Here is a 115,343-nt window from a genome sequence, read left to right as displayed (position 1 = left end):
ATAGCCGACATTATCCAAATCATTGTGTTTGCCGCCAGCACGTACGCACTTTTGAGAGGTTACCGCACGTGTATAGTCACGTGGTTCCATACCCAAAAAGGTTTCTTTAAACTGATTCATACCGGCATTGGTAAATAGCAATGTCGGATCATTGTGTGGAATCAAGCTAGACGATGAAACTTGGGTGTGCTGCTTGCTTATGAAAAAATCGATAAAGGCTTGGCGAATATCGGCTGAGCGAAATGGCTGGCTCACAGCGGCTCCTTACTGACGGATAGAATTGAGTAAATGACATAAAATAATTTTGCAAGCGATTTTAGCACAAACGCCCAAGCTCTTGGTACAAGAGTTATAACTACTAGGTTATTATACGTGTGCTAGTCATCGCCTAATTTATAGAGTATTGAGGCTAATTGGTCAAAATTGCCGCATCCGTTTCATCTAATTTGTCTTGCGTCGTTGGATTGGACTCGATTACTTGTACAGGCAGATAACGTAGTTGAAGCTTGATTGGCAAGTACTCTGGGAAATTCTCTGCCATATCATTAGTAATGAGCGTTTCAATCTGGCGTACGTCATATGAGCTCGGTAATGTCTCTCCACGCACGATTGCTCGCACCACTTGATTTTCTTCTGAGGTATCAAACTGCGTATTGGTCAATACATTGCCTTGATCGATAAAGTAGTTGTTGATGGCTTCTTTGACACTACTCTCAAATACTTGCTGCTTGGCATTGGTCTGTAGGTTGATGGTCAAGTAAGCACCTAGGCCACCAAGTAGTAATAAAGTCACGGCGTTGCGCTGCAAAAAAGTCAGATAGGTATTCGATTTATAATCGTCATCGACCAAACGACGGAAACCTAATATCCACAATACAAGCGCATTAGTAAACTGGATAGCAAGAATGTTGGTCGCTGCCAACAACAGCGCACCAAGCCCAAGCTGCATCTCGCCATTAGCGAGCAAAATACCGCTAGCAGCCAGTGGTGGCACCAAGGCTGTGGCAACCGCAACGCCAACAACAGCAACCGAGAGATGCGGAGATACCATCGCATAAGCACCAGCAGTACCACCTGCTAAGGCAATCATCAAATCCATGGAAGTAGGCTGGGTACGTGATAGGATTTCTGCGGTTAGCGGTTGGTCTTTATGTAGCCAACCAACGATAAAGCCGACCAATACCACCAGTGAGACACCGATGATGACGGTAAAAAGCGACTTACGTAGCAGTGGCATACGGTGATCGATAATCGCTAGCGCTATACCCGTGATAGGGCCTAGCATCATCGCAACCAGCATCGCTCCGATGACCACGGCTGCTGAATTAGTCACTAGCCCATAACTGGCAATGATGGCAGATAGGATGTTCATGATGAAGTACATCTTGCTAGGCAGCGCGTTCGCCTCAATCCTAACCCGTACTTCTGGGTAATCTACCTTTTGATTGCTGAATTGCTCGGCGACAAACTGCTTGTAAGACTCAAGCTTGGCTTCTTTTTCCTCTTGAACCTCATCTTCGTCACTTTCATCTTGAGACTTTTGAGCGTCGCTATCTTCTACATCGGTGTCTTTATTTTGGCTTTTATCTTCTGAGTCATTATTTTGATGGTCATCATCGCGACTAGATTCATTTTTTGTCTTTTGTTGATTGGCTGTTTTGTTATCTGATGACTGTGCTGCGATGTTTGTGTCATCAGCAGGGTCATCAGCAAGGTCGTCTTCTGCTTCTACCGTTACTTCAGCATCACTATCGTCTTGAGCACTTTTTTCTGTTGTCTCTGGCGTATCCGACTGGAAGAAGTCTGACTTCTCTTTCGCTTCTATAGTTTCTGTTTCTGCAACCTCTGATGCTTCAGTATTTGACTGTGACTCAGGTTCTGTCGACTCCAATGTCGCCACGACCACATCGTCACTGATGGTTTCCATGGTTATCTCAGCGTCAGGCGGCTGCGCACATTCAGTGTCTACTTCGGAGTCTGTTTCGCCATCTGTATCAGTCGATTGCTTGTATTGATTGTCTTCGCTTTTATCATTGTCTACAGCGGCATCATCAACTACTGGGTCAACTGTCGCGTCTTGATTGTGAGAGGCGTCAGTAGTGGCTGATGAATCTTTTTGATCCACTGAGTTATGCGCTGTATTTTTTTCAGATGAGGACATAGCAGATAGCGTTCTTAGTAAATAAAGAAAGTCATTATTGTAATGATAAATAGATAAAGATATAGGAGATTCTTGAAAATTATAAAAAAGAGTAGAAAAAAGATGAGAGTAGGAACTGATGTTTCTTATGATTAAGTCGAAAACCTTAATAATAGCATGGTTTTTGTTCAAAAGTCATTCAATATAGATGCTACAAGGGTTCACGGTAAATACTTATTTTTTTTGTGGAATTAAGGTTAAATGTATTATATCCACAATAAAGATAAGGAATAACTTATGAACTGGCCATTATTTTCTGTCATCTATTCAATGACAGCCACCGTGACTGTTGGACTTTTTATGATTGGTGCTCTCATTACAGGGTTCGATGAGATACTTCATATTCAAATAGCGGTTGGATTGGGTGTTCTAGCTTCGTTACCTGCAGGATTATTCTTTACCAAAAAAATTGGCAGTATTACTGGGAATGAGGAAAGCTATAAGACATAAAGACAAGCAGTGTTATCGATGTGAGGTGGAACCGCCTATCAGCAAACAAAAAAAGACCTCAAGATTGAGGTCTTTTTTATCATTAAAAATATCTGCTAACTAGCATCGAAGCTAGATTTAATAAGGTTCTAATTATTGAAGTTCGACAACTGCGCCATTTTCAATATTGGCATATACTTCTAACACATCCCAGTTGGTCAAACGAACACAACCTGCTGAGCCTTGACGACTGATACCTTCAGGTACTGGTGAGCCATGTAAACCGTAAGAAGGCTTAGATAATCCCATCCAAACGACACCGACTGGGTTGTTTGGTCCTGGTGCTATCATATGAACTTTCTTTTGAGCGCCTTCACCAACGGTTGATTTATACCAAGGCATTTTCACTTTATTGATAATTTTGAACGTGCCTTTTGGAGACGGTGTGGCATCACTACCAACGGTCGTCGGATAAGTAGCAACCAATTTATCACCATTGTAGGCATACAATGTTTTGTCGGCTTTGTTGGCGACTACGCGATTGATACGTTGGTTCAGCTTGTCACGAGTATTTAGCACTGTGATAGTCTCGCCAACAGCATACTTTTTATTCTTGTTGAGTTTGTCTAAGTAACGTACATCCATATGGAAACGTTCACCTAGCATCTCTTTAATATCTTGATAATAAAGACCTTTCATTTTTGACTTTGCTTCTGAACCAGAAGGGGTAGTCGCAAAATTGGTATTGATATCGTCTGCGGTCAACGTATAAGTGACCAGTACGGGTTTGTTTGCAGGGATATTTTTAACCAATGCATCCCAAGTTTTTTGATCCATTTTACCAGTCGCTGGTAAGCCTTTCATCGTTTGGAAGTTAACAAGGGCTTTTTTGCTGTTCATACCCCAACCGCCATCGATAGGACCAGGAGAAGCATGGTTCCAATCGAGCAGCGCCTGCATTTTGATGGTCATCGCTGAGTTGACTTTCATATTAGGCGACCAGACAGCACCGTTCACTTGCTTAGCATAGTTCGACAAGTTCAGCGTTGTATGCTTCTTACCATCTTTGTCTTCGATATTTTTGATGGTTGGATCATCGCTAAAGTCTTGACGCTTTTCACTCTCTGGTAACTCAAAAGCGAGTGGATCAGAAGAGTCGATAGATGATAGGTCGCTAGGCGCAGCAACGGCTTGACCTTCACTAATGTCATCGTTACGGTCAGCCTGCTCATCTTTACGCGTCAGTTCTGCTGCACTCATATTGTCAGCAGCTGGGGCTGGCGCGTTTTGACTGGCTTCTTGCTTGTTATTGATAAGCTGGTTCATGCTGTCGACTGGTTTCGCTTTCTCTGTATTTAACTGTACAGTAGCAGCGCCATCTGAGCGACTACGGTTCTCTTGCACATTCAGGCTAACCTTTTTGGCAAGACCTGGCATAGCGTCAGCCGTGCGTACTGGCAATGTGCGAGTACTATCGGCAGGTGCAGCAAGTGCGGCTACACTGGCACTTACAGCTGCGATAGATATGGCAGTAATAATTGGCTTTATTTTCATCATATTGAGTCACTTGTGGTTGCTACTAATGCGGCTATTATGCGCATAATTTGATTGCATCGCAAACTTTTGACACATCTTTTTGCATTTAAGACTTGCCAAACGTCAACTGCTGACGTATTCGCTACAGTTGGGTAATAATTTAACCAAGGTGTGTATGGCGTCGTGCTCGATTCTTACGCAAACTGTTCATTATTCGCACTATTTTTTGTGCAAGTAAAAATGACAGTTATTGGCGCTACTAGAGGTTTACGTCTATAATGTATGACTGAATTTTATTTAATATAACGATTTTTAGCAAAAAGCAATTTAACCCGCTAGCAGTTAATCCACAAGGTGCGATATGTCAGAAGACCAAACAATGAGTGCAGAAGAGTTTCAAAACCAATACTTCAACGATGAGTCTGAAGGCTTAGACGGTGAGATGGAGTATGATTTAGAGACTGGACTTCTTGGTGAGCACGATGAATTTGCTAACTTACATGCAGAGCTAAACGAAGCACGTGAGCAGCTTGTCAGTATTCGCGACTTTATTCGTTTTTCAGTCACGCAGCTGCGTAACTACGACGTCGTTGTTGCACAAGGCACGACCGATGAGTTTGCAGAAGCGTCAGCCATTGTCCTGCATTCTTTGTCTCTCGATTGGTCTGCCAATGAGCAGATTTTAGACTGTCGTCTGACCACGTCTGAGAAGCAGTTGGTACTAGGGCTGTTAGAAGAGCGTATCGCTGAGCGTAAACCACTCAGTTATTTGATTAACTTATCGTACTTCTGCGATTTGCCTTTTTATGTCGATGAGCGTGTTCTTATTCCTCGCTCACCGATTGCAGAGTTGATTCGTCAGCAGTTCCATCCGTACTTTGAAGTTACTGAATTGGCCAAACCACTGGGTGTCAGTCCGAACGAAAAGTCAGCGGTATTTTATGATCATGGCTTGGATGTAAAGCAATTGTCGCAGCCTGAGCGTATCTTGGACTTGTGTACTGGCTCTGGTTGTATCGCAATCGCGCTTGCTACCCGTTTCGTTGATGCGTTGGTCGATGCTGTTGATATCGATAAAGGCGCGTTAGAAGTGGCAATGGTCAATGTCGATCATCATGACCTTGGTCATCAAGTAAACGTAATCGAGTCTGATTTGTTTGCCAAGATACCTGCTGAGAACCAGTATGAGCTTATCGTCACCAATCCACCGTACGTGGACGCCGCTATCATGGCAGATTTGCCGCCTGAGTTCTTATATGAGCCTGAGCATGCACTTGCAGCTGGCCAAGACGGCTTAGATTTGGTACATCGTATCTTATTTGAAGCGCCAGATTACCTTAGCCCAGATGGTTTGCTGATCTGTGAAGTAGGTGACAGCGAATGGGCGCTAAAACAAGCCTATCCTGAAATCCAGTTTGATTGGTTGAAGTTTGCACATGGCGGTCATGGTGTCTTTGCGATTACCTATGATGAGCTAGTCTCAAACCGTCAATTGTTTGCCTCTTATGTTCAGCTATTAGATAGCCTTCAATAGACAGATATTGGGTCGGATAGACATCGGCTTCATGAGCCGAAACTATAAATAACAATACAATCACTCATTATAAGCAACACAAGCAGTAACTATGAGTGATTGGTCAAATAGTAATCAGTAGCGTTTACTTGTTTAAGGACAGTTATGGCAGGCAATAGTATTGGGCAGGTTTTTACGGTTACCACTTGTGGTGAGTCGCATGGGGCAGGCCTTATGGCCATCGTTGATGGCGTACCACCAGGTTTAGTATTATCTGCAGACGAACTACAAGTAGATTTGGATCGTCGCAAACCGGGTACGTCTAAGTATTCAACCCAGCGCCGTGAGTCTGATGAAGTTGAGATTATCTCTGGCGTATTTGAAGGCAAAACCACAGGTACGTCTATCGGTTTATTGATTCGCAATACCAATCAAAAATCTAAAGACTATAGCGATATCAAAGATACTTTCCGTCCTGGACACGCTGACTATACTTATAGTATGAAATATGGCTTCCGTGACTATCGTGGTGGCGGTCGTTCGTCAGCACGTGAAACGGCCATGCGTGTAGCAGCTGGTGCTATCGCCAAGAAATACTTGCAAGAACGTCTAGGCGTACAAATTCGTGGTCACGTGACTCAGATTGGCAATGAGCATAGTAATGTCTTAGACCCAAGCCAAATTGACTGGGAGTTTGTAAATAGCAATCCGTTCTTCTGTGCAGACAAAGAAGCGATTGGCCGTTTTGAAACCTTGATTGATAACTTGCGCCGTGAAGGCACTAGCTGTGGCGCGCGCCTTGATATCATTGCGAGCGGTGTGCCAGTAGGCTTAGGCGAGCCAGTATTTGATCGTTTAGATGCAGATATCGCTCATGCGATGATGAGTATCAATGCGGTCAAAGGCGTCGAGATTGGCGATGGGATGGCGGTAGCAGGTCAATTCGGACATAGCGCTCGTGATGAGCTGACGCCAGATGGGTTTGCAGCCAACCATGCTGGCGGTGTCTTGGGCGGTATCTCATCAGGCCAAGATATCCGTGTGAGTATTGCGCTAAAACCAACATCTAGTATTACTACTGCTGGCAAGAGCATTAACACTCAAGGTGAAGCAGTCGATATGCTGACTAAGGGTCGTCATGATCCTTGCGTAGGTGTGCGTGCTACGCCCATTGCCGAAGCGATGCTAGCGATTGTAGTGCTTGATCACTATCTACGTCATCGCGGTCAAAACGCGGATGTGAAGCCGCCAGTACAATCGATCACTTAGTATTTTTGTCGTAGAGTAATCAGCCCTTTGTTGTTTCCAGTAGTTTAATACTAGAAATAATAAAGGGCTTTTTTATGTCTAAATAAAATACAGGTATTACCTAAATATAATCAACGTTTTGAGCTAGCTAAATATTAGGCTACCAGTTGATACTCATCAATAGCCACACACTGCTGATGTCGAAATACCAATAACAACCGCTGACTAGGAATCGCTAGCCAATGACCAAACTCAATACTATCGACGCCTTGGCTCGTTAATGTCTGTGCACAGTGATGACGGCTAAAGCCGATTAGGTTATTGATAATAGGGTTATCCGTTAATTGATGTGACATGAAATTTCTACTCCTAATTTACTTTACGAATTTGACGGTTCAATAGATCCTAGTGCTATCGTAAAACAATGAAGTAGAAATCCCTGTGTAGTCATGATGGAAAGTTGATGAATCCATATATAGTCATTCCACTATAAAAGTATTACAGCGTTAACCTCGCTTGAAGTATCACATATACATCTGCACTCGGTTGCCTTGTACTACTCTTAAATTGAATCGACTATAAGTTATTATTTTCAGGCCAATGGCAGGGTGATACTAACCATCACACCAGAACGCTGGTTTTTACTAGTATCAGTGTTATCAGGTGTAGCTTTATCAGTGCCAGCTTTATCATTGTTGGCATGGACATTGTTGATGGCTACCTGACCACCATGATGTTCAATTACTTGCTTTACTAAGGTGAGTCCAAGGCCCGTGCCTTTCTTGAGCGTATTACTACTATGGTCAGTTTGCCTCGACTCAGTCGTTGGATCTGTCGACTCTGTATATAGATCATTGTTGTCTGTGCGATTCGTTGTTTGAGATGATGGTTGGCTTTGATGAGACAAGCTGAAATAACGCTCAAATGCTTTTGCGACAGCATATTCGGGTAGCAGCTTACCATCATTGAATATATCGATAGTGACGGTTCGAGTAGTGCTATGCAATGAAATCTCAACGGTACGACTTGCAAAGTGTATCGCATTATCAAGCACATTTTGCAGTACTTGTATTAACCAAAACTGGTCAGCATACACGCTAGTCGCTGCCAGTACTTCTGCTGGCAAGTTTGCAATGTTGGTCACATTCTTATTATCAATATGTATATCGATAGGGTATAGATTCTGCTGTTGCTGCTTGGCTGTATTATCTCTGATCAGACTTTGCAAAAGTGGTAATAGGGGAGTCAGTTGTCGGTTGAGCTTAAAGGTAGGCTGTTCTACTTTAGCCAGCAACAGAAGTCGGTCGATGAGCTGTTGCATTTTTATGCTTTGCTCACCTACCGTCTCAATGAGCATCTGCCGATCTTCATTATCCAGTTTATTGCCATCTAATCCATCGTCCTCTAACAGCTCGCTACTGGCACGTATGGCGGTCAAAGGGCTTTTTAACTCGTGAGTGAGCGTATGAACATAATCAGTGACGTAAGCACGGTTTTCGAGTCGATGCTTCATGGTCTCGATAGTATCTGTCAAGCTATTTAACTCATGCCCTAGATAAAAATAGGGCTTTTTGGTGTCTTCTGCCAACGCACTGGTATATTGAGTCACCAAAGTAATACTCTGCTTAAGCCACCATGCTACTAGACCTGCCAGTATAAGAGCAGCGATACTGATAAGTAGTGCGGTGATAAGCATACGGTTACGTGTGTCATCTAAATAAGGCAATACGCTAGCGACAGGCTTACCGACACTGACCACACCGATGATATCTCCAGACGGATTTTTGATGGGCTGAGCCACATACATGACCGAACCATCGCGCCGCTGATAATCTCGCAGTGTACTTCTCGCGCCGTATTGTCCTTTTAACGTGAGATAGACATCATTCCAGCGTCCATAGTTTTGCCCTTCATTATTATCAGGTCTGGGCAGGGAGTCGTAAATAACTATGCCGCTATTGTCTGTCACATATACGCGAAAGCTACTGTAGCTTTTGGTTTGATCGACAGGACTGAGCGTTTCGTCCATCGCTGGCATGCCGACAAATGCAGCATCAAGTTGCGCTTGATATTCCTCATCATATAACTGCCCTGTAGATAGCGGCACCTGTAGACTGGCCGCGAGTAATTTACTGGTGTCTAGGAGCGTGTCTTCGATGACTTGCTGCGCGGTTGGCTTGACGTAGCCAAACAACTGAGTAAACACGACCACGCCGCATATAACGAGCACCAACGCAACGGCTAGCCAAATCCTAAAAAATATACTTAAATTGAGCAGTCGTTTGCGTTTAGGGGCTTGCTGAGCAGTACCAATAGGATGCAGTTTGGCATACCAATTGCTTTGGTCATTATGAATATCATTCTCAGTAGGATTGGTTTTATTATTCATAAACTAGCAGCCACTGTTAAGCGGGACATAATGCGTAACCCAGTCCGCGATGCGTATGGATGACATCGACATTAGCATCTACCATAGCAAGCTGTTTACGAATTGATTTGATATGACTGTCTATAGTGCGTGCCAAGCGGTGGTCAGGATAGTCGCTTACTGCGCTAAGCAATTGCTCACGGCTAAAGACTTGATACGGCGCTTGTAATAATGTCAGCAAAATTTTGCGTTCTGTATTGCTAAGTTCAAGCTTTTGCTCTTGCCACGTTAATGAATAGTTGAGCGGTTGATAATGCCAAACACCAGATTGGTTCTCAAACGTTAGTGCTTGTCCTGATAGATTATTTGAGGAAGTATTATCAGTACTGTCGTTTGAGTTTGTGGTATGAGATCCTGATTGCTGAATTAGCTGTTCACGGCGCCAAATGGCTTTTAAACGCGCGACCAATTCACGTGGACTAAAGGGTTTGGCGCAATAATCATCGCCGCCCATCTCTAATCCCAAAATCCGATCGACTTCATCGCTACGTGCGGTCAAAAACACGATAGGCAAATCTTTTAAGGCGTCGATATCAGGTGTATGACGTATTTGTTGACATAGGCTCAAGCCATCACCATCTGGTAGACCGACATCCATAATGATCGCCGATAGATCCTGTGCTTCATGACTATGCAGCATGGGTAACACACTACTGGCATTATCCAACCAAGTTATCTGCCAGCCTTCGCGCTTGCAGGTAACCTTAAGTGACATCGCGATCGCAGGATCATCTTCTACCAGTAAAATATGGGTCATAGTCTCTACATCGTTTTATAAGCTTAGTAAATTATCGTAGCACAAAACAGCAGACTGCTCTTGCTGCTACGAGTTAAATGGTGTGAAAAGTTAATGGAAAAGTAAGGTGCTCAGTAGATAGTGTGCGATGTAATCACCTTAATACATTCAACAAAAAGGCCAGCTCAATAGATAAGCTGGCCTTGGTAATAAAAACTAAGCGTGATTGTTTATTAATAGACTAAGCGTAAACCTATTTAAGACCTTTGCAGTTGGCATAGTAGCTCACCGTAGCGGGCCAATCTGAGAAAATACCTTGGACACCGACGTCCTGCGCTAGTACGTCAATATAATTCATCATATCACCATCATTGTTGATAGCATCACCAAGACCGCTATAGTACCAATCGCCACCATCCGTTAATGGCCCTGAACGCTCTATCGACCAAGTAATGATTTTTAGACCATTGGCTTTGGCTTGTTTTGCGTATTCTGATGGTTGCATATTTCCCTTACCATCAGTAGTGACTAGCAACCAAAGTGCTGGAGCAATGGTGTTAATGCCGCGTGCTTTGATATCAGTCAATGAGTGCTTCCAAGTGGTTGCGTCATTTTTATCAAATGTTTTATTCTTAGCGGTCTCATTGCTGTCATCAATAAGATAGACGGCATTAGCACCATAAGCTGGCTCGTTTTTGATCCAGTAATCCAGATCTTCTATATTAAATGACTGGGCAAATACATCGCTTGCAGGTACATTCGCTGCCTTATAAGTATCTATCAGCTGTTGACGGTAATCGTCCAAACGATAGCCGTCAAACGGCATAGTCACTACAGGTGCTTTTAGCTCAGGCGTGTGCTTCATACCCAGCTTGCGAGCCAACGCGATATGCTCTTTTAAAGTTAACACTTTACCGTTTTGCGAGTACAAATCCGTTCGCCAAGGCGCGGTTGCATTCATATATTCACTAATACTGGTTGCTTTTTTATTGGCAGCATCCATCTTACCCGTCAAGGTTTTAAACTGAGCGGCACTGATATCTGAGGTGCGACATTCGATACTATCGGCATTGGTAAGTTTGCCTGTAGCGTCCAATATGGGCGGTACAGTGCACTGCTTGGTCAGTGGCGTGGTTAGTATATTAGTAGTGGTGTGCAAATCATTTTGGGCATGACGACAGACAAGCTCACCGTCATTGGTAAAAGCGACATCACATTCCAAGATTCCAGCACCCATTTGTGCTGACGCCACGTAGCTATCATAAGTATGTTCAGGCAGCTGTAATGGCGCACCTCGATGTGCAATAGAGAAGTCTGTCTTACTTGGCATTTGCCCTCTGCATGCCTGTAGCTCTTCTTTTAGCGGTCCCTCATCCATATCATTTATCAGGTAAAACGGACGCACTCCATAGGTATATGCGACAGGTGAAGACAATTGTGGTTGCGCTGTCGATAAAGGGGCTTTTGATGTGAGCATTGAGCGGCTATCGGTAGTGCAGCCTACTATCAATAATGAGCTGATCAGCGTTAAAGGTAAGGCGATATTAATCTTATTAACCTTGGCCAGCGTGTGCTTACTCAGCTCAAGCGCTGATTTATTAGAAATTGTCATGTAAAATGTTCCTGCAAAATTATAAAAAATCCCATCGGACGTATGGATAGGAATTAAAAGATTAACGTTTGACTATTGGTTGCTACTTGCTAAAAGAGACTAAAGGTCGTGCATTCTTATAAGAACTTAGCATTAATGCGGATACAATTGTAGGCACATGTACTAAAGAATAGACAGCTGACAGTATTTGAGCTTGACAGTATTTAAACTTGATAGTACTGAGCTTGTCGGTCCTAAAATCATACGTATCTTCTTATACTGTTCTCATTTTTGCTTTTGTCCGTTTAGTACCTCACTATTGACCATACTCTCAAACTAACAGATGATATTGACCATATAATGACACACACATTATTTTGGCAAAAAATATAGAAATGCTTAAGGCATATCTCACTACATTATTAAGGATAACTATGAGTAACTATTTAGACGCAGTCGTCGTTGAGCACAATCCCTCTCGAAAAAAGATAGATCGCGCAGTGATATGGTTGCACGGTTTAGGTGCTAGCGGTCATGATTTTGAGCCAGTGGTACCGCAGCTTGGTTTGGCTGATGATATGGCAGTACGTTTTATCTTCCCACATGCACCTAAACGCCCAGTCACGGTAAATGGCGGCATGGTGATGCCAGCATGGTACGACATCATAGAGATGAGTCTAGAGCGTAAAGTAGATGTGGCTCAGATTGAAGAGTCTGCTCAGCAGATACAAGATTTGATCAGTCGTGAGATAGAGCGCGGCGTGTTACCAGAGCATATTGTTATCGCAGGGTTTTCGCAGGGCGGGGCAGTTGCGTATCATGTGGCACTTGGTTATCCAGAACGTTTGGCTGGCTTGATGACGCTCTCTACGTACTTAGCGACCAATGACAATATTGAATATAGTGCTGCCAATAAAGACATGCCGATTTTGATTGAACATGGTTCTCATGATCCAGTCGTGCCTGTCATCCTAGGTGAGCAAGCCCAGCAGTTATTGTCGGCAAAGGACTACAATGTGTCTTACAATACGTATCCGATGGCACATCAAGTCTGTATGCCGCAGATTCAAAATATCGGCAAATGGTTAAACACTGTTTTGGCGTAAATTATTAAGCTGTAACGTAATGTAATGCAGGCTACTTATAGGTTGAAACCTAACCGATATCTCCTATATAATAGCCAGTCTTATTGGGGATGTTCTGGCTTCGACGCTGGTGATGAAACTCAATGATGCATGTCGAGAGTGTATGTCCTCTCGTTAATCAAACATATATTGTTATAGTCGCAAACGACGAAACTTACGCTCTAGCAGCTTAAACCCTGCTTACTTAGTTGCTGATCACCTACAGTTGGTTAACTAAGTTGAAGCGTCCGCATGTAGGCTCGCCACAAGTGATTGTCTCAATTGCTTGGGTTCAAAAGTAGAGAATCGTCCAATCCATCCTGACTGTCGGATCGGTGCGGATTAAAACTAAAGACAGAAACTAAACATGTAGATTCATGAGCGTAATGCTGGCGGACGCGGGTTCAACTCCCGCCATCTCCACCAAACACTAATAAAGGGCTGACCGTCATAGACTGTTAGCCCTTTATTTTGGGCGTTTTTTGGGTTTTCACTACCTCGTAGGGGTATGGCGAACCATATAGAATGTTGGTATTATTGTTGGTATTAGAGTTTATACACACTCTCAATACCAACAAAGGATAGCCCAATGCCCTTAACTCATACCGTCATCAATAAGCTACAGCCTAGTAGCACCTCGATTGATACAAAGCGACCTGACAAGCATAGTGACGGTAACGGGCTGCAATTATGGGTGCGTTACACGGGCGTTAAGTCATGGATCAGCGCATACCGTTGGCAAGGTAAGCAGCAAACCCTCACTATTGGCACTTATCCCGTTATGAGCTTGCAGAACGCAAGGCAGCGCAATATTGAGATCAAACGCTTAATAGCTGATGGTGTGAATCCCAAAGATCATAAGAAAGAGCAACAAGCCAGCCAAGACGGTTTAAATGTTTTCGATAACATAGCCCAGTCATGGTATGCAGAACGCAAAACTTACCTAGCAGAAAGCACCTTTACCCGTAATTATTCCGCCTACATGCGCGATGTTAAGCCCTCCATTGGTCAAAAGAACATCAACGACATAACTGCGCCTGATATATTAGCCATTGGCAAAGCAGTAGAAAGCCGTGGTGCTAATGAAATGGCAAGGCGTACCATTAGAGAAGTAGGACAGATATTTAAGCACGCTATCCGCAATGGACTAGCCACACATAACCCAGCCACCGACCTAGCCGAAGCAATCAAACCACACAAAACGATCAACCATCACCGCATTACTAGCCAGCAACTGCCAAAGCTACTAACAGACATCAATGCTTATCAAGGTGATGTACTGGTGAAGCTAGGCTTATGGTTTTTATGCTATACGTTTGTGCGTACCAATGAATTACGCTTTATGGAGTGGTCAGAAATTGATTATCAGGCGAATGTATGGCGCATACCAGCCGATAAAATGAAAGCCAAACGTTTGCACATTGTACCGTTAGCACCGCAAGCAATGGCGATACTGGAGCAGATCAAAGAGCTAGGTTTTTCGGATCAGTACGTTTTCTTTAATACCTCAACTCGTAAGCCATACAGTCAAAGTGCATTTATTAATGCCCTATGGAATATGGGCTATAAAGGCAAAATGACAGGGCACGGTTTCCGTGGGCTTGCCAGTACCACACTACATGAAAAAGAGTTTATGCACGAAGCGATAGAGCTACAGCTGGCACATGACAGAGAGAACAAGATAAGCGCAGCATACAATGGAGCGCAGCACCTACCATACAGAATAGACATGATGAACCAGTGGGCAAACTTCATTGATGATGCTTACGCTGGCAAGCTGGACAACGTGATCCGTGCAGACTTCAAACAACAAACACAAAAGCATGGCTAATATCATGCTGTAACGACCATGCAAGGCTAGGACTAATTACCCGAACGACAGCTATTTACACACCCTTATGCTGTCACTGCCTTGCACCTACTTTGATTAAAGGGTGTAAGGGTGTGAATATGAGTACTTTAATTGATGAACTAGAAGCTCGGAAAAATGATTACATCTTAGCATTAGACTTAATAAACTTGATTGTAAATTCAACCAACAGTACAACTCATGAGGTGGTTAGTTACCTTAATATACATAACTTTGAAGAGAGTATAGCTGTGTATCATAAGGTCGGGCGTTATAGTTTTGAGCCTTATGATGATTACTCACTAGGTTTACTTAATGAGGCGCACATAGCTTACTTTAAAAAATCTGATGTAATGACTTTTGAGCCAATTACTAAGCATGGTATTTTTAAAAATGAAATTCAAGCGCATAAAGTCGCGATAAATGCTAGGCAGTCAAAAGCACCGCCACCGCCGAATCATATCAAAGCAAATGTACCGTTTAATCAAAAAACTATAGGTGATGTAATTGAGGCTGAAAAACAAAAAGAGCCTATTCTGCCTAATGAGTATCAACGAATAACCATGCTTTATGATTACTTTACACCACATGAAGCGGCTTGTTTTATTGCAGGCTTACACCCTAACTTCGACGGCTGTAATGATGGGCTTGAAATGGGTAATAGTGTTGTAAGGGGTGGTGTTAAAAGTGGCAAATTAATAATAGATGACGACTGGAATATCAAAGGTGATGAACTAAAAGTATTTTTACACACCAAAAAATGGATAATGAAAGGTTTTAATGACGATCTATCGAACGATACTGACAAAAACCCAGTACAAGTGATTACAGAAACGCAAACCAAACCCCCAAGCAATGACCATATTATTAAAGAACTGGCAGCCGCAAATGCTAAAGTAAGAGAACTCGAAAGCCAACTGTTAAAAGCTGAGTTAGCAGACAAACAGGCTGGTAGTGTCATACTTTCAAACACTGATATGCAAAATGTAAAGAAAGCAGCTATCAAGCAGTTTAATAGAAGCCTTGCTACTGTATTGATTGGGTTAGACTATAAAGACAAGTTAAGAAAGGGTGATATAGCTAACTATATAGTGCCGTACATGAAAGAATTAGCATTCATACTTGCTGATAAAGATGAGAAAAAAGCAGCCAACTTGACCGTAAGTTATGACACTTTGTACGATACTCATTTAAAAAATTTAGATTTCAAACAAGGCAGGCAGAGCAATGATGATAAGAACAAAGTAAATATTGATCTTTTATTCAAAAAACAATTACCCGTCACGGAATAAACACCCCGTTAAATGCCTTTTACAGCCCGTAAGCCCTCTATTTAGAGGGTTTCTTGTTATCTATTCTATCCATATCGCAGCACATCGCAGCGGTACAAATCATACGATATGGAGCAGTTAAGATGACAGGCCCAACCCAAAACACCACAGTAATTCCTTTTACTGATAACACCTCTCACGATACCGAATCAACCAACGCAAACAATCTAGCTATGCAACTGCCTACTACTGGCATGGGCAGAGCAAAGGACATTTTGCCGTTTCTACCCTTTAGTAAAACTACCTTGTTTGAATGGTCAAAAGATGGACGTTTTCCAGCACCTGTTAAGCTGTCACCAACGATGACCGCATGGACTTATGCCTCGGTTCACGAATGGATCAATAAACACACCTCAACCACTAGCGAGGTGTAGGTCATGCAAACACAGCAACCAAAAAAGAGTTATAAGCAGATTATCAATAATCACATGCTGGCAGGTAATAGCCTATCCATTTATAAGGCATACGATCTATATAACATTGCGTGTTTTTTGCAGCGCATCAGTGATCTAAGAGCTGATAGCGTGATTGCTCAAGATGAAATAATTAAGCAGAATGGCAAACGTTTTAAGCGGTATTGGATAGATCAGCCAACACCGCAAACCGTAGAGGGGGTGTAGTCATGCTTATTATCTCAAACAGCAATATAGGTATGAAAGACGAGCTTTACTCACTCAACGACCTACACAGAGCGAGTGGAGGACTTAAACGACATCAACCAAGTAACTTTATTCGTAGAAAACAAACTCAAGAATTAATAACTGAAATAGAGACTGAGAATTCTAGATCCTCAGAAATGAGGAGCTTAGAGCCAATAAGGGTTGTAGAGGGTATTCAGTTGGACGGAGCATCACAAGGCACATTTGCATGTCGTGAGCTTGTCTATAGCTATGCAATGTGGATTAGCCCACTCTTTCAACTACTGGTTATACGTGCTTTTGACTCAATAGCTAATCAACAAAAGCAACTTAGCCAGCGCCTCCATGACTTATGCCACGATCTTAAGATTGTTGATGATGAACTCACTAGCGCAGGGCGTTTCCTTTGCATTGGTGGTAAGCAGATCAAGCCACAAATACAGCAAGATATTAATAGCACCCTAAAGCAGATGCAACCCAGCCTTCTTAACGTGGAGGAAGTAAGAAATGAGCATAGATAAAAAAACCAATCTAAAAGCCGACCATGGGAAGCACAGCGAAAGCCAGTCCCACAAACGTGGATTACTACTTAGGTTTACTATCTTTATAGCATGGGTGGTAGGCATTGGCTTGCTACTGTCATTGGTAGCTTGCCAGATAGTCAATGTAAAACAGATTGCAACCAATACCAACAATGGTTACTATACAGACCTCTTAAAAAAACACGCAAGCGGCAAGCCAAGCCGTGAATTATTGGCTTTTTTTGTGCTTGATAATAGCGCAGCCTCTCAAGCTGTCCCTACCTACTCAAGCATAGCCCCATACGCTTATTTAAGCGTATCAAGGGGGCAAACCATCATATCCATAGCAAATCACTTGCTAACCTACTATGACGGGTTGACGCTGCAAAATAAAATAGCCGTAAGGCGAATATGCAGGGCGGTTGCTTGCGTGACCGAGAGTAAGACCTGTCACCCTATACTTTTACTGTATAGCGTGACACATACTCAAAAAATAACGCAAGGAGGGCATAATCATGCCTAATTCAATCAACATAATCTCAAATATTCAAACCAATAACATACCAGCCAATCAAGCCGTTAACAGTGTACATGATGACGGCTTGTCTATCGCTCAAAGTAAACAGCGAAAATTTAAAAAATGCATAGCCACGCGCCAGCCTAGCCAATCACAGGTAAGGGGGGGGCTAGATGAATAACACACGACAAACCACCACCCATGAAAAAGCCCGTGCATTTAGCACAGGCTTTTTAGAACTTCTAAGTAGTTTTAATGCAGCCACACGGCAAGGGCTAGCAGACGATACAATATTAACCAGTCTATATGATATTTATGAGCAATCAGGCATACAGAACAAGCTATTATACCTTGATAGTAATATTACCATAGCCGTAGGGATTGATACAGGCACGATAGCGCCCACGGCTGGCACGATAGGGCTAGTATTGAGTAATAACCAAGACGACCCCGTCACCCTTGCCAGCATGACACCCAATAGCAGCCAAAAGCCATTAATCATTGACCGTGTGCAGCCGTCCGCTTTAATCATTGGCACGTTAGATAGTGGTAATGAGCTTATAGCGATTAATGACGCATTAGAGGACGTTGTAAAGCTGGCTTACTACCTCATAGCTGATAATGTCACGCTACTGGTAAGCCTTGATAAGCTGCTATTTAATAGCATGGTCAGTCACTTTGCTGAAGTTTATCCCGTGACTATCTTTACTACTTTAGATCAAAAAGACAAAGTTTGTAAGCCGTTCAAAGGCGCAAACGTCAAAGCCATTGTTACCAGTGATAGAAATGTATTAGAGCATTTAGAATACAGCGAGCTAAGCTATAGAGAGATATTAGCCCTTGATGATACAACCATACTCGATCTACAAGCTGAAATATGGGGTGAACCTGAGTCACTAGCCAATAGCCCAAACAAGCCCACGCCATACCCTATAGATGCGTTCACAGGCTTACTACAGCACGTTGTTAAGGCAGTAGCATACTATACGCAAGCACCGATAGCTATTGCAGGTCAGTGTGTTTTAGGGGCATTAGCACACATGGGGCAGCGGTTTATTGATGCACCAATGGGGCACGGTCACATGCCAACCAGTCTAATATTAATCACAGAGGGCGAAAGCGGATCAGGCAAATCACAAGCTATGGGCTTAACTCACTTCAAAATACGTGAGTATGAAAAGCAGCTATATGCTGATTATCTTATTGAACTGTCATCATGGGAAAATGACAAGGCAAGTCTAAAAGGTAAAGAGCTAGCCGACTTCTTAGAATCCAACCCAAAGCCACAAAACCCTAAGACCATGTTTAAAGAAGCGACCATTGAGCCGATACTCGATAAATTTATTGATGGTAGTATCAGTAACGCTTCATGGACGACAGACGAAGCAGCTCAATTCTTTAATGGGCATACGATGAAAGGCGATACTGCAGGCAGTGCTTTATCATCATTGACGACCCTCTATAGTGATGGTGAAGTGTCCCGTTTACGCTCGCAGAAGTCTGCCTATGCAACACCGCACACGGACGCTTATAACGTGCGTATGACACTATTGCTACAAGGACAGCGTGTTATCTTAGAACCAGCACTAGCCGATCCTGTGATGAATGGACAGGGATTTTTAGCCCGTGCTTTGATTGCTTGCCCTGAAGATTTGCGTGGTCAACGAGTATGGAACGATGAGCAGCGCAATAATGACAGCCCGTATGACAACCCCTACTTAATAGACTACTGGGCACGCTCTCAGAGCTTACTTGATCCATCACCAGCCAACCTACCCAGTGACAGCATAGGCGCACCGAAGCGCATTAAAATGCAATGGGCAGATAAACAGACTAGGCAAGTCTTTAGTGACTTCAAACAGGCGATAGAGGATAGGCAAGCACAGGGGCGGCCGTTAGAGTATCTAAAAGCGTATGCATCACGTATGGCGGAGAATGCTAGCCGTATCGCGTCATTAATGGCTTTCTTTGATGGACGTCATACAATCACTACTGATGATATTAAACGAGCGTTTATGTTGGTGGAGTATTCCACAGCCGAACGCTTGCGCTACCTTGATGCAACGCCTACAGGTGAGCAGAACGACAGTGAGAAGCTAAGTAGCTGGCTAGTGGATAAAGCGAGGGGTAAAAATCCGCCTATTTTGAATAAGTCGTTTGTGTCACAGAACGCACCCAATACCCTAAGAGGTAAGAAACTTAATGGCTTGCTCGACGACTTAGAGAGTATGGGGCATATCAGGTTAGAAAGTGAGGGGCGCAGGCGTTTAGTGTTCATTAATCCTAAACTAATTAATGAATAGCTAACCTTAGCTACCCCTAAAAAGCTGCTAAATTTGCTAAAATTTATCTAGCCCTTGCCAGTCAAGGGCTTAACTTTAGGTGGTGCGCTGCTAAGCATAGCTAAATTTGCTAATCTATCGCTAAACTTAGCCAAAATAGACGAACTTTAGCAGAGCTATAGCAACTTTAGCTACCTTTAGCAGGTAGTGAGCTAACCTACAAGACTTGACAACAAAGGCTTATGACCAACTATAGCAACTATAGCGACTTTTTAATTGATTAATAGAGCGCGCTTAACGCAAGGTAGGCGATGAGTAAATAGTAAAAATCGTCACTAGGGCGGTTAGAGAGAAGCTTGAGTAGTTATTCGCAAGTAATTAAAAGCCTTATTACTAGCAATAAATTTTTGGTTATGCGTAAGTAAAATTTAATATATCTTCATATAGTTTCTTTAGGTCATCAGACTGAACAAACTTTAAAGGTATGTTAGTACGGTCTGCCATATATTTAACATTATTTGATGTTTTATTTATGTGCTTGATTATGTTTGTGTAATTCTCTTCGCTAATGTCACTATTATCAGGTGTGGGGCAATAGATAAAGAATCCGGCTCTGCTTTTTCCTCCCGATATCTCACATGCTGTTTGTAGGTTCATGGCGCCAAGCGTATCTAGGTTATATCCTAAATAAGCTTCTGGAATGAAGTCTGCTGATACCAACGTACCAAAAAAGTTGTTTTTGAAAATATCCCCATGTTTCCAAATAGGCATATTTATCTCAACTTTGCTATCACCGCCAATAATAAAAGGATCTTCACGCAAGATATCCTTGAAGCCTTCTGGGTTGGCTTTGCGTAAATCTTTGAATAATTTTTTACGTAAAGAGTCGGTATTTATTGATTGACGTTGGGTTGATTGAGTCTCCATATGATCGCAAATCAAATTAATATACTGTCCATACAAGCTAGATAGTATTTGGTCAATAGTTAAGCCTTGAGTAAATAAGGGTGCGGAATAACTTAAATGAGGTGAAGCAATAACAGTATCGCCCAATTTCACAGCGATATCTTTTGCATAGTTAAGCATATTTTGAACTTGGGTCGCACCCTCTTTACCGTATAAGCACTCAAAGGCCTTAGCATTTTTTAACATACGAACATGACGATTGTCTTCATTATCATGAAATACGATGCCAATATTAAAGGTTTCCTGAGCAATTAAGTTTGGAGTAAATTTAATTACTTGGTAATGGCCAGATACTCTATGCTGTTCGGTGTTTTCTAGTAAACTCTTCCAGCTCATCACTAACTACCCCAGTAAACCATAACGATTGCTTATTAATTCGTTCACATTATCCGTTCGCCATTGTAAAAAATCCAAGAAAGATTGCCAATCTTTTTTATTATTTGTGGCAAAGTTATCTATCCAGAACTTCATCTCAGGTAATAAGTGTTGATGTGACAAGAAATAATCTTCAGCAACGGAGATGAAGCGATTACCTTTCCTGACATCAGACTCTATCTCATTTTGATTAATTGAAGCAAGTTGGTTTGAGTAATTGAGTTGAGGCTGGAGAGAGCTGTAATTCCAGTTTGGATTACTACTATCCTCAGTTGCTAGAAATCCATTGTCGATCATACAAAAAAGATTATCTCCCGTATGAATAAGGTTGCGCGGATAACGGTCAGTATTCGCTATTACCTCATCAAACACAACAGCCTTATTAAAGTCTTTCCATTTTATTATCTGATTGCGCAGCCAGTCATTTAAGGTATGAAACTCGTAGTGTGTGCTAGTAGCTGCCGTGGTAAAAAAAGCAGGTAATGTTTCTTCCTGATCAACACACCCCTGCATTTCTTTGGTAAGTAACGAATAAAAAGGACGAAGCATTTTAGTTGGTACTAAGGCAACTCCTGCAAATTCTGGCTGAGGTATATTTGAAATTGTGCCATATAAATAACCAAGAATCTCATTCAGCAAACCACGATTGCCTTCTTGTAACGAGTAAAATTTAAAATATACAGAATGAGGTTGATTGTTTAGAAGCAAGCTACCCGTTAATACGTTGCTAATAGGGTCATTTTTTTTAGCTTGAATAATGCGCTCTATATCAAACGGCATAACAAGATTTAGTATTTTTTTCATAACAACATCCTATGATTAGTTGATCATCTCAACTTTTTCTTATGCTCTTAAAGAAGACTGTTTTGAATTATTGTCATTAGAGAGTCTAGATTATCCCAGCCCGCATCCACAATTCTTGTTGTCAGGTGTTTTATACTCTCAGCGGGTAGCTCTCGAAGCGCGTCGATCATTGTCTGTTTACGTTCAGTTGGTAGATTAGAGGACAGAATCATAGACTCTAGGATTGTCCTAAACTGTTCGGCTTCAAACTTAATAGTCACTACACCTAAGATGGCTGATAGCCCGCCATCATCTGCAAGAAAGTCCATGCCTATATGAGTGATAGAAGCCAAATGGGGTTGGAAAGATTCACCTTGCATAGACGGCGATACAAGCAGGCTCTTTTCAGAAATGAGTTTATGATCTTTGAGGTAAGCCAAGTTGGCGATGAACTTATAGTAATCATCACTTCCGTAGTCATATTTTTCACTAATGTTTACTGATGAGGGGTAGGTTTCACTTAATTCAGTCAAAATAGCCAACTGCATTTCTCTATCTAACAGCATAATCACGCCCTTATATTAGTCTCAATCCAAAGGCCTCAGATTACACATACCTTCAGCCCTATCTCTCTAGCCTCATCCAAGTCAGCACCTTTCTTACTTGTATTACTCATAGTTTGATAAACCACATGCTAATCGTTGTTAGCAAACAGCTAAAGATTAGTCGACTTTAACCGATTAGTAAGCTTTGAGCAATATCGGCAAGCAACTATAAGCTACGACACACTGTAGATTGCAGCATTATATGCACAACAGATAATAATAAGCTTTAGATTTTGTTCTAATTTCAGATCTAGTCAAAGAACTATCACTGGAATTTGACCATAATAAAAATGGTTGATGCTCGCACTCCTGACAGAGGGTGCTATTTTTCGGATACGTTAGAGGGGGAGCTATAAATCGAGATTGAACAGGCAAACCAATGAACACCGCCACCATTCACACGCACAAGAAAAAAACCGTTTCAAACAGAAGTTAAAAAGACTTTCGCAACAAGTAACGTAGGCGCGTGACTTTTATTAATCATGCTAAGGTATGGTTCATAGAATGGATAAATATAGGTGGATAGATGAATAAGTTAATCTTCATGATCTTACTATCATTGACAGCTTGCCAACCTATTGAGGATTACGATAGTGATACTGATGATTTTGTAGCGGTTAGTGATATTTTCTGGTCGTCTAATGGCAATGTTAAACCATACCCTTTTACTGCTAAATCTGGACATATTGCTTGCATTTTTAATGGAGTAGACTTTTACCCCGATGATACGGCTAATGATGAGTCAAGCATAGGTTGGCCACTGAACAAGGTAGCTCAATATAGTCTAAAATCTAGTGGTATGAAGCCAAACGTGGAGAATGCTATCAAGCCTAATGCTGATTTGTCTGAAGCTATTAGAATGGGGTTAGATAGGTGTAAACAGGTACAACAGCAATTAGATGAATTTAGATCAGAGATTGGTTAATAGAAAAAGCAAACTTGTTTAATGATTTAGATGTATTGACTGTAAATATATTTTGACAGACTTCAAGATAGCTAAATCCATTAAGTAAACAAAACAATGTTTTCTCTATATTTAGTGATGATAACAGCTTGCTAATACATAGAGCAGAGATAACCAATCATAGTCAATTTTTCGTCATTTTTCGTCACCCTTAGACCTACTATTTCGTACATATTTTTTATCATTTAGGTACACTTATTTTCAGTTATTTAGATCACTTTAAGATACCCGTCTGTCCCACGCAAAAACTAAGGAACAGCAAAAAGAATCAAAGGTAGGCGTTCATCGTCTGCCTTTTTTTGTGGCTGATACTTCTATTCTTATAATAGTAGGCTAAAGGCAATCGCCCAAAACCCGACAAAATATAACTGTATTGTTGTATTATGAGGGGATATAAAAACCGAGGTCTAGTCCTATGACGCATGTTAGCGCATTAAATGATTATGTAGCAGGCTTGCCAGCCGATAGATAAAAAGCGATCAATAATAAGTAGAAAATATTAAGCCAGACTATTGATCTTGCCAAACTACGCAAAACAAAATAGTTAAAACAGACTGAACTTGCCGCCATGATGGGTGTGTCACAAGCCTGAATATCAAAGGTAGAAAGCGGTAAGAATATTCAGATATCGACCTTGCAAAATTATGTCAGAGCATTAGGTGATGAGGTGAGTATTATCGCTAAGATGCCAAACAGTGTCATTATATTGATATAGCACCATCACCCTATGGGCGAACCCTCAAGACTTTCCAGTCTTGTTTAAAATTTACAATTTAATCAACTTATCTATTAATACAACTTAGGGATATCTATGTCAGATAGCAATCACCAATACGTTAGCGATTACGTCAATAAAGTAGCTTCAAGAGTTAAATTAGGTCATAGCTCAGAACATACTTTCCGTAAAGATTTAGAGGATTTGATAAATCATCTAGCGCCTGAGGTGATGGTGACCAATGAGCCAAGCCAAGTCACTGATTGTGGTAACCCTGACTTTTTGATTAGTAAAAAAGAGATTCCGATTGGCTTTATCGAAGCCAAAGACGTAGGCAAGGATTTAGGCTCTAAGCTTTACAAAGAACAGTTTGATAGATATAAAGCCGCCTTAGACAACCTCATTATCACTGACTATCTACGCTTTCAGTTTTATGTCAATGGCGAGCGCATTCATGAAGTGTGTGTCGGTGAGTTAGTCGCTGGAGTGGTACAAGCGCATGATAGCGAGTTTGAGCGTTTGGCTGAGTTACTGCGCGACTTCTGTGTCTATGTTGGACAAACTATCAGGTCAGCTCAGCGTTTGGCTATCTTGATGGCTGGCAAGGCAAGACTGTTAGAGAATATTCTGTATCAAGCACTGACCAGTGATGAAGATAATAATGCCAATACCGACTTACGTGATCAGTTCAATACCTTTAAGTCTGTCCTTATTCATGACTTAACCCCCAGTGACTTTGCCGATATTTATGCGCAAACGCTCGCTTATGGCATGTTTGCCGCCCGTCTGCATGATGACACCTTAGATACTTTTAGCCGTCAAGAAGCGGCAGAACGCATTCCCAAAACTAATCCGTTTTTACGAAAACTATTCTCTCATGTCGCTGGTGTCGATATTGATGACCGCATCAAAACCACTGTCGATAACTTAGCGGATGTATTCCGCGCTACTGATGTTGCCGCTATTCTAAAAAACTTCGGTAAGACCACTCAAACGCAAGACCCGATTATTCACTTTTACGAGACTTTCCTAGCAGAGTACAACCCCAAATTACGTAAGCAGCGTGGCGTTTGGTACACGCCTGAGCCAGTAGTAAAGTTCATCGTGCGTGCTGTGGACGATATATTGAAGTCTGAGTTTGATTTACCTGAGGGTATCGCTGATACCAGTAAGATTGAGATAGAGAAACAGACACAAACCCCTGATAGTCGTACTAAGACGGGCTATAAGATGGTCAAAGAGCTAGTCCATAAGGTGCAAATTCTTGATCCAGCAACGGGCACGGGTACATTCCTTGCTGCCATTATTCAGCATATTTTTCATGAGCAGTTTGAGAGTATGGGCGGTATGTGGAGTAGCTATGTTGAGCAAGACCTATTACCACGCTTACACGGCTTTGAGCTACTGATGGCAAGCTATGCAATGGCACACCTCAAACTAGATATGTTATTGACCGATACGGGTTATGAGCCGATTAAACCCAAGCGTCTGCAAGTGTACCTCACCAACTCACTAGAAGAACATAACCCCGACACAGGGACGCTGTTTGCTGGCTGGCTGTCTGCTGAGGCGAACGAAGCTAACGCTGTCAAACGCGATGCGCCCGTGATGGTGGTTATCGGTAATCCGCCTTATGCGGTAAGTAGTACAAATAAAGGAGAATGGATTGAGAATTTGATGACTGACTATAAAAAGAATTTGAATGAGCGCAATATTCAGCCTTTATCAGATGACTACATCAAATTTATTCGTTATGGTCAGCATTATATAGAGAAGAATGGTGAAGGTGTCTTAGCTTTCATCACTAATAATAGCTTCGTTGATGGCATTATTCATCGGCAAATGCGTAAGCACTTATTAGAGACGTTTGATAAGGTTTATATCCTTAATTTACATGGGAATACTAAGAAAAAAGAAACTGCACCTGATGGAAGCAAAGATGAGAACGTGTTTGATATTATGACGGGTGTATCAATCAATATTTTTGTAAAAAATCATAAAAAATCAAGTGGTTTAGCAAGATTATTTACTTACGATATATTCGGTAAGAGAGATTATAAATATGATTTCATCAATAACTCTAGTATTTATAATACAGACTGGAATGAAATAGATATACAAGCTCCTGATTATTATTTTGTCAAACAAAATACTCACGATAAAAAAGCATATGTCGTTGGTTTTGATATTTCCAAATTATTTAAAACAAACTCTAGTGGCGTTAAAACTCATCGAGATAATTTTATTATTGATACTAATAAGGAGAGTTTACTGAATAGAATAAAAACTTTTTTTGATGATAAGTATTCAGATGAAGAAGTTAAAAACTTGTTAGATTTGAAAGATAACAGAGACTGGAGTGTTTCAGAAGCTAGAAAATCTAAAGTGGACGAAAAATTTATCAAGGTAATGAGTTACAGACCATTTGACCATCAGTTCATCTATTATGATACTTCTTTGATTGATTTTGCTCGTGAAAATACTTTAGGAAATATAAGTAAAGATAATATTGGAATTGTATTTTCACGGCAAGCTACCGCAGCTGAATGGTCATCTATTCAAGTTGAAAATAAAATTGTCGATAATAGATATCACACAAGTTATAAAGGTATTCCGCAACAAGCACCTTTGTATTTATATCCTAAAGATGAAGCTAAATCAACCCGAACCCCAAACCTTGATCTTGAAATCGTGTCAGACATTGCCAAAGCCATTGGCTTAACCTTTACTAATGAAAAGTCTGATGAGGCTGGTACGTTTGCTCCGATAGATATTCTCGATTATATCTATGCGGTATTGCATAGCCCAACATATCGTGAAACTTATAAAGAGTTCCTAAAAATTGACTTTCCCCGCGTGCCATATCCTAGCAATGCCGATACTTTTTGGCAGTTGGTGGCACTCGGTGGTGAGCTACGTCAAATTCACTTGTTAGAATCTCCGAAGCTTGTCGCACAGATTAAGGCGCTCAGCCTTGGCTATCCAATAAGTGGTAATAATGCGGTTACTCGCAAGATGACCAAAACCAGCATTGGCTTTGAGCCTGACGAAGCAGATAGCAGCATTGGCAAAGTTTGGCTTAACGATACTCAGTATTTTACCAATGTGCCGTTAGTGGCATGGGAGTTCTATATCGGTGGATATCAGCCCGCGCAAAAGTGGCTAAAAGATCGTCAAGGTTTCACCCTCAATATGAGTGATGTTAAGCATTATTGGAATATCATTGCAGCTCTCAGTTTGACTGCCGATATGATGCAGCAGATTGACGCGATAGATGTGGTTGGATAAGACAGCATAACCATCGCGCACAAACCCATTAAGGCAATATAATAAGAGGTAAGCGCTTGCCTTTTCTATGCTGGCAAGCATGATTGCACTACCAGACTGTCCGCCCTGACGAAATCCAGCACGTACAGCTGATGCAATTATGACTTGGCTATACTTCAATAACTACAAGGTGCGTTACCTGCGCGGTAAACGCATCAAAAACGCAATCTAATCATAGTTAGAGATACGCCAAATGTGCGCTTTTATGAGCGTGAAAACGTGTGTTTATGCGCGTAAAAGCGCACATATTGTTCAGCTCAAATTACATAGTGGATCAAATTTCGCTCGTTCTCGCGCGCGCCTTGATGCTTATTGAGCGAAAAAATATGCCGTAACATGGACGTTACGGGGCTATACAGGCAACACGCACAAAAAATGCGCGATAAACGCTTAACTTTTAACGACATGGCGAGCGAAGTTAAATATATCGAGCGAAATTAAGCGTGGCATCAAATAACAGCACATCAACGCAATAAGTTACAAATAACATCTAAGTAAAATAGTCAGTATTCAACAACAGCTAAAACTAAAATCTATTGTTGGTATTATGGTTGGTATCGTCTATTTTGAAAATATTAATAGCTTTTATTATCAATTGCTTATAAGTATGGTTTAGTTTCCGCCATCTCCACCAAATATTAAAAATCCGATCACTTAGGTGGTCGGATTTTTTTTGTTTAAATTTTATGGTTAATTAAACGAGTCATGATGCTAATGAACTTTTAATGAGAAAATAAAAATTATTTATATAGAGTAATCATTACGTCTTTAAAGTTGAATCACAATTTTTTGTTGTCTATGGAGAACATAATATTAACTTGTCTTAAAGAATAATTCTGATTATTCTTAGTTGAGGCCCATTCTTCGCATCAGGCGATGCAGTAGCAAGAATAAGCGGACTTTCAAATAACTACAGGGAATGTATTATGTTAGGAAAAATGATGTATCAGCCATTGCTGATCAGTGGTCTAATCGAACACGCTGCCCGTTATCATGGCGATACGGCGGTTTTGTCCAAAGAAGTCGACGGACAGATGACTCATACCAATTGGCGCACTGTCTCAGACAACTCAAAACGATTGGCCAATGCGTTGGCTACACTGGGACTTCAATCATCAGAACGCATAGCGACCTTGGCTTGGAACAACCGTCGTCATCTAGAAGCTTGGTATGCGATTTCAGGTAGTGGCATGGTTTGCCATACTATCAATCCACGTTTGTTCCCCGAGCAGCTTAGTTACATTATCAATGACGCTGATGATCGTGTACTGTTTTTTGATACTACTTTCCTGCCGCTAATTATGGCAATCAAAGAGCATATCAAAGGTGTTGAACACTTCATTTGTCTAAGTGATCGAGATGATAGTATCGTCGAAAAACTGCCTAATGTACTGTTCTTTGATGAGCTATTAGCAGAAAACTCGACTGACTTTGACTGGCCTCAATTCGATGAAGCGACCGCCAGCTCTTTATGCTATACCTCAGGAACTACCGGTAATCCTAAAGGGATTTTATATACGCATCGCTCTTCTGTGCTGCATGCGATGGCATTGTGCATGCCTGATGTCTCCGCGCTCTCTGCACAAGATGTGTTGCTACCCGTGGTACCGATGTTCCATGTCAATGCGTGGGGCACACCTTATGCAGCTGCCTTGACTGGTTGCTCTCTCATACTTCCTGGTCCAAATCTCGATGGTGACAGCCTAGTATCTCTCATCGATGATTGTCATGTCACGGTTGCTTTAGGTGTTCCAACGATTTGGCAAAGTCTATTGACCGCTGCCAAAGCCAGAGGTAGTAAGCTTGATAGCATGACGCGTACCATTGTCGGAGGAGCAGCATGCCCACCATCGGTCATCAAAACGTTTAGAGAAGATTTTAATTGTGATGCAGTACATGGCTGGGGCATGACAGAAACCAGCCCACTTGGAACGATGAATCAAATAAAAGCCAAGCATAAATCGCTGAGTAAAGATGAGATTAATGAGTTGCGTAACTCTCAAGGTCGTCCACCTTACGGCGTTCAGCTACGTCTCATAGATACTGACGAGCCGCTACAGCGAGTCGAAGAAGATGGTATGTCTCAAGGTCGTTTACAGATTAAAGGGCATTGGATCATCAATGATTATTACACAGAAAATCCTGATGCGATAACTGAAGATGGTTGGTTCGACACAGGCGATATTGCAACCATTGATGCCGATGGCTATATGAATATTCGGGATCGCTCAAAAGATTTGATTAAATCTGGTGGAGAATGGATATCGTCAGTAGAGCTAGAAAACATCGCAGTCGCCCATCCGCAGATAAGAATGGCGGCCGCTATTGCTGCAAAGCATAAAAAGTGGAGCGAACGTCCAGTACTGATTGTGGTGAAGGAGCCAGATTCAGAAATCGATGAGTCGCAAGTACTGAGCTTTTACGAAGGTAAAATCGCCAGCTGGCAAGTGCCTGATAAAGTCATATTTGTAGATAATATTGTGCTGAATGGCGCTGGGAAAATGGTCAAAAAAGACCTGCGTGATGATTATGGCAACGTATTATTGGATAGCTGATTTGGCTGTTAAGAGCATAAATTGATAATGCTACTTGCCAAACCAAGTGTGTAATCTAGATAGGTTTTTTAAGAATACTGGTATAGATGAGTAGAGCGTTTAAGATGCTCGTCATCTATATCGCTTGTCATGATCAGTATTTTAAATGAGCACTGAGAGATTCATGCACATCAGATGCATGGATTGGGATAGATAGAGCAGGACAGTATGGAACGCCAGATACAACAAAGCCCCTGATATCAGGGGCTTTAGCTGTTCTATAAGATAGTATAGGACTATGTAATGGTACCCGGAGCCGGACTTGAACCGGCACGCTATTGCTAGCGAGGGATTTTAAATCCCTTGTGTCTACCAATTTCACCACCCGGGCAAAACTTGTTTTATCTAAAATGTAAACTAGCTGATAGACCATCTAGTTACTAGATAAGTGGTCGCTATTATAATCGGTTGTGATAATAATGCAAGCCAAAATTAACGTAAAGTTAATAAATAATTGGAGGCTGGAGTCGGAATCGAACCGGCGTTAACGGAGTTGCAGTCCGCTGCATGACCACTCTGCCATCCAGCCAATCAAGGTCGCCTATATTAGCAAAAATATAGTAAATTACAAGTCCTTTTTTAATTAAAAACAGCTTATTTATTATCTTATCTATATTTAGCTCCAATTTAGGAGCGTTTATACTGTCAATAGGCTTTTTTAAACTATTAGTAAACCAGTCTTTAATGATGATGATTTAAAATATAATGCGCTAAACTATATCTCTATTGTCACGTTTGGCACTTTTCACATCGCGATAAGTGGCCGTACAAATTAATACGAGTACGCCAAGAGTAATGGCAGGCCAAATTAAGATATATAAGCCGTAGATAAAAACGTTGTCCATGATATCTCCTTATAATATTGCTAAGTAAGTAGCGACTAGCCAAATACTACTGGCTAATCGGTACTCGGATAAAGCGACTTTGGTTTAAGATTTAAGTGACGATGGTATTTCCGATTTTTTATCGTAATTGCCCACGCGCTGCTTAATTAAGTCGAAGTCGAAATGTTCGTCTCCCATCAGGCTGATAATCACACAGACGACGGTACTAGCACCGTAAGCCGTTAGAGATGCTAGCAGGACCATATATTGACGTAAGAAGCCAGTAGCGAAGATAAGCATCAGCACAAGCGTGATAGCTGCGGCGACCATGCCAATCTTACGACCTAAGAACCCAAAGACCATTAGACCAATAACGACGGCTGCACCGACACTAGCCAGTATTTCAAAGAATAGAGCGGTGACACCAGTGATTGGGAGTAATTCGAAACGGGCAACGCAAAATAAGAGTAGTCCGACGATCACTGCTGAGGTAAAGGCGGTATTGGTGACGCGATTCCAAAACACACTGGCGATGACAGGGAAGACAATAGCACCCCATAGTGCACCAACAAATACTAGCATAACGAGAATATCAAGTTTAAAGCTCGCAAAAATTAATCCAGCTGCCGTCGCAACAATCATCGTGCCGCGACCAATTAGCATCATCGTTTTAGGTTTAACATGGCCTTTTTTGGCGATGTTTTTACCGTAGACATCCGCCATCATAATAGTTGATAGCGCTGATAAATCTGAGTCAGCGGTTGAGGACAATGACCCAATCACTAAAATAAAGAATAAGGCGATAAAGACAGGATGCAGATAAGTACTGACCATTTGAGGAATGAGGTTATTCATATTGCCATCGAGTGGCTCCACGCCAATCGTCACAGCCATTAGTCCAATCATCCCAAGACCAATAACGATACCAGCATAGCCGACTGTAGCAGTGATAAACGTCGCTTTAATCTTAGTTTTATCAATCGCAAATAGTCGCTGAGTGATGGTTTGATTACCGATAGCATATGCTAATACAGCGACAAAATAAGGTGCACCTTGTTGAAAGAATGCCTCAGAGGAGAAGAAGTTCTGCTGCTCTAATGTCAGGTTTGATAGTCCGCTGACCATAACCTCAGGACCACCCATGGCAAATAACACGGCGGGAATGATAACAATACCAATGGCCATTAGAGCGACTAATTGGGCAAAATCTGTAAAGACAGATGCTCTAAACCCTGATGTCAATGTATAACTCAGTACACCGATACCTGCGATCATTACCCCTGTTTGGAACGATAATGGCGACAGGACTGACACCAATGCTCCAGCAGCGGTAAAGTTGACCATCAAGCTAATTAAACTGCCCATAATATTGGATATGGCTAAGATTAATTGGCTTGATGAACCGTGGCGGGCATGAATCAGTTCACCTAGTGTATGACCGTCTGGCGCCAATTCACGAAAGCGCATACCGAAAGGGTAGATGAATAAAATCATCAATGCACCCCAAAAGCCATAATGTATCGGCCCTGAGACGCCGTATTTATAGCCAGAGGTGGCCGCGGCGTAAAATGAGGCGGCCCAAATCCAAGTGGCGGTCATACTGGCTGCACCCATACCGAAGCCAACACCGTGACCTGCGACCATAAACCCAGAAGTTGTCTCTTTATCTTTTTTGATTAATAGAGACAGTAAATAGGTGCCGCCATAAAATGCTAATAATAATAAAATAATCGTCAATGATGAAAATTGGAACAATGACTCAGTTTTCAAACTCAGACCTCGCAATTGTTAGTTGATGAATAAAGTTCGGTAAAAATGAAAGATACCAAACCATTAGGAATACAGCATAGCTTACACAGCCCTCATACCGAACATATGTGGCTAATATGAATAGCGAAAATACCAACTGTAGTGGTAAGCAAATGCTAAGTGTCACGCCCAAATCTTAATGAGACAAATAGTGTCAAATCAAAAAGACAGGGGGCTACTCTCAATAGGCGTCAGTTAATGGGTAAACCATCACGCTATTAATAGGCATACACAAAGGTAGCTACATGCTAAAGAAAACTCATGTGAGGAGTGTCTATAGCGGAATTACGAATAAGCACTAAGCCATGATGGAATGACCCGAACTCGATTTAGACAGCCTTATCAGCTGTAATAAACAATAGCTGAGAAATATCTACTCATCTATTGCGATTGATGTATTACTAAGCGGTATTAATAAATAAAACTACATATTTGTTAAGTACCTGTAACATATTTGCGCGATAAGAGTAACCTATTATGTCACCAACCTCAAACATTATCCGATATTTACCAGATAATTATCTAAGATGACATATAAGTGTTTAATTAAAGAAATTTAATAGGATGTTTAATAAGGTATTGAAAAATAGTGGTTTATTATGAGCAGCATCGAGTGATATATCACTATGAGCTAAATTATAAGTATGAGTAAGTAACTAAAGCTTTCATTAAAAAAATAGATGATGAGCGATAGATGATGGTTGCTCTCAACGAACAAGTAGAAGTGAATTTTTATATATTATCTTGTTTGGTGTAGTAAGTGACTCGGTTATCACGTAAAAATCCAGCCAATCCAAGGCCATAACGCTCAGCCACGCGTACAGCTGTACTGGTAGGTGCTGACATGCCAACTAGCCACGGGATTTGACTTCGAATAGATTTTTGAACCAGTTCAATAGATAGACGCGAAGTCATAAGCACACAGCTAACGTCTGCTTTTTGGCGTAATTGCCAACCGATAAGTTTATCGAGTGCATTGTGGCGGCCTACATCCTCAAATAAATACAGCTGCTGATTATGTATCGTTGCTGCGGCATGTACCGCACCTGTCAGCTGATGTGTATGCTGCGCGGCATCCACTTGTTGACGCAGTGCCAATAGGTAGTCAAGACTTGGAACAGTCGTCTTAGCACTATCGTTGCTTGTCGATTGATTATGGTCGGACTGTAGACTGCTTTGAGAGTAAGTACTTAAATCAGGCAAAGCTTGAGATAGACCCGTAATACCGCACATACCGCAGCCTGTACGCCCTGCGAGCTGCCGTTTTTGTGCTTGGATACGTTGATGGCAGCGTTGGCTTAATACTAACTCAACGACATAGATATCGTAGTCTTGAAATTGTTCTAAGCTTTGCTCAATTGATACTGAATCAAGATCTTCGTCATTCGAATCTTGCGCAAACTGCTGATAGCTAGCTAGATCTGCAAGGTGAGTCACTTCCCAGTCGAGTAACTCGTGACTGTATTGAATTAAGCCTTCGCTAAATAAGAACCCAACCGCTAAATACTCTAACTGATGAGGACTGGCCATCAGCACAGCATAATGAATTCCATTAATGATGATAGAGACCGCAGCTTCTACGGCTAAGCTAGTGTTCTGAGATTCGATTTGAAGATGAAAGTCATTATTAGGGCCACTGTTAACTGAGGGATAATGATGCTTTTGTGCTAAATGATTACTAGCAAGTGGTGTCTCTGACAACCTATTATCGCTAGGAAATCCAGGGACAACTCTCTTAGTGCTAGTTGAATTATCTATCATAGCGGGGTCGATAAAAGCCTCACTTTGCTCAGCGTTATCTTCAATGGTTATCACGGTTTATTATGGCCTAAAATTATGAGTGTGCTTATGGTCATCTAGAGGTAGAGCCAATGAAATTTTCATTCTCATTGGCTCTTCGCAGTATGATTTACGCAGGCGTAGTGATCGACGTATTTGCTTCTACGCGCTCTAAAACGACAGTGGTCGATTTGTAAGCTGGGATATGAGAGTCTGGCGCATGTGTCTCCAAATCAAAGAGGTCATTGCATTCAGGATAGTAAGCGGCAACAGCGTTAGAGGCAATATCCATCTCGCTCAATACCAATGGGCCTAATACGCGCGGTTGCTCTAGGCTATCTTTAGCACGCTGGCGAGTGACCATAACACGGTCACCTTTTTGCCAACCCAAACGGCTTATTTCATCTGGATGCATGAACAGTACATCACGGCGATCCGTTTGACGATAGCGGTCTTTAAACCCAAAAATCATAGTGTTGAATTGATCGTGGCTACGGACACTAGTCAATTGCCAAACCTTTTGTGCTGTATCTGCATGGTCATCGATATCATTTGCAGCTGCCATTTGTGCAGCGACAAAAGTAATCGGATATTGTGGCACTTCAAACTGGGCTTTGCCGCTCTCGGTATTCCATACACGATGACGCGCTGCATGATACAAATGAAAGCCACGCTCAGAGGTGCGAATACGTTGATTAAAGTCTTCAAATCCATTAATAGCTTGAGCGATATAGTCCCGGATAATATTGAAGTCTTCACTCATCGCCAGCCAAGGAATAGACGTGTCGGCGCCGAGTACATGAGTCGCGATATCCGCTACGATTTGCGCTTCAGATTTTAAAGTGTCGCTAACAGGTTTGAGTTTGCCCTGAGTGGGTACGATCTGACACATGGAGTCTTCGATAGTGGCAAATTGCTCACCCTTTGTTGTGACAATACGCTCGGTACGGCCTAAGCAAGGCAGGATCAAATTATTTGCACCGGGGTATAGCATGGTCTCATTGAGCTTAGTACCGACAAATATATTAAGCTGAGTAGTGGTTAAGGCTTGCTCAATGGCGCTGGTATCAGGGGCAGCCACTGCGTAGTTACCACCCATGCCCATAAAGACTTTTAATTTGCCAGCGATAAGGGCTTTGGCACCTGTGACGACATCGTAGCCATGCTCTTGCGGCATAGGGTGCTCAAATACATGCTCTAAACTGTCTAGTAAGCTTTTGCTAGGGCGTTCATGGATACCCATGGTGCGATCACCCTGTACGTTGGAGTGTCCACGTACTGGAGATGCACCGGCGCCATCGATGCCAATCATGCCCATTAATAATAATAGGTTGGTAATCATCGCGACATTGTCATCGCCCTGCACATGCTGGGTAATGCCCATGCCCCAAGTGCAAATCGTTGCTGGACTATCAGACACTAGCTCAGCGAGATTGATAATATCTGTCTGAGAAATACCGCAGCCAAGTGTGATATCTGACCATGATTGCTCTGTTAGCCACTGTTTTAGAGGTTCAAATCCTGAAGTATGAGTGGTAATAAAATCATGATTGATTTTATCGTTTTCAATTAACCACTTGGCAATGCCAGTCAATAGCGCTGCATCACCGCCGATTTGAATTTGAATGACATCGTCAACCATGTCAGCGCTTTGACCAGCTGCCATGTGTGTTGGTTTTTGCGGATTTCTAAACTTACTCAGGCCTTGCTCACGCATCGGGTTGATTGAGATGATTCGACAGCCTTGCTCATGCGCATGGGCGAGCATCTCTAGCATACGTGGATGGTTAGTCGCTGGGTTTTGCCCAAACATTAATATCAGCTTGGCCTGCTCGAAATCTTCTAGCATGACCGTCGCTTTACCAATACCTAGCTGTCTGCTTAGCATTACTGAGGTTGGTTCGTGACACATGTTTGAGCAATCAGGCAAATTATTGGTACCAAAGCAGCGTACAAATAACTGAAATAAGAAGGCAGGCTCATTGGTCACACGACCTGACGTATAAAATAGCGCCTCATCAGGTGAGTCAAGCTGTCCGAACTGCTCAGCAATTATGCTATAAGCGGCTTCCCAAGGAATAGGAACATAGCGATCTTGCGCCGCATCGTAATACATTGGCTCTGATAAACGACCACTATGTTCAAGCTCGTAACCAGTCCAGCTCTGTAGCTCAGTGACGGTATGCCTTGCGAAAAACTCGGCATCTGATTTGTGGGTCATGGTCTCACTGGCAATGACTTTAATACCGTTCTCGCAAACATCGATAGCTTTGTGTGACTTATGATCAGGCCATGCACAGCCTGGACAGTCAAATCCGCCTTGCGGCTGATTGCTTTTAAATACACTTATACCGCCGCGCAAAAATGTCTTATAGTCCATTAGCTTTTGGGTAGAGGAGATCAGCGCAGGCCAACCAGCGGCAGGGTGGGAGTAGATAGGAATTTTGCGCATGACAGACCTCATATAGTAAGTGACAACAGCGAAGCTTTGATAGACGACAACTATATAATGGTCAGTGAAAAGTTCATATGATCATTAACTATAGATAACAAAAAACCTCCAAGAAAAATCAATTCTCTTGAAGGTCTTTGAAGTCATCGGAAATGATTATATCCGACAGGTACAAATTTATAAGTCGTAAGTCATGGACAGTATTAGCTCAAAAACTTAGCTCAAAATCAGGCTGTCATCTTCAACTTTTTCGCCACGTGTTTGCTCGAACATATCAAGTAGATCATGTACAGTCATACCTTTACGAATGTCACCAGCTACATCTAATACGACTTGACCCTGATGCAGCATAACGGTGCGTGTACCATGTGCTAAGGCTTGTTGCATAGAGTGGGTAACCATCATCGTAGTCAGCTTATTGTCCGTGACAATCTTATCAGTCAATTCTAAGACAAACGCCGCAGTCTTTGGATCGAGAGCTGCAGTATGCTCATCAAGTAGCAAAATCTTAGAGGGCTGCAATGATGCCATTAGCAGACTTACTGCTTGACGTTGACCACCAGAGAGCAGACCCATACGATCGGTTAGACGATTTTCTAAACCTAATTTTAAAACGGATAGTTTTTCTCGGAACAAATCGCGGTTGTTTTGATTCAGTGCAAACTTAAGACCGCGATTACCGCCGCGTTTATAGGCCAAAGCCATATTTTCTTCGATCGTTAGCGCTTCACAAGTACCGGCCATCGGATCCTGAAAGACACGAGCAACCCAATGCGCACGTTGATGAGCAGACTTTTTGGTCACATCAATGCCATTTAGCAAGATTGAGCCACTATCGACACGCGTCGTACCGCTTACTGCGTTCAAAAAAGTAGATTTACCTGCGCCATTGGTACCAATGACAGTAACAAATTCACCATCAGCGATATTCAAACTGATACCACGTAGGGCAGGGTTTTCGATAGGCGTGCCTGGGTTAAAGGTCAACCGTAAATCGGTGGCTTGCATCATAATCGTTATTCCTTATTGTCTCTTCAAGCGTAGCAAGTATTATAAATACCTGCTTTGACTGTCATTAGGCGCGAACCTTGCGTGATAAAAACTTGGTTTTCGCTTTTGGCAATACCAAGGCTAGTACCACGAGCAATGCGGTAATCAAGTTCAAATCCTGTGGACCAAAGCCGATGCTACGTAGCGTATCGCTTGATAGTGCGACCTGAATAAACAGTTTATACAATACCGCACCGACAACAACGGCAAAGGTAATCAGCCAAATACGCTTGGCAGGAATGATTGTCTCACCGATGATGACCGCTGCTAGACCGATAACGATTGTACCGATACCAATCGAGATATCTGCGCCACCCTGAGTCTGGACAAATAGTGCTCCCGCTAAGGCAATCAAACCATTAGAAATCGCCATACCGATGATGGTCATCCACGAGGTATTGATACCTTGGGCCTGTGCCATTCTTAGGTTTGAGCCAGTAGCACGCATCGACAGACCTGTCTCAGTGCTATAGAACCAGTTCAAAAATAACATGGCAGCTGCGACAACGACACCGATAATCAGGCAGCGCATCCAATAACCATTACCATCAGTCACCAAGGTGCTAAACACTGTGGTTTCGCCAAGGAGGGGTAGGTTTGGCGCGCCCATGATGCGTAGATTGACAGAATATAAGGCAACCATGACCAAGATACTGGCAAGCAGTTGCAAAATGCCAAGTTTGACATGCAACCATGCAGTGACGATACCAGCGACTGAACCTGCTAACATCCCAAAAGTACAGGCCAACCATGGGTTGATACCAGCGATGATAGAAATACCAGCGACTGCGCCACCTAACGGAAAACTACCGTCAGCGGTCAAATCAGGGAAGTCGAGCGTACGAAATGAGATAAGCACACCGAGTGCTACTAGGCCATAAATTAGACCACTTTCAAGCGCACCAAAAAAAGCAATTAAAGACATAAGAGATCAGTAAGTCATAACCAAGTGTCTAGCGTATGGTACCAAGATAAGTAAATGGCAATTGCCAAAATCATCTACCTGCTAAACAGCTAAGCGGTGAATTTAACAGATTAAGCAATCTGCGGTTAGGGTAAACCAAAACATATCACGATTAACAGCGATCATAAGCTACCTTGGTTTGAAGCGATGGTTCAATGCACTGCAATCAATAGACCTATTCTCTACTTAAGAAGTATCAGATAAATGGCCAGACAAATACAGCACTATTAAACACGCTTGCAAAAAAGACTCTGTTTAGACAAGAAGCCCAGCCTAATGACTCATAGCTGGGTTTCTTATTTAGTCATTAGCCGTATATTTTAAGGTATACAACACAGTATTAAGTAGTGTCGCTATCTTATTTATACCTGCTATTTTGAGCCAAATACAAAGGTGCGTTATTCTACCACTTCTTTTGCTTTATCGATAACCGCTTGTGGCAACGTGATGCCTTCTTCTTTAGCGTGTTTTGGACTGACGTATAGATCAAGCGCTTGTGGAGTGTAAACAGGGATAGCACCTGCTTTTTCACCGTTTAAGATACGTACGACAATTTTACCAGTTTCACGGCCAAGCTCATAGTAGTTCACGCCTAGAGCAGCAACGGCACCGCGCTCAACTGAGCTAGTGTCTGAGGCAATTAAAGGAATCTTACTTTGTTTGGCGATTTGATAAAGTGATTCGTACGCTGATACCACGTTGTTGTCAGTTGAAGTGTAGATCATATCGACCTTACCTTCGAGACTACGGGCTGCCATCGCGATGTCGTTACTACGCTGTGCAGGCGCTTCTAATACATTGATACCGAGTGGTGTTAACTTCTCTTTTAGATTTTTTAAGATAATCGTTGAGTTGACTTCACCTGGGCTATAGACATAACCGACGTTCTTTAATGATGGAATGATTTGACGCATCAAATCAATCTGTGGCTCATACGGTAGGGCATCTGATGCGCCTGTAACGTTGGTGCCAGATCCATCTAGCTTAGGTACCAGTTTTGCTGCTACTGGGTCAGTAACTGCTGAGAATACCAATGGAATGCTGCTAGTAGAAGCGGCAACAGATTGAGCAGATGGTGTTGCAATAGCGACGATAACATCGGGCGCATCAGCGACAAATTGCTTAGCAATCTGACCAGCAGTAGCAGTGTTTCCTTGTGCGCTTTGGAAGTTAACGGTTAGGTTTTCACCGTCCTTGAAGCCTGCTTCGTTTAGCTCATCGATGACACCTTTACGTACATCATCAAGCGCTGGATGTTCGACGATAGCGGTAATAGCAACGGTTTTCATAGCTGTCGCTGCATCACCACTAGCGGCAGCATCAGTGGAGCCATCATCTTGCGCTGATTGGTTACAACCAGTCAAGATAGCCGTACATACACCGCCTAATAATAAAGCCTTACCGAAATTAAAACGACCAAAACGATTTTGAGACAACATGGGTCTTACTCCTAAAATAATAGTGTGTCCGTACACTATATAAATAATTGACGAGCTAATAGATAGCTTACTACTTTTTATTTGGTTTCGGCATCAATATCAACATTGATGGCGTTTTTTAGTAACTCTGCTGGCAAACTGACACCTTGTGTTTTGGCGTGCTTAGGACTGACATATAAGGTCAGGTCATTCATGACTTCAGGTTTGATAGTATTGACCGCTTCGCCATTTAACACGCGATATACCATCTTGCCAGTAGTACGACCAAAATCATAGTCATTAACACCAAGCGCAGCAGTCGCGCCGCGTTTTACACTGAATTCATCAGATGCGATAATCGGTAACTTGAGCTCATTTGCTGCTTGGGTCATGGCCTCAAAGGCAGAGGCAACATTGTTGTCAAATGAGGTGTAGATGATATCTGCACGTCCTTGCAAACTGCGCGTCGCCATACCGATATCCGTTGGACGATTGGCAGGAATGTCTAATAGTGACAGACCTCGTGCTGGCAGAGCTTGTTTTAGGTTTTCACGCAATGACACTGAGTTTGCCTCACCTGGGCTATAGACATAACCGATGGTCTTTAAGTCAGGCTTTATCTGCTGTAACAAATCCAATTGCGGCTCTAATGGCAGCTGGCTTGATAGTCCAGTCAAATTGCTTTGAAAAGGCTTGCCATCGGCTGTGATGAGCTTGGCACCTAGCGGATCTGACACAGCAGTGTAGATAATAGGGATAGTGGTGGTCGCGGCTACCACTGACTGCGCAGAAGGCGTTGATATTGCTACGATCGCATCAGGATTGTCTCCTGCAAATTGCTTGGCAATCTGTCCCGCAGTCGCTGTATTCCCTTGCGCACTTTGAAAGTTAACAGTTAGGTTTTGACCTTCGACATAGCCGTTATCTGCTAATTCATCAATAATACCGCGGCGCATATCATCTAGTGATGGATGCTCAACGATTTGAGTAATGGCAATTGATTTGGCAGGTTTGTCTGTAGCCGTGCTATTTTCAGCAGTCGCTGCGGTCTCGGTAGAGGAGTTTGAGCAGCCGATTAGTCCAAGTGTGCTAATGGCACTAAGAGCAACGCCATATAGGCTTAAGCGTAGAGTAGAAGCGATAGTCATTATTAGGTTAACTCATAGGTTATATCAATCCCAAAAACCAAGTAGATACGGCTAGACTGACTGAGCCTACTAATTTATATAGTAGTGATTTTGCTCATCTGTCTGGTGTACTTTGGTTTTTTACCATGATATTGAAGAATGCAGATTAGCCAAGTCAATGCTATGTTGATGCTGAGATAGCAGGCTAACAATTAAATAAAGTAATCGTTCCATCGATTATTATGTTCATATTATGACAGTAATGTAAGTTATCGCAATAAGAAATTAATGTGTAGCGGTCATGGTGATGGATAATAAAAAAATCATCACTTCTTTTTATCTTATCAAGACGCGTAATGCATTGAAGCTCTTATGTAGATCTAAATATAAAGGATGCCACTAGGGTACTTTTGTTTGCTCAAACCATATGCAAAAATCTTACAGCCTAGCAACGCATCTATTACGTACTCACTTCATAATTAACGTAAGCTAATTTTCATACGAGAAACATGATAAGTCTAAAGATAATCCAGTCATTTTGGTGACATTGTGCTGCCATAGTGAATACAAAATAGACCTTATAGTTTATCTAAATTTTTCGAATGACTATTTTAAGGATAATATTATGAACACTGCTAATCTTAAATTATTAACCATCGCTGGTATCACTGCTACTTCTTTGATTGGATTGCCTGCTATGGCAAAAGATGGTCATGGAAACGGGCACGGTAATGGACATGGTGATAGCAAAGGTAACTCTGCCCATATCAGTAAAAACTATAAGCATAGTGGCAATGCCCATCCAAGTATCAACGCTTATCGCAATGCTAGCCCGAATGCTTCGTTCAAGCGTGATCTTGATAGATACGGTTATAGAGTAGTCGGCAAGATTGATAGAAGGGATTATGATCGCTCTGTCGTTTTAGACCGTTATGATGATCGTTACGTTCGTATTCGTACGCCAGAAAATAACATTGTGACAGTGATTAATGATACGTTGCAGATTATCGATATTTTGAGTAGATAAGTATTTTGAGCAGACAAGTATCAGGCTTGGTTTTTAGTCATTTGCTAAATAAGAAATAAAAAAAGATGCCACTTAGGGCATCTTTTTTTATTTCTTAATCCTAAAAATAACCGTTATGCCAGCACGTCACCAACAACACAAGCATCCGGTAAGGTAACGACGGTTAAGCCGGTCTTTGGCTCGCCAGTTGACAATACCATGCCTTCTGATACGCCAAATTTCATCTTGCGCGGGGCAAGGTTGGTCACGCAAATGACTTTCTTATTAATCAATTGCTCAGGCTCATAAAACTTGCGAATACCGCTAAACACGTTGCGTGGTTTGTCTTCGCCAACATCTAGCGTGAACTGTAGTAGCTTATCAGCACCTTCTACATGATTACACTCTAAAACGTGTGCGACTTTCATCTCAACTTTGGCAAAGTCTTCAATACCAATATAGTCAGTTTGTTCATCATCCACATCTTTTGCAGATGCTTTGTCTTTTGCGGCAGGCTTGCTACTTTCAGTCGCAGCAGGAGCGTCTGCTTGAGTTAAGGATGCTTTAGAATCTTCTACCATTGCTTCAATATATTTTTCTTCGATACGTTGCATCAGTGGTTTGAATTTATTGATTTTATGACCTAGTAACCACTCATTACGACTGGCAAAACTTAAATCATCAAGGTTCAAAAACTCTTTAGCATTATTAGTCAGTTCAGGTAATACTGGCGCAAGATAAACCATCAATTGACGGAAAATATTGATAGCGACCGAGCAGACGTCTTGAACTTCTTGCTCAGTACCTTCCAACTTCGCTAGTGACCATGGTTTTTTGGCATCGATATATTCGTTGGCTTTGTCCGCACATTGCATGATTAAACGCATAGCACGCGAGAATTCACGATTCTCATAAGCAGCAGCAATCTCATCGCCCGTTTTGGTGATGTCTTCTAACAGCTCTGACTCGACGCAAACTTCTGAAAGCATGCCGTCGTACTTTTTAACCAAGAACCCTGCACTACGACTGGCGATATTGACGACTTTACCAACCAAGTCAGAGTTGACCTTTTGCATAAAGTCTTCTAAATCTAAGTTGATGTCTTCAACTTTGTCAGATAATTTACTGGCGAAATAATAACGCAGGTATTCAGGATGTAAGTGCTCAGCATACGTCTCGGCCTTGATAAAAGTACCGCGTGACTTACTCATTTTTTCGCCATTGACCATCAAGAAGCCATGGGCAAAAACACCAGTCGGTGTACGGTATTCGCTACCAGCTAGCATGGCTGGCCAAAACAAGGCATGGAAGTAAACAATGTCTTTACCGATGAAGTGATAAACCTCGGTTTTATGCTCGTTTTCTTGTGCCCAGTAGCGGTCGAAATCAAGTGCTTGGTCTGTGCCTACACGCTTATCACATAGGTTTTTAAAGCTTGCCATGTAGCCAACTGGTGCATCTAGCCACACATAAAAGTATTTGTCTGGCTCATCGCTTGGGGTGTCTGGAATTTGGAAGCCGAAGTAGGGCGCATCGCGTGAGATATCCCAACTGGCAAGTCCTGCCTCAAACCATTCTTGCAATTTATTAGCGACTGACGTTTGCAAACGGTTGTCACTGCGCGTCCAGTCTTTTAGGAACTGTTCAAACTCTGGCAAATCAAAGAAATAGTGCTTAGAGGTTTTGAGCACAGGCGTTGCATTAGACAGTGTCGAATGCGGGTCTTTTAGATCCGTTGCATCGTAGGTGGTACCACATACTTCACAGTTATCGCCGTACTGGTCTGGTGAATCACACTCTGGACAAGTACCTTTGACAAAGCGATCCGCTAGAAATAATTGCTTTTCAGGATCAAATAACTGCTCGACGTCTTTTGTACTGATATGACCAGCATCATTGAGACGACGATAAATCAGCTCAGAGAACTGTTTGTTTTCTTCTGAATGAGTGCTGTGATAATTATCAAAATTTATCAGGAACTTTGAAAAATCCGCTTCGTGTGAGGCTTTAACTGAGGCAATTTGTTCCTCTGGCGTTACGCCATTGGCCTCTGCTTTGAGCATGATTGCCGTACCGTGTGCATCATCCGCGCAGACATAGGTGACCTGATGGCCTTGCGCTTTCATCGCACGTACCCAAATGTCAGTCTGAATATACTCTACAAGATGCCCCAAATGGATATAGCCATTGGCGTAGGGCAGCGCACTGGTTACTAGAATCTCACGCACAAAATCACCTATATTTTTATATAAACGGGTTAGTTATCGAACATCTCAAGCGGTTCACCGCTCATCGATGCGACATCGTTAATGCTAAAAACTTCTAAAAATAATAAAAATTCAAAAAGTGTGCCTATGATACCGTAAATCAAATAAATTTGTGATATTCCTTGGTAATTACTTCTCATTTGGCAGGCATTTATTAACCATAAATAATAGCCTTACATTAAATCTGATAGTTATAGAATGGTTATCAATCAGCCATAAAAAAACCCACCAAGCAGTATGCAAAGTGGGTTTTTTATTTATCCATTATTCGCTTAGATACCAGTGGTTAGTCATAATAAATGGCTAAGTGACTAAGTGACTAAGCTAGCTTAGAATGAACCAAACATCGTACCTAAAATAATTACAGCGACCACAGCGACCAATGGAATGACCATTGTAACCATCGCCAAGTTCAAATAAGACTGCTTATGGGTCAGACCACAAATCGCGAGCAAGGTGATGACAGCGCCACTGTGCGGAAGCGTATCAAGTCCACCTGCTGCCATAACGGCTACGCGGTGCATTAGCTCAGGGTCGATGCCAGCATTGACTGCCATTCTGAGATAGTCTTCACCCAATGTCGACAGCGCAATACTCAAACCGCCAGACGATGAACCTGTGATACCAGCAAGCGTAGTCATAGCGACCGCTTCTGAGATCAGAGGGTTGTCAGGGTTTAAGTTCAGGATGCTATCACGAATGATCAGGAAGCCTGCTAGTGAGGCGATAACTGCACCGTAACCCACTTCTGATGCGGTATTAAAAATCGGCAACATAGAATCATAAGTACCACGGTTAATGGTTTTTTGTAGGTTATTCCAATGTCCGATACGCAGCAAAATTAACACCACACAAGCCACGACCAACGAGATAATAATTGACCACAACCCAAGGGAGCCTGCGACATTCAAGTCTGGGAACTGAGTTTGTAGACTGCTGAAATCTATCGATGGGAAAACCACATAGGTCAATAGAGCGTTCAAGCCAATGACCAATACGAGTGGAATCATTGCAATGGTAAAAGAAGTATGATGAGTATTTAATACCTCAGCTTCTTTTGCCGTTGCGCCAACGCCGCCTACATCTTCTTCGTCATGCTGACCATAACCTTCGCCCGCTGCATTGGCTTTTCTGGCGCGCGACTGGAGCCACATCCAACCACAAACAAACATGATCGTACCACCGATGATACCCAAAATAGGTGCGGCAAATACGTTGGTGTTGTAATAAGGAATTGGAATAGCGTTCTGAATGGCTGGCGTGCCTGGCAGTGCAGTCATCGTAAACGTAAATGACCCTAAAGCAATCGCTGCTGGAATCAAACGTTTTGGAATATCTGCCGCTCTAAACAAGTCTTTGGCGATTGGATAGATAGCAAAAGCCACAACGAACAATGATACGCCGCCATAGGTCAAAATAGCACAGACCAAAATCACTGCAAGGATGGCTTTGCTAGCACCGAGCTTTTCGACAACCGTATTGGCAATGGCAGTTGCTGCGCCAGAGTCTGCCATTAGGCGTCCAAATAGTGCGCCTAGCAAGAATATCGGGAAGAATTTGAGTAAGAATCCACTTAACGCGCCCATAAATACATCGGTATAAGCGGGAATGGTGCTTAAGAAGTCACCTGACAGTAAGACTGCTAATGTCGCCATAATCGGTGCTAGGATCAGCACAGAATAACCGCGATAAGCAAAGAACATGAGTAATAATAGGGTAATGACAATAGCAAGTGTACTAAACATGACGGCCCTCCTTGGCAAAAAAATAAGGCAGCGAGTATGCCGTGCTTGTCGATGTAGGTCAATAAAATTAATCAAAATAAGCCTATTCGGTCTGTTTTATCAAACATAAATCTAGACTTATAGACTGCTAACCATTAATATCTCGACAATTTAACTACTGCACAGCGTTGACTCACATGCGCTGATGGTTATTTTCTAGTCGCTACGAAAATAATATGTTAAGTTAGCACAAGTGTTTCACGCATGATATAGCGAGATAGAATGTATTGTTATTGATACTAATGTAAAATATAATGCTTGCCCTTTATCAGACGTAGTCACAATAACCGCACTTAAATCTGATAAGCGTTCAACAAAGCGCTAATAACAACTCTTAAAACCAAACATCAAATTTACAAGGAATGTGAATATGTTTAGTGCCATCACTAATATGAGCGTGCAGTTAGTCAATCGCTATCTACCATCCCCATTCGTATTTTCGATCGTTTTGACCCTTATCGCGTTTGCTGTAGGACTGGCTACTACTGGCCAAGACATGATTGCTATGGCAGGGCACTGGGGCAATGGACTGTGGTCATTGCATAGCTTTGCCATGCAAATGGCATTGGTCCTAGTAACCGGTTATGCATTTGCTAGCGCACCATTTATTCAGCGCTTATTGGACAATCTCGCTAGTAGAGTACACTCTCCTACGACCGCCATTATCGTATCAACCTTGGTTGGGCTAGTTGGTTCATGGATAAACTGGGGCTTTGGTTTAATCATTGGGGCAATCTTTGCAAAGGCACTGGCCAGAAAAGTGGCTAACGTCGACTATCCGCTATTGGTCGCTGCCGCCTATTCAGGCTTTGTAATTTGGCATGGCGGTTTTTCAGGTTCGATACCTCTGACGCTGAGCTCGGGCGGTGATACGCTCCTGACGTTGTCAGGCAACACTATGACGGAAGCGGTACCTTTGTCGCAGACGGTATTTGCAGGCTACAACATGCTGCTAGTGGGTTTGCTTATCATTATTTTGCCACTCGTCAATCGCTTTATGCATCCTAAAAACCCTACGGTTATTGATCCTAAACTGATCAAAGAAGAGATCTACGTCGCGCCCCAAAGAGACACGCCTGCACAAAAGCTAGATGATAGCCGTATTATCGCTGTTATCTTATTGGCCTTAGCACTGATGTACTATATCAGCGAGTTTGGTAGTAACGGTTTTAACCTCGGGCTTAATATCGTTATTGGGCTATTCTTGTTCATAGGTTTGCTATCGCATGGCACGCTAGAGCGTTATTATCGTGCCGTACACTCAGGTATCGGTGGCATCACAGGTATTGTGCTATTGTTCCCGTTCTATGGCGGCATCATGGGTATCATGACGGGAGCAAATGTGGATGGTATCTCTATCAGTACGCAGGTTACGGAGTTTTTTGTCAATTCCGCTTCTGCAGACAGTTTTCCGATTTTTGCATTTTTAAGTGCTGGTTTGGTCAACGTCTTTGTACCATCGGGCGGTGGACAGTTTGCGGTACAAGGCCCTGTTATGATTCCTGCTGGTATCGAACTAGGTGTTAGTCCAGCCATTACTGCGATGGCGATTGCGTGGGGTGACGCATGGACCAATATGATTCAGCCGTTTTGGGCGTTGCCATTATTGGGTATCGCAGGTTTGGATGCACGCGCTATCATGGGCTACTGCCTAATAGTACTGGCAGTATCGGGTGCCATTATCATGAGTGTGTTTTGGCTATTGGTATAGTCATTCCACTGTAAAAATATTACTGCGTTAACCTCGCTTGAAGTATTAGATATACATCTACACTCGGTTGCCTTGTACTATTTTTAAATTGAATTGACTATATGGCGTTATAACGCGCAAAAGAAAAATAAGCATGATGAATTTTCACTGTTAGGTTTTATTAAAAGCAACAATCAAACGGATAATTGAGACACTTAATTCAGCATTAGATTATGCACGGATTAAAAATATAAATAACAGTCATAGGAGACAAGCATGAGTCAGTCAAAAGTATATAACAGTGCCGAAGAAGCGCTAAAAGGCGTCGTTAGTGACGGGCAAACGCTCGCGATAGGTGGCTTCGGTCTATGCGGTATTCCAGAAGCATTAATCGAAGCGCTGCGTGATAGCAAAGTTAAAGAGCTGACTTGTATCAGTAACAACGCTGGTGTCGATGACTTCGGTCTTGGTCTTTTGCTACAGACACGCCAAATCAAAAAAATGATTTCATCTTATGTGGGCGAGAACAAAGAGTTTGAGCGCCAGTATTTGGCAGGCGAGTTAGAAGTTGAGTTGACCCCACAAGGAACATTGGCTGAAAAGTTGCGCTCAGGCGGTGCTGGTATTCCTGCGTTTTATACTGCAACAGGCGTAGGTACATTAGTCGCTGAAGGTAAAGAGACGCGTGATTTTGATGGTCGCACTTATGTGCTAGAGCATTCTTTACGTGCGGATGTCGCCTTGATTAAAGCGCAAAAAGCTGACAAAGCGGGCAACCTAATCTTTAATAAAACCGCTCGTAACTTTAATCCAGACTGCGCGATGGCCGGTAAAATCACGATCGTTGAAGTCGAAGAAATCGTCGAAACAGGTACGTTTGATCCAGACGAAGTGCATCTGCCAGGTATTTTTGTGCAACGTATTGTGCTGAATTCTAGCCCTGAAAAACGTATCGAAAAGACCACGACTAAAGCTGTAGAAGGCGCGTAAATAAAAACGTGGTCGACGCTTAATCGTACGTGACATTAATAGTCAATTTTAGATTGATAACAGTTTAGACAGCCAATTGATTGAATAACTGGCTGTCTAAATGAATAAAAATAGAATATCGTAAAAAATAAGGAAATCAGCATGGCATGGACAAGAGAGCAAATGGCGCAACGCGCTGCGAAAGAGCTACAAGATGGCTACTATGTGAACCTAGGCATCGGTCTCCCAACGTTGGTCGCCAACTACATTCCTGAAGGCGTGGACGTATGGCTACAATCAGAGAATGGCTTGCTAGGTATTGGTGAGTTCCCTACAACAGAAAACGTTGATGCTGACTTGATTAATGCTGGCAAGCAAACGGTCACAGCAGCGCCAGGCTCCAGTTATTTCAGCAGTTCAGAGTCTTTTGCGATGATTCGTGGCGGTCATGTCAACTTGGCAATATTGGGTGCAATGGAAGTCTCAGAAAAAGGCGATCTTGCTAACTGGATGATTCCCAAAAAGATGGTCAAAGGCATGGGCGGGGCGATGGATTTGGTCGCAGGCGTACAGCGTGTGATTGTATTGATGGAGCAAGTTAATAAACACGGCGATCCAAAAATCTTGGCAAACTGTGAGCTACCATTGACGGGTAAAGGCGTGGTCGATCGTATCATCACTGAGCTTGCTGTATTAGACGTTACTGATGAAGGCCTAAAACTGGTTGAGTTAGCAGATGGTGTGAGCTTTGACGAGCTACAAGAAAAAACACCAGTAAGTATTACTCAGTAAACTTTGTACAGTAAAGTGACTGTCCTAAGATTAATATATTTTCTCCCGCAAATAAATACGCCACTATGATTATAGTGGCGTATTTGTTCAATTCAATTTTATAAAAACTAATAATATTTTAGACCATGATAAGGAATATGTATGGCGACCCAATTAGAACAAGATTTGACAGGCAAAGTAGCATTGGTCACTGGCTCTGCAAGTGGTATCGGACGTGACATCGCTGAGACTTATGCAAAAGCAGGAGCAGCGGTTGGTATTGCTGATATCAACCTTGAAGCGGCACAAAAAACCGTCGATGCTATTGAATCTGCTGGTGGACGTGCTCTGGCGATTGCCATGGATGTTACCTCAGAAGAGGCGGTAAACGATGGTGTACAACAACTAGTTGATACTTTTGGTAGTATTGATATTTTGGTTTCTAATGCTGGTATTCAGATCATTGATCCAATCGATAAAATGGCGTTTAGCGATTGGAAAAAAATGCTTAACATCCATTTAGATGGCGCTTTTTTGACAACTAAAGCCGCGATTAAGCACATGTATGAAGGTGATAAGGGTGGCACAGTTATTTATATGGGCTCTGCTCATTCGCATGAGGCCTCATTATATAAAGCCCCTTATGTAACCGCGAAGCACGGACTACTAGGACTGTGCCGTGTATTGGCCAAAGAAGGTGCAGCGCATAAGGTACGCTCGCATGTGATTTGCCCAGGATTTGTCAAAACGCCACTGGTAGAAAAACAAATCCCAGAGCAAGCAGCTGAAAAAGGCATCAGTGAAGAGTCGGTTATTAACGATATCATGCTGGTCAATACCGTAGATAAAGAGTTTACGACAGTAGAAGACATTGCCCAATTGGCGCTATTTTTAGCGGCTTTCCCAACCAATGTATTCACTGGACAATCTATCGTGGCCAGTCATGGTTGGTTTATGAATTAATATATATACAATTTGCATATACCACAGCGTCAGACCTACTGGCGTTGTGGTTTTTTTATGCCTTCAATTCAGCTACACTGTCACGATAGAAGGTTTGGCTAATATACTCATTAACGCTATCGATTGTGAGATACGTAATGAGACGACTTGAGCGATTTGCCAGATCTACCCACTTGTATAGGCCATAATAGTAGCTATGTTTAACTTTATGAAGAAAAAAACCACAAAAACCGAAACGCCTCAGCAGCAGGCAGAGCGTGATAGCGCCGTTGACAAAGTCCTACTTGGATATGAGATAGGTGCTGTCAGTATTGCCACGATGGTCACAGGGCTTGAGCGTGATGGCGAAGCACTTACGTTAGACCTGCGTTTGCCAAAAGATAGCAATCCTGAAGTTATCCAGCAGGAGCTTGGGCAGTTGCTACATCCACATGGCATCACTACGATTCATATGAATGTGCGTCTGCCTGCGCCAGAAAAAGGTTCAGGCTCGAGCTTACCAAAGCAGATGCCAAAGACAACCAATGCGATGGAGTCTCAGCCTTCATCTGGCGCTAATAACAATGCTAGTAGCACTAACGCCGAACCGCCGATTACAAAAGCGGCACCTACTCAAGCTTCATTGGCCGCGCATCCTCGTATCCGTCATATTATTGTCGTGGCATCAGGTAAAGGCGGTGTTGGTAAATCAACCACCACGGTCAATATCGCCTTAGCACTACAGAAGCTTGGCAATCGCGTTGGTGTACTGGATGCCGATATCTATGGTCCTAGTATGCCAACGATGTTAGGCGTTGCCGATGTGAAGCCGCAACTGGAAAATGAGCAATTCGTGCCAGTTGATGCGCATGGTATGGCAATGCTCTCTATCGGTAGTTTGCTTGATGGAGATAATACGCCGGTTGCATGGCGTGGACCGAAGGCAACGGGCGCATTGATGCAGCTATACAATCAAACCAACTGGCCGCAGCTAGACTACTTGGTGATTGATATGCCGCCCGGTACGGGTGATATACAGCTGACATTAGCGCAGCGTATTCCAGTGACAGGTGCTGTCATTGTCACGACACCGCAGCATGTTGCCTTGCTCGATGCGCAAAAAGGCGTTGAGATGTTTAACAAAACCAATATTCCTGTGCTTGGGGTGGTTGAGAACATGGCGCTACATACCTGTAGCAACTGTAATCACACCGAAGCGATCTTTGGTACGGGTGGCGGTGAGTTTATCGCTGAGCAATATCAGGTACCGCTATTGGGTCAGCTACCACTTGCCAGTGGTATTCGTGCACAAGTTGATAAAGGTGTGCCAAGCGTCTTAGCTGATGATGAGTTTGCGCAATATTACCTAGATATTGCCAAAAATATCGAAACCAATATTAATAAATTTGCAAAGCCTGTCGATGATAAGCGGATTTTTTGATGATGGAGAAGTAGCCCAAGCTGGCGACTTTTAAAGTGAATGTATTGTCTAAAAAGAGGATGTCTTGAACTTATCTATTTATCAAAGCCATTTAGACAATACTCCCAAGCAGTATAGAGTCTTACGATTATTTCGCCCGCCGATATACATCATTGAACTCTCAAACAATCAGTTGATTGCCGTTTGCTACTATAAAGATGGCAGTAGCAAACGCTATCAGATTAATGCTGACTTTAGCAATCGCCGAATGGTAATTGCCGATTTTAACAAATTCACAAAGGCTCTCGCTGAGCTATTAAAAAAGTTTCCAAGACACTTTTTATGGGTAAGTGCGCTTGCATCAATCAATGTTACAGAAACACTAGCAGATGGATTAACCAATATTGAAGTTAAGGTGATAACTGAAGCATTTTTCGTGGGTGCTGTACAGGCAAAAAGAAGAATTTCACATAGCACCGTGAGCTATCAAGGACAGATAGTACCTTTAGAAAAATTTGGCTAGGATGCCGATATCATGAATAAAAGCCACGACAAACCGTATACTGCCGCCAACTTAAAACTGGCAAATCTCGAATATCTTATCCAAAATGGTCAGCCAACCTTTGGTGTTTTCTCCCAAGTCAAAAGTATCAACTACTTAGACTATTATAGTCATCTCATTTCACAAAAATCCTTACCTAACTGGCGTAAAGAACTAAAAGCCAACCAATTCTGCTTCATTCAGATACTGCAGCCTCCTTATCGAGTGTGCCTCGCGCTCGCAACGATTAAGCTTGCGACTAGTGCTTTCGTCTACATTTATAATGAGGATACTCAGCAGCTGGAAGTCTGTGAGGCACTACAGCCTTTGATGCATCATACGCACTTAGATGGTGATGGTTATCAAGGGCAGATGGCATTTACACATACAAAGCTTAGCGTCACCTTGGATTTTAGTCCTGCTCAGATGAATATTGCGCTCGACAGTCAGTATGTTGCAATAACGGCAGCGTTAGCACGAAGCGCACAACCGTTAGCCATATGTACGCCGACTGGTAGGCGTGGCTGGACGTTTACGCAAAAAGAACCGTTGACCGCACTATCTGGGTATTTACTCATTAAATCCAACTCAGCATTTAATACTCCTGACGCTCAACCTCAAAAAATAACTTTCACCGATGCTACTATTGCCAATCTAGATTGGACGCTCGGCTATATGCGTCATGAGACCAATTGGTTTTGGAGCTGTATCACTAGCTATTTGTCAGATGGCCGTCGCTTTTTGCTCAATCTGTCTATGGGTGTCAATGAGACAGGAGCCAGTGAAAATGCTTGCTGGCTTGATGGGCAGATATTCTATTTACCACCCGTTATGTTTGTTCGTGAGGGTTCAAATATTCGATCAAGTCAGCCAGATAGTCTTGAGCCAAGTATAGAAAATGTAGAAACTGACGCTAGCATCTCAAAGCCATGGCGTATCTATCATCAAAATCTAGGGTGGAGCAATGTCGATATTGATTTGAGCTTCACACCGATTACCGTCTATAAAAAGACCGATAATTTCGGTGTGATAGCCAGTATCTTTGAGCAGTGGATAGGTTTTTATAGTGGTGAAATTCGAATAAGAGATGAAGTTATTAGGCTTGATAATGCCATGGGGCTCGCAGAAGATCATTTTGCCAAATGGTAGCTTCTAAGACATAACATGGGAATAAATGAGATTAATGGCTGTATTCAGTTTTAAGTAGCCGCTCCTCTATAAATTCAGCCACCAATTCCGTATAATCGTCGCTATTAAATATTTGCTAAGGAACAACAATGTCTATTAAGTCTGACCGCTGGATTCGTAAAATGGCCCAAGAGCACGGCATGATTGAACCGTACGAGCCAGGTCAAGTACGTTTTAATGATGCAGGCGAGCGTTTGGTTAGCTACGGCACTTCAAGCTACGGTTATGATGTGCGCTGTGCTCCTGAGTTTAAAGTTTTTACCAACGTACATTCAGTGGTCGTTGATCCTAAAAACTTCGATGATAAAAGCTTTATCGATATCGTTGGTGATGAGTGCATCATTCCACCTAATTCGTTTGCTTTGGCTCGTACTATGGAGTATTTCCGTATTCCGCGTGATGTATTGACTATCTGCCTAGGTAAGTCAACGTATGCGCGCTGTGGTATTATTGTCAACGTAACGCCGCTTGAGCCTGAGTGGGAAGGGCACGTTACTTTAGAGTTTAGTAATACAACCAATCTGCCAGCACGTATCTACGCTGGTGAAGGCGTGGCGCAAATGCTGTTCTTCCAAAGCGATGCCGATGATGTCTGTGAGACCAGTTATAAAGATCGCGGTGGCAAATACCAAGGTCAGCGCGGTGTAACACTGCCAAGAACCTAATCAGTAGGTGTCCGTTTAAAAGCTTATCAGTTATAGAAAGTTAATAAGCCTTTAAATAGTTAATAAAAAAGCTAGTCATATTAAATATGGCTAGCTTTTTTATTGTGTTAAAGAGAACTGGTCTAAGGTTCTATTTACTTCCAGAATTTTTATTTTAGGACCTTTAAACCCGCTTTATTATCGCGCTTTGGTTTAGGTGCTTTAGCAGGACTGTTGTTAGACATTGGTGCTGAGTCGTCTTCTGGCTGATAGTTGTCATACTCTTTTGGATCAAAGAACATCCCTTGCGAGTTCTCTTTAGCATAAATCCCCATCACCGCAGTAAGTGGTACCCAGATTTCTTGTGATACACCACCGAAGCGCGCACTAAAATGAATATAGTCATTTTCCATACTCATATTGCCCGTAGCACGGCTGGCGATATTCAATACAATACGACCGTCTTGCACATGTTCGGTTGGTATTTGCACATTGTCAGCGGTAGCATCAACCATCAAGTATGGTGTCAGAGCGTTGTCTTCTATCCATTGATATAGTGCACGTACCATATAAGGGCGGGTAGGTGTAATAGAGGTGGTTTCGCTCATTTAATGATTTCCTATACTAATAATTTTTAATAATGAAAAATATCTCGTTCAGCAACTTATCAAATGACAGATGCTAATTAACATCTATCTTATTTATACTTTATTTTAGGACAGCTTTCGATACTTGTCTAATCAACGCACGCTTTTTTGGAAGCTACTACGCTCAAACACTCTTGTTTGGTATTCAAACAATGGACGGCTAATGGCACGTGGCAGCTCAATACCCATCTCATCTAATCGCCATAATAGTGGCGCTAATAACACGTCACACCAACCAAACTCATCAGCCATAAAATAAGGCTTATGAGCGAACAGCGGTGACAGAGTAATCAACGAATCACTAAGCTGTTTTTTGGCAACGGCAGCCTGTGCTTTATTAAAGCTATCTGGATGCGTCAGCAGACGCTTGCCAAGTACTAACCAATCACGTTGAATGCGCCAAGCCAGTTGGCGAAACTGTGCACGCTCTTGCGGTGTCTCAGGGAGCAGTTTGTTTGTGTGATAACGCTCTTCAAGGTACTCAAAAATGACGTTAATCTCATAAAGCGCAATCTCACGCTGCTGCAATACAGGCAAGGTATGATAGGGGTTTAGCTCAGTCAAATCTTCAGGGCGCTCAGAATGTAAGCGAGACAAATAGTAAGCGAGCTTTTTTTCTTCAAGTAATAGGCGTACCACATGACTGTCGTAGCCGTCATCAGCATACAAAATTAGCTGACTACTTGGAATGTCATTCGCATCAATCATGAAAGCCTAATGTTAATAGTGAAGGTTGTCATCGTAAACAAACTCGCAACGTTTATCAAGGTAGTGTGCGTAAACATTAGCGCTGAGCGACTTATTTTCCGGCTTATCTAGTATTTATGCTCTATATCAAGGCAGAAAAAAGCACTACCGAAGTAGTGCCTTTTTTAATTCGAAGAACTATCTGCTGACTATGACTTATTTAACATCTTTCCAGAACTCTTTATTTAATAAGTAAACTGGTATGAGCAGTACTAATAAGAATAGAATGACGAAGAAACCAATTACTTGACGGTCGTGACGAGCAGGTTCACCCATCCACGCCATAAAGTTAACCAAGTCACCAACTTCAGATTCAAACTCTTCTTGGCTCAACTCTTCTTGCATATTATGCAATACGTGAGGCATCGCTGCATTGGCCAGTACTAAGTTGTTTGCACCCCAAGGACGGCTTGGATCTTCATAGAACGATAGTAGGTAAGTATATACCCAGTCGTCGCCACGTAGACGTGTCTCAAGTGATAGATCAGGCGGCGCTGCGCCAAACCAAGATGCTTGAATCTCAGGATCTATCTCAGCAGTAATGTGGTCACCGATTTGATCGGTAGTAACCATCAAATACTTTTCAACCAACTCAGGCGGTATCTCTAAATCTTTAGCAATGCGCGAATGACGAACGTACTTGGCTGAGTGACACCCAGCACAGTAGTTCATAAAGATCTTCGCGCCGTTTTGTAGTGAGCCCTTATTGGTAAAATCAATAGGAGCTGTACTACAAGCCAGGTGTTCATCAACGCCATCTGCATTGGTGAATGTACCGCAGCCACTGCCTGAAGCCATTGCCGTACCAGCAGTCAAGGTTAATGCCGCGCCTAAGCCTAGACCAGCTAGGGATTTAATTAGCGTGTTCATTAGTGACCTCCGGTAACGCGTTCTGGTGGCTGTTTACACTTCTCAATCGCAGTGTAGAAAGGCATCAGTAAGAAGAACAAGAAATATAGAATCGTGAATACACGAGCCATGATGGTTGCCGTTGGTGTAGCAGGCGTCGCACCCAAGTAGCCCAATACAACAAAGCTAATAGCAAAGACGGTCAGCGCAATCTTAGATAATATACCTTTGTAACGTATAGAGCGCACAGGAGACCTATCAAGCCATGGGATCAAGAACAGTACGGCAATCGCACCACCCATCGCAATCACGCCACCAAGCTTGTCAGGAACCGCACGTAAAATAGCGTAGAACGGCGTGTAGTACCATACTGGTGCAATATGTGCTGGTGTTTTCAGTGAGTTCGCTGTCTCAAAGTTTGGTGGTTCAAGGAAGAAACCGCCGCCTTCTGGGAAGAAGAATACCACTGCAAAGAAACAGATAAAGAACACTACGATACCAACCATGTCATGCACAGTGTAGTACGGATGGAATTCGATACCGTCTAATGGCACACCATTTTTATCTTTTAGCTTCTTAATATCGATGCCATCAGGGTTGTTCGAGCCCACATGATGCAATGCTACAATATGCATGAATACTAAGCCTACCAGTACTAATGGAATAGCAACAACGTGTAGCGCAAAGAAACGGTTTAGAGTAATACCAGAGATGATATAGTCACCACGTACCCATTCAGCAAGGCCATCACCAATAACAGGTAGAGCTGCAGGTAAGTTCAAGATAACCTGAGCACCCCAGAATGACATGTTGCCCCAAGGTAGTAGGTAACCGAAGAAACCTTCTGCCATAAGTGCTAGGTAGATACCCATACCGATGAGCCAGATAAGCTCACGAGGTTTTTGGTATGAACCATATAGCAAGGCTCTAAACATATGCAGGTATACAACGACGAAAAACGCAGATGCGCCGGTTGAGTGCATATAGCGAATGAGCCAACCACCTTTTACGTCACGCATGATGTATTCAACAGACGCAAATGCCCCTTCGGCACTTGGGTTGTACATCATCGTAAGCCATATACCAGTCACCAATTGGTTGACCAGTACGATCATTGATAGCACGCCAAAGAAGTACCAAAAGTTAAAGTTCTTTGGTGCGTAGTACTTTGACATATGGTATTCATAGGTTTCGGTCGCTGGAAAACGCGCGTCCACCCAATGCATTAACTTTTTACCCATACTCATATCAAGCCTCCCCAACCGTCAAGATGGTACCATCCATACCATATTCTGGAACGGGTAAATTAAGTGGTGCAGGAACGCCGCTATATACGCGACCTGCTAAGTCATATTTTGACCCGTGACACGGACAGAAAAATCCGCCGTACCAATCATTACCACCTAAATCCACCGCGCCCACATCAGGACGGTAGTTTGGTGCACAGCCCAAATGTGTGCAAACGCCTTCGACCACCAATACGGTTGGATCTAAAGAGCGAGTAGGATTTTTGCAATATTCAGGTTGTAGAGACGCATCAGACTCAGGATCAGATAATAGAGGTTTGACTGACTCTAGTCCTGCAACCATGTCTTCGGTGCGCTTAACCACATAAATAGGTTTACCACGGTATTTGACGACGATCATTTGTCCATCTTCGATAGAACCAATATCTTGGGTCACTGCAGCCCCTGCAGCCTCAGCTTTAGCGCTTGGGTACCAAGAACGGACAAAAGGTGTCGCCACGGCAGCTACCCCAGCTGCACCAATCGCGGCAGTTGAGGCAATAAGAACTCTACGGCGTTGTACATTAACGCCTTCGGCTTGGCTCATTAATACTTCCTCCAGGTGAATGAAATGGGATTATCCCACACTGGGTTTGTGGCTTAGAAAATATACAATATCAAGCCACTTTAGCTGTGCCTAATTTTGCTAATTGTTGCTATTCTAAGCTATTTCGGTGATAAAATAAATTATTGCGTTAAAAATAAAGCAACCTCAATAGGACATATTAGAAGGTTGAATATGATAATCAAACCAAAACAGTTGGATTATCAACGCTTAACGCTAACTTTGCTTTAACAAGGATTATGATGTGATGACCTTATAAATAATAAGGATTTTCAGCAATAGCGAATGATACTTGAAATTAAGGTAATGTTCACTAACTTTCACCATCTAACTACTTTGTAAGTTGCTGTAAAACAAATATCACCACTCTATATAATAAAGTGGTGATGCCTTCACAATGATTAATAATGTTTTGTCAGACTATCAGAAACTTGTTTATCGAAATAAGCAATGCAAAATACACATGCGATATTCCAATAAACTCAGCTAGAGAGTTGCCAATACTAGCCTTCAAGCTCGCTCCAGCGTTCAAGCTTGTGCATCATCTCATCTTCAATGGTTAAGAGACGCTCACTAGCAGCTGTCGCCGCATCAAAGTCGGTATTGAACCAAGAGCCATCGGCCAGCTTTTCTTGCAATTGAGCTTGTTCGGCTTCGAGTGCAGCGATTTCTTTTGGCAAGTTATCCAGTTCGCGTTGATCATTATAATTTAGCTTTTTGGCTGCCTTATTTGGTTTCGCTGCTGTGCCAGACTTGTTTGTCGCTTTATTGCTTGCTGCATTGTTGGCAGGTGCTTTTGCAGCACGAGATGCTTCTTCGCGGTTCTTTTGTACGAGGTACTCTTGATAACCACCTACATACTCACTGACCACTCCTTTGCCATCTTCATCTTCGCCAAACACCCACGTAGAGGTAACGACGTTGTCCATGAATGAACGATCATGACTGATCAGCAAAATCGTACCACCAAAGCTGGCGACTGACTCTTCTAATAGCTCAAGTGTTGCCATATCCAAATCGTTGGTTGGCTCATCGAGTACTAAGATATTGGCAGGTTTTAATAACTGTTTAGCCAGTAGTACTCGGTTACGCTCACCACCAGACAAGGCTTTGACAGGTGTACGTGCGCGCTCTGGAGCAAATAAGAAATCTTGCAAGTAGCTCATGATATGCGTCTTACGACCGCCAACTTCGACAAAGTCAGAGCCTTCCGAAACGTTTTGTGCAACGCTCGCTTCAAGGTCCAATTGATCACGCAGCTGATCGAAAAATGCGATTTTCAGATTAGTACCTAATTCGACGCTACCAGACTTGGTAACTTCGTCATCAGACATATCGAGTAGGGCTTTAATAAGCGTAGTTTTACCCGCACCGTTAGGGCCGACAATACCAATCTTATCTCCACGCATAATAGTGGTCGTAAAATCATCTACTAGTACGTTGCCGTCATATTCAAGATGTAAGTTTTTGACTTTACAGACAAGCTTACCGCTTTTCTCGCCTTGACCCATGGTGATGTTTACATTGCCCACTTGCTCACGGCGATCGCTACGCTCTTCACGTAAGGCTTTTAGTTCACGTACACGGCCCTCATTACGAGTGCGACGTGCTTTGATACCTTGGCGAATCCAAACTTCTTCTTGTGCCAGTTTTTTATCAAAGTTGGCATTGTTCTTTTCTTCAGCCTGTAACTGTAGCTCTTTTAGCTCTTGATAGCGCGCGTAACCACCTTCGCCTTGCGTCACGTCATAGCTGGTCAATTGGCCACGGTCAAGCTCAATAATGCGAGTCGATAGTTTATTGACGAATGCTCTATCATGAGTCACGAACAACAACGTCAGGCCTTGCCAATCGAGCAAAAAGCGCTCTAACCATTCGATACTTTCAACATCCAAATGGTTGGTTGGCTCATCTAGGAGTAGCACATCAGGCTTAGTGACTAGCGCACGAGCGAGTAACACGCGGCGTTTACGACCACCAGATAGGGATGATAAGTCGTCTTCTGGATTAAGGCCCATGGTCGTAATCAGACGCATGGCATCGCGTTCTAAGTCCCAGCCATGTACCGCATCGATATCATGTTGTAGGGTCGCCATGTGCTCACAGGCATCCATATCGCCATTCGCACACATATCGACCTGCTTATTATAGTTAATGAGCAAATCAGCCGTGCGACGACTACCGCCCATAACGATGTCTAATATGCGACCACTGGTCTCGGGAACGTCTTGTTCTAGCATCGCTACACGCATGCTACTGTTGGTAATAATCTCGCCACTGTCAGGCTGCAATGAGCCATTGATCAGTTTAAACAAAGTGGATTTACCTTCGCCGTTGCGGCCAATCAAGCACACACGCTCGCCTGTATTGATAGAAAAATCAATACCATCAAGAACAGGCGCGATGCCAAAGGCTAAGTGAATGTCTTTTAAATGAATCAGTGCCATAGAGTATCTTAAGCTTATATAATAGTGAGGTAGGGGTTGTTGCAAAATTGCCTGCAGTATAACATGCCACCACGTTACTGTAGTGCGAGTAAATAGTTTTATCAGTACTATTTATTGCTTTTACTAACTGCTCCTATTCCATGACTATGTTTGTAGGTTTATCTCTAATCTACAGTACCTCTCAACAATCCATCCTTTCAATTTAATACTTAATATAATTTAGAGAAAAATATGAACCAACCTAGAATTACAGATGATACTTCTGATATTCAAAATGATTTGCAAGCCCAAGTAATCGATTTGCAAATGAGCCTCGCGCATCTTGAAGTGACCGTCGAACGACTGGATGACGTAATCACGCGACAAGACAGAGATATTCATACGCTGCAACGTCAATTACAGCTGATTTATAAACAGATTGAAGGTCAAGATACGGAAAGCGGTATTGCAACATTTGATGTAATGGCAGACAGACCGCCACATTATTAATGAGTAGAATTTGGAAAGAAAGCATCTAATAGCGGGAAGTATATACGTATTTTTATATATAGATACTGTCTGATGACTATGTGGTCATAACATAGAAATAATGTGTTTTTGTAGTTGTTTTAGTGTTAAAAAGTCTTTACTATCTCCCACCTCGGATGCTGATTACCTATTAATTAATACTTGGTAAAACAGTAAAACAATGCGGATGTTTGGAGATATAAAATGCGCCACACCTTTCATTTAAAAACTCTTGCAGTAGCTGTTGCTACTCTTTCTGTTGCTAGCGTCGCTAGTGCTGCTGGCCTTGATCGCTCAGGCCAAGATATCACCGCATTCCTACAAGACGGCACGTATGCAGAAGCTGTCTACACTTATATCGATGCTGATGTTACTGGTAAAGATACCTCAGGTAATAAGATCGATGACATCGCAGAGTCTTATGATTTTTTCCGTTATGGCGTAAAAACAGATATCAACGATACATTCAGTGTTGGTATCTTATATGATGAGCCTTTTGGTGCAGCAGCCGATTACACTGGAAATAATAACTTTGTAGGCGCACCAACTGATGCTGTTAATAATATTATTGCATCGCGTCTAGGTGGATTAGGCGTTAATAATGTAGAAGAGTTGAAAGGTTTAGTTGAAGGTACTCAAAACCAGTTAACTGCTGCTGAAACTCGTTTAAATGCAGTTAGAGAGCAAGTAAGACAAGCCCAAGCAGCTGTTAATCAAAACCCAGCACTTGAGCCTGCACTGCGTCCACAGATTAATGCTGGTTTAGCAGGTATCGCCGCTGGCGAAACGCAGCTAGCAGAAGGTCAAGCACAGTTAAATCAACTTGAGCAATTAGAAGGCTTTGCGGATGGTCGCCTTGCGAATGATGAAGGCACAAATGTTGAAGTCCGTAGCGAAAGCATCACAGGTATCCTAGGTGCTAAGTTTGGTCAAAACAAAGAATTCCAAGTGTACGGTGGTCCTGTTGTTCAGCGTATCAAAGCTGATGTAAGTCTTCGTGGTAGTGCCTATAGTGCTGCTACAGGCTATACCGCTCATATTAGTCCTGATACCGACTATGGCTATATCGCTGGTATATCTTATAGTAAACCTGAAATTGCTCTAAAGGCGGCTTTGACCTATCGTTCTGAAATTGACCACAGCTCGAATATCGATGAGATATATCCAGTAGTAGCAGCTTTAGGTGGTGAAGCGAATCAAGGTAATACGCTAGATATTACTACACCTAAATCAGTTAACTTCGATTTCCAAACTGGTATTAACCCTACAACCTTAGCGACTGCCAAAGTACGCTGGGTACCATGGAGTGATTTTGCAATCGTTCCACCACTTTATAATGAAGTAAGCAAGCAAGCAACTAATGATGATAAAGGTTTATCTTTAGTCAGCTATGACGATGACCAATGGCAAGTAGAGTTAGGTCTGGCCAAACGCTTAGCGCCAGCATTGGCAGTAAGTGGTACTGTCGGTTGGGATAGTGGTGCTGGTAACCCTGTAACTTCATTGGGTCCTATCGAAGGCTATTATAGTGCTGGCCTTGGCGCAAAATATAATGTTACCGAGAACTGGGCAATATCTGCTGGCGGTAAATACTTATGGTTCGGTGATGCCAAAGGTCAAATCCCAACTAAGACGATTGTTAGTGATTTCGAAAGTAACGATGGTTTTGTATTGGGTGTAAAGGTATCTTACCAAGCTCAGTAAATCACAAATAAATTATGTGATGCTGTTTGTTATTAATATTAAAAGCGATCCTTTAAGGGTCGCTTTTTTATTATGTATTTTTAAAAATCACATTAAAGACAAAAAGTAAACCACAGCATTTTATTTATATCTTATATGTACTGTTCAGTCATAATTGAGAAATAAAGCACTTTAAATGTTGTTTTAGTGTCAAAAAGACATTAGTATTCAACTTAGGACAAGACTTTAGTAATATCAATATCGAGCATAGCAATGCTACATAATGGTTATTAAAGTATTAATACAACAAGGACCGTTGGAGATACACAATGCGCACTACCTTTCATTTGAAAACCCTCGCAGTAGCTATTGCTACTCTCTCTGTTGCTAGCGTAACCAACGCTGCTGGTCTTGATCGCTCAGGTCAAGATGTCACTGCCTTTTTTCAAGATGGCACTTACGCTGAAGCGGTCTATACTTATATTGACGCTGATGTAAGCGGCTACGATAGTGCGAATGTCAACCCTGGCCAAAATGACTATGAGCGCGGCAATAAAACGGGCGACATTGCTGAATCTTATGACTTCTTCCGCTATGGCGTAAAAACTGATATCAACGACACGTTCAGTGTGGGTGTACTATATGATGAGCCTTTTGGTGCTGCTGCTGAATACACGCAAAGTAATTTTGTGGCAAGTGAAGACAGGAATGCTTCAGGAGGGGCTTTGGTAGGTGATGGTGTAGACCCACAGACTGCAGGTGCCATAGCACTAGCCGAAGCAAGTACTGCAGGTGAAAATACCAATGTAGAAGTTCGTAGCCAAAGCCTAACGGGTATCCTTGGTATGAAGTTCGGCGCGAATAAAAACTTCCAAATTTATGGTGGTCCAGTTGCTCAGCGTATCCAATCTGAAACCAAGCTGCGTGGCTTAGCTTATGGGCCTGCTAGTGGTTATACCTCAAACAGCAATCCTGATATGGATTACGGTTATATAGCAGGTATTGCCTATAGCAAGCCTGAAATTGCTCTAAAAGCAGCGTTGACTTATCGTTCTGAGATTGACCATGATATAGATATCTCTGAGAATTATCCTATAGCAGGTATTTTGGCTCAAGGAGCTGCTTTGCAGCAAGGAGCGACTCCAGCACAGGCAGCGGCTATAGGGGCTGCGGCTGCTAACCGGAACAGTAATTATGAGATTACAACCCCTAAATCAGTCAACTTTGATTTCCAAACAGGTATCAATCCGACTACTTTAGCAACGGCAAAAGTCCGTTGGGTACCATGGAGCGATTTTGCCATCACACCACCATTATATAATGACGTTAGTAAACGTAATTACGGCCCTGATGGTTTGGACTTGGTCGAGTATGATGATGACCAATGGCAGGTGGAGCTAGGCTTAGCGAAACGTGTTGCACCAGCACTTGCTATTAGCGGTACCGTTGGTTGGGACAGTGGCGCTGGTAATCCAACGACCTCGCTAGGTCCAGTCGAAGGCTACTATAGTGTCGGTCTAGGCGCAAAGTATAACGTAACTGAGAACTGGGCAGTGTCTGCCGGCGGCAAATACTTATGGTTCGGTGATGCAAAAGGTCAGTTACCTAGTGATAAAATCGTTGGCGATTTCCAAGACAATGACGGCTTTATCGCTGGTGTGAAGCTATCTTATCAAGCGAGATAATTTGACTTTATAATAGCAACCTAACAAAGAGCGACCTATCATAGGTCGCTTTTTTATGGGCTTTCTATTACCTATTTGACTGTAAGTTCTCAAATATAGATAGAACAGCAAATATAATCTTTATAGTATTAATTCATATAGCACGACTACATTTTATTTGCCTAGTTTAGCTTAGTGTCCATATACAGCAAATACCCTTGCATTTAAGAACCTATACGCACTCGTACCTTACCGAATGAGTTGTTAATAACGTAGCATACTTGAGGTACACAAGGAAAAGATCTAAATAGATAATCAAATGTGATATTAAGAAAAGAAGTATTGTTGATAAAGGCTTACTTCGTAAAAGTGAGCAGCAGTTGGAATGCCAAATAGGCTAGGACAATCTGGCTTAGTATATCCATCACAGAGCTATCCATACTACTGTCTCATTGATCATAAGTTCTCTTTGTTTAATACTGTAGTAGGTTAAATATACTAAATCGTTACTCATAAAAAAACCTCGCCAATAATGACGAGGTTTTTTTATAGCAATAATCTTAAGATTTTACGTAAACTTATTTGTTTAAGTTTAGCTCCATCTCTTTGTACTTAGCAGAAACTGAAGGTCTTGGGCCACCAGTCATGATACTAACGGCAAAGATAGCGATAGTACTTAAGATAAAGCCTGGAACGATAGCATATAACCAGCTATTTAGTGCCATACCATCTACTTGGAAAGGACCATAAATCCATAGGATAACAGTCAACGCACCAACAACCATACCAGCGACAGCACCATTACGGTTCATACCACGCCATGTTAGGCTGAAGATAACCAATGGACCAAACGCTGCACCGAATCCTGCCCATGCATTAGAAACTAAGTTCAATACTGAGCTATCTGGGTTAGACGCTAGCATAATGGCAACGATAGCAACGATGATAACTGAGATACGACCAACCAACACCTGACGAGCTTCTGGTGCATCTTTATCAAAGAACAATTTGTATACATCTTTGGTTAGAGAGCTTGATACAACCAATAGCTGCGATGAGATAGTACTCATAATTGCCGCTAAAATAGCTGCTAATAGGAAACCTGAAACCAATGGATGGAACAAGAACTGAGTGAATACTAAGAAGATAGTCTCAGGATCGTCCAGCGTCATCGCAGTTTTTTGTACGTAGGCACGACCAGCAAAACCAGTCATTAGTGAACCAATAAGGCTCACAACCATCCAGCTCATACCGATGTTACGTGCGGTCGGTACATCTCTCACTGAACGAATCGCCATAAAACGTACGATAATATGTGGCTGGCCAAAGTAACCTAAACCCCATGCCATGAGTGAGATAATACCGATGACACTCATACCGCTAGTAACGTCTAAAAGGGTAGGGTCGATATTTCTAACCGCTTCTGTAGTGGCTGAAATACCACCAAGATCAGTAAAGGCAACGACAGGTACGATTACCATGGCAAATAGCATGATGACGCCCTGTACGAAATCGGTCATAGATACGGCTAAGAAACCACCGAATAGCGTATAAGCCACAACCACACCAGCAGTAACCCATAGGCCAGTACTATATGATAGGTTAAGTGAGCTTTCGAAGAGTTTACCACCACCTACAAGACTTGCAGCGGTATAGACGGTAAAGAATAGAATAATGACCACTGCTGAGATAACGCGTAGCATATGCGATTTGTCTTCAAAGCGGTTGGCGAAATAATCAGGTAGGGTGATAGCATTGTCAGCCACTTCGGTATAAACACGAAGGCGAGGTGCTACGATGAGATAGTTTAGTAATGCACCTAATGTCAAACCTAGCGCAATCCAAATACTGACCACACCATCGGCAAACATATAACCAGGTAAGCCAAGTAGTAACCAACCTGACATGTCTGATGCACCTGCAGAAAGTGCGGTTACTGCTGGGCCTAAGTTACGACCCCCTAACATATAGCCTTCAGTATCATTGGCTTGCTTAAAATAAGCGTAAACACCAATCCCAATCATCACTAAGAAATAGGCGCCGAGTGATATCAGCACGCCACTAGAAACTCCGTTCATATAAATTGTCCTTAACCAACATAGTTGGCTGTAATTATTTTTTAACTATAAAAGTTCTGTCCTACAAGGCGATGTCCAAAACAATATTTAAAGACAAAAAAAGCCATTAATTAAGACATAATGGCTTTTTTCAGTATCTTCTGTAGTTATATATGATTGATGTCGTTCTATGGCTAGCACTCATATAGAGATAGAGAACAATGGGAATTTCGCATTCCACTTATCTATTGTTATTGCTCGCATCTGCTATTTGTATATGAGTATTAGCAACCTACACAATCAACCAAAACCATTAAACCTACTGTTAACCATCATATCTTACTAGAAGTATTCAATATATGACTATCAGTGTCCTTGTGGTAAATTTTTGTTATACAAACAACGTCAAGCGTATTATAACGCATGAGAGATACAAATGCGAATAGGCTGAATTTATATATTATTATATGTAGCAAGTTTTATTCAATAGGCGCCAGTAAATCTAAGAGCGCAGTGACACTGCTAGACTGTGTAAGCTTCGGATTAATGACCACACCTAGATAACGCTGTAGCTCAATATTGTCTGCCATATCAATACGTTCCAAATCTTGGCTGACCATCGTTTGAGGTAGTACTGACCAGCCAAGACCGACAGACACCAGCATACGAATAGATTCAAGCGGGTTGGTGCTCATCGTGGCATAAGGCTTCAGGTTGTGCTTGGCAAATTCGGCCAAAGTAATCTGACTAGTAAAGGTATTGGCAGACGGTAGAATAGCAGGATATCGGGCCAACTGCTCTAAAGTGACGTTCGATTTGGTTGCCAACGCTGATAGCGTACCAGTCATAAAGTAGAGAGGATCTGACCATAGCGTATGGTAGGTTAGCCGTTTATCATAGACAGGTGGTAGCGTAACAAAGGCTAAAGACAAATCACCATCTAGTACTGCTTTGTGCGCTTTTTCAGAATCTACGAAGTGTACTTCTAACTGAACAGCTGGATAAGCTTGAATGAAGTGTTTAAGGACAGGTGCTAAATGATGTAGGCCAATATGATGACTAGTACCAATGACTAACTTGCCAGAAACGATATGCTGAGAATGCTGTAAGTTGATTTTAAAGTTCTCATAATCTTCTAGCCAACGCTTGGCATGAGGTAGCATTTCACTAGCCGCTTGAGTAGGTACAATTCCACGTCCTACCGTATCAAACAAGGTAATGTTAAACTCGTCTTCTAAGTTTTTGATACGTTTACTGACAGCAGGCTGCGTGATAAACAGCTTTTCTGCGGCGCCTGAGATACTGCCAGTGTGCATAACGGTAACGAATGTCGTCAAGTTTGTGGTGTTCAAACGAATGTCCTTAGCTACTTTATGAGCTATAAATAAAAGTTGGCTGACCCAATCACAATGTATTAGAAATAAAAGTTTGCGTCTGGTTAAAAATCATCAATTATTATTATAGGATTTGCCTGCTATAATCACAAGACATCGAGGCGTATTGTGACATATTTATTCTAAAAAATTGGCTATTTGCCTTTTAAAACGTATTCTAAGCGTTAATTTTAGTCATATGTCGAGTCTCATAAAGAAATAATATTTAAATCTTAAATACGACAGTAATTATTAAACACTATAGATAGACATAGCATTTACATAGAATCTTAGCTTGGTAATGTGTAAGTAAGTAAAAATTAAGTAATTAGTAACCTATAAAGGATAGCAACATGGCTGGTCAAACGTTATATGACAAACTTTGGAACGCTCACGAAGTCACTAAGCGCGACGATGGTTCGAGCCTGATTTATATCGACCGCCACCTGTTGCACGAAGTGACGAGTCCGCAAGCATTTGAAGGGTTGGAGTTAGCAAATAGAGCGCCATGGCGTTTATCAGCTAATATTGCCAGTCCAGATCATAATGTGCCGACCGTTACTAAAGAGCGCCTAGAAGGGGTGCCTGGGATTAAAGACAAGGTATCACGCTTGCAGGTTGTCACGTTGGACGATAACTGCACCAAGTTTGATATTGCTGAATTTACTATCAATGATGCCCGTCAAGGAATTTTGCACGTGGTCGGTCCAGAGCAAGGTTTGGTCTTGCCGGGTATGACGGTTGTTTGCGGTGACTCGCATACAGCGACCCATGGAGCACTTGGCTGTTTGGCTCATGGTATCGGAACCTCCGAAGTTGAGCATGTATTGGCAACGCAGTGTTTGATTCAAAAGAAATCAAAAAATATGCAAATCCGTGTCACTGGTCAACTTGGTGCTGGCGTCACTTCAAAAGATGTAGTGTTAGCTATTATTGCGAAGATTGGTACAGCAGGTGGAACAGGACACGCGATTGAATTTGCAGGTCAAGTGTTCGAAGACATGAGTATGGAAGGTCGTATGACCGTCTGTAACATGGCGATCGAAGCAGGTGCGCGTGTTGGTATGGTTGCGGTCGATGACACGACGATTGACTATGTTAAAGGTCGTCCATATGCGCCAAGCGAGGCACAATGGGAACAAGCGGAAGCCTACTGGCGTACACTGTATTCAGACGATGATGCGGTATTTGATACTGTAGTAGAAATCGACGGTAGTCAGATTGCACCGCAAGTGTCTTGGGGTACATCGCCTGAGATGGTGGTAGATATCACGCAATCTGTACCGACACCAGATCAAGCCATTGATGAAGCTCAAGAAGAGGGCTGGTTACGCGCTTATACTTATATGGGGCTAGAGGCAGGTCAGAAAATTACGGATATTCAACTTGACCGTATATTTATTGGTTCATGTACCAATTCACGTATCGAAGATTTACGTGATGCGGCAGCGGTAATCAAAGGTCGCAAAGTTGCTGATAACGTAAAAGAAGCGATCGTTGTTGCAGGTTCTGGACAGGTGAAACTGCAAGCAGAGGCTGAAGGCTTGGATACGTTATTTACTGAAGCTGGTTTTGAATGGCGTGAGCCGGGCTGCTCAATGTGTCTTGCGATGAATGCGGATAAACTTGAGCCGCAAGAGCACTGTGCCTCAACGTCTAATCGTAATTTTGAAGGTCGTCAGGGTAATGGTGGTCGTACGCATTTGGTAAGCCCAGCTATGGCAGCTGCCGCCGCGTTGGCAGGTCATTTTGTGGATGTTCGTACGTTTTAAGTCTGATAATAAGTAACTGACATCATGCTTGTATGGACGATAAATATATGAGCATGCTGTCAAAGATGGTAAAAACTTATTTACTGTTTAATACACTTATCAAAATCATCAGCCAGCAAAAATATAATTGATAGGAAATTTTATGCAAGCTTATAACACCCAAACAGGTATCGTTTGCCCGTTAGATCGCGCAAATGTCGATACCGACCAAATTATCGCAAAACAGTTTTTGAAGTCTATTAAACGTACAGGTTTTGGCGTGAATCTATTTGACGATTGGCGCTATCTTGACGAAGGCTACCCTGGTCAAGACAACAGCACACGAGTCATCAATCCAGATTTTGTATTAAACAAACCACGTTATCAAGGTGCTACTATCTTACTAGCACGTAGAAACTTTGGCTGTGGCTCTAGTCGTGAGCATGCACCTTGGGCGTTATCAGAGTATGGTTTCCGTACGGTAATTGCGCCTAGCTTTGCAGATATTTTCTACAATAACTGTTTCAAAAATGGCATGTTGCCGATTGTGTTGGATGAAGCGATTGTAGATACGTTAATGAAGGAGACTTTTGATAACGAAGGCTATGAATTGACCGCAGATCTTGAGCGTCAGGTCGTTATCACACCAACTGGTGAAGAGTATGCCTTTGAAGTAGATGCTTTTCGCAAACACTGCTTATTAAACGGACTGGATGATATTGGTCTAACCTTGCAACAAAGTGATGCTATTAAAGATTATGAGCAACAAATGATGCAAAAAACACCGTGGATATTTAACGACGTAAGAGCATAGAGAGTCATTCTATAATCTACTGCTTATGAAACTGCGAGTAGTTGCAACGCAGCGTTGAGTTATGGCGGTGAACTGTCTAAAATGAAGAATAGTTTTTCACTACATTTTATTATCTCTCTTGAATAGTAGCCGCCATTATGAATACAAAACGTTATGCTCTATGGACAAGTACAATTGTTGCTGCAAGCTTATTATTGTCAGGCTGTCAGCTATTGACGGGCTATCAAAAAATAGATGAAGCAGAGAGTGCTGAAGCATGGGTGGGTAAAATTAAACCTATCGCTGGTGAAGTAAATATTGCCTGTGTGGGTACATATCATTGCGAAATTGTGCAGATAGATAAAACACTCATTATTGCGCCCAATAGTCATGAGCCAATCAGTCCTCAGATTATGACAGCCTTACCACGTCAAGAAGGTATGGCAAAAACATCGATAAATATGGATATGACGCCACTCGTCAATAAAAATGCCATAAAAGTTGTGCCGTTAGCGCCTTCGAGTATGCCAGGATTGACCAACTACTATGCACGAGTCATGCCTGCCAAACACGAGGTACATGTTAATTTTTATCCAGAAAACAATATGGGCTATGTTGAGCGTTTTGCGATGATTCATGATTTCACTGAAGCAGGTACTTATCAGTTGCGCGCTTATCAAAAAAAGAACAGCGAAAAATCAGGCAGTCTATTGGACACAGCATCACCTGAGCCTTTATGCATTGAGCTATTGCAAGGTACTAAAGTACAGCGCCGATTCTGCAAGCAACTAGACGCTGAGCATCAAGGCGAGTTTGTAGAGACGGGTATGGATAAAGCAGTAACATCAGCACTTAAAGCCAAAAAAATGGCAGCATGAAATATGAGACTGAAAAGCTCGAAAATATAACCCACCAATAAAAATATTTCCAAAAGGATCAGTATGGCAACGATTTTAACATTAGCGGGTGATGGTATTGGCCCTGAAATCATGACCCAAGCCATTGACGTGCTCAAAGCTGTCAATGTTAAGTTTTCACTTGATTTAACGCTTGAGTCTGGATTGATTGGCGGTGTAGCTATTGATGCAACTGGTGAGCCTTTGCCAGATGAGACATTGGCCCGTGCTCGTGCCGCAGATGCCGTATTACTAGGTGCGGTCGGTGGTCCTAAATGGGATGCGATCGAGCGTAGTAAACGCCCTGAGCGCGGTTTACTTAAGATACGCGGTGAGCTTGGTTTATTTGCCAACCTACGCGTAGCCAAGCTCTATCCACAGTTGGCTAATGCCTCAAGTATCAAACCTGAAATTATCTCAGGTTTAGATCTATTGATCGTTCGCGAGCTAACAGGCGGTATCTATTTTGGTGAGCCTCGTGGTATCCGCACACTAGAAAATGGTGAGCAGCAAGGCTATAACACGATGGTGTATAGCACAAGTGAGATTCAGCGCATTGGTAAAGTTGCCTTTGAATTGGCAAAAACGCGTGCGCAAGCAGCAGGTACAGCAGCTAAGGTATGTTCAGTTGATAAAGCCAATGTGTTAGAAGTCACCGAGCTGTGGAAACAGACGATGATCGAGATGCAGCAAGCTGACTATAGCGATGTGGCGTTATCACATATGTATGCTGACAATGCTTGCATGCAGTTGATTAAAGATCCTAAGCAGTTCGATGTCATGGTGACGGGAAACATGTTTGGCGATATCCTATCTGATGAAGCTGCGATGTTGACAGGCTCTATCGGTATGTTGCCATCAGCGAGCTTAGATGAGTCAGGTAAGGGCATGTATGAGCCGTGTCATGGTTCAGCACCTGATATCGCAGGACAGGATAAAGCCAACCCGTTAGCGACTATCTTATCTGTTGCTATGATGCTGCGTTACACCTTCAAGCAAGAAGAAGCGGCACAAGCAATTGAGCAGGCAGTCAGTGATGTACTTGATGATGGTCTACGTACGCTGGATATTTTAGATAGCAGCGAAGCTGGACTTAAGCAAGTAGGTTGTAAGGAAATGGGTCAAGCGGTCTTGGCTAAACTGATATAAGTTAACTTGCGTTTAAAGGCTATTCCTATATAGCATTTTCCATAGTCTCAGTTTACGTGTTATATACCCATAAGCTACCAAGTGGCTTATGGGTTTTTTATTGTTTATCGTTTATCTGTTAGCCAAGCTTATTTACAAGCGCCTTATTAACAGAGACGCTGTACAACAAAGCTCCTTTTAACATAAAGCTGTTATATGCTCACAGGGTAATATGACAATATTGATGACTCGTAAAAGACTTAAAATCTTTTACTTTTGGCAAAAATATAATAGTAAAAACCTAGGTGGCAGAGGTAAGTTCTAAAAATACAAAAAACTGTAGTATTTGAAAACTGAAAATAAAAATAGAATTTCTTAAATTAGGAGTATTACATGTATCAACTAACAAGAATCAGTAAAGCATTAACAGTGGTTAGTCTCTCTAGCTTACTACTCATGGGGCAAAGCGTTGCAGCAGAACCAACGGACAGTGTGAGCGTAAGTAATAGCGTCAAGTCTCCGGCAGAAGTCAGTCCAGTGACTAATGGCGTAAGTCAAAAGTTAACAGGAGATAGTAAAGCTGCGACTTCATTGAATAAGCTATTGCCTACGATTAAATACACAACTGAGAACCTATCTGACAATGCAAAAAAAGTAAACAATGTTACTTGGACGGCAGATGCAGATATCGATCGTAATATAGGAACAAAGCTGCAGGCTCTATTAAACTGGCATCACAATGGAGTCGGGCCTGTCGATGGGTACTGGGGCAAAAATACTCGCAAAGCCATGCAGGCGTTCCAAAAAGCGAATGGTTTAGACGTAACCGATACGTTGAACAATGAGACGTGGCAAGCGCTGACTAAGAATGAGAAGCTTACGAATCAACCAGTGCTAGTCAGTTATCAGCTTACTGAAGCAGATGTGAATGTCAAAACCACAACCATACCTGCTGATTCTGTTGCCAAATCCAAGCTTGAGGGAATGTACTACGAAAGTCTTACTGAGGCGTTGGCAGAGAAGTTTCATATTAGTGAGAAATATTTAAAATCGCTTAATCCTGAGGCTAGTTTTACTGCTGGTGAAATCATTACGGTATACAACCCTGGTAATCCTAATACCAAGCCTGTACATCGCGTTGTTGCTGATAAAGCCACTGAAACACTCTACGCATATGATGAGAACAATAACTTGATCGCTAGTTACCCAACGACAGTGGGCAGTACAGCGACACCATCACCAACAGGTACGCATACTGTCAAAGTAAAGGTGCACGAGCCCAACTATACTTATACGGCCAATGATGGCAGCAAGTTGATCATTCCACCAGGTCCTAACAATCCAGTGGGCTCAGTATGGATTGGACTTAGTAAACCAACTTATGGCATCCATGGATCACCAGATCCTGCTCGTATTAGTCGTCAAGCATCAGCAGGTTGTGTGCGTTTGACCAATTGGGATGCGCTTAGTTTGCTCGGAGTCATAAAAAACGGCGCAACTGTTGAATTTAGTTAAACGCGATAGTACTAAATCATAAAAAATGAACAAAAAAATACCGCTAAAATCTAGCGGTATTTTTTGTGGTAAGTAGAAACAGTCAATACTAAATAACTAAAATATTGATAGGCAATAATGAGCAGATTAGCATTTTCATTATTATTATCAGTTTCACTACCCAAGCGTCATATCAGCTATCAGCGATAACGTAGCTATTCGGCTATTGGCTGTATCTTACCAATGCTAATACTTTCATAACCCTATTGGTCAGTCAGTATTTAGTTTTTACCACGGTAGGTGATACGGCCTTTAGATAGGTCATAAGGCGTCATTTCAACTTTAACCTTATCACCTGTCAAGATACGAATATAATGCTTACGCATCTTACCAGAAATATGCGCGATGATTTCGTGCCCGTTTTCTAAACGAACTTTGAACAAAGTATTAGGAAGGGTATCAATGACTTCGCCTTCAAATTCAATAATATCGTCTTTTGCCATAATTTGTATCAATCAATTAAAAAATAAGCCCATATTATACGTAAGTTAGCGGATTAAAGCAATACGAACCTGCTTTTGACTTGACAGCATGTAAGTGATATGTATGCCAAATGATATTGATTTAGTTAGGTAGATTTAACCAGACAGGCGTTAGTGGCGCGTCTGGCAATAATCTTTGAAAACGTTCAGGATAATAGGCATTTATAAAATACAATCCATCACCTGAAGCAGTAGGTGGTGCAATCGTTCGATCTTTTTTATGTAGAATATTCAAAAAATCTGCTGGTTCTAGCTCATGTCTACCAATGGCATACAACGTACCCATTAAATTACGAACCATATGATGTAAAAACCCATCTGCTTGTATATCAAAAACGATAAATTGGCCATGAGCAAAAAGGTTGGCATGGCTAATCGTGCGCACTGGCTGATTGGACTGACAGGCCGCAGCACGGTAACTGCTAAAATCATGTGTACCGACAATATCAGCTGCTGCTTGCTGCATGGCTTTCAAATCAAGCGGCTCATAGATATGAGTTACTTGATGATTTAGTATGGCAGGGCGCTGTGCTTGATTGAGCGTAATATAACGATAGCGACGAGCAATGGCACCAAAGCGCGCATGAAAGTCAGCTGGCATGGGTTGTATCCAGCGTAGAGCAATATCATCGGGAAGTAGGCTGTTCACACCGCGTAACCAGTTATGAGTTGGGCGATACGCATGAGTTGTAAAATGGGCAATCATATTGCTCGCATGTACGCTGGCGTCAGTACGCCCAGCTGCGATGACTTCTACAGACTCATTGGCAACTTTGCCGATAGCTGTCTCTAAGGCTTCTTGTACACCCAAAACCTCTCGTTGCCGTTGCCAGCCATGATAATGAGTACCTAAGAACTCGATAGCAATCGCTAAAGTGTAGGTTGGTTCAGTTTCGATAATTTCAGTCTCAGACATTAGGGTTTCTAAACTTATAAAATGAGAGTTAATTAAAAGTCGCTTATCGCTTTTTGATGCTAGTGCCAGTTTGATTGACATTATTCAACCAACGCTGTCTGCGTCTTGCAGGACTGTCATAGCGAAGTAGCAACCATAGTAACCGGGCATAAATAGCGGGTATGGTCAACCGACCTCCAGCAATGACATGATGCTCGTACTGCCAACTGCCTGCCGCATAACTATCGCTGACGCCACCAAACGGACATTGACTGGCTGATATCACCATATGTCCACGCTCATGAGCAAGGGTCAGTGTCTCTGCTAGTGCAGCTGAATAAGGGATGTTACCGGCGCCAAATCCCAATAGAATAATGCCACATGGTGGTTGCGACAATAAAGCTTGTAGCTGGTTGTTTATCATCGAAACATCGTTAGGTAGGCAATATAGCGCATGAACACTCGCGTTTTCAGCGCGTGTTTGAATACTGGATAGCAAGTCTTGTTGGTCATCAAGCCAATGTTGCCTACGAGTGTCAGGTAGATTTTTTATATAGCTATTGGCTGGGTAAGCGGCGCGAGAATGACCAGTAAATGCCATCAGATCATGGCTGTGAATTTTTTGTACCGTTTGAGCAGACCATGCTTCCCCGCCAAAACTGACCTTCACGCCTGATTCACCAGCAGCTGCTAGTTTTAACGAGTCGTTTAGATTGCTCCAAGCATCGCTATGTTCGTCGATGTTATAGGAATGCAATATCTCACTGTCTAATAATGGGCGCATACTTGCGGTCAGAACAATACAAATATCACTACCTGCAAACGCTTCTGCTAAAAATGCGCCTAAGTAACTCAACGTATCCGTGCCAGTGATGAGTACAAAGCGTCTATCACCTTTGGCATAAGCATTCAGGAGTAGTTGATAGAAATGCGTAAAATCACTAGGAGTAAATTGGCTGCTGTCTTTGATCAGGGCGTTTTCCAACCATGAGACGGTCGGTAAGTTATTCGTACTGTCTTGCGCGGACAAAAGTTTTTGTAGAGTAGGCAAAAACACTTCTGCTGATAATGGCGCCAATGGTCTGCCATAGCTACCAAAGGTACCGCCAGCATAAATCAGTTGAATAGGATCGGATAGATTTTTGAGCATAACAGAAGATGGCATAGTATCAACACAGTAAACAATTATGGAAGAAAAGAGGCGCTAGAGGATTGAGCAACGATGGCTGAAGGGTTCAATAATAGATAGTATTAGAGTTAAATGCAAAAAAAATCAGCAAGCATCCCGTGATTAGGAAGTACTTGCTGATAAGAGACTAGACTATTAACTACGCAGTACGTTCAAGTAGTAACTGTGCTTGCTGTTTCTGTTCACTATTACCTTGAGCTATCACCTCATTGAGTAGACGCTTTGCACTGTCATATTCACCCAGTTGCAGATATTGATCTGCCAAGTCTAACGTCACTTGATTACTGTCTAACGACTTTACAAAATCAAAATCTGCTGCGAAACGTGATGAAAAATCTTCTGCTGACTCAGTCTCTTGAGGCGTGATAGGAGTGTTACTCTCAACTGGTGCAGCTGTAGAGACTGGGGTAGTGGTCGACGGAGTGTCAAATAGAGAATCAGCATCGTCAATATTAAAATCATCGTCTATCAGTGTATTGTCGTCAAATCTCAATGGTGCAGCAGGTGCGATATTCGATTCTTCAACAACGCTAACATCATTAACCTCGATATCATCATTGAGTAATGATTCCTCAAGATTAGTATCTGCAAAGTTGTCTTCTTCAAGGGTCGTACTCTCAGAAGCATTATTTCCGAAATCAGTATTTTCCAGAATGAAATTATCGAAATCACTGTCGTTTTCAGTCGTAGATAGGTCGTCATTGGAGACAGTATCGATGTCATCTAATGTATCTAGACTGCCCAAAGATAAAGAAAAGTCATCTTCACTGTTTTGAATAGTATCAAAAGAGTGTTGTTCTGAATTCGTAGATATGTCATTAGTGACGACGTTGTCTTTGTCTGTATCGGCTGCTAAATCATCGAAGTCTAATATAAAGTCTTCTTCTAGTACTGCTTTCTCATTGTCATCATGTGAGAGGTTAGTGTCTATAGATGATTCATTCGAAGTATCATCAAATGAATCAAAGTCAAACTCAAAGTCACTAAGATCTTTATCTTCGTTATTACTAACATTATCGTTAGCAGAGCTCTTTAAAACGTCGTTATCTACATTGTCTAACAGTGTGACAGGCATTTCATTTGTCGTATTAGGCGCAACGAAATCATTCTCTAAATCGCTGAGCGTCAGATCAAAGCTATCATTTGGATTTTCGGTAGTAGGATTAATATTGTCAATTTCGTTTGACACTTCTAAGCTATCGATAGGCTCATTTATTGCGTTATCGTTTGCGTTATTACTTTCTTCAATTGACTGGTGATCTACTGTATTAGTACTATCATTCTGACTAATAGGCAAATCGAAGTCGATAGCGCCAAAATCGTCTTTGGCATTGTCCGGGGCTAGCGTTTGCACAGCGGCAGGTTCTAATTCATCAAAAGATAGATTTCTTATTTCGTCTGCTTGAGCGATAGTCTGACTATCATTATGGGCTCTTATAGACTCATAAATATTATTAAAATCTTCTGGCTGGTTTATCGTCGCGTATATGCTGAGTAGTTTAAGAGACAATGCACTGTTATGAGGTTTCTCACTTAAACCACGTTTAATGGTTTCGATCGCCTTGTCATAGCGCTGCTGATCCATAAAACGCTGAGCAATAGTAATATGGTCAAATTTATGGCTATTGCTGACATTAGTGTGGGTAGGAGTACCATAATCTACTTTTTGTGATGGAGTAGACGTATTTTTTCTTGCATTAATAGGCGATGATGACGATTTCTGCGCCTTGTTTTTGCGCAAGAATAAAGCAGCCACTAACAAGATAAGCGCCAATCCGGCGATGATATATAGCATATTGTCCATAGTTATTCCTACGCCTGTGATCACAATCTAATGTATGAGTCAGTTAGGCAATTATTGATTGCGTAATTTTTCGAGACGAGCCTGCAGCTCAGCCAATTTTTGGTTTTGTAACTGAATTTTTTTAGTATAGCTACTAAGAGTGCTACTGGTACTTGATAATCGTTGAGCCTGTGATGCTGCCTGCTGCCGCGATGCCTTAAGTGTCTCTAATATATCTGTACTCAAACCATTCCCTGTGTTTGATGCCGCTTTCGCTTGAGTGCCATCTGCATTGCCATCTCGCCCAGGGGCAAGCACAGAAAATTGTGCTTTTGATAAAGTCTGTGTTTTAGTCGTAGTGGCTTTTTCAGGGCGTTTGGCCGCTTGCGTATTTATAGAAGGTTTTTTAAAAGGTCTCTGAGCTGTTTTTTGCATCGCCGCTGTATTTGCTCTGCGAATATATTGTCTTTGTGCATCGATAGCCGCTTCTAAATTTTTCTGTGATGGTATGACATCATAACTAGGTAAAATAAGCTTAGCATCTGCTTTTAATTGATCCGCGTCTTTATTGATAAAAGCATCAGGGTTTTGTGATTGAATTTGCTTCATCACGATGGAAGTATCTAGATTGTTTTCTTGCGCGATCTGCTGAGCAATAATCCATAGGCTATCGTTACGTTGTACTTGGTATTGATTAACTGACGAACTATCTATTGCTATGTCATTTGAAGACGTATTATTAATAGCGCTATTAGCGGGTTTCGACGTTGTATTGTCAATAGAAGCTGCTAAGACGCTAGTAGCATTTTTCTCAGTATTGCTTGCTAAGATGCTAGTAGTTGGAGTAGGTACCGGTGATGCGTCAGCGTCTATTTTTTTACGACTCGGCTGTATCTGCCGTGTGACTTGAATATTTAGAGTGTCGAGTGGTTTATCAATCAATACTTTATCTAAAATTGGAGTGTTTTTAATACTTGCCTTAGCGCTATTATTGGCACTAACTTTCGTAGTTTCAGTATTGTTATTTACATTTAAGAAACTGCTATCTAAACGGTTCGCTGAATTAAGGCCGTTATCAGTCTTCTTTGCATTACTGCTAGTGTTTTTTATATCAGAGCCGCTATTTAAGCGCCCATTATCAAGCCGACTAGGCGAGTAAGTAAGATTGCTAGTCTGCGAAGTAGCTGTCACTGTCGGAGCTTCTATGTTAGACACTGATCTAGAAATAGAGGAATCAACTGCTGCTGTATTTGCTAGAGCTGGTTTATTTGCAGCAGCGTTAGATACCGATATTAATGGCGGCGGTGCACCTTTTCTTACGGTTAACGGTTTTGCAGCGCTTGCAGAAACACTTGGTAAATTAAGTTTCTGAGTGCCTTTGACACTATTTTTGGAAGCATTATTAATCGGTAGACTATCGTTTAACGGCATTAATAATGTTTTTGGTACAACATTTTGCTGCCCATTATCATTGATCGACAACACCAAATCAGCAAACGGCTTGGACACGGGCTGTGATGTGCTGATTAATACCTGACCACTGGTTGCTGAAGTTGCTTGAAAACGCACATTCATTGAATCAGTCGGAGTCAATCCCATCTGTTGATAGATAACTGGATTGGCCAAGCTCGCTGAAAAGTCAGCCGCTCGTATGTCGGTGACCACGATACTTGCGCTCAAAGGTTCATGCTGAGCTGAGCTAACGACTGTCTTACCGATAGTTGCAGCTTGCGCGCTTGGAATAATAGCGGCCAAACCTACAGAATAAAGTAATGCCATCGATACCGCGCGATGTACAGGAGTCAAGCGACGAGATAAATGACAAGACATGAGCAGTCCTTTACAAAATAAGTTATCTTTGCTGTTATAACAAAGTACGGTTTAGTTTACCAGTTTATTTCACAACTGTTGCGTCCAATGCATAAATGTTTATTTAATGTTCAGCTTATTTTCTTATCAAGTAACATAGCATCGCCATAGCTAAAGAATCGATATTCTTTTTCAATAGCATGTTGATAGGCATGTTCAATCGCTGCTTTGCCAGAAAAAGCTGATACCAACATTAGCAACGTCGACTTGGGTAAATGAAAGTTTGTTAATAGTCGATCAATGACACCGAATTTAAACCCTGGATAAATAAAGATGTCTGTGTCCCCTGACCAGCTAGAGAGTGCTTGTCCATTGATAGCTGTTTTTTTATACGCCGTTTCAAGGACGCGAGTCACCGTGGTACCAATCGCGATGACCTTATTACCATTTGCGTGCGTTTGATTAATCAGCTCAGCAGTTGCTTGTGGCAGATGTGCATACTCACTGTGCATAGTATGATTGAGTAGGTTGTCTGTTTTGACTGGCGCAAAGGTACCAGCGCCAACATGCAATGTCACAAAAGCAGTATTGATGCCTTTTTCTGCCAACTTATTGAGCACCAATTCATCGAAATGCAAACTTGCTGTCGGTGCAGCGACACTTGCAAGCTTAGCAGGATCATGGAAAACCGTTTGATAACGAGTATTATCAGTATCATCAGCATGACGTTCAAAGTAGGGCGGGATAGGTAGCTCGCCGTAAAGTTCTAAATCAGGCAAAATTGGCGCATCAAAGGCTAAAATAAACAAGTTGTCCTGACGACCAATCATCGCGCCACTCATATGACCATCGGCCAGTTGAAAACGTTGACCAAGTTTCAGTGCTTTACTGGCTTTTACATGGCAAAGAGCAATATGTTCTTGGTTGACTGACTTATTATCTGAATCTTCTAAATGCAGTGTTGCTATATCTAAGTCTGAGATATTAACCAATCGCTCAATCAAGACCTCAAGTTTACCGCCAGTGTCTTTTTGACCGAATAGGCGTGCCTTCATCACCTTTGTATCATTAAAGACAATCAGGTCTCCAGCGTCTAATAATTCAGGCAACTCAGAAAACAAACAGTCTTCTACAGGCGTAGCATTTGTAACAGTGTGAGTAGGCAAGTACAAAAGTTTTGAAGCAGAACGCTGTGCTAATGGATATCGCGCAATCAAACGATCTGGTAGGTCGTAGTCGTAATCTTCCACGCTTAGATAATCTAAGACGTCACTGTTATTATTGGTATCAAGCGGGGCATTAGAATCGGAAGATGCAGTGTGAGCGTTGGTCATAATCAGTCTTTAAATGGATAGAAATTTTGGCATAATTGTAGCAGAAATACTGCTACAAAAGGTTGCTTTACTAAGTAGTCACCGTGCACAAAACATATTTGAATTATTTAAATAGCCTAAGCAAAAATATTTAACTGTCCTAACGTTTATCACGTTAGTTTTTGCTTATTTTACTCAAATAAATTTAATTGAGGCAATAGTTGGGCTGCAGGTGTCAATGACGAAAAAGTGACCCCGACTAATCGGATAGGGAGCTGGCGCGGAATATCTAAGAATAATTTGTCTAACCAGTAATGAGCAGATTCAGCACTACTAAAAGCGGTAGTCAGCGTGTGCGTACGGGTAATCTGAGTAAAGTCGGCATACTTAACCTTGAGCGTTATAGTATGAGCGATGAGATTTTTTTTGTGCAGTTGCGCGAAGGCATCCGCATTTTGTTCATAGATTTGTACACGTAACGCCGTGTCATCGTTTAGGTTTTCTCTAAAAGTAGTCTCCGAACCAACAGACTTATGCAGGCGCTCAGACTTGACAGCGCGTTCATCGCGACCATGAGCGATATCATGATAAAACTGTCCTCGCTTACCAAACTCATTAATCAATACTTCGGCTGACATACGGCGTAGATCAGCACCGTTAGTCACGCCCATCGCATGTAATCGTCTTGCCGTTGCTTTACCTATCCCGTGAAATCGTTCAATAGGCAGTGTACTAATAAAAGCATCAGCGTCTTCTGGTGTGATAATAGCGGTGCCGTTAGGCTTATTGATGTCAGAGGCAATCTTGGCCAACATTTTGTTGAAGGACACGCCAGCAGAAGCAGTCAATCCTGTATGTTGCAATATTTGTGTTCTTAACCAATTGGCCATCAATGTCGCTGAGCCTTTATGTACCGTGAGACCAGTGACATCAAGATAAGCCTCATCTAGCGATAATGGCTCAACATGAGGCGTTAAGCTGTACATGATATTGCGAATATCGCTGCTAACAGCTCGATATACTTCAAAACGTGGTCTGACAAATATGACTTCTGGACAACGTTTGCGAGCCTCATAACAAGACATAGCTGAGCGCACCCCAAACTGACGTACCTCATAGCTAGCTGCTGCTACAACACCGCGACCATTTGGATCTCCACCAACCACTAGTGGCTTGCCCCGTAACTCTGGGAAGTCACGTTGTTCTACACTGGCATAAAACGCATCCATATCTATATGAATGATTTTACGTGGATTGGATGCTGTAGGAGTTTTCATGGTTGATATTTTACATCACTCAATACTTCTGTTTCAGTATCGATTATTAAACTATAAAGAGATTTTTCGAATATAGAACCATAAAAATATGGCAATATGTGAATAATTTATATATCAATAATTAAATTTAGTGTAAGGTTAATAGTCAGAGATATATGGCGTTAAAATACTAATAAATTCAATATGGTTAACATATGTTCACTAATATATATTCTGTATGGCGCATACCTCAAGTTTTTCAGATTTTCCATACCGCCTGTCTGAATATTATCGCCTTCCATCATGAATATTATAGTTGTATGTTACAGTTCTAATGCTATCGTTTTACAATATATTAACCACGATAATCAATAGTTATGAAAGTAATAAATGGTCTTTTATAGGAATTGTATTTACCTGATAAGACATTGTTTATAGCTCATACCAAACTTATGAATTGAGTACTGGCAAATTAACTTTCTAAAAAAATAGTAATGAGAAAGTTCAAGATAATTAAGGAGCTGATGATGAGTCATGAATTAAAAGGGAGCGATTTGACACGAGCAATGCTAGCGCGGGGTGATGAAAATATATGGTGTGCGGTGTGTGATGAAAGCGATGAACAAGCGATGATGGATCAGTGTGGTAATGATTTTACCGCTTATATTGTGTCATTTAATGATGGATATTTTTATTGTAGTGCTGGCATGCCATGGAGTTATGCGGTACCGATTAAGATAAGCGCTGTCATGCCATTTGAAGTATCGATATAAACAAGCTAGGAATTTATTAAAACACAAATATAAATAATAAGCACAAAAAAACCTCCGATAAAGGAGGCTAATTTGTACTAAATAATGGTACCAGTGGTCGGACTCGAACCGACACGCTTTTAAAGGCAACGGATTTTGAATCCGTCATGTCTACCAATTCCATCACACTGGCATGTTAGGTGATAAAGTCTATTGTGCGAAACCTTATCGAATTGGGCTACAGTGTTCTCTGTATAGGCTGCGTATTATAGCAGCCTATTTTTTAGCGTCAAGAATTATTTATAATAATTGTGCTTTTAATCACATTAATCTTAACCGACAAAGGCGCGCTCAACCGCATAGTCCGCTTGCACGCCCATGCGTGGCGACACAGTGAGACCAAAACCATCTAAAATCTCAGAGACTTCCGCATTGAATGGCATGCTGCCACAGATCATGACACGGTCATCGTCTTTATTCATCGGTGGCAAACCAATATCTTCAAAAAGTTTGCCTGATTTCATTAAGTCGGTAACACGGCCTTGATTTCTAAATTCTTCGCGAGTAACCGTTGGATAGTAGATAAACTTCTCGCGGAACCATTCGCCAAAGATTTCATCGTTGGGTAGCTCATTTTCGAACATGTCACGATACGCCAAATCATCTGCATAACGAACGCCATGCACCAAGATGATTTTATCAAAGCGCTCATAAACCTCAGGGTCACGTGCCAAGGCCAAAAATGGCGCAAGCCCCGTACCAGTGGACAACATATAAAGGTGTTTACCGGGTAGTAGATCGTCTAAGACTAGCGTGCCGGTGGGCTTTTTGCTGACCAATAGCTCATCGCCGACTTTGATATGTTGTAGGCGTGAGGTCAAAGGGCCGTCTTGAACCTTGATAGAAAAGAACTCTAGATGGTCTTCATAGTTAGGGCTAGCAATCGAATAAGCGCGTAGCAGTGGTCTGCCATCGACAGCGAGACCAATCATCGCAAACTCGCCATTGCGAAAGCGTAAGCCATCGTCACGTGTGGTTTTGATGCTAAATAAGGCATCATTCCAATGATGAACCTCTGTAACCGTTTCGGTGCGAAGTTTTGACATAAAGTCCTCGTTAATAAGTTGTTATTTGTGTGTTAAGTTTGAATAAGTATTAAATCAGAATTTTCAATGTTAGATTGAACATTATAAAAACGTATCAGTCTTTTAATCGTTGTCGAAACTGCTATTTTTATGAATTAGTAAATGATGAATAAGCACAGTACAGCTGGTTTATCAGTTTATATATAGCCAGCTATTACGCCATTAGACAGAGTAGATTTGCGTCAACGATGACAGCATTACTGGTCATATCATCCAAATGTAAATGACTCTCATCAAATTTCTTGCTCATAATACCAAACTTTAAAATAAAAATCCGTCTAGCAGTGATTGTCTAGCATGATAAAATGGAATATCGTTAGTGAGTAATTTTGTATCATTTGGCAAAACTGCCTTATCAGGGCAGTTTTGTATTACTGGAGTTGGTATATGCTTGATGAGAATTCCCTATTAGATAACTACCATCAAGCTCCTGTCATTGGCTATCACCGTGCCCCGCTGTCACAAAAATTCGGTGCGCCGCGCCAGCCAAACCTGGTTGCTCTGACTAGTGTCATTGAGATGTTAGCGCCATATGATACGCCAGCTGCATTTGATGGTTTGGATAAGTTTAGTCATATATGGGTAAGTTGGCAGTTTCATCATAATTATCGATATAAAAATAACAATGAAACCAGTAGTGACTTTCGCGCTCAAGTACGCCCGCCAAGATTGGGTGGTAATCAAAAAATAGGGGTATTTGCCAGTCGTAGTATGTATCGGCCTTCAGGGCTAGGTCTATCTGTCGTCAAGCTCGAACAGGTCAAAATAGTTCAAGGCCGTGTATTATTAATTATCAAAGGCGCTGATATGATAAATGGCACGCCAATCATCGATATAAAGCCATATGTGGCCTATAGTGATGCGCTGATCCAAGCACAGAGTGGATTTGCACCAACTGCTCCAGAATTATTAAACGTAACCGTGACCGATGCCGCTAACGAACAATTTATGATGTTAGTAAGTGCAGGCGAGTCTAGTAATGCTAATAATGATAAAAGTATTAAAGACGCAAACACCGGATTAAATAGTATGTCAGTTGCGTCTACGATTCATCGTATACAAAATCAATTGATAGCCTCAGATATGAGTATTATTAAAGAGCTAATTGCCCAAGACCCGCGTCCAGCTTATCGTCGGACAGAGATAGCCACGCCATTTGTTATGCGTTATAAATCGGTTGATGTGAGTTTTCAGTTGATAAAAACAGGACAGCTACAGATAATCGCTGTGGTTACGGTGTAGCTGGCTTGCATTGATATCGTTTTTGACAACAAATTTTAAAACAATAGAAGAAGAGAGATATGTCTGCTCAACAGTACTCGATAGTGATTGATTTGCGTTGGTGTCTAGATGAGCTATTGGCAGATAAAGTGATTGACCAACGCGGCTATAACCTAGTCATAACTAGCCGTCGCGATAAAGCGCAGCACCCTCTACTAACGATTAGTGAATTTGGCTTACCGAATGGCCATGCGACGGACAACAGCGCTGAAAATAAATTAACTTTGGCTTGGCTCAATCAATGGTTGGCGGCTAAAGCAGATATGACTCTCGTCCGTATTGATCCTCTAAAAGTTGATGTCCCTGTAGTCACACAATTGATGTCATTTGAATATGCACGTTCACAGCATATTTTACCGATTGAGGTCGCTGTAGACGAAGTGATTATTGGAACGGATCAGCCTTTTTATACGGATTGGCACTCAAGTATTGAAAAATTGATCAAATCAAAAAGCTATCGTACGGTCTATATCAATCCTGAGCAGATCAAACGCTACCGTCAAGAGTTCTATCAAGTCACCCAAGCGATTGCAGGCGCAAATAGTGTCCATAAGCGTGCAGCTGCCGATGTGACCAATGTCGAAGCATTATTGCAATTGGGTGACAATACTAATCCTGATGCCAATGACCAGCATATTGTTAGAGTTGTTGATTGGCTGTTGCAATATGCCTTTGAGCAACGAGCTAGTGATATCCATTTAGAGCCACGTCGTGAGACAGGTAAGGTTCGCTTCCGTATTGATGGTGTACTCCATACGGTGTATGAGATGCCATTGGCAATCATCGTCGCGGTAACCGCACGTATCAAAATTCTAGGGCGGCTAAATGTTGCAGAAAAGCGTAAGCCGCAAGATGGTCGTTTAAAGACGCGAACGCCGAAGGGACTAGAGACAGAGCTTCGTTTATCGACTATGCCAACCGCTTTTGGTGAAAAGTTGGTCATGCGGGTGTTTGATCCTGAAGTACTGGTGCGTTCCTTTGCTCAGCTTGGTCTATCGGGTAAGCAGCTTGAAACGTGGCATGAATTGACTGCTCATCCAAACGGGATTATTTTGGTCACTGGGCCTACAGGTTCGGGTAAGACCACGACCTTGTATAGTACTCTCAAGCAGTTAGCAACTGAACAAGTCAATGTCTGTACCATTGAAGATCCTATTGAAATGATTGAACCTGCATTTAACCAAATGCAAGTGAATCCAGGTGTCGATTTATACTTTGCTGACGGCATTCGCTCTTTGATGCGTCAAGATCCTGATATTATTATGGTGGGGGAGATTCGTGATGCCGAAACAGCCAATATGGCAGTACAAGCTTCATTGACAGGGCATTTAGTGCTCTCGACACTACATACTAACGATGCGCCAAGTTCAATCACTCGCTTGCATGATTTGGGTATTCAGCCATTTTTGACATCAGCGACTATCTTAGGCGTAATGGCACAGCGTTTGTTACGTACGCTATGCCCGCATTGCAAAAAAGCGGTAGACGTTATGCCAGACAGCGAGGTTGCCATTCAATGGCAGGAGTTGGTACAACCTTGGCGTGCGCCTGCCCCAGCACAAATTTATATTGCTCAAGGCTGCGAGCATTGTCGACATACTGGTTATCAGGGACGAGTCGGCCTATACGAGATTATGCCGTTGTCTAACGAATTAAAAAAACTGGTTGCAGCCGATACAAACTTAGATGTGCTCAAACAACAAGCCTATCGTGAAGGTCTACAGCCATTACGTTTATCAGGTGCAAAACGTATTAGTGAAGGCGTGACAACCATAGAAGAGGTGATGCGAGTTGTGCCTCTTAATTAGTCTCATGTATTAGGACATGTATTAGTGAATAGGTTTTTAAGAGTAGGAAATACGATGCCACTTGAAAACAGATTCCTTCACAGCAACCAATGCAAATAAGATTTAAATTTTAATTCCCAGACTTTTAATTGAGAAAGTTTTAACAACGAGATTATTTATGTTTACAGATACTCATTGTCACCTTAACCGTTTAGATTTGACGAAATATGATGGTAAATTATCTGGCGCGATTGACGCTATGAAAACTGCTAATGTCACCCGTGCGATGGCGATCATGTGTGATTTTGCGGAGTATGACGAGATTGCCAATATTGTGAGCACCTACGGCGACGAGACACTAAATCTAGGGATGAGTGTAGGGATTCATCCTTGTGAGGATATCGAGGTACTGAAATCAGCGACGGTTGAGCGTCTAATAGAAACTGCTGATAAAGACCATGTATGGGCAATAGGTGAGACAGGGCTAGATTACTACTGGTCTACAGAAAATAAAAAAGAGCAGCAAGCCAGTCTTGCACGTCATATCCATGCCAGTCAGCAACTAAAAAAACCGCTTGTCATACATATGCGCGATGCAAAAGAAGATACGATCGATATCTTAAAAAGTGAAGGTGCTGAGCATGGTATTATCCATTGTTTCACTGAAGACTGGGAGACCGCAAAACGTGCTTTAGATTTGGGATTTTATATCTCTTTCTCAGGCATTGTCAGTTTCAAAAGTGCTCAAAATATCCAAAATGCTGCAAGGCACATGCCTAGAGACAGAGTCTTGATTGAGACCGACAGTCCATATTTGGCGCCTGTGCCTAAGCGTGGTCGTCCCAATGAGCCCGCCTACGTACCCTACGTCGCAAGCTTTATCGCAGATATGTATGGTTGTGATAGTAACGAGGTCGGAGCATTAACCGCAAAAAACTTTGAAAATTTACTGGCACAGTATCGCTAAAATGGTTATGCTATGACCAGTCAGTCATTTATGTGATAGTCTTCTAGTTCAATCCCCTTTAGTATTTAATTTACTGAATGTAACTATATGATTATCAATGACTATTTGTAAATATAAGCATATCCCTTTTATGGTATTTCAGCAGTTCTTGTATAGTTTTATACGCTCATTGCCAAATGTACGCACATAATTGATGGTCATATGCTTAATCTTGTCATGTTTTAGGAGAGATTATGAGTCGTCAGCACCAGTTCAAGGCACGAGAAGAGAACATCTTAGCGATGGCAGAACAATTGCTACTTGAGTCAGGCGATGGTGATATCACTTTAGACAGTTTGGCAGATCAGCTCGATTTGGCTAAAGGCACCCTGTACAAGCATTTCTCCAGTAAAGATGAGCTTTATCTGCGTATTATTATTCGTTACGAAGAGCAGTTGTTTGAGATTAACCGTATTGATGACTGCCCCTCGGCAGGCGTTGCCCGCATGATTTTTCAGCAGTTGTTCAACCCGCAAAAAGCCATGCTATTGAACCAAATCGAAGAGCGTCTGGCAGCATCAGTAACTGGGCTCAATCGTTTGTTTGGTGAGTTATATGATATCCGTCGCCAGCGCATGAAGCGTTTGATTGATATTATTAGCGCATACCTAAAAGATGAGCACAGCAATTTGAGTACTCGTGATTATCTATCGTCTATTTGGGCGATTGGTCAGGGCGGTGCAGGGCTCTTAAACTCAAGCTTTTACCAACGCTACTTAGGTCGCCGTGATACGCTGCGTTATGCCTTTGTTCAGCAAGTGCTAGAGTTGCCAAGCCATTATCCTGCTGATGATGAAGAGGTCATGGATGAGGATATGCAAGAACTGGTAGAGCAAATCGATACTGAATCAGAAGAGCACCGCAATACCAACTACTAAAGTAGTTATTGGTAAAGTAACCCTTAGTAAAGGAACTATTAATAAACTATCAAGTAATTGTTGGGTTGTGAACCTTTCTTGGTTTTAATAAATCGTGTTGTAATGCTTACTATTGCAGCACGATTTGCAGTATTAATTCATATATCTTCTAATATTCTTCAAAATTCCTTTCTCATTCTGCGACAATTAAAATTGGGCTTATAGGTGCAATATGCCGGTCAGTGTTAAGACGCAGTCCAGTTCAGCGGCTATTTGCTCTTTTACTCTAATTAGTCAAACGTCTCAGTCAAGCTGCTTAGATACAAGCCCTACAGACTATTGTCGCAGCTGCGCCTCCATATCAACTGATACTTATCGCTTATCATCAGTGTCATCAATAAACAGTCGGACACAGGCTGGTTTTACATTGGTAGAAATCGTGGTGGTAGTGGTTATCTTGTCTATATTTGCTGGCATAATGAGTTTATCTGTCGGTAGCAGTGAATCCCGAAAAAACCGCGCTTTTTATGAGCATCTGACTGATTCGTTGAGCTACGTTCGCCTATTGTCGGCTGAACGTATGCAGCCGATGGGTTTGCGTTTGCAAGCAGATAAGCAAGGTCAAGTAGAGCCAGTCATCGTTACCTTAACAAATCCATATGTTGCGTATCAGATAACAAAGATGACGTCAGATAGCACCGACAGTCAGTCTAAGAATGCTATGGAGCTGTCGGCAGAGGTTGCTGGTCTATCAGGCTCTACTGATGAGCAAAAACCAACGCCAAGTTGGGAAGTCGAGTCGGATATCAATTTGCCTGAACTGCCCATTGGCGTGAGTATTAGAGTTCAAAGTTTGGATTCTAGCGGTTTACAGAGTACGGGACGAACCCAAACGTTACAGCCTTGGTTTAGCGATCAAAACGTACCACAAGTATTGTGGTTTGGTACAGGACAAGCAACGCCCGTCACCATTGAAGTGCTTCATGATTCGCGTTTAGTGGGCGAGGTGATTACGATAATGCCAGATGGTAGCATGCGAATCGGACAGGGGTTATAGTGACTAAATTATATAAACCTCCTATGACAAATCAGCCTATGTCATCAAAATTTGTATCACTCAAGTCTGGGCGCGAGAGCGGCTTTACCCTTATCGAAGTGATGGTTGCTCTGGCTATTTTGGCAGTGGTAGCCGTCGCGGCGAGCCGTGCCAGTAGTTCATACCTTGGTTCGGTTGATATATTGCGTACTCGTACGCTTGCTCACTTCGTCGCCCAAAATGCCGCCGCTGATTTGCGTATTCAAGAGACGTGGCTGACAGCCAACCGCACCCAAACCGTTAATGCTCAAGGGCGTGATTGGCAAATAGTAATAACAGTTGGTGACGCCATTACACCTGCTCTAAAAGAAGTAAATATCGAAGTTTCGCCTATTATAGATGGACAGACGCGAACATCGGTCACTGATATCACTGTGATGCTAAGTAATACTGAGCAAGATACGGGCAGTTTGGATTTAAGTGGTCTAAGCACAACAGGTGATAGCGAGCAGGCCGGGGGCAGTCTGTGAGGCATCAGCGTGGTTTTACACTGCTTGAGCTAATGGTTGCCATGGCAATATTTGCGATGTTAGCCGTTGCAGGCTGGCAAGTGTTTGATGGGGTCAACCGTGCTCGTGAGCGCGCACAATTCCATGCTGACAATCTGGCTGTCTTGCAGTACGCTTATTTACAGTTACAGCAAGACATGGGTCAAATTATCCCTTATCAAGCGCCGACTACTCAAAGTGTCAGTGCGGCGAATAACAGTCCAAGCGATAGTACTAACGCGAACACTAGCTCCCAATCAAGCGAGCAAATAAACGAAATAACGCCTGAGCCCTTTATGAGCTTAGATGGCGAGCATATCAGCTTTGTACGCTTTGCCGATCCTGATCCAAGATATCAGCGTAGCAATAGCCTCCAACGTATCGAATATATTTTCGCGGATGAGCGTTTGATACGTCGCCAATATACCAGTATGGAAGGCGGGCGTGACAGCGTCAGCCTAGACAGCGTATTGCTCGAAGGTGTCACAGCAGGGAGCTGGCAAGCCTATCTACCAGAGCTAAGTACCAAGTTTCCGAGCGATGACGCTAACAGTGGCAGTAGTACAAATACAGCGGTGAGACAATCAGCGAATACAGCGAATTCCAAGCCCACAGCTATTTTATTACCGAAAGGAGTCGCGGTTAGCTTTACATACCAAGATATGCCAATCACTTGGCAATGGGCATTTGCTCCGCAACCGATATCGCATAGCAATAGTCAAAGCACAGTCAATAATACAGATGGTAGTAACAATGATAATGCTAATAATGACAACAGCGGTAGTGATAGTAGTGACAATAATAGTAGTGCGGATAATAGCAATTTAGGAATGAATAATTTAGAAACGAATAATTGAGAAGGTAGTAGTTAGAATGCATCAATTGCTCAACAACAAAGGCTATGTATGTCGATGACTGCGAACTCTCAACGTGGTGTTGCACTACTGACTATCTTATTACTGGTAGTGAGTATTACTGTGGTTGCAGGATCAATGCTTGCTAGCCAAAAAATTGCAATTAGGCGTAGTGGTTTGTTGTTCGATCAAAATCAGTTGCTGCAAGATATCGATGCAGGTCAACAGTTGGCAGTGACGATGATTCGCGCTGATAGCAACCTCAATGATACTGATAGTGCGCAAGATATCTGGGCGCAGCCCATACCACCTTATACATTGGCTAGTCACAGTGTCAGCATCGAGCTACGCGATGAGTCTGGTCGTTTTAACATTAATAACTTGTATCAAGATGGGTGGGCCAATACCACTGCTTTAGCAGTATTCCAACGACTACTCACGCAACTAAATCTAGAGCCTGATATCGCTATTGCTATACTTGATTGGCAAGATGCAGACGGCGAGGTATATCAAGATGGCGGTGATGAAAGTACGGTATATGCGCAGCAGTCAAATGCTGTAGCAACAGATGCTCTGCCAAATCAACCTTTTGTCAGTATCGATCAGCTACTAGAAGTGAAAGGAGTGAGCGCTGAGACATTATCAGTATTACGGCCTTATCTTACCGCAGTGCCTTATTATGTGCCTATTAATATCAATACTGCCAGTCCTGTATTGTTAGCCGCACTAGTTGATGGTGCTAACAGCCAACAGATGCAGGCTCTGGTAGATATGCGCGCACAGCAGGCGCTGACGTCTATTGATGCAGTATGGCAATTACCGATATTTGGCAGTGTGAATGATGAGCAACGAAAAGCCTTGACACCCATGCTCGCCGTTGATAGCCAAGTATTCATGGCGCTTATCACAGCGACTGATAATGCAACTGTCGGTCAAGCTAGAGAGCGTTTTGCTACTGTTTTGATTAGTAAAACTGTCGTTGATAATAATCAAGTAGTTAATAGTAGTGAGGCTGCTAGTAATAATCAGGCGAGTAACAGTAGTGAGGTAGACGGTAAAATGCCCAAGGAAGTCAAAGTAGTGACACAGCGACTATGGGCATTTCGTCCGAGCTTTTAGCAGATGGTATTGAGATCGTATTTAGTCTTTGAGGCGTGTTTCTTCACTAGACTTCCAATTATATGCTCCGTAAAAAAGCATTTGTGCTTGACGAGTACAGTTATGTAGCATTAGCTGTTTGTTCTCTTCGATTTCGTTTAGATCAATTTCATCATCGTGATCTTCCGTGTAGGTCAATTCCAGCCAATCAATAATCCAAGAGAAAAACATATTTACGCCAGCCTCAGCCAAGAGGCGACGATCATAAGCATTGATATGGGTAAACGCTGGTTGTAACGCTAAGTCGTCGGCCAAACCTTGAGCATGTATCTTAATCAACTCATTGATGGCTTTGCGTACTGCTTCTGACCCACCATAACGCTCACTGACCAAGAACTGCCAGTAATAAGGCTGATCGCTGACCATATACAAGAATAGCTGAATGCTTTTTGCGATTTGACGATCGAAGCTACGTTTGCGCCCAATCTGCAGGCTATCACTTAACGTGGCCAACGTACCGCCCAATTCCTCAATGACCAAAGCGCGCCCGAGTGACTCCATATCATCAAAATGGCGATAAAACGCCGTCGGCACAACGCCAACCTCGCGTGTTACTTGTCTAAGACTGATAGAGCTAAAAGATTGCCCTGTCATACATAAATCGAGCACAGCATTAAAAAAGGCGTGCCGAGTTTGAAGTTTCTTTTGTTCGCGACTGCTCATAATATTTCAAAATTGTCCGGTAGGTGTTTATCATACTCATTTCAACGTATAAATACGACTGAAATACGCCATTCGTGTTAATTTACTAAACCTGCATTGGTCTTTTAAACCACTGTGCCCCAATGGCCTTGCAATTCTTGCGCCAGTCGATAAGCTTCATGGTCATTCATACCTGTAATAAAATCCAAAATATTCAAGACATTATGATAGATATCGTCAGACAAGATGCGGCGATGTTCGTCAAGATGGGGCTGTAGTAATCTTAACAGACGTTGCTGCTCAAAAGACATCGGCGGCTGCATAGTAGCAGATTGAGACCCTATCCAAGCGAGTGGCATAAAGGCATTCAATAGGCTATGTAAGCACTGATTGGCCATCAGCTCCATTCTTACTTTGCTCGGATGGTTAAATATTTTTTCGCGTGCCAGTTGCTTAGCTTGATTGATACCATTCTGTACGCTGGTATCGCAATGGGCAAACAGGCTGCCTTGCAACGTGCCAGCTAGTAATGCATCACTGTTGGCGACAAAAGCATCGGTGACGGTATTGACCAACCGCATCATGGCTCGTGCCCGCAGGGAGGCAAGACTTTGTCTGACAGACATATGCGCTGGCAAGTTTACGCTGCTTGGACGCTCACCAATCAGCTCATAAAATATCGTGGCAACTTCGGCATAGGTTAGCATATTCAGATTGATGCCATCTTCTAAATCGATTAGCGCATAACAGATGTCATCTGCCGCTTCTAGCAAGTAAGCCAATGGATGGCGCGCAAAGCCATCGTGTTGCTCTGAGCGCGGTAAATGCAAACACGCAGCTAACTCTTCTAACTGAGAAGCCTCGCTATAAAAGCAGCCAAATTTTTGCACGTTATAATGGTTGTCATTGACATCGTTACTGTGAGTTGCCAACCACGGATACTTCATAAAGGCGCCTAGCGTGGCACAGGTGAGCCGCATACCACCCTTGTCAGGATGATGCTCATTACGTGCTAATAGGCGAAATCCTTGAGCATTACCCTCGTATGCCAGTAAGTCTAGTCGCTCGTTGCTGCTTAAATTTTGCAAAACCGCTTGCGGTTCAGGCTGTCTAAACCAATCACGAATCGCATACTCTCCAGCGTGGCCAAAAGGCGGATTGCCAATATCATGAGCGAGACAGGCCGCTTGTACAATCACACCGACGTCTGCTGGTGAGACTCCTGCTGGTAGGCCGCTACCTAGTGCATCATGGATTTTTTCGGCAGCCATCATTCCCAAAGAGCGACCAATAGAAGAAACTTCTAGCGAGTGAGTCAGGCGCGTATGAATACCGAGCTGATTGGTCAATGGATGGACTTGGGTTTTCTGATTTAACTGACGAAAAGAGTGAGAAAATACCAGTCTGTCATAGTCTTTGTGAAACTGAGAGCGAGTACTGGTATTGGCGTTAAATTTTTTGGAAGCACCAAGACGTTGTGAATTGAGAAGATGTGACCATTGTGTGGTAGGGGACGACAAAGAGGTTGGTGTACTTAGCATATTAAACATCCGGAACCAAGGGAGCCTCTAGCATAGCAAAATAGCGCCCTTGGTACAGCTATATAGTCAGAGAACTACTAAACGGCTACGGTGTTACCCTCCTTAGAAGTGCTATTTTTACAATCTGTAGTCGGCTGCCTTGTACCCATTTTAGACTTCTTTGACTAGAGTTAATTCCCTATAGATCGAATACGGTGCCAGTTTCGCTTAGCCTGCTATTGGTAGTACTTTCACTCGCCTTGCTTATATCCAAATCATATTGAATCAACTATATTAAGACTTTTGACAGTTAAAAAGTACGTCTTCCTTGTCGATAGCTACATCGCTGTCCAGTGTCTTCTTGAGCAATGTCGCCTTGTCTCCATTTACTTGCCATATGATGCCGTGGGTATCGTCTAATCCGATATCGCTAGTATAGATTCCCTTATCAACATTAGTTTCACTATCAGCGGCAGCTGTTAAATCGTATTCGATACCATCGATGAGCAAATGCGCTGTCTGTGGTGTACTGTCGCTATGATAAGAAACACCGATAGTAGCAGTAGGCTCACAAGAGAAAGGAGTGCTGTTGCTGGCATGAGTTGCATGATCATGACCTGCGTGCGCATGTTCCTCGTGACCATGACTTTCATGACTGTGATCTTCATGATTAAGCCCTTCATGATCGTGTTCCATATCACTATGCTCTTCGTGGCCGTGATCTTCGTGCTCTTTGTTGTCATGCATTTCATGACCTTGTTCATGCTCGGCATGATTATCTACAGGCGCCTCTTCAGATACCGCTGCATCGGAATCGTTTTTCGGCTGACAGCCCAGTAAAGAGCCTACCATCACACTTCCTAATATCGTAATACCTGCAAGTTTAGAAAAATAAGCCACCATAATATAAGTCCTCAAATAAGCAAAATAAAGATATGTTATAATATAACAATACATAGGTAAAATAAAGCCGATGATGGAGAATATCCCACATCGGCTAGTTAACTTTAAACAAGCTACACTATTTAAAGTTATACGTTAAATCTAAAGTGCATCACGTCGCCATCTTGTACGATGTAAGTTTTACCTTCTAAACGCGATTTACCAGCAGCAGCAGCGCCTTTTTCACCGTTATATTCGATAAAGTCGTCATAAGCAATGACCTCAGCACGAATAAAACCACGCTCAAAATCAGTATGAATCACGCCAGCTGCTTGCGGCGCTGTCGCACCAATAGCGACAGTCCAAGCACGTACTTCTTTTACGCCAGCGGTAAAGTAAGTCTGCATATCAAGTAAGTCATAGCCACCGCGGATTACTTGGTCAAGACCAGCTTCTTCCATGTCCATTTCAGCTAAGAAGTCTTTTTTATCATTTTCATCGAGCTGAGCAATTTCAGATTCGATCTGGTTGCATAGCGCGATGACGATAGAATCTTCACCAGTAGCATAGTCACGAACAGCGTCAAGGTATGGGTTGTTTTCAAAACCATCTTCAGAGACGTTAGCGATATACATGGTTGGCTTTAGCGTGATTAAACCATAGCTTCTGATCAGTTTTTTCTCATCAGCGTCTAAGTTAGCAGCACGAGCCGCTTTACCTTCTGCTAATAATGGTTCAACTTTTTTGAACACATCAAGCAATGCTTGCGCGTCCTTATCACCACCTTTAGCCTTTTTGGTTTGGTTGTGGATTGCGCGCTCAACAGCTTCTAAATCTGCAAGTGCCAGTTCAGTGTTGATGGTTTCGATATCATCAATCGGGCTAACGCGGCCATCAACGTGTACCACATTGTCATCATCAAAACAGCGTACAACATGAGCAATCGCATCGGTCTCACGGATGTTGGCTAGGAACTGGTTACCCATGCCTTCGCCTTTTGACGCGCCTGCGACCAAACCTGCGATATCGACAAACTCCATCGTCGTTGGTAATACGCGTTCAGGATTGACGATATCAGCCAGTTGCTTGAGGCGTGGATCTGGTACTGGCACGATACCCGTGTTGGGATCTTTGGTACAAAATGGAAAGTTTTCAGCGGCGATACCCGCTTTGGTCAACGCATTAAACAAGGTAGATTTACCCACGTTTGGTAGGCCGACGATGCCGCAATTAAAACCCATAACATTCTCTCAATGTATTAATAAAATCAGTTGGTATAAAGTTTGGTTAAATGATAAATCAAAATTGGGCACATTGTAGCAAATTTACCTGAATAGGGGTGAGGTTGTTACGGTATATGCTCAGGTTTTTACTCGATGATAATACGCAGCTTTATGATAAAAGTAGGTCATATTAGGGGCTTAAAAATGAATAAGGCGAATCAATACGAGTGACACATAGTTTATGTGGGCTGATAAACCCTATTTTTTAATATGGTAAACTGTCACGCACAGATAAGGGCTTAAAGTTCACGTAAATTCAGCACAGATATTCTGCTAGGTTTAGCAAATCATACTTATTCTAAAGCTATAAGTAGTCAGACATAAGCTGATAATATCGCCAAAATAAAATGTAAGGCAATTTTAGACAATGACAACCTCGATTTTTGACACACGCCACTATAAATACCCGCAAAACTTTCTTGAGATGAAGCCTAAACTGACTCGGCTTGAGCAGGCTATTAAAAAGTTAGAAGCAAATTTAATCGATACTGCTGAGACGACAAATATCAAGTTGTTAAAGCAGAGGCTAGATAGTGGGTTGAGGTTAAAGGTCGATTATGCCAGAGAGTTAAATCCCGATCAGTTAATGGCCGCGACTACTATCGACGGCAAAGTATTAGTCATTGCTGGAGCTGGCTCAGGCAAGACAAAAACCTTGACCTACCGCACCAGTTATCTATTGGAAAATGGGGTATCGCCTAAAGAGATTCTGCTACTGACCTTTACGCGTAAAGCCGCGAATGAGATAAAAGATCGCGCTAAGTCCTTGCTGGCAAGCAGTCTTTCAAATCAAGAACTATCAGATGAAGAGCTGGCTGAGGATAAGCTGCCAACCGATAGGGCATTGAATAGCATCACTAGTGGTACTTTTCACTCTTTTTGTAATATGTTGCTACGACAATATTCAGGGCTGCTCGGTATCAATCCGCGATTTACGATTCTGGATACTGGCGATAGTGAGGATGCTATCGACTTGGTGCATAAAGAAAAAAAGTATCCTGCTCAAACCAAGTCACAAGCCTTTCCGCGTAAAAAAACGCTGCAAAATATTATATCGACGTCTAGAAACAGACGTATACATATTCGCGACTTAATCGAAAGTAACTACCCCGATATCGCCGTGCACATTCCTATCATCGAGCAGCTGGCAGTTGACTTCCATGAGTACAAGCGCACCAATCACTTATATGATTTTGATGACATCATCAGCCAAGTAGTGCGCCATTTGAAGACCAATGATACCTTTCGACAGCTACTGCAAAGCCAATACCGCTATATTATGGTTGATGAGTATCAAGACACTAATATTCCGCAAAAGCAGCTAGTTGACTTAATATGTGAGCCTGAGTCGGTATCGCTGATGGTAGTCGGTGACGACAATCAAAGCATCTATGCCTTTCGCGGTGCCAATTATGAAAACATTTTGCTGTTCGGTGAGACCTATCCTCAAGCCAAGCTTATTAAGCTTGAGCAAAATTATCGTAGCTCGCCATTCGTTTTAAACTATATCAACGCTTTGTCAGCGCAAATCACGCTAGGCTATCAAAAGCAGCTGTATTCTGATGCGCCGATAGAAGGACACAAACCAGTATTTCGACGACTCAGTGATGAGCCAAAAGAAGCGGGCTATATCACTGATAAGATCGTCGCGCTAAAGCCAGAGTATGACTACAACGACTTTGCGGTATTATGCCGTACGTCTTTTCAGTCCAATTACGTACAGCTAGAGTTTATGGCGCGCAACATTCCCTTTATCGTGGTGGGCGGTATCAAGTTCATTGAAAGACGTCATATCAAAGACGTATTGGCCTTTGTCAAAATACTCTATAACCCAAATGACACGATTGCTTGGCATCGTATTTTAACTTTGTTTAAAGGGGTAGGTGCAGTAACGGCGACGCGCTTAACCCAAGCCATTACTGCTGACAACGATGCATTTGAATCTTTACTGGCAGCGCCATTTTCGAAAAAAAGTGATCAGCTAGAACCTCTATATCATGCGCTTACTAAGGCACAGCAAGCTGAATCGGTCGAGACGGCTATTGAGCATATTCTTGAGTTTTATATTCCAGTGTTAAAGCTGATTGAAGAAAATTGGCGTGAGCGTACCGAAGATTTTCGGGTGCTAAAGAACTTAGCGACAGAGCACACAAGCCTTGATAGTTTTTTAGAAAATCTCGCTTTAGACCCACCTAATGATTCAGTTGCTGTGATGGGCAATTCGGATAATGGGCAAGACAGTAGCAATGACAAAGTCACTATCTCGACCATTCATAGTGCTAAGGGACTTGAGTGGCCAGTAGTGTTTGTTAACTCATTGGTAGATGGTATCACGCCGCATCATCGCTCTTTAGATGACTTTGAAGCGTTAGAAGAAGAGCGTAAGCTGTTTTATGTTGCCTGCAGTCGTGCCAAAACGCAGTTATATCTGACAGCACCAAATTACTTTTCTAGTTATTCTGGATACTTTGATAAGCCGTCACGTTTTATCGCTGAGCTATCTGCGGACGAGGTAACGGTTGAGACGACAAGGCGGATCGTGATAGAAGATGATGGCCCAGTTTGGTGGTAATAAGCTATGTTTGGTTGATTATCCAATCAATTAAACATAAGCTAATAAGGCTATTCAGTAATATAGATAAGTGAACGTTCAAATACTTGAACGTTTTATAACCGAAAACATTAGATAATTTGCCACGATTCTCAATAAAATTGTTGCTAGATTATTGCTTAGGACTATTATTATTCCTATCAAAAATACCTTCTCAAAAACCCCATAACCAAAAGTATGTGACGCGAAAATATTTCTCAGATAAGGGTTTCAAATTTATCCTAATGCGTTACTATTACCACCTAATTCTGTTAGACCCTTATATTTGATACTCTGTATTAACACCCTAAGAAAAGGATAGGTTATGCGCTACGAAGTTATCGTTATCGGTGCAGGTATGGTTGGCACGTCAATCGCGTGGCATCTACAAAAAAATAACTCAAATGTATTATTGTTAGACAAAAAATTGCCAGGGTCAGAGACCTCATATGGCAATGCAGGATTGATTCAGCGCGAAGCCATTCATACACATCCTTTTCCTCGTCAGCTGACAGAAATGATCAGAGTGTTGCCAAACCAAGGTACCGATATTCGCTATCGTATCCCGGCCATTTTACGTTATCACCAAGCGCTGCTTCAGTACTGGAAATACTCTACACCGGCTTCAGTCAAAAAAATCGAATCAGAGTGGCAGACGTTGATTGAGCATTGTACCAGTGAGCACCAAACTATGATTAGCGCTTCTGGTGCTGACGAGCTCATTACTCGTGATGGTTGGTTGCAATTGCATCGCTCAGAAGAGACGTTTAAAGAAGCTCAAGTATCAGCAATTGACGCGCGTAACCAAGGTGTTGAGCATAATGTGTTGAACCTTACAGAACTAAAAGCCATGGAGCCTAGTGCCAATTTCGAAGGTTTCGTTGGCGCGATTCATTGGAAAAACTCTTGGCAAGTATCAAACCCAAGCTCGCTAGTAAAAGCATACGCGAAGAACTTCCAAGATATGCAGGGTACGATCAAAGAAAGCGATGTGAAAGAAATCGTTCAAGATGGCGAAGGCTGGAAAATTATCACTGATAACGATACCTACTATAGTGACAAGTTGGTTATCGCAGCAGGCCCATGGTCTAATGACTTGATCAGACCACTTGGCTATAACTTGCCATTGTTCCCAATGCGCGGCTATCATCAGCATTTCAAAGTGACAGAAAAGAACACCATCAATCACAGTATGTTTGATATGGACAAAGGCTTTGTGATGGGGCCAATGCAGCAGGGTATCCGTATCACCACTGGTGCTGAGATGACCACAATGAATGCGCCAAAGAACTTTGGTCAGTTAAAAACTGTATTGAAGCTGGCTAAAAAAATCTTGCCACTAGAAGATGCGGTTGAGAGTGAAGCATGGGCAGGCTCTCGTCCTTGTATGCCTGATATGAAGCCAGTAATCGGTCCTGCAGACAAGCATGACAAACTATGGTTCGCATTTGGTCACAGCCATCAAGGCTTTACCTTAGGGCCAATGACAGGGCGTCTGGTTGAAGAGATGATCCACGATAAGCCTACATTGGTCAATCTTGCACCATTTAGTGCCCAGCGTTTTTCTAACTAAGCGCGTATCTGATATATAGTTGATCCAATTTAAGAGCGGTACAAGGCAACCGAGTGCAGATGTATATGTCATACTTCAAGCGAGGTTAACGCTGTAACGCTTTTATAGTGGATTGACTATAGTTAGCACAGAATTAAATTAATAAATAAAAGGTATAGACATGATTAAGAAGCTACACAGCAATCAACGTATGAGCAAAACCGTAATCCATAACCAAACTATCTATTTGTGTGGTCAGGTAGGTAATGCAGAAGACGATATCAAAGCGCAAACATTGACTTGTCTAGAAAAAATTCAAACATTGCTAGAAGAGGTAGGCAGTGACAAATCAAAGCTACTATCAGTAACGGTTTGGATTAAAGACATGGCTGACTTTGCTGCTATGAATGAAGTCTATGACCAGTGGTTTGAAGGTATTCAGCCACCGGCTCGCGCTTGTGGTGAGTCAGCATTGGCACGTCCTGAGCTATTGGTTGAGATGATCGCCATCGCTGCTGAGTAATAAACGGCTCGCAGTATCTGTAGTACCTGTATCAAATAGAAATAAAAAAGGCCATGATAGCGATATCGTGGCCTTTTTTATGCTTGGCAATAAGTAAATTTAATTACTGCAAATCGGTATGCTAACTTTCTAAACCAAGCACACTCCGTATAAAGTCAGCTAAGCAATACCATAATTACACTATAAGGGTTAGCACCCTTTCCATACTGCTTGGCGCTTCTCAATAAAAGCATCAATCCCTTCACCCACATCGTCTGCCATCATATTGCCCGTCATAACTTCACTGGCATAATCATACGCATCTTCGATGTTCATGCTCAGCTGCTTATAAAACATATCTTTGCCAGTTCTTACCGCTACCGGTGATTTGACAGTGATTGCTTCTATCAACGATTGTAAGACTTGCTCTAATTGTTCCGCTGGGGCTACTCGATTGATCAAGCCATATTGCAAGGCAGTGTGCGCATCGATAAATTCACCCGTAATCAGCATCTCAAATGCTTGCTTACGAGGTAGATTACGGCTGACGGCTACAGCAGGCGTAGAGCAAAAAAGTCCAACGTTTATCCCAGAAGTGGCAAATTTTGCATTATCAGCGGCAACGGCTAAGTCACAAGCGGCGACTAGCTGACATCCTGCGGCTGTTGCAATGCCTTGTACTTTTGCAATGACGACTTGTGGCATACGTTTGATAGTAAGCATCATTTTACTACATTGCTGGAATAGGGCGCGATGAAATGCTGCATCTGCATGCGTGCGCATCTGTTTTAGATTATGACCAGCACAGAATGCTTTGCCTGTCGCTTGAATAACCACGACTCTCGTATCGTCTTGAGCGATACTGTCTAGCTCTGTTTGCATGGCAGACAGTACTTCAACGGACAGGGCATTGAATTGTTTGGGTTGGTTTAAAGTGAGCGTGACTACGCCACTTTCTTTATTGTCTTCTCTAATAACGAGACAGTTATTTATGTCTAAAGTAACAACAGATTGAGTCATTTATCATCCTTGATAATGAGTTGTTTGGTTTGGCAACTACTATATACAGTAATTTAAATAATAGCATGGCTTATAGTCTATACAATAGTTTATTAATATAGAGTGCTCAAAAACAAAAATAGCGCACTCAAGTTATGAGTACGCTATTTTTCAGTCAGATTTAATCTAGAACCATACTGAGCTGTTTAATTTGAGATTAATATGCGCCTTCGCTATAGATAAGCTCATAGCTGTGGCTGTATATCTCAACGATGTTGCCAAACGGGTCTTCCATATAAATCATGCGGTAAGGTTTTTCGCCAGGGTAGTAGTAGCGTGGTTTTTCCATACGCTTTTTACCGCCTGCTGCAACCATACGCTCAGCCAGTTCTTCAACATTTGGATCTTGAACGCAAAAGTGAAAGATGCCTGTTTTCCAGTATTCAAAGTTGTTTTCAGGGTCTTCTTGGTTTTTAAATTCAAAAATCTCAACACCGATACGGTCACCAGTAGATAAGTGAGCGATACGAAAGCTGCCCCAACCTGCACCGAATACTTCAGTACACATCTCACCAATCGGGCTGTCATCTTCGACAATCTCAGTTGGTTCCATAATGGTGTACCAACCCATCACTTCAGTATAAAATTTTACGGCGGCATCTAAGTCAGGGACTGACAGACCGATGTGCGAAAAGCTTCTTGGATAAACGTTGTTCATAATTTGTGCTCCTGTTTGCTGTGCTCTTGTTTAACGTGAGGCCAGTATACAAATGCACCTTCATTATGTAAAATTATCAAATATTATATAGATAAGTATAAAACGTAATGATAAATATTACATGGCTACGCACCTTTTGTACGCTTGCTGAAGTTGGGCACTTTACCCGCACAGCTGAACGTCTATATATGACGCAGTCCGGTGTGAGCCAACACATAAGTAAGTTAGAGGAGCAACTAGATACGGACTTGTTGATTCGTCAAGGAAAGCAGTTCTCATTGACCAATGCAGGTGAGCAGCTTTATAAAGAAGCAGGCGAGATATTGCAGCGATTATCAAATTTAGAACAGCGTATCGGTGAAGATCCATCTTACGAAGGATTGGTGCGTTTGATGTCACCGGGTAGCGTGGGACTCAAGTTATATCCGCAGCTTTTGACATTACAGCAGCAGCATCCAAAACTAGTGATTGATTACCGTTTTGCTCCAAATTCTGATATTGAGCGGGCGCTGGCTAATCACGAGATTGATATTGGCTTTATGACAGATATCTCAGACGATGAAACGGTTAGTTGTAAGCCTATAGCACAAGAAACATTGATACTAGTAACCCCTGCGGCTACAGTAGAGCCTAACTGGGAGCAGCTTATCGAGCTTGGATTTATCAATCATCCGGATGGCGCCCATCATGCAGGCATGCTACTGACTGCCAATTATGAACAATTCCAGCATATCAATGATTTTGAGAAAAAGGGCTTTTCGAATCAGATAGGGTTAATCTTAGAGCCCGTCAGCAGAGGAATCGGCTTTACTGTCTTGCCAGCACATGCAGTGGCTGCTTATCCAAAGCCTGAGCTGATTAACAGTCATTATCTAACAGTTGCCGTTAGCGAAACGCTATATCTTGCTGTCAGACGACAGCAGGCACTCTCTAATAGAATGCATACGGTCATTGATGAAGTAAAAAAATGGCTATAGATATGTTGAGAGTGAATGATACATGCACAGCTAACAAAGGGCTAATAAAAGGTTCAATAGCTGCGCATTTAACAGAAGAGGTTCATTGATAGATTGCGACTATGAAAGATTACGTCTATCTTAAAGTCTGCCCAAGTTTGATACTTGCAGCAATATTAGTAGCAGTAGTCTCAATATTGTTGTAAGCAGAACCTAACACATTATCGATCGTGTCTACTTTTTGGATACTCGGCATGACCACATCGAACTGGCTGGTCTGAGCAGGTTTTAGTCCATCTACACTGCCGCAGATAGCGATAACAGGTGTACGGCGAGCCTTAGCGATTTGGCTGATACCACCTGCCACTTTACCCATGGCGGTTTGCGCATCGAGCTTGCCTTCGCCAGTGATGACAAGATCAGCCTCTGCGATATGCTGTGACAGGTGAGCCACTTCGGCAACCGTATCGAAGCCTGACTTTAGCTGAGCTTGAAAGAATGTCATCATCGCATAGCCAAGACCGCCAGCAGCGCCAGCGCCTTCAACGTATTGACAGTCTTCATAGCCATGCTGTCCACAGATGGTCGCAAAGTGACTGAGTGCTTTATCCAAGGTATTGACTTGTTCTGGGCAAGCGCCTTTTTGCGGGCCAAATACTGCGCTTGCACCCAGCAGACCGCATAATGGATTGGTCACATCACAAGCAACCTCAAATACCGTGTCTGATATCTTTGCATGCAGGCTAGTATTATCGAGCTTATGTAGGCTGGCAAGTGCGCCACCACCATGAGTGAGCAGGCTATCATTAATATCATGAAATGTTATGCCTAGCGCCATTAGCATACCAAGTCCTGCATCATTGGTTGCGCTACCACCTAGACCGATAATGATACGCTTAGCACCTTCTGCTAACGCATCTTCGATCAGCTCCCCAACACCATAACTACTCGCAATAACAGGGTTACGCTCATCAGCTGTCAGTAGATGCAATCCGCACGCTTGAGCCACTTCGATAACAGCGGTCGCGTCAGGTAGTAACAAATACTTTGCCGTAATCGGTCTCATTAATGGGTCATGTACTCTGACTTCTTTCCAGCGCCCGCCCAATACATAAGACAATACCGCTGAGGTGCCTTCACCGCCATCGGCCATTGGCAACAGCTTATAGTCAGCATCTGGAAACACTTGACTAAAGCCAGATTGAATAGCATGGCACACGTCCAGTGCTTCTAAACTTTCTTTAAACGAGTCAGGGGCGATCAAAATTTTCATACGGCTCTCTTTGAATATCTTAATGACACGATCATTGCGATAGTGTCATGTTTTAAAACGTTTATTTAACGATCATCAAATAAACGTATATAGAAATACCCAATTTCATGAACTAGATAAACACTAGAGTCAACAACCAGATAAATACGATGCTAGTCACACCTTGGATACCAGTGGCCATTGAATGAGCTTTGTACGCTTGTGCCACGCTCATACGACTAAACTGGCTAACAATCCAAAAGAAGCTGTCATTGGCATGTGAGATGGTCATGGCACCAGCACCAATTGCCATCACGCAGAACACGCGTCCAAGTTCGCTGTCTAGGCCAATCTGGCTCAATAGTGGGGCAACCATAGCAGAAGTCGTAACCAATGCGACTGTGGTTGAGCCTTGTGCCGTTTTTAGCGCAGCAGAGACGATAAATGGCATGAAGATACCTAAACCCAAAGCAGATAGCGTCGAACCTAGGTAGTCACCGATTGGCGTCACTTTTAGCATGGCGCCAAATGCACCACCAGCACCAGTGATCAATAGGATAGGGGCAGCTACTACCAAACCTTGCGAGATACTATCGCTGATTTCTTGCGTTTTTTGGCTTGATTTAATCAAGAAGAACGATAAGAACAAACCTATAAGTAACGCAGTCAATGGGTTACCAATGAATATCAAAATCTCCGCTACCATGCTACTGCCAAATGGTGCGCTTGGGAAATTAGCAACCGAAGACAGGCAGATCAATACGATAGGAACGATAATCGGCAAGAAAGCCATTGTCGCTGAAGGCAAGTGACTATAATCATCACGAGTTTTCATTCCTTCAGGCATTGCTGCTGGAGCATCTGCCGCATTGATATTGTCAGGAGTGGCGTTAAGAAAGCGATTAGACCACCACCAGCCAGCCAGTACCGCAACTGCTGTCACGACCACACCGACCATAATGACCAAACCTAAGTTTGACTCTAGACCTAAGTTACCTGCCGCTGCGATTGGGCCTGGCGTAGGCGGGACAAAGGTATGGGTAGCGTATAGACCAGTGGCCAAGGCAATGCTCATCGCGACACTTGATACATGTAGGCGCTCAGCTAAAGATTCTTTTAGAGAGTTCAAGATAATATAGCCAGAGTCACAAAATACAGGTATAGAAACGACTGCACCGACGATAGACATGGTCAAAGTAGGGAAGCGTGGCCCCAGTACTTTAATGACTGACTCTGCCATTACGATAGCAGCACCCGTTTTTTCAAGGATTAAGCCAATAATCGTACCAAATACAATCACTAGACCGATATAGCCTAAGATACCACCGAAACCATCAGAAATCGTTTTGGCGACAGTGTTAAGTGGTACTTGATAAAATAGCGCGACCAAAAAAGCGGATAAAATCAATACTAGAAAGGGATGCCACTTTAATTTTGCGGTAGCGAAAATAATAAAAAGAATGGTCAGCACAAGCCAAAATACAATCATCACTGTCTCAATATGGTTTATATCTTAATTGATTACCAATGCCAATATAGTCAATTATATCGAGATTAAACACGGTATATAGCGTGCTAAGTCTACTTTGCGTAGTACTTTCACAGGCTTTTACCATGTCTACATTTAAACGATATCGAACCAACTATCTGCATCACTAACGATACGAAATTTTAAAGGGGCATATTTTATAGCAAATAGACGCCGCTAGGAAATAGATTCGTTAAATAGTTGGCGCTGTTGACAAAAAATCGAGAGATACTTAATTTTGAAATGACGGAAGTTAGTAAGAAAACGTCGAAGAATCTAATGGAAATACTTGTATAACTAGCAATTGCTAATACTTCAAACCAAAAAAAACTGGCCATTTATAATGACCAGTTCTTGTCTAAGCAATATTTACCTACCTGAGTAATAGTTATTCTTAAGATAGGTATTCTAAGGAGTGCCCTGATTGACAGTTAGGCAATCTTATCAAAAAAAGCTTTGTTATTGGTAGCAGTTGCAGTATCAAAGCTGACATAAATACCTTGATCATCCAACGTAGCATACCAATGATCATCATTGCCACTGGTCAGCAGCTGAAAATATTTGTCATTGACTATTCTGCCAACTGTATACACCTCACCTTCGGAGTAGTATGCATTACCTTGGGTACAGATAAGCTTGTCATTGGTATGAATGTTATTATTGTCTTTCATATTCTTGCGCCCTATTAGTATATTAAATAGCAGTAGATTATCAATTCTGCTAATAGTAATAAAGATGATTATATAGGCAGTATCTTGTTGTTAGGTATAGCATTTTTAAGGTAGTTGTTGCATTTAGTTACTACAACATTGCATAGATAACACCGCTATCATAGCAATAGATTTTTTGAGAATCCTAAGCTGTTTAGGAATATATAAAATCCTAATTTATCGAGATAAAGGAGTGCAAGTTAGCGATATAAATAGTCTAAATACATAGACTTTAATGTCAAAAATGACGCACGTAAAAAAGCCAGCAACCTAAGTTGCTGGCTTTTTGCAGACTGAGTCTAACTACATAGAAGATTACTCTTCAGAATAGTCTTCTTCAGCAGCTTCTTCGTCAGCTGAATCTTCATTGTTACCATCTTCAGAAAGAATAGTAACTAAGATGCTAGCAGTAACGTCATGGTGTAGCTGAATATCAACATTGTATTCGCCAACTTGACGTAGAGTGCCTTCAGGTAGCTTGATTTCAGCACGGTCTACTTCTAGACCTGAGTTAGTCAATGCTTCAGCGATATCGCGAGTACCGATAGAGCCGAATAGCTTGCCTTCGTCACCTGATTTAGCACGCATGATAACATTAACGTCAGTCAATGCATCAGCACGCTCTTGAGCAACAGCGATCTCTTTTGCTTCTTCAGCTTCAAGTTCAGCACGACGTGCTTCGAACTTTTCAATGTTAGCTTTAGTAGCAGGTAGCGCTTTGCCCTGAGGGATAAGAAAGTTACGTCCGTAACCTGGTTTTACATCGACAGTTTCACCGAGTTTACCAAGGTTGACGATACGCTGTAACAAAATAATTTGCATGAGTCATTCCTAGTTAGCGGTTAACCTTGATGGTTATCAGTGTATGGAAGTAGCGATAAGTAACGAGCTTGCTTGATAGCAGTCGCTAATTGACGCTGATATTTAGTAGATGTACCAGTAATACGGCTTGGTACGATTTTACCATTATCACTAATGTACTGTTTTAGCAATTCAACATCTTTATAGTCGATGTGAGTGATGCCTTCAGCAGTGAAACGGCAGAATTTGCGACGGCGATAGAAACGTGCCATGAGTATTCTCCTTTAATTAGTCTTCACTGTTGTCGTTGTCGTCATTATCGTTTTCACGATTGTCTGGACGACGAGTAGTTGCTTTGCGTGCGCGTTTTTCATCGGCATTCTTGGCTAACTGCGACTCTTCAGTGACAGCTTCGTCACGGCGCATAACTAGACTACGAATGATCGCGTCGTTATAACGGAATAATTCTTCAAGTTCAGCTAAAGTTTCACCGTCAGTTTCAATGTTGAAAAGAACGTAATGAGCTTTGTGAATCTTGTTGATTGGATAAGCCAATTGACGACGGCCCCAATCTTCTAAACGATGGATAACACCGTTGTTGTCTTGAACTAACTTGATGTAGCGCTCAACCATGCCGACCACTTGGTCGCTTTGGTCTGGGTGTACAAGTAACACCAGTTCGTAATGTCGCATTATGACTCCTTACGGATTAGTAGCTATTAACCCTATGTTAATAGCAAGGAGATTTATAAGGTAAGCCCAATTCTAATCATATTTTATAGAAAACAATCAAGAATAAGCTTAGTTTATAAAGCGCCGTATTATAACAGTACTCGGCAACTAACACAAAGGTTAATCACCAAGCTACTGTCAATAAAATATAAAAAGAGGCTAAATAAGCTTTGCTAAATAAAAAAGCCGCGATAGTACGCAGCTTTTTTAAGTATAACGAGCTATAAAACCAATAACCAAACCAAATACTGTTATTCAGATTTTGATTTTTTTACCAATTGGCTACTGTCTGCTTTGACCACTAAGGTTTTGGCAAGTTTGTCATGCCAACCAATGTTTTCAGGGCTTTTAGATGCCATGTAATAATGGATAGCGATAATCACAAAGCCTAAAAAGCTGGTAAACGAAAACAGTAAGTTATAGATAATGAACAACAATAACGTACGTGTACCAATCAATTTAATAAATGAAGGCAGTCGATGCGTGGTTTGATCTACAACACGAATACCAGTGATCAGCTTGCCTAGCGATTGACCGCGCATGGTGATAAATACCAATTGTAAGGCAAATAGACCAAAGACCATCACCTGTGACATCATCAATGTGCTACTAGGAATACTTTCCATCAGCGTCATTGAGTATTGATAGGCGGCGTCCATATCTTGAATGTTTTGGAACTTGGTATAGTCCACATCCATCTTAGTCAATGCCATTACTAGCGGCAGTATAGCCAATATATAAAGTAGGCCATTCAATGCAGTCGCCAATACGCGTGACATAATTGGCGCAAGTACCACGTTACCGACGACTTTATCATTGTCTGCAACAGCCTTTTTGAGAGTAGACTTGTTTAATGAGACATTGTTGTGCGGCGTTTGATGACGATTGGTCGTCATGTCGGCTTTCACGTTTTTAGGACGTTCAGGCTTGCCATATAATCTATCTAACGATACTGACTTATCATCTTTCGCTTTATTGGTATCTTCAGGGAAGACGGTCACGTTATTGATGATAGAGTCGTTTACTTCAGGCGTGTTGGCACTGGTCGGGCGATAAACCGTTTGGTTATTGGTAAGATCACCTACGCGCTGCCACTGAGCTAAGCCTTCATGCCACATCAGATCATCAAGCAATACTTCACCAGATGCCAGCATGATATTCAGCTGCTCCAACTGATATGGGCCAGCTTGTACGTTATTTCGAGCAAGGAAAATCTGCATAATTGCCTGCATAGTTAGTCATGTCTTAGGACATTATATTAGGGTCTATTTGAAAAAATCAAATAGACCCTAATAGTGGTATCTTTAATGACTGTGTGAATGACCGCTGTGACTAAACGTAGCGGTTTACTTCGCTTCTTCACCAGCTAAGAAGAACCAAGTATCTAATACTGAGTCAGGGTTCAATGACACTGAGCTGATACCTTGCTCCATTAGCCAGAATGCTAGATCTGGATGGTCTGATGGACCTTGACCACAGATACCGACATACTTACCAGCTTTGCGGCAAGCTTCGATAGCCATAGATAATAGTTTCTTAACAGCAGGGTCACGCTCATCAAATAGATGAGAGACGATACCTGAGTCACGGTCAAGACCAAGCGTTAGCTGAGTCAAATCGTTAGAACCGATTGAGAAACCATCGAAATGCTCTAGGAATTCTTCTGCCAATAGGGCGTTGGTTGGTAGCTCACACATCATGATGACGCGTAGACCATTTTCGCCACGTTTTAGACCATTTTTCTCAAGTAATTCGATGACTTCTTTGGCTTCGCCGACAGTACGTACGAATGGAATCATGATCTCAACGTTGGTCAAGCCCATGTCATCACGTACACGTTTTAGTGCTTTACACTCAAGCTCAAAACAGTCACGGAAGTTATCAGACACATAACGGCTAGCACCGCGGAAACCAAGCATTGGGTTCTCTTCTGATGGCTCGTATAACTTACCACCAAGCAGGTTAGCGTATTCGTTCGATTTAAAATCTGACATACGAACGATCACTGGCTGATCCATAAAGGCAACAGCTAGCGTTGAGATACCTTCAACCAATTTATCAACATAGAAGTCAACAGGTGACGCATAGCCTGCGATACGCTCTTGGATTGCTTGCGCAATTTCACGTGGCAAGCTGTTCATGTTTAGCAAAGCTTTTGGATGCACACCAATCATACGGTTGATGATGAACTCTAGACGTGCAAGACCGATACCTTCGTTTGGCATTTGGGTAAATGAGAACGCGCGATCTGGGTTACCAACGTTCATCATCACTTTGAATGCTAACTCTGGCATAGATTCAACAGAGTTAGTCTGTACTTCAAAATCAATTTGGCTCTCATAAATGAAACCAGTGTCGCCTTCAGCACAAGAAGCAGTTACGTCTTGACCATCAACCAATAGCTCAGTTGCGTTACCACAACCAACGATAGCTGGCACACCTAGCTCACGCGCGATAATAGCAGCGTGACAAGTACGACCACCACGGTTGGTGATGATAGCAGAAGCACGCTTCATAACTGGTTCCCAATCCGGATCAGTCATGTCTGATACGAGTACGTCGCCTTCTTCTACTTTGTCCATCTCGTTTAGGTTGCTAACGATACGCACTTTACCTGAACCGATACGTTGACCGATTGAACGACCTTCACACAATACTTTTGCGCCAGTCGTGTCGATGACATAACGCTCCATTACGTTGCTGTCTTGACGGCTCTTAACAGTCTCAGGACGTGCTTGAACGATAAAGATCTCGTTAGTATCGCCGTCTTTTGCCCACTCGATATCCATCGCTTGGCCATAATGCTGTTCAATCGTTACCGCTTGCTTGGCAAGTGAGGTTAGCTCTTCAGTAGATAAAGAGAACTGCATACGATCTTGTTTTTCAACATCAACGGTTTTAACTGATTTAGCCGTGCTGCCTTCATCACCATAAACCATTTTCTTATGCTTGCTACCTAGGTTACGGCGGATAACTGATGGCTTACCATTGGCTAGCAATTTCTTAGAGATATAGAACTCATCTGGGTTAACCGCACCCTGTACAACCATTTCACCTAGGCCATAGCTTGAGGTGATGAATACCACTTGATCAAAGCCACTTTCGGTATCTAGCGTGAACATAACACCAGCAGCACCAGTCTCTGAACGCACCATACGCTGTACGGCAGCAGATAGTGCAACGCCTTCGTGCTCAAAACCTTTGTGTACACGGTAAGAGATTGCACGGTCGTTATATAGAGAGGCAAATACTTCTTTAATAGCAATTAGGACGTTATCAATACCGCGAATGTTCAAGAATGTTTCTTGTTGACCGGCAAATGACGCATCTGGCAAATCTTCAGCAGTGGCAGAAGAACGTACAGCAACAGCGATGTCTTCGCCGCCACTCATGGTCTCAAATGACTGACGCACTTCTTGCTCAAGATCTTTTGGCAGTTCTTGTTCAATAATCCAAGTACGAATCTTTTTACCAGTAGCCGCAAGCTTATTAACATCATTTACGTCTAGTGTCTTTAGCTCGCTGTTGATTTTGTCAAGCAAGCCCGTTTCAGTCAAAAAGCGGTTGAATGCATTTGAAGTGGTGGCAAAGCCGCCTGGAACACTAACGCCTAAATCAGAAAGATGGCTGATCATTTCGCCAAGCGAAGCGTTCTTACCACCAACCATTTCGATGTCGTCTTTTCCTAGCTGATCAAGATTGATTACAAGTGCTGTAGATTGCGCTGCCATGATAACTCCAGAAAATAAGGTTATTTAGTAAAGATTATAACGGTGAATTATACCGCCATATTAGGACAATTTCGAGGGTTTTCACCAAAAAACTTGTTAAAAATATACAAATTGTGGGGTTTGCTACATAAATTAGAGCCAGTCTAATCAAGTTTCGTATTTACTCGGATGAAAAATCTCATTGCTAGTGACGATGTTATGCGCTATCAAAAGCCTATTACTGCATAAAATAGGTGCATTCAAATAAGCCATATTTAGAGTATTTCCATAATTTATGTCTCAATCTTATGTATCTGTATAAACAAAGCATAATAGAAGAAGCATAAAAAAATACCTCAATGAGAGGTGAATTAACTATGACGACAAGATGAAAAACAATGTTGGTGCTAAGTGTACGCCTGTAACATTGATTTCTATTAAGAGGCTAATATGCGTATAATGTAGCGCATAGATAGTTGATGCACATTGCATGTTAAATGTGCGGTATAGGTGCTGAAAAAGGCTCGTTTTAAGAAGGCAGTTATAAAACCTAGTTATACGAGTTATAAAGGCAACTATAAAAATCTAAGTAAAAGCCACACTATTAATGATAGTCAAAGTAATGCTATTAATAGTCAATAACTGCTAAACGTTTGCTAAGCCTGAATTATTACTAAGATCTATACCAAAAACTAAATGAAGGTCACTATTGAGTTTTCAACCGAGGTGTCAACGATATGTACTCAAGCAATCCATCTGAACAAGTTAAGTCCACTATCCAAAATCGCCACGCGCTAAACTTGGATAGCTCACAAGCCATTAGAACGGCGTTTTTTATCTCAGATGGCACAGCGATTACAGCTGAGACACTTGGACGTGCTATTTTGAGTCAGTTTGCCTCAGTTCCTTTTGAGACAAGAGTATTGCCATACGTCGATAGCTTAGAACGTG

The 115,343-nt window shown here is 42.3% G+C and carries 97 protein-coding genes, 3 tRNA genes and 1 other RNA gene (2 of these 101 only partly in view); 48 read left to right on the top strand and 53 right to left on the bottom strand.

From position 1 onward, the window contains the following. Nucleotides 1-255 carry the start of an alanine--tRNA ligase gene (gene alaS, locus ACTXGF_RS23075; RefSeq protein WP_443532540.1) on the bottom strand. The gene continues 2,418 nt to the left of window position 1, outside the view, so the window shows 255 of its 2,673 coding nt (coding positions 1-255); the start codon lies at nucleotides 253-255; its stop codon lies off the left edge, out of view. 154 nt (nucleotides 256-409) lie between these two features. Then, complete coding sequence (locus ACTXGF_RS23070) at nucleotides 410-2,161, bottom strand: TIGR00341 family protein (RefSeq protein WP_443532542.1); 1,752 nt, start codon at nucleotides 2,159-2,161, stop codon at nucleotides 410-412. Between the two features lie 276 nt (nucleotides 2,162-2,437). Here ACTXGF_RS23070 and ACTXGF_RS23065 point away from each other — a divergent pair, with 276 nt between their 5' ends. Then, complete coding sequence (locus ACTXGF_RS23065) at nucleotides 2,438-2,650, top strand: hypothetical protein (RefSeq protein WP_443532543.1); 213 nt, start codon at nucleotides 2,438-2,440, stop codon at nucleotides 2,648-2,650. 132 nt (nucleotides 2,651-2,782) lie between these two features. On the opposite strand, the gene ACTXGF_RS23060 is transcribed toward ACTXGF_RS23065, so the two are convergent. Continuing rightward, nucleotides 2,783-4,186, bottom strand: coding sequence for a L,D-transpeptidase family protein (locus ACTXGF_RS23060; RefSeq protein ID WP_443532544.1), 1,404 nt, complete (start codon nucleotides 4,184-4,186; stop codon nucleotides 2,783-2,785). A gap of 340 nt (nucleotides 4,187-4,526) precedes the next feature. Here ACTXGF_RS23060 and prmB point away from each other — a divergent pair, with 340 nt between their 5' ends. Next, nucleotides 4,527-5,699 carry a 50S ribosomal protein L3 N(5)-glutamine methyltransferase gene (gene prmB, locus ACTXGF_RS23055; RefSeq protein WP_101206117.1) on the top strand — a complete coding sequence of 391 codons (1,173 nt, stop codon included), beginning with the start codon at nucleotides 4,527-4,529 and terminating at the stop codon, nucleotides 5,697-5,699. A gap of 144 nt (nucleotides 5,700-5,843) precedes the next feature. Further along, complete coding sequence (aroC, locus tag ACTXGF_RS23050) at nucleotides 5,844-6,947, top strand: chorismate synthase (RefSeq protein ID WP_443532547.1); 1,104 nt, start codon at nucleotides 5,844-5,846, stop codon at nucleotides 6,945-6,947. A 134-nt stretch (nucleotides 6,948-7,081) separates the two neighbouring features. On the opposite strand, the gene ACTXGF_RS23045 is transcribed toward aroC, so the two are convergent. From ACTXGF_RS23045 to ACTXGF_RS23030, 4 genes are all read right to left on the bottom strand, one after another. Next, nucleotides 7,082-7,282, bottom strand: a complete 201-nt coding sequence (locus tag ACTXGF_RS23045; protein ID WP_443532549.1) for a hypothetical protein — start codon at nucleotides 7,280-7,282, stop codon at nucleotides 7,082-7,084. A 236-nt stretch (nucleotides 7,283-7,518) separates the two neighbouring features. Continuing rightward, on the bottom strand, nucleotides 7,519-9,315 hold the full coding sequence (creC, locus tag ACTXGF_RS23040) for a two-component system sensor histidine kinase CreC (RefSeq protein WP_443532551.1): 1,797 nt from the start codon (nucleotides 9,313-9,315) through the stop codon (nucleotides 7,519-7,521). Between the two features lie 16 nt (nucleotides 9,316-9,331). Beyond that, nucleotides 9,332-10,111, bottom strand: a complete 780-nt coding sequence (locus tag ACTXGF_RS23035; RefSeq protein WP_443532553.1) for a response regulator — start codon at nucleotides 10,109-10,111, stop codon at nucleotides 9,332-9,334. A gap of 232 nt (nucleotides 10,112-10,343) precedes the next feature. Further along, nucleotides 10,344-11,702, bottom strand: coding sequence for a glycerophosphodiester phosphodiesterase family protein (locus tag ACTXGF_RS23030; RefSeq protein ID WP_443532554.1), 1,359 nt, complete (start codon nucleotides 11,700-11,702; stop codon nucleotides 10,344-10,346). Between the two features lie 413 nt (nucleotides 11,703-12,115). Here ACTXGF_RS23030 and ACTXGF_RS23025 point away from each other — a divergent pair, with 413 nt between their 5' ends. The 10 genes from ACTXGF_RS23025 (at nucleotide 12,116) to ACTXGF_RS22980 (ending at nucleotide 19,964) form a co-directional block, all read left to right on the top strand. After that, on the top strand, nucleotides 12,116-12,787 hold the full coding sequence (locus tag ACTXGF_RS23025; RefSeq protein ID WP_443532556.1) for an alpha/beta hydrolase: 672 nt from the start codon (nucleotides 12,116-12,118) through the stop codon (nucleotides 12,785-12,787). 85 nt (nucleotides 12,788-12,872) lie between these two features. Continuing rightward, nucleotides 12,873-13,231, top strand: a transfer-messenger RNA (tmRNA) gene (ssrA, locus tag ACTXGF_RS23020). Nucleotides 13,232-13,394: 163 nt separating this feature from the next. Next, the gene (locus ACTXGF_RS23015; RefSeq protein WP_443532557.1) at nucleotides 13,395-14,636 is read left to right on the top strand and encodes a tyrosine-type recombinase/integrase; all 1,242 of its coding nucleotides are present in this window, start codon (nucleotides 13,395-13,397) and stop codon (nucleotides 14,634-14,636) included. 119 nt (nucleotides 14,637-14,755) lie between these two features. Next, nucleotides 14,756-15,946 (top strand): hypothetical protein, encoded by a 1,191-nt coding sequence (locus ACTXGF_RS23010; RefSeq protein ID WP_443532559.1) that lies wholly within the window; start codon nucleotides 14,756-14,758, stop codon nucleotides 15,944-15,946. Between the two features lie 122 nt (nucleotides 15,947-16,068). Next, nucleotides 16,069-16,359 (top strand): helix-turn-helix transcriptional regulator, encoded by a 291-nt coding sequence (locus ACTXGF_RS23005; RefSeq protein ID WP_443532561.1) that lies wholly within the window; start codon nucleotides 16,069-16,071, stop codon nucleotides 16,357-16,359. A 3-nt stretch (nucleotides 16,360-16,362) separates the two neighbouring features. Next, on the top strand, nucleotides 16,363-16,605 hold the full coding sequence (locus ACTXGF_RS23000) for a hypothetical protein (RefSeq protein WP_443532562.1): 243 nt from the start codon (nucleotides 16,363-16,365) through the stop codon (nucleotides 16,603-16,605). Between the two features lie 2 nt (nucleotides 16,606-16,607). Beyond that, the gene (locus ACTXGF_RS22995) at nucleotides 16,608-17,144 is read left to right on the top strand and encodes a KilA-N domain-containing protein (protein WP_443532563.1); all 537 of its coding nucleotides are present in this window, start codon (nucleotides 16,608-16,610) and stop codon (nucleotides 17,142-17,144) included. Next, complete coding sequence (locus ACTXGF_RS22990) at nucleotides 17,131-17,667, top strand: hypothetical protein (protein WP_443532564.1); 537 nt, start codon at nucleotides 17,131-17,133, stop codon at nucleotides 17,665-17,667. The genes ACTXGF_RS22995 and ACTXGF_RS22990 overlap by 14 nt, the downstream gene beginning before the upstream one ends. After that, a complete protein-coding gene (locus tag ACTXGF_RS22985) occupies nucleotides 17,660-17,842 on the top strand; it encodes a hypothetical protein (protein ID WP_443532565.1) in 183 nt (60 codons plus the stop codon). Before ACTXGF_RS22990 ends, ACTXGF_RS22985 begins: the two co-directional genes overlap by 8 nt. After that, the gene (locus ACTXGF_RS22980; protein ID WP_443532567.1) at nucleotides 17,835-19,964 is read left to right on the top strand and encodes a DUF3987 domain-containing protein; all 2,130 of its coding nucleotides are present in this window, start codon (nucleotides 17,835-17,837) and stop codon (nucleotides 19,962-19,964) included. The genes ACTXGF_RS22985 and ACTXGF_RS22980 overlap by 8 nt, the downstream gene beginning before the upstream one ends. A 390-nt stretch (nucleotides 19,965-20,354) precedes the next feature. On the opposite strand, the gene ACTXGF_RS22975 is transcribed toward ACTXGF_RS22980, so the two are convergent. Genes ACTXGF_RS22975 through ACTXGF_RS22965 form a run of 3 tightly spaced genes read right to left on the bottom strand, consistent with a single transcriptional unit; the run spans nucleotide 20,355 to nucleotide 22,633 of the window. Beyond that, entirely contained in the window at nucleotides 20,355-21,245 is an 891-nt protein-coding gene (locus tag ACTXGF_RS22975) for a hypothetical protein (RefSeq protein WP_443532569.1), read from the bottom strand. A gap of 6 nt (nucleotides 21,246-21,251) precedes the next feature. Beyond that, complete coding sequence (locus tag ACTXGF_RS22970) at nucleotides 21,252-22,088, bottom strand: hypothetical protein (RefSeq protein WP_443532571.1); 837 nt, start codon at nucleotides 22,086-22,088, stop codon at nucleotides 21,252-21,254. Nucleotides 22,089-22,135: 47 nt separating this feature from the next. Then, nucleotides 22,136-22,633: a hypothetical protein gene (locus ACTXGF_RS22965; RefSeq protein WP_443532573.1), complete on the bottom strand. Its 498-nt coding sequence runs from the start codon at nucleotides 22,631-22,633 to the stop codon at nucleotides 22,136-22,138. A gap of 565 nt (nucleotides 22,634-23,198) precedes the next feature. Here ACTXGF_RS22965 and ACTXGF_RS22960 point away from each other — a divergent pair. The 4 genes from ACTXGF_RS22960 (at nucleotide 23,199) to ACTXGF_RS22945 (ending at nucleotide 30,233) form a co-directional block, all read left to right on the top strand. Beyond that, complete coding sequence (locus ACTXGF_RS22960) at nucleotides 23,199-23,597, top strand: hypothetical protein (protein ID WP_443532574.1); 399 nt, start codon at nucleotides 23,199-23,201, stop codon at nucleotides 23,595-23,597. A 631-nt stretch (nucleotides 23,598-24,228) separates the two neighbouring features. Next, nucleotides 24,229-24,351, top strand: a complete 123-nt coding sequence (relB, locus tag ACTXGF_RS22955) for a type II toxin-antitoxin system RelB family anti-toxin (RefSeq protein WP_522885871.1) — start codon at nucleotides 24,229-24,231, stop codon at nucleotides 24,349-24,351. A gap of 96 nt (nucleotides 24,352-24,447) precedes the next feature. Next, the gene (locus ACTXGF_RS22950; RefSeq protein ID WP_443532576.1) at nucleotides 24,448-27,639 is read left to right on the top strand and encodes a type ISP restriction/modification enzyme; all 3,192 of its coding nucleotides are present in this window, start codon (nucleotides 24,448-24,450) and stop codon (nucleotides 27,637-27,639) included. Nucleotides 27,640-28,604: 965 nt separating this feature from the next. Continuing rightward, nucleotides 28,605-30,233, top strand: a complete 1,629-nt coding sequence (locus ACTXGF_RS22945) for a long-chain-fatty-acid--CoA ligase (RefSeq protein WP_443532578.1) — start codon at nucleotides 28,605-28,607, stop codon at nucleotides 30,231-30,233. 283 nt (nucleotides 30,234-30,516) lie between these two features. Here the strand turns inward: ACTXGF_RS22945 and ACTXGF_RS22940 are convergent. The 10 genes from ACTXGF_RS22940 to ACTXGF_RS22895 form a co-directional block, all read right to left on the bottom strand. Further along, nucleotides 30,517-30,603 (bottom strand) — tRNA-Leu (locus ACTXGF_RS22940). Nucleotides 30,604-30,727: 124 nt separating this feature from the next. Continuing rightward, nucleotides 30,728-30,801 (bottom strand) — tRNA-Cys (locus tag ACTXGF_RS22935). Between the two features lie 181 nt (nucleotides 30,802-30,982). Beyond that, nucleotides 30,983-31,117: a putative transporter small subunit gene (locus ACTXGF_RS22930; RefSeq protein ID WP_211181310.1), complete on the bottom strand. Its 135-nt coding sequence runs from the start codon at nucleotides 31,115-31,117 to the stop codon at nucleotides 30,983-30,985. A gap of 84 nt (nucleotides 31,118-31,201) precedes the next feature. After that, entirely contained in the window at nucleotides 31,202-32,851 is a 1,650-nt protein-coding gene (locus ACTXGF_RS22925; RefSeq protein WP_224737969.1) for a sodium:solute symporter family protein, read from the bottom strand. Nucleotides 32,852-33,637: 786 nt separating this feature from the next. Further along, on the bottom strand, nucleotides 33,638-34,720 hold the full coding sequence (locus tag ACTXGF_RS22920; protein WP_443532580.1) for a formate dehydrogenase accessory sulfurtransferase FdhD: 1,083 nt from the start codon (nucleotides 34,718-34,720) through the stop codon (nucleotides 33,638-33,640). Nucleotides 34,721-34,814: 94 nt separating this feature from the next. Next, nucleotides 34,815-37,136: an FdhF/YdeP family oxidoreductase gene (locus ACTXGF_RS22915; protein WP_443532581.1), complete on the bottom strand. Its 2,322-nt coding sequence runs from the start codon at nucleotides 37,134-37,136 to the stop codon at nucleotides 34,815-34,817. Nucleotides 37,137-37,352: 216 nt separating this feature from the next. After that, entirely contained in the window at nucleotides 37,353-38,147 is a 795-nt protein-coding gene (locus ACTXGF_RS22910) for an ABC transporter ATP-binding protein (protein WP_057759272.1), read from the bottom strand. 64 nt (nucleotides 38,148-38,211) lie between these two features. Next, complete coding sequence (locus ACTXGF_RS22905) at nucleotides 38,212-39,111, bottom strand: ABC transporter permease (protein WP_443532583.1); 900 nt, start codon at nucleotides 39,109-39,111, stop codon at nucleotides 38,212-38,214. A 437-nt stretch (nucleotides 39,112-39,548) separates the two neighbouring features. Further along, a complete protein-coding gene (locus ACTXGF_RS22900) occupies nucleotides 39,549-40,589 on the bottom strand; it encodes an ABC transporter substrate-binding protein (RefSeq protein ID WP_160020900.1) in 1,041 nt (346 codons plus the stop codon). A gap of 77 nt (nucleotides 40,590-40,666) precedes the next feature. Beyond that, nucleotides 40,667-41,716 (bottom strand): ABC transporter substrate-binding protein, encoded by a 1,050-nt coding sequence (locus ACTXGF_RS22895; protein ID WP_102094939.1) that lies wholly within the window; start codon nucleotides 41,714-41,716, stop codon nucleotides 40,667-40,669. 604 nt (nucleotides 41,717-42,320) lie between these two features. Between ACTXGF_RS22895 and ACTXGF_RS22890 the strand changes: the two genes are divergently transcribed. After that, nucleotides 42,321-42,722, top strand: a complete 402-nt coding sequence (locus ACTXGF_RS22890) for a hypothetical protein (RefSeq protein ID WP_443532585.1) — start codon at nucleotides 42,321-42,323, stop codon at nucleotides 42,720-42,722. A gap of 113 nt (nucleotides 42,723-42,835) precedes the next feature. Here the strand turns inward: ACTXGF_RS22890 and metG are convergent, their stop codons facing one another. Then, on the bottom strand, nucleotides 42,836-44,929 hold the full coding sequence (gene metG / locus ACTXGF_RS22885; protein WP_443532586.1) for a methionine--tRNA ligase: 2,094 nt from the start codon (nucleotides 44,927-44,929) through the stop codon (nucleotides 42,836-42,838). A 368-nt stretch (nucleotides 44,930-45,297) separates the two neighbouring features. Then, nucleotides 45,298-46,713, bottom strand: coding sequence for a GntP family permease (locus ACTXGF_RS22880; RefSeq protein WP_443532588.1), 1,416 nt, complete (start codon nucleotides 46,711-46,713; stop codon nucleotides 45,298-45,300). A 409-nt stretch (nucleotides 46,714-47,122) separates the two neighbouring features. Between ACTXGF_RS22880 and ACTXGF_RS22875 the strand changes: the two genes are divergently transcribed. The 8 genes from ACTXGF_RS22875 (at nucleotide 47,123) to dcd (ending at nucleotide 54,938) form a co-directional block, all read left to right on the top strand. Beyond that, a complete protein-coding gene (locus tag ACTXGF_RS22875) occupies nucleotides 47,123-48,463 on the top strand; it encodes a short-chain fatty acid transporter (RefSeq protein ID WP_443532590.1) in 1,341 nt (446 codons plus the stop codon). Between the two features lie 255 nt (nucleotides 48,464-48,718). Then, on the top strand, nucleotides 48,719-49,432 hold the full coding sequence (locus ACTXGF_RS22870) for a CoA transferase subunit A (RefSeq protein ID WP_443532592.1): 714 nt from the start codon (nucleotides 48,719-48,721) through the stop codon (nucleotides 49,430-49,432). A 141-nt stretch (nucleotides 49,433-49,573) separates the two neighbouring features. Continuing rightward, nucleotides 49,574-50,203: a 3-oxoacid CoA-transferase subunit B gene (locus ACTXGF_RS22865; RefSeq protein WP_443532594.1), complete on the top strand. Its 630-nt coding sequence runs from the start codon at nucleotides 49,574-49,576 to the stop codon at nucleotides 50,201-50,203. Nucleotides 50,204-50,344: 141 nt separating this feature from the next. Next, a complete protein-coding gene (locus ACTXGF_RS22860; RefSeq protein ID WP_443532596.1) occupies nucleotides 50,345-51,145 on the top strand; it encodes a 3-hydroxybutyrate dehydrogenase in 801 nt (266 codons plus the stop codon). A gap of 196 nt (nucleotides 51,146-51,341) precedes the next feature. Continuing rightward, nucleotides 51,342-52,565, top strand: a complete 1,224-nt coding sequence (apbC, locus tag ACTXGF_RS22855) for an iron-sulfur cluster carrier protein ApbC (protein WP_443532598.1) — start codon at nucleotides 51,342-51,344, stop codon at nucleotides 52,563-52,565. Between the two features lie 64 nt (nucleotides 52,566-52,629). Continuing rightward, nucleotides 52,630-53,067, top strand: coding sequence for a hypothetical protein (locus ACTXGF_RS22850; protein WP_238037384.1), 438 nt, complete (start codon nucleotides 52,630-52,632; stop codon nucleotides 53,065-53,067). 12 nt (nucleotides 53,068-53,079) lie between these two features. Beyond that, entirely contained in the window at nucleotides 53,080-54,234 is a 1,155-nt protein-coding gene (locus ACTXGF_RS22845; RefSeq protein ID WP_443532600.1) for a DUF2804 domain-containing protein, read from the top strand. A gap of 128 nt (nucleotides 54,235-54,362) precedes the next feature. Beyond that, on the top strand, nucleotides 54,363-54,938 hold the full coding sequence (gene dcd / locus ACTXGF_RS22840) for a dCTP deaminase (RefSeq protein WP_443532602.1): 576 nt from the start codon (nucleotides 54,363-54,365) through the stop codon (nucleotides 54,936-54,938). Between the two features lie 149 nt (nucleotides 54,939-55,087). Here the strand turns inward: dcd and ACTXGF_RS22835 are convergent, their stop codons facing one another. The 6 genes from ACTXGF_RS22835 to ACTXGF_RS22810 form a co-directional block, all read right to left on the bottom strand. After that, on the bottom strand, nucleotides 55,088-55,525 hold the full coding sequence (locus ACTXGF_RS22835; protein ID WP_102078541.1) for a ClpXP protease specificity-enhancing factor: 438 nt from the start codon (nucleotides 55,523-55,525) through the stop codon (nucleotides 55,088-55,090). A 132-nt stretch (nucleotides 55,526-55,657) separates the two neighbouring features. Then, nucleotides 55,658-56,272 carry a glutathione S-transferase N-terminal domain-containing protein gene (locus ACTXGF_RS22830; protein ID WP_058024136.1) on the bottom strand — a complete coding sequence of 205 codons (615 nt, stop codon included), beginning with the start codon at nucleotides 56,270-56,272 and terminating at the stop codon, nucleotides 55,658-55,660. Nucleotides 56,273-56,467: 195 nt separating this feature from the next. Continuing rightward, complete coding sequence (locus ACTXGF_RS22825) at nucleotides 56,468-57,181, bottom strand: cytochrome c1 (RefSeq protein WP_101205476.1); 714 nt, start codon at nucleotides 57,179-57,181, stop codon at nucleotides 56,468-56,470. Further along, nucleotides 57,181-58,386, bottom strand: a complete 1,206-nt coding sequence (locus ACTXGF_RS22820) for a cytochrome b (RefSeq protein ID WP_179798892.1) — start codon at nucleotides 58,384-58,386, stop codon at nucleotides 57,181-57,183. Before ACTXGF_RS22820 ends, ACTXGF_RS22825 begins: the two co-directional genes overlap by 1 nt. Nucleotides 58,387-58,408: 22 nt before the next feature. Next, the gene (gene petA / locus ACTXGF_RS22815; RefSeq protein ID WP_057759305.1) at nucleotides 58,409-58,993 is read right to left on the bottom strand and encodes a ubiquinol-cytochrome c reductase iron-sulfur subunit; all 585 of its coding nucleotides are present in this window, start codon (nucleotides 58,991-58,993) and stop codon (nucleotides 58,409-58,411) included. Nucleotides 58,994-59,514: 521 nt separating this feature from the next. After that, nucleotides 59,515-61,458, bottom strand: a complete 1,944-nt coding sequence (locus tag ACTXGF_RS22810; protein WP_102094930.1) for an ATP-binding cassette domain-containing protein — start codon at nucleotides 61,456-61,458, stop codon at nucleotides 59,515-59,517. A 231-nt stretch (nucleotides 61,459-61,689) separates the two neighbouring features. Here ACTXGF_RS22810 and ACTXGF_RS22805 point away from each other — a divergent pair, with 231 nt between their 5' ends. The 3 genes from ACTXGF_RS22805 (at nucleotide 61,690) to ACTXGF_RS22795 (ending at nucleotide 65,333) form a co-directional block, all read left to right on the top strand. Next, nucleotides 61,690-61,947 carry a SlyX family protein gene (locus ACTXGF_RS22805; RefSeq protein ID WP_102094929.1) on the top strand — a complete coding sequence of 86 codons (258 nt, stop codon included), beginning with the start codon at nucleotides 61,690-61,692 and terminating at the stop codon, nucleotides 61,945-61,947. 222 nt (nucleotides 61,948-62,169) lie between these two features. After that, nucleotides 62,170-63,669: an OmpP1/FadL family transporter gene (locus tag ACTXGF_RS22800; RefSeq protein WP_404692405.1), complete on the top strand. Its 1,500-nt coding sequence runs from the start codon at nucleotides 62,170-62,172 to the stop codon at nucleotides 63,667-63,669. 308 nt (nucleotides 63,670-63,977) lie between these two features. Continuing rightward, nucleotides 63,978-65,333, top strand: a complete 1,356-nt coding sequence (locus tag ACTXGF_RS22795; protein ID WP_201572488.1) for an outer membrane protein transport protein — start codon at nucleotides 63,978-63,980, stop codon at nucleotides 65,331-65,333. Nucleotides 65,334-65,890: 557 nt separating this feature from the next. Here the strand turns inward: ACTXGF_RS22795 and putP are convergent. Both putP and ACTXGF_RS22785 read right to left on the bottom strand, forming a co-directional pair. Further along, on the bottom strand, nucleotides 65,891-67,390 hold the full coding sequence (gene putP / locus ACTXGF_RS22790; RefSeq protein WP_160020915.1) for a sodium/proline symporter PutP: 1,500 nt from the start codon (nucleotides 67,388-67,390) through the stop codon (nucleotides 65,891-65,893). A gap of 458 nt (nucleotides 67,391-67,848) precedes the next feature. Next, the gene (locus ACTXGF_RS22785) at nucleotides 67,849-68,721 is read right to left on the bottom strand and encodes a LysR family transcriptional regulator (RefSeq protein ID WP_057759318.1); all 873 of its coding nucleotides are present in this window, start codon (nucleotides 68,719-68,721) and stop codon (nucleotides 67,849-67,851) included. Nucleotides 68,722-69,095: 374 nt separating this feature from the next. Here ACTXGF_RS22785 and leuC point away from each other — a divergent pair, with 374 nt between their 5' ends. The 5 genes from leuC (at nucleotide 69,096) to ACTXGF_RS22760 (ending at nucleotide 74,825) form a co-directional block, all read left to right on the top strand. Further along, nucleotides 69,096-70,514, top strand: a complete 1,419-nt coding sequence (leuC, locus tag ACTXGF_RS22780; protein WP_057759320.1) for a 3-isopropylmalate dehydratase large subunit — start codon at nucleotides 69,096-69,098, stop codon at nucleotides 70,512-70,514. Nucleotides 70,515-70,656: 142 nt separating this feature from the next. Continuing rightward, on the top strand, nucleotides 70,657-71,307 hold the full coding sequence (leuD, locus tag ACTXGF_RS22775) for a 3-isopropylmalate dehydratase small subunit (protein WP_443532607.1): 651 nt from the start codon (nucleotides 70,657-70,659) through the stop codon (nucleotides 71,305-71,307). A gap of 137 nt (nucleotides 71,308-71,444) precedes the next feature. Then, complete coding sequence (locus ACTXGF_RS22770; protein WP_443532609.1) at nucleotides 71,445-72,164, top strand: hypothetical protein; 720 nt, start codon at nucleotides 71,445-71,447, stop codon at nucleotides 72,162-72,164. Nucleotides 72,165-72,227: 63 nt separating this feature from the next. Further along, nucleotides 72,228-73,331 carry a 3-isopropylmalate dehydrogenase gene (leuB, locus tag ACTXGF_RS22765; protein WP_443532610.1) on the top strand — a complete coding sequence of 368 codons (1,104 nt, stop codon included), beginning with the start codon at nucleotides 72,228-72,230 and terminating at the stop codon, nucleotides 73,329-73,331. Between the two features lie 372 nt (nucleotides 73,332-73,703). After that, nucleotides 73,704-74,825, top strand: coding sequence for a L,D-transpeptidase family protein (locus ACTXGF_RS22760; protein WP_443532611.1), 1,122 nt, complete (start codon nucleotides 73,704-73,706; stop codon nucleotides 74,823-74,825). 260 nt (nucleotides 74,826-75,085) lie between these two features. Here the strand turns inward: ACTXGF_RS22760 and infA are convergent, their stop codons facing one another. The 7 genes from infA to dinB all read right to left on the bottom strand — a co-directional run bounded on the left by infA (nucleotide 75,086) and on the right by dinB (nucleotide 83,612). Next, nucleotides 75,086-75,307 (bottom strand): translation initiation factor IF-1, encoded by a 222-nt coding sequence (infA, locus tag ACTXGF_RS22755; protein WP_021814850.1) that lies wholly within the window; start codon nucleotides 75,305-75,307, stop codon nucleotides 75,086-75,088. A gap of 121 nt (nucleotides 75,308-75,428) precedes the next feature. Next, the gene (gene truA / locus ACTXGF_RS22750; protein ID WP_443532612.1) at nucleotides 75,429-76,262 is read right to left on the bottom strand and encodes a tRNA pseudouridine(38-40) synthase TruA; all 834 of its coding nucleotides are present in this window, start codon (nucleotides 76,260-76,262) and stop codon (nucleotides 75,429-75,431) included. A 43-nt stretch (nucleotides 76,263-76,305) separates the two neighbouring features. Next, nucleotides 76,306-77,406, bottom strand: a complete 1,101-nt coding sequence (locus ACTXGF_RS22745) for an asparaginase (protein ID WP_443532614.1) — start codon at nucleotides 77,404-77,406, stop codon at nucleotides 76,306-76,308. 163 nt (nucleotides 77,407-77,569) lie between these two features. Further along, complete coding sequence (locus ACTXGF_RS22740) at nucleotides 77,570-79,234, bottom strand: FimV/HubP family polar landmark protein (protein ID WP_443532616.1); 1,665 nt, start codon at nucleotides 79,232-79,234, stop codon at nucleotides 77,570-77,572. 51 nt (nucleotides 79,235-79,285) lie between these two features. Further along, the gene (locus ACTXGF_RS22735; protein WP_443532618.1) at nucleotides 79,286-81,043 is read right to left on the bottom strand and encodes a FimV/HubP-related protein; all 1,758 of its coding nucleotides are present in this window, start codon (nucleotides 81,041-81,043) and stop codon (nucleotides 79,286-79,288) included. A gap of 110 nt (nucleotides 81,044-81,153) precedes the next feature. Then, a complete protein-coding gene (queA, locus tag ACTXGF_RS22730; protein ID WP_443532620.1) occupies nucleotides 81,154-82,356 on the bottom strand; it encodes a tRNA preQ1(34) S-adenosylmethionine ribosyltransferase-isomerase QueA in 1,203 nt (400 codons plus the stop codon). Between the two features lie 170 nt (nucleotides 82,357-82,526). Next, nucleotides 82,527-83,612, bottom strand: coding sequence for a DNA polymerase IV (dinB, locus tag ACTXGF_RS22725; RefSeq protein ID WP_201606836.1), 1,086 nt, complete (start codon nucleotides 83,610-83,612; stop codon nucleotides 82,527-82,529). A gap of 506 nt (nucleotides 83,613-84,118) precedes the next feature. Here dinB and ACTXGF_RS22720 point away from each other — a divergent pair. Then, complete coding sequence (locus ACTXGF_RS22720) at nucleotides 84,119-84,364, top strand: hypothetical protein (RefSeq protein WP_057759343.1); 246 nt, start codon at nucleotides 84,119-84,121, stop codon at nucleotides 84,362-84,364. A gap of 85 nt (nucleotides 84,365-84,449) precedes the next feature. Here ACTXGF_RS22720 and ACTXGF_RS22715 read toward each other — a convergent pair. Both ACTXGF_RS22715 and ACTXGF_RS22710 read right to left on the bottom strand, forming a co-directional pair. Then, nucleotides 84,450-84,536 (bottom strand) — tRNA-Leu (locus ACTXGF_RS22715). A gap of 139 nt (nucleotides 84,537-84,675) precedes the next feature. After that, the gene (locus tag ACTXGF_RS22710) at nucleotides 84,676-85,449 is read right to left on the bottom strand and encodes a ferredoxin--NADP reductase (protein ID WP_025650828.1); all 774 of its coding nucleotides are present in this window, start codon (nucleotides 85,447-85,449) and stop codon (nucleotides 84,676-84,678) included. 426 nt (nucleotides 85,450-85,875) lie between these two features. Here ACTXGF_RS22710 and tsaA point away from each other — a divergent pair, with 426 nt between their 5' ends. From tsaA to gspK, 8 genes are all read left to right on the top strand, one after another. Continuing rightward, complete coding sequence (gene tsaA, locus ACTXGF_RS22705) at nucleotides 85,876-86,730, top strand: tRNA (N6-threonylcarbamoyladenosine(37)-N6)-methyltransferase TrmO (RefSeq protein WP_443532623.1); 855 nt, start codon at nucleotides 85,876-85,878, stop codon at nucleotides 86,728-86,730. A 59-nt stretch (nucleotides 86,731-86,789) separates the two neighbouring features. Then, on the top strand, nucleotides 86,790-88,577 hold the full coding sequence (tfpB, locus tag ACTXGF_RS22700) for a type IV pilus assembly ATPase TfpB (RefSeq protein ID WP_443532625.1): 1,788 nt from the start codon (nucleotides 86,790-86,792) through the stop codon (nucleotides 88,575-88,577). A 157-nt stretch (nucleotides 88,578-88,734) separates the two neighbouring features. Beyond that, a complete protein-coding gene (locus tag ACTXGF_RS22695) occupies nucleotides 88,735-89,523 on the top strand; it encodes a TatD family hydrolase (RefSeq protein ID WP_443532627.1) in 789 nt (262 codons plus the stop codon). A gap of 233 nt (nucleotides 89,524-89,756) precedes the next feature. Next, nucleotides 89,757-90,440, top strand: coding sequence for a TetR/AcrR family transcriptional regulator (locus ACTXGF_RS22690; protein ID WP_057759351.1), 684 nt, complete (start codon nucleotides 89,757-89,759; stop codon nucleotides 90,438-90,440). Nucleotides 90,441-90,807: 367 nt separating this feature from the next. Further along, complete coding sequence (locus ACTXGF_RS22685) at nucleotides 90,808-91,476, top strand: prepilin-type N-terminal cleavage/methylation domain-containing protein (protein ID WP_443532630.1); 669 nt, start codon at nucleotides 90,808-90,810, stop codon at nucleotides 91,474-91,476. A gap of 38 nt (nucleotides 91,477-91,514) precedes the next feature. Then, entirely contained in the window at nucleotides 91,515-91,985 is a 471-nt protein-coding gene (gspI, locus tag ACTXGF_RS22680) for a type II secretion system minor pseudopilin GspI (RefSeq protein WP_443532632.1), read from the top strand. Next, on the top strand, nucleotides 91,982-92,860 hold the full coding sequence (gene gspJ, locus ACTXGF_RS22675; RefSeq protein WP_443532634.1) for a type II secretion system minor pseudopilin GspJ: 879 nt from the start codon (nucleotides 91,982-91,984) through the stop codon (nucleotides 92,858-92,860). The genes gspI and gspJ overlap by 4 nt, the downstream gene beginning before the upstream one ends. A 48-nt stretch (nucleotides 92,861-92,908) precedes the next feature. Then, nucleotides 92,909-93,976 (top strand): type II secretion system minor pseudopilin GspK, encoded by a 1,068-nt coding sequence (gspK, locus tag ACTXGF_RS22670; RefSeq protein WP_443532636.1) that lies wholly within the window; start codon nucleotides 92,909-92,911, stop codon nucleotides 93,974-93,976. Between the two features lie 21 nt (nucleotides 93,977-93,997). Here the strand turns inward: gspK and ACTXGF_RS22665 are convergent, their stop codons facing one another. From ACTXGF_RS22665 to ychF, 4 genes are all read right to left on the bottom strand, one after another. After that, nucleotides 93,998-94,678 (bottom strand): TetR/AcrR family transcriptional regulator, encoded by a 681-nt coding sequence (locus ACTXGF_RS22665; protein ID WP_057759356.1) that lies wholly within the window; start codon nucleotides 94,676-94,678, stop codon nucleotides 93,998-94,000. A gap of 104 nt (nucleotides 94,679-94,782) precedes the next feature. Then, nucleotides 94,783-96,198 carry a deoxyguanosinetriphosphate triphosphohydrolase gene (locus ACTXGF_RS22660; RefSeq protein ID WP_443532638.1) on the bottom strand — a complete coding sequence of 472 codons (1,416 nt, stop codon included), beginning with the start codon at nucleotides 96,196-96,198 and terminating at the stop codon, nucleotides 94,783-94,785. A gap of 273 nt (nucleotides 96,199-96,471) precedes the next feature. Further along, nucleotides 96,472-97,080: a hypothetical protein gene (locus tag ACTXGF_RS22655; protein WP_443532639.1), complete on the bottom strand. Its 609-nt coding sequence runs from the start codon at nucleotides 97,078-97,080 to the stop codon at nucleotides 96,472-96,474. A gap of 128 nt (nucleotides 97,081-97,208) precedes the next feature. Then, nucleotides 97,209-98,300: a redox-regulated ATPase YchF gene (gene ychF, locus ACTXGF_RS22650; protein WP_443532640.1), complete on the bottom strand. Its 1,092-nt coding sequence runs from the start codon at nucleotides 98,298-98,300 to the stop codon at nucleotides 97,209-97,211. A 409-nt stretch (nucleotides 98,301-98,709) separates the two neighbouring features. Between ychF and ACTXGF_RS22645 the strand changes: the two genes are divergently transcribed. The 3 genes from ACTXGF_RS22645 to ACTXGF_RS22635 all read left to right on the top strand — a co-directional run bounded on the left by ACTXGF_RS22645 (nucleotide 98,710) and on the right by ACTXGF_RS22635 (nucleotide 103,007). Further along, nucleotides 98,710-100,914 carry an ATP-dependent helicase gene (locus tag ACTXGF_RS22645; protein WP_443532641.1) on the top strand — a complete coding sequence of 735 codons (2,205 nt, stop codon included), beginning with the start codon at nucleotides 98,710-98,712 and terminating at the stop codon, nucleotides 100,912-100,914. 343 nt (nucleotides 100,915-101,257) lie between these two features. Then, nucleotides 101,258-102,505, top strand: a complete 1,248-nt coding sequence (locus tag ACTXGF_RS22640; protein WP_443532643.1) for an NAD(P)/FAD-dependent oxidoreductase — start codon at nucleotides 101,258-101,260, stop codon at nucleotides 102,503-102,505. 163 nt (nucleotides 102,506-102,668) lie between these two features. After that, nucleotides 102,669-103,007 (top strand): RidA family protein, encoded by a 339-nt coding sequence (locus ACTXGF_RS22635; protein ID WP_055124581.1) that lies wholly within the window; start codon nucleotides 102,669-102,671, stop codon nucleotides 103,005-103,007. 189 nt (nucleotides 103,008-103,196) lie between these two features. On the opposite strand, the gene ACTXGF_RS22630 is transcribed toward ACTXGF_RS22635, so the two are convergent. Together ACTXGF_RS22630 and ACTXGF_RS22625 are read right to left on the bottom strand one after the other, a co-directional pair. Further along, nucleotides 103,197-104,006 carry an enoyl-CoA hydratase gene (locus tag ACTXGF_RS22630; protein ID WP_443532644.1) on the bottom strand — a complete coding sequence of 270 codons (810 nt, stop codon included), beginning with the start codon at nucleotides 104,004-104,006 and terminating at the stop codon, nucleotides 103,197-103,199. Between the two features lie 196 nt (nucleotides 104,007-104,202). Further along, nucleotides 104,203-104,703 carry a lactoylglutathione lyase family protein gene (locus tag ACTXGF_RS22625; RefSeq protein WP_443532645.1) on the bottom strand — a complete coding sequence of 167 codons (501 nt, stop codon included), beginning with the start codon at nucleotides 104,701-104,703 and terminating at the stop codon, nucleotides 104,203-104,205. Between the two features lie 107 nt (nucleotides 104,704-104,810). Between ACTXGF_RS22625 and ACTXGF_RS22620 the strand changes: the two genes are divergently transcribed. Further along, a complete protein-coding gene (locus ACTXGF_RS22620) occupies nucleotides 104,811-105,680 on the top strand; it encodes a LysR family transcriptional regulator (RefSeq protein WP_443532647.1) in 870 nt (289 codons plus the stop codon). A 115-nt stretch (nucleotides 105,681-105,795) separates the two neighbouring features. On the opposite strand, the gene ACTXGF_RS22615 is transcribed toward ACTXGF_RS22620, so the two are convergent. The 8 genes from ACTXGF_RS22615 to ppsA form a co-directional block, all read right to left on the bottom strand. Further along, nucleotides 105,796-106,932, bottom strand: a complete 1,137-nt coding sequence (locus tag ACTXGF_RS22615) for a glycerate kinase (RefSeq protein WP_443532649.1) — start codon at nucleotides 106,930-106,932, stop codon at nucleotides 105,796-105,798. 112 nt (nucleotides 106,933-107,044) lie between these two features. Next, entirely contained in the window at nucleotides 107,045-108,400 is a 1,356-nt protein-coding gene (locus tag ACTXGF_RS22610) for a GntP family permease (protein WP_443532651.1), read from the bottom strand. A gap of 470 nt (nucleotides 108,401-108,870) precedes the next feature. Further along, complete coding sequence (locus ACTXGF_RS22605) at nucleotides 108,871-109,110, bottom strand: hypothetical protein (RefSeq protein WP_057759376.1); 240 nt, start codon at nucleotides 109,108-109,110, stop codon at nucleotides 108,871-108,873. Between the two features lie 354 nt (nucleotides 109,111-109,464). Continuing rightward, nucleotides 109,465-109,971 (bottom strand): 50S ribosomal protein L9, encoded by a 507-nt coding sequence (rplI, locus tag ACTXGF_RS22600; RefSeq protein WP_057759378.1) that lies wholly within the window; start codon nucleotides 109,969-109,971, stop codon nucleotides 109,465-109,467. A 20-nt stretch (nucleotides 109,972-109,991) separates the two neighbouring features. Beyond that, nucleotides 109,992-110,222, bottom strand: a complete 231-nt coding sequence (rpsR, locus tag ACTXGF_RS22595) for a 30S ribosomal protein S18 (RefSeq protein WP_010198808.1) — start codon at nucleotides 110,220-110,222, stop codon at nucleotides 109,992-109,994. Nucleotides 110,223-110,238: 16 nt separating this feature from the next. Continuing rightward, a complete protein-coding gene (rpsF, locus tag ACTXGF_RS22590) occupies nucleotides 110,239-110,643 on the bottom strand; it encodes a 30S ribosomal protein S6 (RefSeq protein WP_101205443.1) in 405 nt (134 codons plus the stop codon). 290 nt (nucleotides 110,644-110,933) lie between these two features. Further along, a complete protein-coding gene (locus ACTXGF_RS22585) occupies nucleotides 110,934-111,914 on the bottom strand; it encodes an RDD family protein (RefSeq protein WP_443532653.1) in 981 nt (326 codons plus the stop codon). Between the two features lie 114 nt (nucleotides 111,915-112,028). Continuing rightward, nucleotides 112,029-114,413, bottom strand: a complete 2,385-nt coding sequence (ppsA, locus tag ACTXGF_RS22580; protein WP_191115062.1) for a phosphoenolpyruvate synthase — start codon at nucleotides 114,411-114,413, stop codon at nucleotides 112,029-112,031. A gap of 716 nt (nucleotides 114,414-115,129) precedes the next feature. On the opposite strand from ppsA, the gene ppsR reads away from it, so the two are divergent. Beyond that, nucleotides 115,130-115,343 carry the beginning of a phosphoenolpyruvate synthetase regulatory kinase/phosphorylase PpsR gene (ppsR, locus tag ACTXGF_RS22575; protein ID WP_101205440.1) on the top strand. The gene runs 683 nt beyond the window's last position, so the window shows 214 of its 897 coding nt (coding positions 1-214); its start codon is at nucleotides 115,130-115,132; its stop codon lies beyond the right edge, outside the window.

This window comes from Psychrobacter sp. 1Y6 (assembly GCF_052258385.2).
Taxonomy (GTDB): Bacteria; Pseudomonadota; Gammaproteobacteria; order Pseudomonadales; family Moraxellaceae; genus Psychrobacter.
This window is presented reverse-complemented; position numbering and strand designations above follow the sequence as displayed.

What these genes read in the sequence shown, in the direction of transcription:
- ACTXGF_RS23070 (WP_443532542.1), bottom strand. Translation starts at nt 2,161, where the DNA reads ATGTCCTCATCTGAAAAAAATACAGCGCATAACTCAGTGGATCAAAAA.
- ACTXGF_RS23065 (WP_443532543.1), top strand. Translation starts at nt 2,438, where the DNA reads ATGAACTGGCCATTATTTTCTGTCATCTATTCAATGACAGCCACCGTG.
- ACTXGF_RS23060 (WP_443532544.1), bottom strand. Translation starts at nt 4,186, where the DNA reads ATGATGAAAATAAAGCCAATTATTACTGCCATATCTATCGCAGCTGTA.
- prmB (WP_101206117.1), top strand. Translation starts at nt 4,527, where the DNA reads ATGTCAGAAGACCAAACAATGAGTGCAGAAGAGTTTCAAAACCAATAC.
- aroC (WP_443532547.1), top strand. Translation starts at nt 5,844, where the DNA reads ATGGCAGGCAATAGTATTGGGCAGGTTTTTACGGTTACCACTTGTGGT.
- ACTXGF_RS23045 (WP_443532549.1), bottom strand. Translation starts at nt 7,282, where the DNA reads ATGTCACATCAATTAACGGATAACCCTATTATCAATAACCTAATCGGC.
- creC (WP_443532551.1), bottom strand. Translation starts at nt 9,315, where the DNA reads ATGAATAATAAAACCAATCCTACTGAGAATGATATTCATAATGACCAA.
- ACTXGF_RS23035 (WP_443532553.1), bottom strand. Translation starts at nt 10,111, where the DNA reads ATGACCCATATTTTACTGGTAGAAGATGATCCTGCGATCGCGATGTCA.
- ACTXGF_RS23030 (WP_443532554.1), bottom strand. Translation starts at nt 11,702, where the DNA reads ATGACAATTTCTAATAAATCAGCGCTTGAGCTGAGTAAGCACACGCTG.
- ACTXGF_RS23025 (WP_443532556.1), top strand. Translation starts at nt 12,116, where the DNA reads ATGAGTAACTATTTAGACGCAGTCGTCGTTGAGCACAATCCCTCTCGA.
- ACTXGF_RS23015 (WP_443532557.1), top strand. Translation starts at nt 13,395, where the DNA reads ATGCCCTTAACTCATACCGTCATCAATAAGCTACAGCCTAGTAGCACC.
- ACTXGF_RS23010 (WP_443532559.1), top strand. Translation starts at nt 14,756, where the DNA reads ATGAGTACTTTAATTGATGAACTAGAAGCTCGGAAAAATGATTACATC.
- ACTXGF_RS23005 (WP_443532561.1), top strand. Translation starts at nt 16,069, where the DNA reads ATGACAGGCCCAACCCAAAACACCACAGTAATTCCTTTTACTGATAAC.
- ACTXGF_RS23000 (WP_443532562.1), top strand. Translation starts at nt 16,363, where the DNA reads ATGCAAACACAGCAACCAAAAAAGAGTTATAAGCAGATTATCAATAAT.
- ACTXGF_RS22995 (WP_443532563.1), top strand. Translation starts at nt 16,608, where the DNA reads ATGCTTATTATCTCAAACAGCAATATAGGTATGAAAGACGAGCTTTAC.
- ACTXGF_RS22990 (WP_443532564.1), top strand. Translation starts at nt 17,131, where the DNA reads ATGAGCATAGATAAAAAAACCAATCTAAAAGCCGACCATGGGAAGCAC.
- ACTXGF_RS22985 (WP_443532565.1), top strand. Translation starts at nt 17,660, where the DNA reads ATGCCTAATTCAATCAACATAATCTCAAATATTCAAACCAATAACATA.
- ACTXGF_RS22980 (WP_443532567.1), top strand. Translation starts at nt 17,835, where the DNA reads ATGAATAACACACGACAAACCACCACCCATGAAAAAGCCCGTGCATTT.
- ACTXGF_RS22975 (WP_443532569.1), bottom strand. Translation starts at nt 21,245, where the DNA reads ATGAGCTGGAAGAGTTTACTAGAAAACACCGAACAGCATAGAGTATCT.
- ACTXGF_RS22970 (WP_443532571.1), bottom strand. Translation starts at nt 22,088, where the DNA reads ATGAAAAAAATACTAAATCTTGTTATGCCGTTTGATATAGAGCGCATT.
- ACTXGF_RS22965 (WP_443532573.1), bottom strand. Translation starts at nt 22,633, where the DNA reads ATGCTGTTAGATAGAGAAATGCAGTTGGCTATTTTGACTGAATTAAGT.
- ACTXGF_RS22960 (WP_443532574.1), top strand. Translation starts at nt 23,199, where the DNA reads ATGAATAAGTTAATCTTCATGATCTTACTATCATTGACAGCTTGCCAA.
- ACTXGF_RS22950 (WP_443532576.1), top strand. Translation starts at nt 24,448, where the DNA reads ATGTCAGATAGCAATCACCAATACGTTAGCGATTACGTCAATAAAGTA.
- ACTXGF_RS22945 (WP_443532578.1), top strand. Translation starts at nt 28,605, where the DNA reads ATGTTAGGAAAAATGATGTATCAGCCATTGCTGATCAGTGGTCTAATC.
- ACTXGF_RS22930 (WP_211181310.1), bottom strand. Translation starts at nt 31,117, where the DNA reads ATGGACAACGTTTTTATCTACGGCTTATATATCTTAATTTGGCCTGCC.
- ACTXGF_RS22915 (WP_443532581.1), bottom strand. Translation starts at nt 37,136, where the DNA reads ATGCGCAAAATTCCTATCTACTCCCACCCTGCCGCTGGTTGGCCTGCG.
- ACTXGF_RS22910 (WP_057759272.1), bottom strand. Translation starts at nt 38,147, where the DNA reads ATGATGCAAGCCACCGATTTACGGTTGACCTTTAACCCAGGCACGCCT.
- ACTXGF_RS22905 (WP_443532583.1), bottom strand. Translation starts at nt 39,111, where the DNA reads ATGTCTTTAATTGCTTTTTTTGGTGCGCTTGAAAGTGGTCTAATTTAT.
- ACTXGF_RS22900 (WP_160020900.1), bottom strand. Translation starts at nt 40,589, where the DNA reads ATGTTGTCTCAAAATCGTTTTGGTCGTTTTAATTTCGGTAAGGCTTTA.
- ACTXGF_RS22895 (WP_102094939.1), bottom strand. Translation starts at nt 41,716, where the DNA reads ATGACTATCGCTTCTACTCTACGCTTAAGCCTATATGGCGTTGCTCTT.
- ACTXGF_RS22890 (WP_443532585.1), top strand. Translation starts at nt 42,321, where the DNA reads ATGAACACTGCTAATCTTAAATTATTAACCATCGCTGGTATCACTGCT.
- ACTXGF_RS22880 (WP_443532588.1), bottom strand. Translation starts at nt 46,713, where the DNA reads ATGTTTAGTACACTTGCTATTGTCATTACCCTATTATTACTCATGTTC.
- ACTXGF_RS22875 (WP_443532590.1), top strand. Translation starts at nt 47,123, where the DNA reads ATGTTTAGTGCCATCACTAATATGAGCGTGCAGTTAGTCAATCGCTAT.
- ACTXGF_RS22870 (WP_443532592.1), top strand. Translation starts at nt 48,719, where the DNA reads ATGAGTCAGTCAAAAGTATATAACAGTGCCGAAGAAGCGCTAAAAGGC.
- ACTXGF_RS22865 (WP_443532594.1), top strand. Translation starts at nt 49,574, where the DNA reads ATGGCATGGACAAGAGAGCAAATGGCGCAACGCGCTGCGAAAGAGCTA.
- ACTXGF_RS22860 (WP_443532596.1), top strand. Translation starts at nt 50,345, where the DNA reads ATGGCGACCCAATTAGAACAAGATTTGACAGGCAAAGTAGCATTGGTC.
- apbC (WP_443532598.1), top strand. Translation starts at nt 51,342, where the DNA reads ATGTTTAACTTTATGAAGAAAAAAACCACAAAAACCGAAACGCCTCAG.
- ACTXGF_RS22845 (WP_443532600.1), top strand. Translation starts at nt 53,080, where the DNA reads ATGAATAAAAGCCACGACAAACCGTATACTGCCGCCAACTTAAAACTG.
- dcd (WP_443532602.1), top strand. Translation starts at nt 54,363, where the DNA reads ATGTCTATTAAGTCTGACCGCTGGATTCGTAAAATGGCCCAAGAGCAC.
- ACTXGF_RS22835 (WP_102078541.1), bottom strand. Translation starts at nt 55,525, where the DNA reads ATGAGCGAAACCACCTCTATTACACCTACCCGCCCTTATATGGTACGT.
- ACTXGF_RS22830 (WP_058024136.1), bottom strand. Translation starts at nt 56,272, where the DNA reads ATGATTGATGCGAATGACATTCCAAGTAGTCAGCTAATTTTGTATGCT.
- ACTXGF_RS22825 (WP_101205476.1), bottom strand. Translation starts at nt 57,181, where the DNA reads ATGAACACGCTAATTAAATCCCTAGCTGGTCTAGGCTTAGGCGCGGCA.
- ACTXGF_RS22820 (WP_179798892.1), bottom strand. Translation starts at nt 58,386, where the DNA reads ATGCATTGGGTGGACGCGCGTTTTCCAGCGACCGAAACCTATGAATAC.
- petA (WP_057759305.1), bottom strand. Translation starts at nt 58,993, where the DNA reads ATGAGCCAAGCCGAAGGCGTTAATGTACAACGCCGTAGAGTTCTTATT.
- ACTXGF_RS22810 (WP_102094930.1), bottom strand. Translation starts at nt 61,458, where the DNA reads ATGGCACTGATTCATTTAAAAGACATTCACTTAGCCTTTGGCATCGCG.
- ACTXGF_RS22805 (WP_102094929.1), top strand. Translation starts at nt 61,690, where the DNA reads ATGAACCAACCTAGAATTACAGATGATACTTCTGATATTCAAAATGAT.
- ACTXGF_RS22800 (WP_404692405.1), top strand. Translation starts at nt 62,170, where the DNA reads ATGCGCCACACCTTTCATTTAAAAACTCTTGCAGTAGCTGTTGCTACT.
- ACTXGF_RS22795 (WP_201572488.1), top strand. Translation starts at nt 63,978, where the DNA reads ATGCGCACTACCTTTCATTTGAAAACCCTCGCAGTAGCTATTGCTACT.
- putP (WP_160020915.1), bottom strand. Translation starts at nt 67,390, where the DNA reads ATGAACGGAGTTTCTAGTGGCGTGCTGATATCACTCGGCGCCTATTTC.
- leuC (WP_057759320.1), top strand. Translation starts at nt 69,096, where the DNA reads ATGGCTGGTCAAACGTTATATGACAAACTTTGGAACGCTCACGAAGTC.
- leuD (WP_443532607.1), top strand. Translation starts at nt 70,657, where the DNA reads ATGCAAGCTTATAACACCCAAACAGGTATCGTTTGCCCGTTAGATCGC.
- ACTXGF_RS22770 (WP_443532609.1), top strand. Translation starts at nt 71,445, where the DNA reads ATGAATACAAAACGTTATGCTCTATGGACAAGTACAATTGTTGCTGCA.
- leuB (WP_443532610.1), top strand. Translation starts at nt 72,228, where the DNA reads ATGGCAACGATTTTAACATTAGCGGGTGATGGTATTGGCCCTGAAATC.
- ACTXGF_RS22760 (WP_443532611.1), top strand. Translation starts at nt 73,704, where the DNA reads ATGTATCAACTAACAAGAATCAGTAAAGCATTAACAGTGGTTAGTCTC.
- infA (WP_021814850.1), bottom strand. Translation starts at nt 75,307, where the DNA reads ATGGCAAAAGACGATATTATTGAATTTGAAGGCGAAGTCATTGATACC.
- truA (WP_443532612.1), bottom strand. Translation starts at nt 76,262, where the DNA reads ATGTCTGAGACTGAAATTATCGAAACTGAACCAACCTACACTTTAGCG.
- ACTXGF_RS22745 (WP_443532614.1), bottom strand. Translation starts at nt 77,406, where the DNA reads ATGCCATCTTCTGTTATGCTCAAAAATCTATCCGATCCTATTCAACTG.
- ACTXGF_RS22740 (WP_443532616.1), bottom strand. Translation starts at nt 79,234, where the DNA reads ATGGACAATATGCTATATATCATCGCCGGATTGGCGCTTATCTTGTTA.
- ACTXGF_RS22735 (WP_443532618.1), bottom strand. Translation starts at nt 81,043, where the DNA reads ATGTCTTGTCATTTATCTCGTCGCTTGACTCCTGTACATCGCGCGGTA.
- queA (WP_443532620.1), bottom strand. Translation starts at nt 82,356, where the DNA reads ATGACCAACGCTCACACTGCATCTTCCGATTCTAATGCCCCGCTTGAT.
- dinB (WP_201606836.1), bottom strand. Translation starts at nt 83,612, where the DNA reads ATGAAAACTCCTACAGCATCCAATCCACGTAAAATCATTCATATAGAT.
- ACTXGF_RS22720 (WP_057759343.1), top strand. Translation starts at nt 84,119, where the DNA reads ATGAGTCATGAATTAAAAGGGAGCGATTTGACACGAGCAATGCTAGCG.
- ACTXGF_RS22710 (WP_025650828.1), bottom strand. Translation starts at nt 85,449, where the DNA reads ATGTCAAAACTTCGCACCGAAACGGTTACAGAGGTTCATCATTGGAAT.
- tsaA (WP_443532623.1), top strand. Translation starts at nt 85,876, where the DNA reads ATGCTTGATGAGAATTCCCTATTAGATAACTACCATCAAGCTCCTGTC.
- tfpB (WP_443532625.1), top strand. Translation starts at nt 86,790, where the DNA reads ATGTCTGCTCAACAGTACTCGATAGTGATTGATTTGCGTTGGTGTCTA.
- ACTXGF_RS22695 (WP_443532627.1), top strand. Translation starts at nt 88,735, where the DNA reads ATGTTTACAGATACTCATTGTCACCTTAACCGTTTAGATTTGACGAAA.
- ACTXGF_RS22690 (WP_057759351.1), top strand. Translation starts at nt 89,757, where the DNA reads ATGAGTCGTCAGCACCAGTTCAAGGCACGAGAAGAGAACATCTTAGCG.
- gspI (WP_443532632.1), top strand. Translation starts at nt 91,515, where the DNA reads ATGTCATCAAAATTTGTATCACTCAAGTCTGGGCGCGAGAGCGGCTTT.
- gspK (WP_443532636.1), top strand. Translation starts at nt 92,909, where the DNA reads ATGTCGATGACTGCGAACTCTCAACGTGGTGTTGCACTACTGACTATC.
- ACTXGF_RS22665 (WP_057759356.1), bottom strand. Translation starts at nt 94,678, where the DNA reads ATGAGCAGTCGCGAACAAAAGAAACTTCAAACTCGGCACGCCTTTTTT.
- ACTXGF_RS22660 (WP_443532638.1), bottom strand. Translation starts at nt 96,198, where the DNA reads ATGCTAAGTACACCAACCTCTTTGTCGTCCCCTACCACACAATGGTCA.
- ACTXGF_RS22655 (WP_443532639.1), bottom strand. Translation starts at nt 97,080, where the DNA reads ATGGTGGCTTATTTTTCTAAACTTGCAGGTATTACGATATTAGGAAGT.
- ychF (WP_443532640.1), bottom strand. Translation starts at nt 98,300, where the DNA reads ATGGGTTTTAATTGCGGCATCGTCGGCCTACCAAACGTGGGTAAATCT.
- ACTXGF_RS22645 (WP_443532641.1), top strand. Translation starts at nt 98,710, where the DNA reads ATGACAACCTCGATTTTTGACACACGCCACTATAAATACCCGCAAAAC.
- ACTXGF_RS22640 (WP_443532643.1), top strand. Translation starts at nt 101,258, where the DNA reads ATGCGCTACGAAGTTATCGTTATCGGTGCAGGTATGGTTGGCACGTCA.
- ACTXGF_RS22630 (WP_443532644.1), bottom strand. Translation starts at nt 104,006, where the DNA reads ATGACTCAATCTGTTGTTACTTTAGACATAAATAACTGTCTCGTTATT.
- ACTXGF_RS22625 (WP_443532645.1), bottom strand. Translation starts at nt 104,703, where the DNA reads ATGAACAACGTTTATCCAAGAAGCTTTTCGCACATCGGTCTGTCAGTC.
- ACTXGF_RS22620 (WP_443532647.1), top strand. Translation starts at nt 104,811, where the DNA reads ATGATAAATATTACATGGCTACGCACCTTTTGTACGCTTGCTGAAGTT.
- ACTXGF_RS22615 (WP_443532649.1), bottom strand. Translation starts at nt 106,932, where the DNA reads ATGAAAATTTTGATCGCCCCTGACTCGTTTAAAGAAAGTTTAGAAGCA.
- ACTXGF_RS22610 (WP_443532651.1), bottom strand. Translation starts at nt 108,400, where the DNA reads ATGATTGTATTTTGGCTTGTGCTGACCATTCTTTTTATTATTTTCGCT.
- ACTXGF_RS22605 (WP_057759376.1), bottom strand. Translation starts at nt 109,110, where the DNA reads ATGAAAGACAATAATAACATTCATACCAATGACAAGCTTATCTGTACC.
- rplI (WP_057759378.1), bottom strand. Translation starts at nt 109,971, where the DNA reads ATGCAAATTATTTTGTTACAGCGTATCGTCAACCTTGGTAAACTCGGT.
- rpsR (WP_010198808.1), bottom strand. Translation starts at nt 110,222, where the DNA reads ATGGCACGTTTCTATCGCCGTCGCAAATTCTGCCGTTTCACTGCTGAA.
- rpsF (WP_101205443.1), bottom strand. Translation starts at nt 110,643, where the DNA reads ATGCGACATTACGAACTGGTGTTACTTGTACACCCAGACCAAAGCGAC.
- ACTXGF_RS22585 (WP_443532653.1), bottom strand. Translation starts at nt 111,914, where the DNA reads ATGCAGGCAATTATGCAGATTTTCCTTGCTCGAAATAACGTACAAGCT.
- ppsA (WP_191115062.1), bottom strand. Translation starts at nt 114,413, where the DNA reads ATGGCAGCGCAATCTACAGCACTTGTAATCAATCTTGATCAGCTAGGA.